The 109,620-nt window shown below is 71.3% G+C and carries 95 protein-coding genes and 4 pseudogenes; 44 read left to right on the top strand and 55 right to left on the bottom strand.

Features of this window, described 5'->3' with window-relative positions; translation table 11 throughout:
* Nucleotides 1–709 precede the first annotated feature (709 nt).
* The 4 genes from ACWEQO_RS22970 to ACWEQO_RS22955 all read left to right on the top strand — a co-directional run bounded on the left by ACWEQO_RS22970 (nucleotide 710) and on the right by ACWEQO_RS22955 (nucleotide 6,741).
* Nucleotides 710–1,678: a M28 family metallopeptidase gene (locus tag ACWEQO_RS22970; protein ID WP_452985019.1), complete on the top strand. Its 969-nt coding sequence runs from the start codon at nucleotides 710–712 to the stop codon at nucleotides 1,676–1,678.
* A gap of 143 nt (nucleotides 1,679–1,821) precedes the next feature.
* Nucleotides 1,822–3,225: a class II fumarate hydratase gene (locus tag ACWEQO_RS22965; protein ID WP_452985018.1), complete on the top strand. Its 1,404-nt coding sequence runs from the start codon at nucleotides 1,822–1,824 to the stop codon at nucleotides 3,223–3,225.
* A 384-nt stretch (nucleotides 3,226–3,609) separates the two neighbouring features.
* Nucleotides 3,610–4,284, top strand: a complete 675-nt coding sequence (gene fomD / locus ACWEQO_RS22960; protein WP_361451688.1) for a cytidylyl-2-hydroxypropylphosphonate hydrolase — start codon at nucleotides 3,610–3,612, stop codon at nucleotides 4,282–4,284.
* A gap of 312 nt (nucleotides 4,285–4,596) precedes the next feature.
* Nucleotides 4,597–6,741, top strand: a complete 2,145-nt coding sequence (locus ACWEQO_RS22955) for an ATP-binding SpoIIE family protein phosphatase (RefSeq protein WP_361451685.1) — start codon at nucleotides 4,597–4,599, stop codon at nucleotides 6,739–6,741.
* 87 nt (nucleotides 6,742–6,828) lie between these two features.
* Here ACWEQO_RS22955 and ACWEQO_RS22950 read toward each other — a convergent pair whose 3' ends face one another.
* A complete protein-coding gene (locus ACWEQO_RS22950; protein ID WP_361451682.1) occupies nucleotides 6,829–9,120 on the bottom strand; it encodes a transglycosylase domain-containing protein in 2,292 nt (763 codons plus the stop codon).
* 271 nt (nucleotides 9,121–9,391) lie between these two features.
* On the opposite strand from ACWEQO_RS22950, the gene ACWEQO_RS22945 reads away from it, so the two are divergent.
* The 5 genes from ACWEQO_RS22945 to ACWEQO_RS22925 all read left to right on the top strand — a co-directional run bounded on the left by ACWEQO_RS22945 (nucleotide 9,392) and on the right by ACWEQO_RS22925 (nucleotide 14,311).
* Nucleotides 9,392–10,327 carry an SPFH domain-containing protein gene (locus ACWEQO_RS22945; RefSeq protein WP_361451679.1) on the top strand — a complete coding sequence of 312 codons (936 nt, stop codon included), beginning with the start codon at nucleotides 9,392–9,394 and terminating at the stop codon, nucleotides 10,325–10,327.
* Nucleotides 10,324–10,608 carry a hypothetical protein gene (locus ACWEQO_RS22940; protein WP_452985017.1) on the top strand — a complete coding sequence of 95 codons (285 nt, stop codon included), beginning with the start codon at nucleotides 10,324–10,326 and terminating at the stop codon, nucleotides 10,606–10,608. The genes ACWEQO_RS22945 and ACWEQO_RS22940 overlap by 4 nt, the downstream gene beginning before the upstream one ends.
* 117 nt (nucleotides 10,609–10,725) lie before the next feature.
* Entirely contained in the window at nucleotides 10,726–11,250 is a 525-nt protein-coding gene (locus ACWEQO_RS22935) for a PadR family transcriptional regulator (protein WP_452985016.1), read from the top strand.
* Nucleotides 11,247–11,936, top strand: coding sequence for an ABC transporter ATP-binding protein (locus tag ACWEQO_RS22930; protein ID WP_361451673.1), 690 nt, complete (start codon nucleotides 11,247–11,249; stop codon nucleotides 11,934–11,936). Before ACWEQO_RS22935 ends, ACWEQO_RS22930 begins: the two co-directional genes overlap by 4 nt.
* Nucleotides 11,933–14,311, top strand: a complete 2,379-nt coding sequence (locus ACWEQO_RS22925; protein WP_452985015.1) for an ABC transporter permease — start codon at nucleotides 11,933–11,935, stop codon at nucleotides 14,309–14,311. Before ACWEQO_RS22930 ends, ACWEQO_RS22925 begins: the two co-directional genes overlap by 4 nt.
* Before the next feature lie 53 nt (nucleotides 14,312–14,364).
* Here the strand turns inward: ACWEQO_RS22925 and ACWEQO_RS22920 are convergent, their stop codons facing one another.
* Nucleotides 14,365–15,438 carry a LysR substrate-binding domain-containing protein gene (locus tag ACWEQO_RS22920; RefSeq protein WP_452985014.1) on the bottom strand — a complete coding sequence of 358 codons (1,074 nt, stop codon included), beginning with the start codon at nucleotides 15,436–15,438 and terminating at the stop codon, nucleotides 14,365–14,367.
* Nucleotides 15,439–15,571: 133 nt separating this feature from the next.
* Between ACWEQO_RS22920 and ACWEQO_RS22915 the strand changes: the two genes are divergently transcribed.
* Together ACWEQO_RS22915 and ACWEQO_RS22910 are read left to right on the top strand one after the other, a co-directional pair.
* On the top strand, nucleotides 15,572–16,126 hold the full coding sequence (locus tag ACWEQO_RS22915) for a peroxiredoxin (protein WP_361451664.1): 555 nt from the start codon (nucleotides 15,572–15,574) through the stop codon (nucleotides 16,124–16,126).
* A 6-nt stretch (nucleotides 16,127–16,132) separates the two neighbouring features.
* The gene (locus ACWEQO_RS22910) at nucleotides 16,133–16,666 is read left to right on the top strand and encodes an alkyl hydroperoxide reductase (RefSeq protein ID WP_452985013.1); all 534 of its coding nucleotides are present in this window, start codon (nucleotides 16,133–16,135) and stop codon (nucleotides 16,664–16,666) included.
* Nucleotides 16,667–16,768: 102 nt separating this feature from the next.
* Here the strand turns inward: ACWEQO_RS22910 and ACWEQO_RS22905 are convergent, their stop codons facing one another.
* From ACWEQO_RS22905 to ACWEQO_RS22890, 4 genes are all read right to left on the bottom strand, one after another.
* On the bottom strand, nucleotides 16,769–18,262 hold the full coding sequence (locus tag ACWEQO_RS22905) for an AI-2E family transporter (protein WP_452985012.1): 1,494 nt from the start codon (nucleotides 18,260–18,262) through the stop codon (nucleotides 16,769–16,771).
* A 156-nt stretch (nucleotides 18,263–18,418) separates the two neighbouring features.
* Nucleotides 18,419–19,150: an aggregation-promoting factor C-terminal-like domain-containing protein gene (locus tag ACWEQO_RS22900; RefSeq protein ID WP_361451655.1), complete on the bottom strand. Its 732-nt coding sequence runs from the start codon at nucleotides 19,148–19,150 to the stop codon at nucleotides 18,419–18,421.
* A gap of 589 nt (nucleotides 19,151–19,739) precedes the next feature.
* Nucleotides 19,740–21,065, bottom strand: coding sequence for a PhoH family protein (locus ACWEQO_RS22895; protein ID WP_361451652.1), 1,326 nt, complete (start codon nucleotides 21,063–21,065; stop codon nucleotides 19,740–19,742).
* A gap of 291 nt (nucleotides 21,066–21,356) precedes the next feature.
* Nucleotides 21,357–22,130 carry an isoprenyl transferase gene (locus tag ACWEQO_RS22890; protein ID WP_361451649.1) on the bottom strand — a complete coding sequence of 258 codons (774 nt, stop codon included), beginning with the start codon at nucleotides 22,128–22,130 and terminating at the stop codon, nucleotides 21,357–21,359.
* Between the two features lie 702 nt (nucleotides 22,131–22,832).
* Between ACWEQO_RS22890 and ACWEQO_RS22885 the strand changes: the two genes are divergently transcribed.
* Nucleotides 22,833–23,228: a DUF192 domain-containing protein gene (locus tag ACWEQO_RS22885; RefSeq protein ID WP_452985024.1), complete on the top strand. Its 396-nt coding sequence runs from the start codon at nucleotides 22,833–22,835 to the stop codon at nucleotides 23,226–23,228.
* A gap of 553 nt (nucleotides 23,229–23,781) precedes the next feature.
* Here ACWEQO_RS22885 and ACWEQO_RS22880 read toward each other — a convergent pair.
* The 14 genes from ACWEQO_RS22880 to ACWEQO_RS22815 form a co-directional block, all read right to left on the bottom strand.
* Complete coding sequence (locus ACWEQO_RS22880) at nucleotides 23,782–24,429, bottom strand: OmpA family protein (protein ID WP_361451643.1); 648 nt, start codon at nucleotides 24,427–24,429, stop codon at nucleotides 23,782–23,784.
* Nucleotides 24,430–24,436: 7 nt separating this feature from the next.
* The gene (locus ACWEQO_RS22875) at nucleotides 24,437–25,018 is read right to left on the bottom strand and encodes a hypothetical protein (protein WP_452985011.1); all 582 of its coding nucleotides are present in this window, start codon (nucleotides 25,016–25,018) and stop codon (nucleotides 24,437–24,439) included.
* 34 nt (nucleotides 25,019–25,052) lie between these two features.
* Nucleotides 25,053–25,655 carry a pilus assembly protein TadG-related protein gene (locus ACWEQO_RS22870; RefSeq protein ID WP_361451637.1) on the bottom strand — a complete coding sequence of 201 codons (603 nt, stop codon included), beginning with the start codon at nucleotides 25,653–25,655 and terminating at the stop codon, nucleotides 25,053–25,055.
* Nucleotides 25,652–25,849, bottom strand: coding sequence for a Flp family type IVb pilin (locus ACWEQO_RS22865; RefSeq protein WP_452985010.1), 198 nt, complete (start codon nucleotides 25,847–25,849; stop codon nucleotides 25,652–25,654). Before ACWEQO_RS22865 ends, ACWEQO_RS22870 begins: the two co-directional genes overlap by 4 nt.
* Nucleotides 25,850–26,009: 160 nt before the next feature.
* Nucleotides 26,010–26,924 carry a response regulator gene (locus tag ACWEQO_RS22860; protein WP_452985009.1) on the bottom strand — a complete coding sequence of 305 codons (915 nt, stop codon included), beginning with the start codon at nucleotides 26,922–26,924 and terminating at the stop codon, nucleotides 26,010–26,012.
* Complete coding sequence (locus tag ACWEQO_RS22855; protein WP_452985008.1) at nucleotides 26,921–28,315, bottom strand: sensor histidine kinase; 1,395 nt, start codon at nucleotides 28,313–28,315, stop codon at nucleotides 26,921–26,923. Before ACWEQO_RS22855 ends, ACWEQO_RS22860 begins: the two co-directional genes overlap by 4 nt.
* A 20-nt stretch (nucleotides 28,316–28,335) precedes the next feature.
* The gene (locus ACWEQO_RS22850; protein WP_361451625.1) at nucleotides 28,336–29,223 is read right to left on the bottom strand and encodes a DUF5936 domain-containing protein; all 888 of its coding nucleotides are present in this window, start codon (nucleotides 29,221–29,223) and stop codon (nucleotides 28,336–28,338) included.
* Between the two features lie 43 nt (nucleotides 29,224–29,266).
* The gene (locus tag ACWEQO_RS22845; RefSeq protein WP_452985007.1) at nucleotides 29,267–30,211 is read right to left on the bottom strand and encodes a type II secretion system F family protein; all 945 of its coding nucleotides are present in this window, start codon (nucleotides 30,209–30,211) and stop codon (nucleotides 29,267–29,269) included.
* Nucleotides 30,212–30,221: 10 nt separating this feature from the next.
* Nucleotides 30,222–31,559, bottom strand: coding sequence for a CpaF family protein (locus ACWEQO_RS22840; RefSeq protein ID WP_452985006.1), 1,338 nt, complete (start codon nucleotides 31,557–31,559; stop codon nucleotides 30,222–30,224).
* Nucleotides 31,560–31,668: 109 nt separating this feature from the next.
* Entirely contained in the window at nucleotides 31,669–31,989 is a 321-nt protein-coding gene (locus tag ACWEQO_RS22835) for a TadE/TadG family type IV pilus assembly protein (RefSeq protein ID WP_361451616.1), read from the bottom strand.
* Nucleotides 31,990–32,212: 223 nt separating this feature from the next.
* The gene (locus tag ACWEQO_RS22830; protein WP_452985023.1) at nucleotides 32,213–32,545 is read right to left on the bottom strand and encodes a pilus assembly protein; all 333 of its coding nucleotides are present in this window, start codon (nucleotides 32,543–32,545) and stop codon (nucleotides 32,213–32,215) included.
* A gap of 82 nt (nucleotides 32,546–32,627) precedes the next feature.
* Nucleotides 32,628–33,896, bottom strand: coding sequence for an AAA family ATPase (locus ACWEQO_RS22825; protein ID WP_452985005.1), 1,269 nt, complete (start codon nucleotides 33,894–33,896; stop codon nucleotides 32,628–32,630).
* Between the two features lie 9 nt (nucleotides 33,897–33,905).
* Nucleotides 33,906–34,613 carry a Flp pilus assembly protein CpaB gene (gene cpaB / locus ACWEQO_RS22820; protein WP_361451610.1) on the bottom strand — a complete coding sequence of 236 codons (708 nt, stop codon included), beginning with the start codon at nucleotides 34,611–34,613 and terminating at the stop codon, nucleotides 33,906–33,908.
* A 74-nt stretch (nucleotides 34,614–34,687) separates the two neighbouring features.
* On the bottom strand, nucleotides 34,688–35,533 hold the full coding sequence (locus ACWEQO_RS22815) for a hypothetical protein (RefSeq protein ID WP_452985022.1): 846 nt from the start codon (nucleotides 35,531–35,533) through the stop codon (nucleotides 34,688–34,690).
* A gap of 456 nt (nucleotides 35,534–35,989) precedes the next feature.
* Here ACWEQO_RS22815 and ACWEQO_RS22810 point away from each other — a divergent pair, with 456 nt between their 5' ends.
* From ACWEQO_RS22810 to ACWEQO_RS22795, 4 genes are all read left to right on the top strand, one after another.
* Nucleotides 35,990–37,708 (top strand): chitinase, encoded by a 1,719-nt coding sequence (locus ACWEQO_RS22810; RefSeq protein ID WP_452985004.1) that lies wholly within the window; start codon nucleotides 35,990–35,992, stop codon nucleotides 37,706–37,708.
* Between the two features lie 285 nt (nucleotides 37,709–37,993).
* On the top strand, nucleotides 37,994–38,254 hold the full coding sequence (locus tag ACWEQO_RS22805; RefSeq protein ID WP_452985003.1) for a hypothetical protein: 261 nt from the start codon (nucleotides 37,994–37,996) through the stop codon (nucleotides 38,252–38,254).
* Between the two features lie 168 nt (nucleotides 38,255–38,422).
* Nucleotides 38,423–38,932 carry a SigE family RNA polymerase sigma factor gene (locus tag ACWEQO_RS22800; protein ID WP_361451586.1) on the top strand — a complete coding sequence of 170 codons (510 nt, stop codon included), beginning with the start codon at nucleotides 38,423–38,425 and terminating at the stop codon, nucleotides 38,930–38,932.
* 72 nt (nucleotides 38,933–39,004) lie between these two features.
* Nucleotides 39,005–40,276 (top strand): hypothetical protein, encoded by a 1,272-nt coding sequence (locus tag ACWEQO_RS22795; RefSeq protein WP_361451583.1) that lies wholly within the window; start codon nucleotides 39,005–39,007, stop codon nucleotides 40,274–40,276.
* A gap of 8 nt (nucleotides 40,277–40,284) precedes the next feature.
* Here ACWEQO_RS22795 and ACWEQO_RS22790 read toward each other — a convergent pair whose 3' ends face one another.
* A complete protein-coding gene (locus ACWEQO_RS22790; RefSeq protein WP_452985002.1) occupies nucleotides 40,285–41,622 on the bottom strand; it encodes an Nramp family divalent metal transporter in 1,338 nt (445 codons plus the stop codon).
* Nucleotides 41,623–41,844: 222 nt separating this feature from the next.
* On the opposite strand from ACWEQO_RS22790, the gene ACWEQO_RS22785 reads away from it, so the two are divergent.
* Nucleotides 41,845–43,182, top strand: coding sequence for a M14 family metallopeptidase (locus ACWEQO_RS22785; RefSeq protein WP_452985001.1), 1,338 nt, complete (start codon nucleotides 41,845–41,847; stop codon nucleotides 43,180–43,182).
* Nucleotides 43,183–43,239: 57 nt separating this feature from the next.
* On the opposite strand, the gene ACWEQO_RS22780 is transcribed toward ACWEQO_RS22785, so the two are convergent.
* The 5 genes from ACWEQO_RS22780 to ACWEQO_RS22760 all read right to left on the bottom strand — a co-directional run bounded on the left by ACWEQO_RS22780 (nucleotide 43,240) and on the right by ACWEQO_RS22760 (nucleotide 48,118).
* On the bottom strand, nucleotides 43,240–44,067 hold the full coding sequence (locus tag ACWEQO_RS22780; RefSeq protein WP_452985000.1) for a hypothetical protein: 828 nt from the start codon (nucleotides 44,065–44,067) through the stop codon (nucleotides 43,240–43,242).
* A 141-nt stretch (nucleotides 44,068–44,208) separates the two neighbouring features.
* Nucleotides 44,209–45,696: a GntP family permease gene (locus ACWEQO_RS22775; protein ID WP_361451571.1), complete on the bottom strand. Its 1,488-nt coding sequence runs from the start codon at nucleotides 45,694–45,696 to the stop codon at nucleotides 44,209–44,211.
* Between the two features lie 135 nt (nucleotides 45,697–45,831).
* Nucleotides 45,832–46,242, bottom strand: coding sequence for a RidA family protein (locus tag ACWEQO_RS22770; protein ID WP_361451568.1), 411 nt, complete (start codon nucleotides 46,240–46,242; stop codon nucleotides 45,832–45,834).
* Nucleotides 46,239–47,012: an IclR family transcriptional regulator gene (locus tag ACWEQO_RS22765; RefSeq protein WP_452984999.1), complete on the bottom strand. Its 774-nt coding sequence runs from the start codon at nucleotides 47,010–47,012 to the stop codon at nucleotides 46,239–46,241. The genes ACWEQO_RS22770 and ACWEQO_RS22765 overlap by 4 nt, the downstream gene beginning before the upstream one ends.
* Nucleotides 47,009–48,118 (bottom strand): sugar kinase, encoded by a 1,110-nt coding sequence (locus ACWEQO_RS22760; RefSeq protein WP_452984998.1) that lies wholly within the window; start codon nucleotides 48,116–48,118, stop codon nucleotides 47,009–47,011. Before ACWEQO_RS22760 ends, ACWEQO_RS22765 begins: the two co-directional genes overlap by 4 nt.
* A 165-nt stretch (nucleotides 48,119–48,283) precedes the next feature.
* On the opposite strand from ACWEQO_RS22760, the gene ACWEQO_RS22755 reads away from it, so the two are divergent.
* The 5 genes from ACWEQO_RS22755 to ACWEQO_RS22735 all read left to right on the top strand — a co-directional run bounded on the left by ACWEQO_RS22755 (nucleotide 48,284) and on the right by ACWEQO_RS22735 (nucleotide 54,008).
* Nucleotides 48,284–49,561, top strand: a complete 1,278-nt coding sequence (locus tag ACWEQO_RS22755; RefSeq protein WP_452984997.1) for an amino acid deaminase — start codon at nucleotides 48,284–48,286, stop codon at nucleotides 49,559–49,561.
* A 12-nt stretch (nucleotides 49,562–49,573) separates the two neighbouring features.
* A complete protein-coding gene (locus ACWEQO_RS22750; protein ID WP_452984996.1) occupies nucleotides 49,574–51,184 on the top strand; it encodes an N-acyl-D-amino-acid deacylase family protein in 1,611 nt (536 codons plus the stop codon).
* Between the two features lie 455 nt (nucleotides 51,185–51,639).
* Nucleotides 51,640–52,851 carry a pyridoxal phosphate-dependent aminotransferase gene (locus tag ACWEQO_RS22745; protein WP_361451553.1) on the top strand — a complete coding sequence of 404 codons (1,212 nt, stop codon included), beginning with the start codon at nucleotides 51,640–51,642 and terminating at the stop codon, nucleotides 52,849–52,851.
* Nucleotides 52,852–52,960: 109 nt separating this feature from the next.
* Complete coding sequence (locus tag ACWEQO_RS22740; RefSeq protein ID WP_361451550.1) at nucleotides 52,961–53,383, top strand: SCO4983 family protein; 423 nt, start codon at nucleotides 52,961–52,963, stop codon at nucleotides 53,381–53,383.
* Nucleotides 53,384–53,522: 139 nt separating this feature from the next.
* Entirely contained in the window at nucleotides 53,523–54,008 is a 486-nt protein-coding gene (locus tag ACWEQO_RS22735) for a RidA family protein (protein WP_452984995.1), read from the top strand.
* Here ACWEQO_RS22735 and ACWEQO_RS22730 read toward each other — a convergent pair whose 3' ends face one another.
* The 6 genes from ACWEQO_RS22730 to ACWEQO_RS22705 form a co-directional block, all read right to left on the bottom strand.
* Nucleotides 54,009–54,875: a PhzF family phenazine biosynthesis protein gene (locus ACWEQO_RS22730; RefSeq protein WP_361451545.1), complete on the bottom strand. Its 867-nt coding sequence runs from the start codon at nucleotides 54,873–54,875 to the stop codon at nucleotides 54,009–54,011.
* Between the two features lie 69 nt (nucleotides 54,876–54,944).
* Nucleotides 54,945–55,748, bottom strand: coding sequence for a 2OG-Fe(II)-dependent halogenase WelO5 family protein (locus tag ACWEQO_RS22725; RefSeq protein ID WP_452984994.1), 804 nt, complete (start codon nucleotides 55,746–55,748; stop codon nucleotides 54,945–54,947).
* A gap of 71 nt (nucleotides 55,749–55,819) precedes the next feature.
* The gene (locus ACWEQO_RS22720; RefSeq protein WP_361451539.1) at nucleotides 55,820–55,999 is read right to left on the bottom strand and encodes a hypothetical protein; all 180 of its coding nucleotides are present in this window, start codon (nucleotides 55,997–55,999) and stop codon (nucleotides 55,820–55,822) included.
* 118 nt (nucleotides 56,000–56,117) lie between these two features.
* The gene (locus ACWEQO_RS22715; RefSeq protein WP_361451536.1) at nucleotides 56,118–59,102 is read right to left on the bottom strand and encodes an alpha/beta hydrolase; all 2,985 of its coding nucleotides are present in this window, start codon (nucleotides 59,100–59,102) and stop codon (nucleotides 56,118–56,120) included.
* Between the two features lie 467 nt (nucleotides 59,103–59,569).
* A complete protein-coding gene (locus ACWEQO_RS22710) occupies nucleotides 59,570–60,016 on the bottom strand; it encodes an ATP-binding protein (RefSeq protein WP_452984993.1) in 447 nt (148 codons plus the stop codon).
* Nucleotides 60,016–60,225, bottom strand: a complete 210-nt coding sequence (locus ACWEQO_RS22705) for a hypothetical protein (protein WP_452984992.1) — start codon at nucleotides 60,223–60,225, stop codon at nucleotides 60,016–60,018. Before ACWEQO_RS22705 ends, ACWEQO_RS22710 begins: the two co-directional genes overlap by 1 nt.
* Nucleotides 60,226–60,406: 181 nt before the next feature.
* Here ACWEQO_RS22705 and ACWEQO_RS22700 point away from each other — a divergent pair, with 181 nt between their 5' ends.
* Entirely contained in the window at nucleotides 60,407–61,261 is an 855-nt protein-coding gene (locus ACWEQO_RS22700) for a helix-turn-helix domain-containing protein (RefSeq protein WP_361451527.1), read from the top strand.
* Nucleotides 61,242–61,517: a DUF397 domain-containing protein gene (locus tag ACWEQO_RS22695; protein ID WP_361451524.1), complete on the top strand. Its 276-nt coding sequence runs from the start codon at nucleotides 61,242–61,244 to the stop codon at nucleotides 61,515–61,517. The genes ACWEQO_RS22700 and ACWEQO_RS22695 overlap by 20 nt, the downstream gene beginning before the upstream one ends.
* An 80-nt stretch (nucleotides 61,518–61,597) precedes the next feature.
* Here ACWEQO_RS22695 and ACWEQO_RS22690 read toward each other — a convergent pair whose 3' ends face one another.
* Complete coding sequence (locus ACWEQO_RS22690) at nucleotides 61,598–61,939, bottom strand: helix-turn-helix domain-containing protein (RefSeq protein WP_452984991.1); 342 nt, start codon at nucleotides 61,937–61,939, stop codon at nucleotides 61,598–61,600.
* A 328-nt stretch (nucleotides 61,940–62,267) separates the two neighbouring features.
* On the opposite strand from ACWEQO_RS22690, the gene ACWEQO_RS22685 reads away from it, so the two are divergent.
* The 4 genes from ACWEQO_RS22685 (at nucleotide 62,268) to ACWEQO_RS22670 (ending at nucleotide 66,217) form a co-directional block, all read left to right on the top strand.
* Entirely contained in the window at nucleotides 62,268–63,050 is a 783-nt protein-coding gene (locus ACWEQO_RS22685) for an NUDIX hydrolase (RefSeq protein ID WP_452984990.1), read from the top strand.
* Nucleotides 63,051–63,420: 370 nt separating this feature from the next.
* Nucleotides 63,421–63,897, top strand: a complete 477-nt coding sequence (locus ACWEQO_RS22680; protein WP_361451515.1) for an SRPBCC family protein — start codon at nucleotides 63,421–63,423, stop codon at nucleotides 63,895–63,897.
* A gap of 100 nt (nucleotides 63,898–63,997) precedes the next feature.
* Nucleotides 63,998–64,576 (top strand): maltokinase N-terminal cap-like domain-containing protein, encoded by a 579-nt coding sequence (locus tag ACWEQO_RS22675; protein ID WP_452984989.1) that lies wholly within the window; start codon nucleotides 63,998–64,000, stop codon nucleotides 64,574–64,576.
* 150 nt (nucleotides 64,577–64,726) lie between these two features.
* The gene (locus tag ACWEQO_RS22670; protein ID WP_452984988.1) at nucleotides 64,727–66,217 is read left to right on the top strand and encodes an AAA family ATPase; all 1,491 of its coding nucleotides are present in this window, start codon (nucleotides 64,727–64,729) and stop codon (nucleotides 66,215–66,217) included.
* Between the two features lie 202 nt (nucleotides 66,218–66,419).
* On the opposite strand, the gene ACWEQO_RS22665 is transcribed toward ACWEQO_RS22670, so the two are convergent.
* Nucleotides 66,420–68,240 (bottom strand): phosphoenolpyruvate carboxykinase (GTP), encoded by a 1,821-nt coding sequence (locus tag ACWEQO_RS22665; protein WP_452984987.1) that lies wholly within the window; start codon nucleotides 68,238–68,240, stop codon nucleotides 66,420–66,422.
* Nucleotides 68,241–68,621: 381 nt separating this feature from the next.
* On the opposite strand from ACWEQO_RS22665, the gene trhA reads away from it, so the two are divergent.
* The 5 genes and pseudogenes from trhA to ACWEQO_RS22640 all read left to right on the top strand — a co-directional run bounded on the left by trhA (nucleotide 68,622) and on the right by ACWEQO_RS22640 (nucleotide 73,916).
* Nucleotides 68,622–69,335 carry a PAQR family membrane homeostasis protein TrhA gene (gene trhA / locus ACWEQO_RS22660; RefSeq protein ID WP_361451503.1) on the top strand — a complete coding sequence of 238 codons (714 nt, stop codon included), beginning with the start codon at nucleotides 68,622–68,624 and terminating at the stop codon, nucleotides 69,333–69,335.
* A gap of 58 nt (nucleotides 69,336–69,393) precedes the next feature.
* The gene (locus tag ACWEQO_RS22655) at nucleotides 69,394–70,125 is read left to right on the top strand and encodes a Mut7-C RNAse domain-containing protein (RefSeq protein WP_452984986.1); all 732 of its coding nucleotides are present in this window, start codon (nucleotides 69,394–69,396) and stop codon (nucleotides 70,123–70,125) included.
* Between the two features lie 139 nt (nucleotides 70,126–70,264).
* Nucleotides 70,265–71,304 (top strand): annotated as a pseudogene (locus ACWEQO_RS22650) (DUF4158 domain-containing protein); the annotation flags it as partial.
* 3 nt (nucleotides 71,305–71,307) lie between these two features.
* Nucleotides 71,308–71,874 (top strand): annotated as a pseudogene (locus ACWEQO_RS22645) (recombinase family protein); the annotation flags it as partial.
* A 230-nt stretch (nucleotides 71,875–72,104) separates the two neighbouring features.
* Nucleotides 72,105–73,916: an acyl-CoA dehydrogenase family protein gene (locus tag ACWEQO_RS22640; RefSeq protein WP_452984985.1), complete on the top strand. Its 1,812-nt coding sequence runs from the start codon at nucleotides 72,105–72,107 to the stop codon at nucleotides 73,914–73,916.
* Between the two features lie 118 nt (nucleotides 73,917–74,034).
* Here ACWEQO_RS22640 and ACWEQO_RS22635 read toward each other — a convergent pair whose 3' ends face one another.
* The 7 genes from ACWEQO_RS22635 to ACWEQO_RS22605 form a co-directional block, all read right to left on the bottom strand.
* Nucleotides 74,035–74,664: a hypothetical protein gene (locus ACWEQO_RS22635; RefSeq protein WP_452984984.1), complete on the bottom strand. Its 630-nt coding sequence runs from the start codon at nucleotides 74,662–74,664 to the stop codon at nucleotides 74,035–74,037.
* A gap of 29 nt (nucleotides 74,665–74,693) precedes the next feature.
* Nucleotides 74,694–75,095, bottom strand: a complete 402-nt coding sequence (locus tag ACWEQO_RS22630; RefSeq protein WP_452985021.1) for an MmyB family transcriptional regulator — start codon at nucleotides 75,093–75,095, stop codon at nucleotides 74,694–74,696.
* Between the two features lie 423 nt (nucleotides 75,096–75,518).
* Nucleotides 75,519–77,561: a thioredoxin domain-containing protein gene (locus ACWEQO_RS22625; RefSeq protein ID WP_452984983.1), complete on the bottom strand. Its 2,043-nt coding sequence runs from the start codon at nucleotides 77,559–77,561 to the stop codon at nucleotides 75,519–75,521.
* Nucleotides 77,562–77,690: 129 nt separating this feature from the next.
* A complete protein-coding gene (locus ACWEQO_RS22620) occupies nucleotides 77,691–78,914 on the bottom strand; it encodes an NAD(P)/FAD-dependent oxidoreductase (protein ID WP_452984982.1) in 1,224 nt (407 codons plus the stop codon).
* Nucleotides 78,911–79,114, bottom strand: a complete 204-nt coding sequence (locus ACWEQO_RS22615) for a ferredoxin (protein ID WP_452984981.1) — start codon at nucleotides 79,112–79,114, stop codon at nucleotides 78,911–78,913. Before ACWEQO_RS22615 ends, ACWEQO_RS22620 begins: the two co-directional genes overlap by 4 nt.
* 68 nt (nucleotides 79,115–79,182) lie before the next feature.
* Nucleotides 79,183–80,100, bottom strand: coding sequence for a pyridoxamine 5'-phosphate oxidase family protein (locus ACWEQO_RS22610; RefSeq protein WP_452984980.1), 918 nt, complete (start codon nucleotides 80,098–80,100; stop codon nucleotides 79,183–79,185).
* A gap of 69 nt (nucleotides 80,101–80,169) precedes the next feature.
* On the bottom strand, nucleotides 80,170–80,625 hold the full coding sequence (locus tag ACWEQO_RS22605) for a VOC family protein (protein WP_452984979.1): 456 nt from the start codon (nucleotides 80,623–80,625) through the stop codon (nucleotides 80,170–80,172).
* Between the two features lie 150 nt (nucleotides 80,626–80,775).
* Between ACWEQO_RS22605 and ACWEQO_RS22600 the strand changes: the two genes are divergently transcribed.
* Both ACWEQO_RS22600 and ACWEQO_RS22595 read left to right on the top strand, forming a co-directional pair.
* Nucleotides 80,776–81,348 carry a CGNR zinc finger domain-containing protein gene (locus ACWEQO_RS22600; protein ID WP_452984978.1) on the top strand — a complete coding sequence of 191 codons (573 nt, stop codon included), beginning with the start codon at nucleotides 80,776–80,778 and terminating at the stop codon, nucleotides 81,346–81,348.
* 208 nt (nucleotides 81,349–81,556) lie between these two features.
* The gene (locus ACWEQO_RS22595) at nucleotides 81,557–84,757 is read left to right on the top strand and encodes a tetratricopeptide repeat protein (protein ID WP_452984977.1); all 3,201 of its coding nucleotides are present in this window, start codon (nucleotides 81,557–81,559) and stop codon (nucleotides 84,755–84,757) included.
* Nucleotides 84,758–85,232: 475 nt separating this feature from the next.
* Here the strand turns inward: ACWEQO_RS22595 and ACWEQO_RS22590 are convergent, their stop codons facing one another.
* Both ACWEQO_RS22590 and mca read right to left on the bottom strand, forming a co-directional pair.
* Nucleotides 85,233–85,520 carry a hypothetical protein gene (locus ACWEQO_RS22590; RefSeq protein ID WP_361451473.1) on the bottom strand — a complete coding sequence of 96 codons (288 nt, stop codon included), beginning with the start codon at nucleotides 85,518–85,520 and terminating at the stop codon, nucleotides 85,233–85,235.
* Complete coding sequence (gene mca, locus ACWEQO_RS22585) at nucleotides 85,513–86,394, bottom strand: mycothiol conjugate amidase Mca (protein ID WP_361451470.1); 882 nt, start codon at nucleotides 86,392–86,394, stop codon at nucleotides 85,513–85,515. The genes ACWEQO_RS22590 and mca overlap by 8 nt, the downstream gene beginning before the upstream one ends.
* Before the next feature lie 206 nt (nucleotides 86,395–86,600).
* Between mca and ACWEQO_RS22580 the strand changes: the two genes are divergently transcribed.
* Complete coding sequence (locus tag ACWEQO_RS22580; RefSeq protein WP_452984976.1) at nucleotides 86,601–86,999, top strand: DUF4307 domain-containing protein; 399 nt, start codon at nucleotides 86,601–86,603, stop codon at nucleotides 86,997–86,999.
* Between the two features lie 207 nt (nucleotides 87,000–87,206).
* Nucleotides 87,207–87,704 carry a transcription elongation factor GreA gene (greA, locus tag ACWEQO_RS22575; protein ID WP_361451464.1) on the top strand — a complete coding sequence of 166 codons (498 nt, stop codon included), beginning with the start codon at nucleotides 87,207–87,209 and terminating at the stop codon, nucleotides 87,702–87,704.
* Nucleotides 87,705–87,821: 117 nt separating this feature from the next.
* On the opposite strand, the gene ilvA is transcribed toward greA, so the two are convergent.
* Nucleotides 87,822–89,060, bottom strand: coding sequence for a threonine ammonia-lyase (gene ilvA, locus ACWEQO_RS22570; RefSeq protein WP_361451461.1), 1,239 nt, complete (start codon nucleotides 89,058–89,060; stop codon nucleotides 87,822–87,824).
* A gap of 164 nt (nucleotides 89,061–89,224) precedes the next feature.
* Between ilvA and ACWEQO_RS22565 the strand changes: the two genes are divergently transcribed.
* The 3 genes from ACWEQO_RS22565 (at nucleotide 89,225) to ACWEQO_RS22555 (ending at nucleotide 90,645) form a co-directional block, all read left to right on the top strand.
* The gene (locus tag ACWEQO_RS22565) at nucleotides 89,225–89,734 is read left to right on the top strand and encodes a MarR family winged helix-turn-helix transcriptional regulator (protein ID WP_452985020.1); all 510 of its coding nucleotides are present in this window, start codon (nucleotides 89,225–89,227) and stop codon (nucleotides 89,732–89,734) included.
* A 162-nt stretch (nucleotides 89,735–89,896) separates the two neighbouring features.
* Entirely contained in the window at nucleotides 89,897–90,403 is a 507-nt protein-coding gene (locus ACWEQO_RS22560; protein ID WP_361451458.1) for a sigma factor-like helix-turn-helix DNA-binding protein, read from the top strand.
* Complete coding sequence (locus ACWEQO_RS22555; RefSeq protein ID WP_452984975.1) at nucleotides 90,400–90,645, top strand: hypothetical protein; 246 nt, start codon at nucleotides 90,400–90,402, stop codon at nucleotides 90,643–90,645. The genes ACWEQO_RS22560 and ACWEQO_RS22555 overlap by 4 nt, the downstream gene beginning before the upstream one ends.
* An 80-nt stretch (nucleotides 90,646–90,725) precedes the next feature.
* Here ACWEQO_RS22555 and ACWEQO_RS22550 read toward each other — a convergent pair whose 3' ends face one another.
* Nucleotides 90,726–91,883: a cystathionine gamma-synthase gene (locus ACWEQO_RS22550; protein ID WP_361451452.1), complete on the bottom strand. Its 1,158-nt coding sequence runs from the start codon at nucleotides 91,881–91,883 to the stop codon at nucleotides 90,726–90,728.
* A 163-nt stretch (nucleotides 91,884–92,046) separates the two neighbouring features.
* On the opposite strand from ACWEQO_RS22550, the gene ACWEQO_RS22545 reads away from it, so the two are divergent.
* Nucleotides 92,047–93,165: a hypothetical protein gene (locus ACWEQO_RS22545; RefSeq protein WP_361451449.1), complete on the top strand. Its 1,119-nt coding sequence runs from the start codon at nucleotides 92,047–92,049 to the stop codon at nucleotides 93,163–93,165.
* 123 nt (nucleotides 93,166–93,288) lie between these two features.
* Here ACWEQO_RS22545 and ACWEQO_RS22540 read toward each other — a convergent pair whose 3' ends face one another.
* The 5 genes from ACWEQO_RS22540 to ACWEQO_RS22520 form a co-directional block, all read right to left on the bottom strand.
* Complete coding sequence (locus tag ACWEQO_RS22540) at nucleotides 93,289–96,663, bottom strand: S8 family peptidase (RefSeq protein ID WP_452984974.1); 3,375 nt, start codon at nucleotides 96,661–96,663, stop codon at nucleotides 93,289–93,291.
* 543 nt (nucleotides 96,664–97,206) lie between these two features.
* A complete protein-coding gene (locus ACWEQO_RS22535; RefSeq protein ID WP_361451443.1) occupies nucleotides 97,207–97,890 on the bottom strand; it encodes an ABC transporter ATP-binding protein in 684 nt (227 codons plus the stop codon).
* Nucleotides 97,891–97,965: 75 nt separating this feature from the next.
* Nucleotides 97,966–99,417, bottom strand: a complete 1,452-nt coding sequence (locus ACWEQO_RS22530; protein WP_452984973.1) for an ABC transporter permease — start codon at nucleotides 99,415–99,417, stop codon at nucleotides 97,966–97,968.
* Between the two features lie 153 nt (nucleotides 99,418–99,570).
* Nucleotides 99,571–100,821, bottom strand: coding sequence for a L,D-transpeptidase (locus tag ACWEQO_RS22525; protein ID WP_361451437.1), 1,251 nt, complete (start codon nucleotides 100,819–100,821; stop codon nucleotides 99,571–99,573).
* Between the two features lie 378 nt (nucleotides 100,822–101,199).
* Nucleotides 101,200–101,568, bottom strand: coding sequence for a hypothetical protein (locus ACWEQO_RS22520; RefSeq protein WP_452984972.1), 369 nt, complete (start codon nucleotides 101,566–101,568; stop codon nucleotides 101,200–101,202).
* 108 nt (nucleotides 101,569–101,676) lie between these two features.
* On the opposite strand from ACWEQO_RS22520, the pseudogene ACWEQO_RS22515 reads away from it, so the two are divergent.
* Nucleotides 101,677–101,859, top strand: a pseudogene (locus ACWEQO_RS22515) (hypothetical protein); the annotation flags it as partial.
* Nucleotides 101,860–102,006: 147 nt separating this feature from the next.
* Nucleotides 102,007–102,138: pseudogene (locus ACWEQO_RS22510) on the top strand (LPXTG cell wall anchor domain-containing protein); the annotation flags it as partial.
* A gap of 58 nt (nucleotides 102,139–102,196) precedes the next feature.
* Here ACWEQO_RS22510 and hutH read toward each other — a convergent pair.
* The 3 genes from hutH to ACWEQO_RS22495 all read right to left on the bottom strand — a co-directional run bounded on the left by hutH (nucleotide 102,197) and on the right by ACWEQO_RS22495 (nucleotide 105,954).
* The gene (hutH, locus tag ACWEQO_RS22505) at nucleotides 102,197–103,822 is read right to left on the bottom strand and encodes a histidine ammonia-lyase (RefSeq protein ID WP_452984971.1); all 1,626 of its coding nucleotides are present in this window, start codon (nucleotides 103,820–103,822) and stop codon (nucleotides 102,197–102,199) included.
* Between the two features lie 67 nt (nucleotides 103,823–103,889).
* Nucleotides 103,890–105,038: a diguanylate cyclase domain-containing protein gene (locus tag ACWEQO_RS22500; protein WP_452984970.1), complete on the bottom strand. Its 1,149-nt coding sequence runs from the start codon at nucleotides 105,036–105,038 to the stop codon at nucleotides 103,890–103,892.
* Between the two features lie 115 nt (nucleotides 105,039–105,153).
* Entirely contained in the window at nucleotides 105,154–105,954 is an 801-nt protein-coding gene (locus ACWEQO_RS22495) for an enoyl-CoA hydratase/isomerase family protein (RefSeq protein ID WP_361451425.1), read from the bottom strand.
* A 215-nt stretch (nucleotides 105,955–106,169) separates the two neighbouring features.
* On the opposite strand from ACWEQO_RS22495, the gene ACWEQO_RS22490 reads away from it, so the two are divergent.
* A complete protein-coding gene (locus ACWEQO_RS22490) occupies nucleotides 106,170–106,925 on the top strand; it encodes a hypothetical protein (RefSeq protein ID WP_452984969.1) in 756 nt (251 codons plus the stop codon).
* Between the two features lie 63 nt (nucleotides 106,926–106,988).
* Here the strand turns inward: ACWEQO_RS22490 and ACWEQO_RS22485 are convergent, their stop codons facing one another.
* Together ACWEQO_RS22485 and ACWEQO_RS22480 are read right to left on the bottom strand one after the other, a co-directional pair.
* Entirely contained in the window at nucleotides 106,989–108,179 is a 1,191-nt protein-coding gene (locus tag ACWEQO_RS22485) for an adenylate/guanylate cyclase domain-containing protein (RefSeq protein ID WP_361451419.1), read from the bottom strand.
* A gap of 200 nt (nucleotides 108,180–108,379) precedes the next feature.
* Nucleotides 108,380–109,279, bottom strand: coding sequence for a biotin--[acetyl-CoA-carboxylase] ligase (locus ACWEQO_RS22480; RefSeq protein ID WP_361451416.1), 900 nt, complete (start codon nucleotides 109,277–109,279; stop codon nucleotides 108,380–108,382).
* Between the last annotated feature and the right edge of the window lie 341 nt (nucleotides 109,280–109,620).

Here is a 109,620-nt window from a genome sequence, read left to right as displayed (position 1 = left end):
ACTGGCGACGCCGCCACCAGGCCCGATCTCAGGCCAGCCACTACCGACGACAAGCCGCGCAGGCATGAAGATCACGAACTACGGCTGGAGTACTAAGCTCTGCCTGCTCGACGTAGCGGACTCTGCGCGCTATCCGGCGCGCAAGCGCGCGGCAGGATGGGCCGCAGTATTGGCGGGGCCTTCCCGGACCATAGATCACGGTGAATTCCTGCTCGCAGACGTGGCAGCGCAAAGTGAGTGTGTCGTTCATGTCTCGTCTCTCCGAATGGTGAACGGGGCGCGCGGTGTGTAGTAGTGGATACGCGAAGCGGCCCGGACCGTGGCCTTTGGAGTCAAACCACGATCCGGGCCGCTATCGCTGCTGCACCGCCCATGCCGCATTTGCCCCCGATCCTCGAAGGGACCGAACGACTTCTTCCAGGACCCGGCGCCCGCCCCGACGTTCACGACGATCCCGGTACGGGGACCGGGTCTGGCGTAGCACCTTCCCCGAGGGGCGGCGGTCGAGGGCTCCGGTCCTCCCGCCGCCCCTTCTCCATGTCCGGACAGCGGACACCATGTTCCTTTTTTGGACAACCTGCCCGCACGGGCCCCGTTTCCGTTGACTCCCTCAACCTTCGCTGTGAGTCTTCTCGCCAATCTGACATGCACACGCTATGTCGGACTCCCTGTGGCCCACACCCCACGGCCACTTCCCGAAGGAGACAGTGTGAGACGACGATTCGCCGTGGCGAGCTTCTCCCTCGCCGTCGTGCTCGGCTGCGGAACACTCCCCGCCGCGGCCGCCGCCCCCGCGGGCGCCGACCCCTCCGCCCCCGCCGTGCACGCGCTCGCCGCACCCGACGTCGACGTGACGAAGGTGCGGGCGCACCTGAGCGAGCTCAGCGCCATCGCCGGCCGCAACGGCGGCAACCGCCGCTCCACCACGCAGGGGTACCGCGACTCCGTCGCCTACGTGAAGGGCAAGCTGCAGGCGGCCGGTTACACCGTCACCGAGCAGCCCTGCACCTCCGGCTGCACCAGCGGAGCGGGCCCCAACCTGATCGCCGAGTGGCCGCGGGGCGACGCGAACAACGTCTACATGTTCGGCGCCCACCTCGACGGCGTCTCGGCGGGTCCCGGCATGAACGACAACGGTTCCGGCTCGGCGGCGCTCCTGGAGAACGCCCTGACCCTGGCCCAGCAGAACCCGGCCATGCGCAACCGGGTGCGCTTCGCCTGGTGGACCGACGAGGAGCAGGGCCTCAACGGCTCGAGGTTCTACGTCCGTTCGCTCTCCTCCACCCAGCGCTCCCAGATCCGGGCGTACTACAACTTCGACATGGTCGCCTCGACCAACGGCGGCTACTTCATCAACCGCATCACCACGTCGGCCGCCGCGCCGATGAAGGCGTACTGGGACTCGCTGGGCCTGCTGCCCGAGGAGAACACCGAGGGCGCGGGGCGCAGCGACGACTACCCCTTCCAGCAGGCCGGCATCCCCACCTCCGGCTACGCGATGGGCGCCAGCGCCCGCAAGACGTCCGCGCAGGCCGCCAAGTGGGGCGGCACGGCCGGTTCCGCCTACGACCCCTGCTACCACCGGGCCTGCGACACCCTCAGCAACATCAACACCACCGGCCTGAACCACGCGGCCGACGGCATCGCCCACACCCTCTGGCAGCAGGCCGTCTCCTGACGCCGGCCCTCCGCCGGGCACTCCGCCCCGCCGCCCCGCGCGGCGGGGCGGAGTCCGTTCCGGGTACCCGCGCGCGATGCTGGCAGGGGGACCGCGGGAACACCCCGGCCCGCGCCACTGCTGTGATCTTCGGAGGTACGACGATGACGACCACGGACGACAACCGGCACTACCGCGTCGAGCACGACTCCATGGGGGAGGTGAGGGTGCCCGCCGAGGCCAAGTGGCGGGCGCAGACGCAGCGGGCCGTGGAGAACTTCCCCGTCTCCGGGCAGCGCCTCGAACGCGCCCACATCGAGGCCCTCGCCCGGATCAAGGGCGCCGCCGCGAAGGTGAACGCGGACCTCGGGGTGCTGGACCAGGACATCGCCGAGGCGATCGGCGCGGCGGCCGGGGAGGTCGCCGAGGGCACCTGGGACGAGCACTTCCCGGTCGACGTGTTCCAGACCGGCTCGGGCACCTCGTCCAACATGAACACCAACGAGGTCATCGCCACCCTGGCGACCGAGCGGCTCGGGCGGGCCGTGCACCCCAACGACCACGTCAACGCCTCCCAGTCGTCCAACGACGTCTTCCCGTCCTCGATCCACATCGCCGCCACCGCCGCCGTCGTCCGGGACCTCGTTCCGGCCCTGGAGCACCTCGCGGCCTCCCTGGAGCGCAAGGCCGAGGAGTTCGCCGACGTGGTGAAGTCCGGGCGGACGCACCTCATGGACGCCACGCCCGTCACGCTGGGACAGGAGTTCGGCGGGTACGCCGCCCAGGTGCGGTACGGGGTGGAGCGGCTGCACGCCTCCCTGCCCCGGCTGGCCGAACTGCCTCTGGGCGGAACCGCCGTCGGCACCGGCATCAACACCCCGCCCGGGTTCTCGGCCGCCGTCATCGAGGAGGTCGCCCGGGTCACCGGGCTGCCGCTGACCGAGGCCCGCGACCACTTCGAGGCGCAGGGCGCCCGGGACGGGATCGTGGAGACCAGCGGTCAGCTGCGCACGATCGCCGTCGGCCTGACGAAGATCACCAACGATCTGCGCTGGATGGCCTCCGGCCCCCGCACCGGCCTCGCCGAGATCGCCCTGCCCGATCTGCAGCCCGGCTCCTCGATCATGCCCGGCAAGGTCAACCCGGTCGTCCCGGAGGCCGTCCTCATGGTCTGCGCACAGGTCATGGGCAACGACGCGGCGGTCGCCACTGCGGGCGCCTCCGGCAACTTCGAACTCAACGTGATGCTGCCGGTCATCGCGAAGAACGTCCTGGAGTCGATCCGGCTGCTCGCCAACGCCTCCCGGCTGCTCGCCGACCGTACCGTCGACGGGATCGTCGCCGACCGCGAGCGGGCCCGCGAGTACGCCGAGTCCTCCCCCTCCGTGGTCACCCCGCTCAACAGGTACATCGGCTACGAGGAGGCCGCGAAGGTCGCCAAGAAGGTGCTGGCGGAACGGCGGACCATCCGCCAGGTGGTCCTGGAGAGCGGCTACGTCGAGCGGGGCGACCTCACCCTGGAGCAGCTCGACGAGGCCCTGGACGTCCTGCGGATGACGCGCCCCTGAACCGTGCGCCTTGGACGCGTGCCCCCGTCACGTCCCTGCTCTGCCGCACGGGTGAACCGTGACGGGGCCGCAGCACCGGGTGCCGTGGGCACCTAATATCTGCCCTTGACATCTCTCTCAGCTGAAGCAGGGAGATCCGGCCCTCACGGGTCGGGCTTTCTGCTTCATCGACCGCAGCCGACCCGAACGAACGGCAGGGGCTCGAACGAACGGCAGGGGCTGGTGCACCGGCCATCGGCCTCACGCCGGCTCCACGGACCCGACACCCCGCCGGCCCGGCGGTGGACCCGACCGACTCGGCTTTCGCCAACCGGGCGAAGGCGACCACACCACCCCATTCACCCCACTCCCGCTGCACGGCGGGGGTATCCACGGAGAGACCTGATGACAGAGGGCGGAGCGGCAGGACGCGGGGGCCACTGGGCGCCCGGGACGCAGGTGCTGTGGCGTTACCGGGAGAACGGCGGCGCGCACATCCACATCGCGCGCCCCGTCACGGTCGTGCGCGACGATCCCGGACTGCTCGCCGTGTGGATGGCGCCCGGCACCGAGTGTGTGAAGCCGGTGCTCGCCGACGGTACGCCCGTGCACCGGGAACCCCTCCCGACCCGGTACACCAAGCCCCGTGCGGTGCGGCGCGACCGCTGGTCCGGGACCGGTGTGCTGAAGCTGGCCCGGCCCGGCGACCCCTGGTCGGTGTGGCTGTTCTGGGACGCGGGCTGGCAGTTCAAGAACTGGTACGTGAACCTGGAGGAGCCGCTGGCCCGCTGGGCGGGCGGGGTGGACTCCGAGGACCACTTCCTGGACATCTCCGTGCACCCCGACCGCAGTTGGCACTGGCGCGACGAGGACGAGTTCGCCCAGGCGCAGCGGGACGGGCTCGTGGACGCCGCCCTGGCCGAAAGGGTGCGCCGGGCCGGCCGGGACGCGGTGGACGTGATCGCCCGGTGGGGCGCGCCGTTCTCGGACGGCTGGCAGAACTGGCGCCCGGATCCGGCCTGGACGGTACCGTCACTGCCACCGGACTGGGACCGCGCTCCCGCGCATCTGTCGTCATGAGACTCTTGATGCACCCCGGGGCAAGAAACGTAGGATCGTCCTCCGCAAGGCACGGAGCGGCAGCAACTTCCGTAACACGCGCTGGGCTTGACCGGACGTCACCGAGGGGCGGCAGGACGTGAGCGAGGGGTACGGCACCACCGGCGCGGGCCGGGGACGGCCGGCGGGCGGCACGGGAACGGCCTCCGCCCACGAGGGAGTTCCGTTCCGGGGACACACGATCCGGGTATCGGAGTTCCGGCGGGAACACGAGTACTGCAAGCACCACGGGTATCCCGAGTACTGCGAGGACAGCGACATGGCCCCGGACGGATGGACTCGACACGCGTGACGGAGCAGCCGACCTCCTACGAGCGCCCGGAACCGGGCGTCACCCCCGCGGATGCCCGCGGGGCGCTCCTGCCTGCCTCGACACCGACTCACGGGCCGGGCATGACATCGTCGTCGACGCCGCCCCCGGCATCGTCCTCGGCGGCGGACGGACCCGCTGCCGAGCACTCCCAGCCGGGCACCGGGCAGGACGCCGGACCGGACGCGCACCGGCCCCGGCCCGCGCCCGAGGGCATCCCGCACCAGCCGGCCGGAGAACCCGGAGCCTCCGGAACACCCGGAGCCCCCGACGCGCCGGCCGGCCCGGCGCCGGACGGGCCGGCCCGGAGCACCCCGCCGCAGGACCTCCCCGCGCGGCTCCCCGACGGCCTGGAACGCCGCACCGGGCAGGTGACGTCCCCCGGGCGGCCCACGCCGATGCGACGGGACGGGGACCGGCTGAGGTTCGTCGGCGCCGCGACCCGGCGGATCGCCCGCGGCATCGATCTCGAAGAGATCGTCATGGGGCTGTGCCGGGCCACCGTGCCCACCTTCGCCGACACGATCCTGGTCTATCTGCGCGAGCCGCTGCCGGTCGGCGACGAGCGGCCCACCGGTCCGCTGGTGCTGCGGCTGCGTCGCAGCGACCGGATCCCGGCCGCCCGCGACACCGAGAACGGGTTCGTGCCGGTCCTCCCGCCCGAGCCGTCCGCGCTGGAGTCGGTCGGCGCCGAGCGGTGCACGGTACGGCCCGGCAGCGCGCTCGCCGAAGTGCTGCGCGGCGTACGGCCGGTGTTCACGGACGCGCCCGCCGCCCGGGCCGCGCTGCCCGAACTCCTCGGCGAGGAGGGCGGTTCGGCCGTGCCCGACGGGCAGCGGGCGATCCTCGCGCCGCTGCGCGGCCGGCGCCGGGTCATCGGCGCGGCCCTGTTCCTGCGCGGCCCCGAGCGCACCGCCTTCGAGGCCGAGGACCTGCTGGTCGCCGCCCAGCTCGCCACGCACAGCGCCCTCGGCATCGACAAGGCGGTGCTGTACGGGCGGGAGGCGTACATCGCCGACGAGCTGCAGCGCACCATGCTCCCGGAGAACCTGCCGCGCTGCACCGGCGTGCGGCTGGCCTCCCGCTACCTGCCGGCCGCGGAGACCGCGCGGGTGGGCGGCGACTGGTACGACGCCATCCCGCTGCCCGGCAGCAGGGTCGCGCTGGTGGTCGGCGACGTCATGGGGCACTCCATGACCTCCGCCGCGATCATGGGTCAACTGCGCACCACCGCCCAGACCCTGGCCGGGCTCGACCTGCCCCCGCAGGAGGTGCTGCACCACCTGGACGAGCAGGCGCAGCGGCTCGGCGCGGACCGCATGGCGACCTGCCTGTACGCGGTGTACGACCCGGTCGCGCACCGCATCACCATCGCCAACGCCGGTCATCCGCCGCCCATCCTGCTGCCCATCGGCGGCCGGGCCGAGGTGCTGCGGGTGCCCGCCGGCGCCCCGATCGGGGTCGGCGGTGTGGACTTCGAGGCCGTGGAGCTGGAGGCGCCCGCCGGGGCGACGCTGCTGCTCTACACCGACGGGCTGGTCGAGTCCCGGCTGCGGGACGTGTGGACCGGCATCGACCAGCTGCGCGACAAGCTCGCCGCGACCGCGCAGCTGACCGGCCCGGATCATCCGCCGCCGCTGGAGGCGCTGTGCGACGAGGTGCTCGACATGCTCGGTCCGGGCGACCGGGACGACGACATCGCGCTGCTCGCCGCCCGCTTCGACGGGATCGCGCCGAACGACGTGGCGTACTGGTTCCTGGAGCCGGAGGACGCCGCTCCCGGCCGGGCCCGCCGCCTGGCCCGCAAGGCGCTGTCCCGGTGGGGTCTGGAGGAGCTGACCGATTCGGTGGAGCTGCTGGTCAGCGAGGTGGTGACCAACGCGGTGCGGTACGCCACGCGGCCGGTCACGCTGCGGCTGCTGCGCACAGACGTGCTGCGCTGCGAGGTCGGTGACGACGTGCCGCAGCTGCCCCGGCTCCGGCAGGCGCGCGCCACGGACGAGGGCGGGCGCGGCCTGTACCTGGTCAACCGGCTGGCCCGGCGCTGGGGCGCGACCCGGCTGAGCACCGGCAAGGTGGTGTGGTTCGAACTGAACCACGGCGGCTGAACGAGGGCCGTGGGGAACGACGAGGCACGAAGAGGGGGCGCCCGGTGACGAACACCGGGCGCCCCCTCTTCTTCGTCGTCGCCCCGTCTACTCCTCCGCGCCGTCCGTGGGCCTGTCCGGGTCCTCCGGCACCTCGGTCGTCGGCGGGGTGAAGGGCGGAGAGGCCGGCGGTGTGGTCGTCGGCTCCTGGGTCGGGGGCTCGGTGGTGGGCGCCTCGGTCGTCGGCTCCTCGGTCGGGGGCTCGGTGGTGGGTGCCTCGGTCGTCGGCTCCTCGGTCGGCGAGTCCGACGGGGAGGGGCTGGAGGACGACGGCGACGGAGGCGGCTTGACGGCCGCGCCCTGGCTGGTCTTCAGGTCGAACCTGCTGGTCTTCTCCATCACGCCGAAGGTGTACGCCGACCAGATCTGCGCCGGGAAGCCACCGCCGTTGACCCGCTCCTCGCCGCCGGCGCCGTACATCTCGACCTGCGGGTGCGGGGGCTTGTCGTCCTCGCCGAACAGGCCGACCGCGGTGACCAGGTCGGGGGTGTAGCCGGCGAACCACGCCGACTTGTTGTTGTCGGAGGTGCCGGTCTTGCCGGCGACCTGCTGGCCGCCGCGCAGCGGATGGTCCCGGACCGCCGCGCGGGCCGTGCCGTCGTCGACCACGCCGGTCAGGACCGAGGTCACGGTGTCGGCGGCCTCGCGGCTGATGACCTGCTCGCCGACCGCGTCCGGGGCGGTGACGGTGCGGTCGAGGTGCTCCGCCGACTTCAGGATCGTCGGGGTGGTCCTCTTGCCGTGGTTGTCGAGGGTGGCGTAGACGCCGGCCATCTCCAGCGGGCTCGCGCCCATCGAGCCCAGCGTCTGGGCGGGCACCGCCTCCAGCTTCTCGACGTCCATGCCGAGCTTGCCGGCGGTCTCCATCACCTTCTCCATCCCGATGTCGACGCCCATCTGCGCGAAGACGGAGTTGACGGACTTGTTCATGGCCGTCTGGACGGTGATGTCGTCGTAGTCGACGTCGCCCTGGTTCTCCGGGGCGAACCCGACCTGCCTGCCGTTCTCCTCGACGGGACGCCGGCTGGTGCCGTCGTAGACGGTGTTGGCCGTGATCGGCTCGCCGCCCTGGGTCTCGGCCCGCTCCTCGATCGCGGCGGCCAGGATCACCGGCTTGAAGGTGGAGGCGGGCTGGTAGTCGGCGCGGGTGGCGTTGTTCGTGAAGTGCTTGAGGTAGTCCACCCCGCCGTACATCGCCACGACCGCGCCCGTCTTCGCGTCCACGGACACGGCACCGGCCTGGACGTCGGCGTCGACCTTGCGTGCCTTCGGGTCCAGCTTGTCGTTCAGCTGGGTCTTGACCGCCTTCTCCAGCGCCGCCTGCTTCTTCTTGTCGATGTTGAGCGTGACGGTCCAGCCGCCGAGGTCCACCAGGGCGTCGGCCTGCTTGGCGTCCTCGACGGCGCCCTCGGCGACCAGCTGCTTCTTCAGGGCGCTGTTGGCCGCGTTCACCAGGTAGCCGGTCTGGCCCGCCATTCCGGGGTTGCCCTTGGGGTCGTCCGGCACCGGGAACTCCATGCCGGAGCGCTCGGAGCCGTCCAGCCAGCCCTGCTCGACCATGTTGTCCAGGACGTAGTTCCAGCGGTTCTTGACCAGCCTCTTGCCGGTCTCCGAGGCGACCGCCCAGTCGTACTGGCTCGGCGCCTGGAGGAGCGCGGCGAGGTAGGCGCCCTGCTCGACGTCGAGTTCCTCGCTGTCGACGCCGTAGTAGGCCTGCGCGGCGGCCTGGACACCGTAGGCGCCGCGGCCGTAGTAGCTGGTGTTCATGTAGCCGGCGAGGATGTAGTCCTTGGACTTCTCCTGGTCCAGCTTCAGCGAGATGACGAGTTCCTTGAGCTTGCGGGAGACCGTCTGGTCCTGGGTCAGGTAGTAGTTCTTCACGTACTGCTGGGTGATCGTCGAACCGCCCTGCGCGCCCTTGCCGGAAACGGTGTTGAGCAGTCCGCGCGCGGTGCCCCTGAGGTCGACGCCGGCGTCCTTGTAGAACGTCTTGTTCTCGGCGGCGACGAAGGCCCGCTGGACCGGCTTGGGGATCTGCGCCAGTTCGACGACCTCACGGTTGACCTTGCCGTTGCGGGCCATGATCGAGCCGTCGCTGTACTTGTAGACGTTGCTCTGCTCCTGGGCGTCGGCGTTCCCCTCGGGGATGTCGATCACCATGTACAGCACGATGAAGGCGCCCATGCCGAGCAGGCAGAGCCCGAAGAACGTGCCGAGGATCTTCTTCCAGGTGAACAGGCGGCGTATCCGGCCCCGGCCCTGCCCGCCCGACGAACGGCCCCCGGATGCCACACGGTGCCCCCCGCGCTGTCGTGCGCGTCGTTCTTCCGCTCGTCCCATGGGTCCGCTCTGCTCCGCTTCACTCGTGTGTGCACTGCTGCCACACCTGTTCGACATCCAGGTCGACTCCGCAAGCTAACACCGGGAGGTGTGACAAACGGCCGCCGATCCGGCTTTTACGGACGTGACAATCAGCACCCGTCCCACTGGAACCGACGTACGAGGGGTGGTCAAGGTTGCCGTGACCCGTTAAAGTGATATCACTTAGATAGTCAGGCGCTAGCGGCACGAGGACCGTGCGGCGGGCGCCCCGAAAGGCGGGGGAACACCCATGTCCACACATGACGCGCAGGTCACAGCCGTGGTGCCGGAGATGCCGGCACCCCGCGTGCGGGAGAAGGCGGCGCACAGCATCGGCGGCGGGCTGGCCCTGTTCCTCGGACTGGCCGGGCTGCTGCTCGGCATCGGACTGGCCGTCAGCGCCTCGGCGGTCACCGGGGACGGCCTGAAGGCCCTGCTGATCGTCGGCGGCATCCTGATCGCCATGGCCGCGTTCCTCGCGATGTGCGGACTGAACATGGTGGCGCCGGGCGAGGCCCGCGTGGTCCAGCTCTTCGGGCGGTACCGGGGCACGATCCGGCAGGACGGCCTGCGCTGGGTGAACCCCTTCACCTCGCGCACCAAGATCTCGACCCGCGTACGCAACCACGAGACCGCCGTCCTCAAGGTGAACGACGCCTACGGCAACCCCATAGAGCTCGCCTCGGTCGTGGTGTGGCGGGTGGAGGACACCGCGCAGGCCACCTTCGAGGTGGACGACTACGTCGAGTTCGTCTCCACCCAGACCGAGGCCGCCGTCCGGCACATCGCCATCGAGTACCCCTACGACGCCCACGAGGAGGACGGCCTCTCGCTGCGCGGCAACGCCGAGGAGATCACCGAGAAGCTCGCGGTCGAGCTGCGCGCCCGGGTGGAGGCGGCCGGCGTCGAGATCATCGAGTCCCGCTTCACCCACCTCGCCTACGCGCCCGAGATCGCCTCGGCGATGCTCCAGCGGCAGCAGGCGGGCGCGGTCGTGGCGGCCCGGCAGCTGATCGTGGAGGGCGCCGTGGGCATGGTGGAGACGGCGCTGGCCCGGCTCACCGAGCACGACATCGTGGAGCTGGACCCCGAGCGCAAGGCTGCGATGGTGTCCAACCTGATGGTGGTGCTCTGCGGCGACCGCGCCGCCCAGCCGGTCCTCAACACCGGGTCCCTCTACCAGTGACCACCCCCTCCGACCCCTCCGGGGGCAAGGCTCCTCGGCGCAGGCCGCAGCAGCAGCGCAAGCAGGTGCTGCTGCGGCTGGACCCGCTGGTGTACGAGGCGCTGGCGCGGTGGGCCAACGACGAGCTGCGCTCGGCCAACGCGCAGATCGAGTTCCTGCTGCGCCGCGCCCTCGCGGAGGCGGGCCGCCTCCCCGGCGAGGCGGGCCCCCTCCCCCGCCGGGGCCGTCCGCCCGCCCAGCCGCCCGGCGAGACCCCGCCCGGACCCACGGCACCCCAGTGACAGAACCGTGACATCAGGCCCCCCACCTGGGCTTACACCTCCTCTCAGCCCCCTCCCCGGCGCTCTGCACACGCGATGTATACATGGAGCGTATACACCGTGTGTAGAGTCCTTCGCATGTCCATCGGTCACACCCTTCTCGGGCTCCTGGAGTCCGGCCCCCGCCACGGTTACGACCTGAAGCGGGCCTTCGACGCGACGTTCGGTCACGACCGGCCGCTGCACTACGGCCAGGTCTACTCGACGATGTCCCGCCTGCTGAAGAACGGGCTCGTCGAAGTCGACGGCATCGAGGCCGGCGACGGCCCCGAGCGCAAGCGGTACGCGATCACCGAGGCCGGCGTCACCGACGTCGCGCGCTGGCTCGCCACACCGGAGAAGCCGGAGCCGTACCTCCAGTCGACGCTCTACACCAAGGTGGTCCTCGCGCTGCTCACCAGCCGCGACGCCGCCGACGTCCTCGACACCCAGCGTTCCGCGCATCTGCGCGGCATGCGCGTCCTCACCGAACGCAAACGCCAGGGCGACCTGGCCGACCAGCTCATCTGCGACCACGCCCTTTTCCACCTCGAGGCCGATCTGCGCTGGCTGGAGCTCACCGCGGCGCGCCTCGACAAGCTCCGTGAGGCGGTCACCCGATGACGATCCCCGCCGGATCCCTGCTCGCCGCCCGGGACCTGCGCAAGGCGTACGGACCGACCACCGCGCTGGACGGCGCCGCGTTCTCCATCCACCCCGGCGAGGTCGTCGCCGTGATGGGCCCCTCCGGGTCGGGCAAGTCGACCCTGCTGCACTGCCTCGCCGGGATCGTCACCCCCGACTCCGGCTCCATCACGTACGACGGGCGCGAACTGACCGCGATGAACGACTCCGAGCGCAGCAGGCTCAGGCGCTCGGAATTCGGCTTCGTCTTCCAGTTCGGCCAGCTCGTGCCGGAGCTGACCTGTGTGGAGAACGTCGCCCTGCCGATGCGGCTGAACGGCACGCCCCGCAAGGAGGCCGAACGGGCTGCCCTGTCCTGGCTCGAGCGCCTCGAGGTGGACGACGTGCGCAGGAAGCGGCCCGGCGAGGTCTCCGGCGGCCAGGGCCAGCGGGTCGCCGTGGCCAGGTCGCTGGTCACCGGCCCGCGGGTGCTGTTCGCCGACGAGCCGACCGGCGCGCTGGACTCGCTCAACGGCGAGCGCGTGATGGAACTGCTCACCGAGGCCGCCCGGTCCACCAACGCCGCCGTCGTCCTCGTCACCCACGAGGCGCGGGTCGCCGCGTACTCCGACCGCGAGGTCGTCGTGCGCGACGGGAAGTCCCGGAGCATGGAGCACGCCGTATGAACGGGACCGGGGAACGGGCCCGCGCCGAGTCGAAGCTCCGGGCCGTGGTCCGGGACCTGGGCATGGGCCTGCGGTTCGCCCTGGCCGGCGGGCGTGAGGGATGGGTCCGGGCCCTGCTCACCGGTGTCGGCGTCGGCCTCGGAGTGGCGCTGCTGCTGCTCACCACCGCCATCCCCGCCGCGCTGGAGGAGCGGGACCGACGGGAGGAGGCACGCCTCGACTGGCCCTTCACCAGCCAGATGGCCGAGTCCGGCGCCGACGACACCCTGCTCGTCACGCGCGTCGACACCCAGTTCCGGGACCGGGGGGTCCGCGGCCGGGTGCTGGAGCCGGAGGGCCCGAAGGCGCCGCTGCCGCCGGGCCTGGAGGAGTTCCCGGCCGCCGGTGACATGGTCGTCTCCCCCGCCCTGAAGGAGTTCCTCGCCTCGGACGACGCCCGGCTGCTGCGCGAGCGGCTGCCGTACGAGATCGTGGGGACCATCGGCGAGCAGGGACTCATCGGTTCCCAGGAACTCGCCTACTACGCCGGCGGCACGGGCCTCGCGGACCGGCTCGGTTCGGGCACGGTACGCCTCACCGCATTCGGCTCGCCCGAGCAGCTCACCCCCGAGGAACTCGACCCGGTGCTGATGCTGCTGATGCTGGTCGTCTTCGTGGTGCTGCTGACGCCGGTCGCCGTGTTCATCGCGACCGCCGTACGGTTCGGCGGCGAGCGGCGCGACCGCAGGCTGGCGGCGCTGCGGCTGATCGGCTCCGACGCCGCGGCCACCCGGCGGATCGCGGCGGGCGAGGCGTTCGCCGGGGCACTGCTCGGGCTGGTCCTCGGCACGGTCTTCTTCCTGATCGGACGTGAGGTCGCCGCCTCCTTCGAGGTGTTCGGCGTCAGCGTGTTCCCGAGCTATCTGAACCCCTCGCCGCTGCTGGCACTGCTGGTCGCGGTGGCGGTTCCGGCCGCCGCGGTGCTGGTGACGCTGCTCGCGCTGCGCGGGGTCGTCATCGAACCGCTGGGCGTGGTGCGCACGGCACGGCCGACCCGGCGCCGGCTGTGGTGGCGGTTGCTGCTGCCACTGGCCGGAACCGTGATGCTCTACCCCATGGTCGGACAGGGCCGGGACCAGGGGGAGTTCAACCAGTACCTGGTCGTCGGCGGTGTCCTGCTGCTGCTCGTCGGGGTCACCGCACTGCTGCCGTGGCTCGTGGAGACGGTCGTCGCCCGGCTCGGCAAGGGCAGCGTCTCCTGGCAACTGGCGGTCCGCCGACTCCAGTTGAGCAGCGGCACGGCGGCCCGCATGGTCAACGGCATCGCGGTGGCGGTGGCCGGGGCGATCGCGCTGCAGATGCTGTTCGCCGGCGTCGAGGACGACTACACCAGGGCCACCCGGTACGACATGGCACGGGCCCAGATGCAGGTGGACGTGTCGAGGGGCATGGAACTCGCCCCGGCAGCCCGGAAGCTGACGGAGACCGAGGGGGTCCAGCACGTCCACGCGCTGTCCGAGGGCTACTTCGGTGACGCGCCCTGGCGACAGGAACCGGAGCGCTTCACCTCACTGACCGTCGGCGACTGCGCGACCCTGCGCGTGGTGGCGGAGCTCCCCTCCTGCCGTGACGGCGACGTGTTCTCGCTGTCCGGCAAGTACGACACCGACACCCCGTCGCTGAACAGGCCGGGCCAGAAGCTGTACCTGGAGGTGCCCGACCCCGCCGACCCCTCGAGCTACGGTGAGGACGTGGTCTGGACCGTCCCGGAGGGTGTGAAGCAGGGCCGGTCGATCCGGGACCCGGTGGGCGCCAAACGCGGCGGCTTCCTGATGACCCAGGGCGCGGTGCCGGCCGAGGTGGCGGGCGCGGTCTCCGGCAAGCTCTACATCGCGCTCGACGAGTCGGTGCCGTACGCCCGCGAGCACGTGCGCAACACGGCCGCCGCGATCGACCCGCTGTCCGAGCCGATGACGTGGCGGACGAACGAGCGCTCCGACCGCTACGAGTCCATCCGCACCGGCCTGTTCGTCGGCGCCGCCTGTGTCCTGCTGCTGATCGGGGCGAGCCTGCTGGTCTCCCAGCTGGAGCAGCTGCGCGAACGCCGCAAGCTGCTGTCGGCGCTGGTCGCCTTCGGCACCCGGCGGCGCACCCTGAGCCTGTCGGTGCTGTGGCAGACGGCCGTCCCGATCGGCCTGGGACTGCTGCTGGCCGCGGCGGTGGGCGTCGCGCTGGGCACGATCCTGCTGCGGATGGCCGGGGCGTCGGTACGGGTGGACTGGACGAGCCTGTTCCAGATGACCGGCGTCGGGACGGGCGTCGTCCTGGCGGTGACCCTGCTGAGCCTGCCGCCCCTGCTGCGCATGATGCGCCCGGACGGCCTCCGCACGGAGTAGTGGCCCCTCCGCCCCGCCCCACACCACGGGGCGGGGCGGGGCGGAGGCGGCGGTCAGGCGGCGTCCGGGACGATCCGTACCGGCAGGTCGGCCATCGCCTCCCGGAGGGCCACCGCCAGTTCCTCGTACTCCGCGGCGCGGGCCGCACCCGTGCGCATGACGAGGGCGATGCGGCGGGAGGGGGCGGGGTCGGTGAAGCAGGCGGTGCGCAGGCGGCCGGCGCGGCCGGTCTCGACCTCGACGGCGGTGCGGGGCAGCAAGGTCACGCCGAGGCCGCCCGCCACCAGTTGCACCAGCGTGGACAGTCCCGCCGCCGTCGTGGTGGCCGCGACCCCGTCGCGGCCCGCCTCGCGGCAGATGTCGAGGGCCTGGTCGCGCAGGCAGTGCCCCTCGTCGAGCAGCAGCAGGTTCAGCTCGCGCAGGACCGCACGGGGAAGCCGCGTCCGGCCGCCGAGCGGGTGGTCCGGCGGTGTGACGAGCACGAAGTCCTCGTCGAACAGCGGCACTTCGGTCATGCCCGGCACCCCGTACGAACGCCCCCGCCCGGACCCGCCCGCGGCCGGGGAAGCCGCGGCTGCCGAAGACGCGGCTGCCGAAGACGCGGCTGCCGAAGCCGTACTCGTTGCCGGAGAATCCTTCGCCGCCGGGGGCGACACCGCGAGGAGCAGCAGGTCCAGCCGGCCGGCGGACAGCCCCTCCAACAGGCTCGCGGTCTGCTCCTCGTGCACCTGGAGGTCGAGGTGCGGATAACGGGTGCGGACCTGCCGCAGGACGGTGGGCAGCAGGTACGGCGCCACCGTCGGGATCACCCCGAGCCGGAACACCCCGGTGAACGGCGCCCGCAGCGCCTCCGCCTCCTCGATCAGAGCCCCGATGTCCTCCAGCACCGCCTTGGCCCGCACCGAGAGGCGCTCACCGGCGGGCGAGAGCAGCACCTTGCGCGTCGTACGTTCCACGAGGGTGACGCCCAGTGTCTCCTCCAGCGCCGACACGGCCCCCGACAGCGCGGGTTGGCTCATCCCGATGGCTGCGGCGGCGTCCCGGAAATGCAGGTGCTCGGCCACCGCGGAGAACGCGCGCAGCTGCGCCAGGCTGGGCTGCCGCCTGCTTCGATTACCCACGGTCACTTATAGGCACCTCCGATCAACCTGACCGATTGTAGCTATTTCACTGATCAATGCACCTTGTGCCAACATCCATCATGTCCAACCCATGGGAAACCTCCGCAACCCGGATGTTTCCTCGCTGCAAGGAGAGCCTGTGCTCACTGTCGGTGACAAGTTCCCCGAGTTCGAACTGACGGCCTGCGTCTCGCTGGAGAAGGGCAAGGAGTTCGACACGATCAACCACAAGACCTACGAGGGCAAGTGGAAGATCATCTTTGCGTGGCCCAAGGACTTCACCTTCGTGTGCCCCACCGAGATCGCCGCCTTCGGCAAGCTGAACGACGAGTTCGCCGACCGTGACGCCCAGGTCCTCGGCTTCTCCGGCGACTCGGAGTTCGTCCACCACGCCTGGCGCAAGGACCACGACGACCTGCGCGACCTGCCGTTCCCGATGATGGCGGACTCCAAGCACGAGCTGATGCGCGACCTCGGCATCGAGGGCGAGGACGGTTTCGCCAAGCGCGCGGTGTTCATCGTGGACCAGAACAACGAGATCCAGTTCTCCATGGTGACCGCCGGCTCCGTCGGCCGTAACCCCAAGGAGGTCCTGCGGGTCCTGGACGCCCTGCAGACCGACGAGCTCTGCCCGTGCAACTGGTCCAAGGGCGACGAGACCCTGGACCCGGTCGCGCTGCTGGCCGGGGAGTGACCTGACATGTCGCTCGACTCCCTCAAGTCCCGTCTCCCGGACTACGCCAAGGACCTGAAGCTCAACCTGGGCTCGGTCATCGGCAACTCCGACCTCCCCGCCCAGCGGCTGTGGGGCACGGTGCTGTCGACCGCGATCGCCTCGCGCTCGGCCATCGTGCTGCGTGAGCTGGAGCCCGAGGCGAAGGCGAACCTGTCGCCCGAGGCGTACACGGCGGCGAAGGCCGCCGCCGCGGTGATGGCGATGAACAACGTCTTCTACCGCACCCGCCACCTGCTGTCGGACGACGAGTACGGCACGCTCCGCGCCGGCCTGCGGATGAACGTCATCGGCAACCCGGGCGTCGACAAGGTCGACTTCGAGTTCTGGTCGTTCGCGGTGTCCGCGATCAACGGCTGTGGACAGTGCCTCGACTCCCACGAGCAGGTCCTGCGCAAGGCCGGCGTCGAACGCGAGGTCGTCCAGGAGGCGTTCAAGATCGCCGCGGTGGTCCAGGCCGTCGCCGCCACCCTGGACGCGGAGGCGGCTCTCTCGGAGTGACTCCGTAACTCCGCGGACCCTCCGCCCTCCTCCGCAGCGGGCCCGATCACCACGACGGTGACCGGGCCCGCTGTCGCGTACCGGCCCCGTGCCGCTCCCGCACTACCCCCGTGTGTCCTCCGGCGGAACCGGGCCCGGCGGGACAGGCGGCTCCGCAGGAGCCGGGGGTACCCGCGGCTCCTGCGGACCGTGGGGGTTCACGGCCGCCGAGACCGCCGTGGCGCCCCGCGGCCTGGGGGCGAGACGCACGGACGTCTCCCGCGAGTACGCGCTCAGATAGCCCACGACGGTGTTCGTCACCGCGACCAGCGGTACGGCGACCACCGCGCCGCCGATCCCGGCCACCATCCCGCCGGTCGCGACCGCCAGCACCACCGCGAGCGGATGGACGCGCACCGCGCGGCCCAGGATGAACGGCTGGAGGATGTGGCCCTCTATCTGCTGCACCGCCAGGACCACCACCAGCGTCATGACCGCCGTGAACACGCCCTGGGTGACCAGCGCGACGACCACGGCCAGCGCCCCCGAGACCACCGCACCGACGAGCGGGATGAAGGAGAACAGGAAGATGAAGACGGCGAGCGGCACCGCCATCGGCACGTTCAGGAAGTAGATGCCGAGACCGATGAAGATCGCGTCGATCAGCGCCACCACCACCGTGCCGCGCACATACGCCGTCAGCGTCCGCCAGGCGGCCGGTCCCGCCCCGGCGACACCCGGGCGGGCGGCGGCGGGCACCAGCCTCAGCGTCCACTCCCAGATGCGCTTGCCGTCGTAGAGCAGGAACAGCGTGGAGAAGACCGCGAGCAGGATGCCGGTGAGCGCCTCGACGACGACCGTCACGCCCTCCAGGCCCGCCGAGGTGATCTGCTCGGTGTTGGCGCCGACCGCCTCACGCAGGTTCTTGGCGATCTCGTTGATCTGCTTGTCGGTGACGTGGAAGGGGCTGTTGAGCAGCCAGTTGCGCAGTTCGTCGATGCCGTCCTGGATCTGGTCGGAGAGGGTGTCGATGTTCTCCATGACCTGCCAGGTCACGAACCAGCCTATGAGGCCGATGACGACGAACCCGAACAGCGCGGTCAGCGCCGTGGCCGGGCCGCGCGGCAGCCCGAGCTGCCGCAGCCGGGCCACCGTCGGCTGCAGCAGCGCCGTGATCAGCAGCGCGGCGACGAAGGCCAGCACCACCAGCCGGACGGTGCCGATGACCCGCATGAGCACCCAGACCGTGCCCGCGAGCACCAGCAGGCGCCAGCCGGCCTCGGCCGCGACCCGTACGCCCCACGGCACGGCCTGGGCGGGATCGGGACGGGAGGGAACGACCTGAGCCGGCGCGACGGCGTGTCCGGGATCGGTTGCGGGGGTGTGGCCGCTCGGCGGCGCGGGAACCCGGTCGGCGGGCGCGGCGGCCGGTCCGGCCGCCCCGGTCGTCCCGGTCGGCTCGATCGTCCCGGCCGTTTCGGTCGTTCCGGTCGTCCCGGCGTGCTCCGGAGTGTCCCGGCTCTCCCGTTCCATCTCGGCGCGGCGCTCTTCCAGCCGCCTGCTCACTTCGGTCAGTCGGGCTCCGACCCGGCCGAGCCATCCTGGCACTCGTGACATGAACCGCCCCTTGCCCCCGTTTCGCACCACCACTCCCCCTGGAGTCGTCGCTCCGACCGTACAGGGCGAAAGCCCCACACCTTGAGGACGGTGTGGGGCTCTGCCGAGGTTGAGCGGGACCGCGGGCCGGTGGGTCCGGCACGATCCGGAGGGGTCTCAGTACCAGTGGTTGGCCTGCCAGAACGACCAGGCGCCGCAGGGGCTGCCGTAGCGCTCGTTCATGTAGCCGAGGCCCCACTTGATCTGGGTCGCCGGGTTGGTCTGCCAGTCGGCGCCGGCCGAGGCCATCTTGGTGCCCGGCAGCGCCTGGACGAGACCGTAGGCGCCGGAGGAGGGGTTCATGGCCTTGTAGTTCCAGGTGGACTCGCGCTGCACGATGTTGCTGAAGCACTGGAACTGGTCGCCCGGGATCATCTGCCGGGCCATCGCCTGGACCTGGGCGACGGTGTACGAGCTCTGGACCGCGAAGTCGGAGGCCGAAGCGGAGGCGGAAGCCGCCTTGGAACGGCTGGCGGCCTTCTCGGCCTCCGCGCGCTCCTTGGCCTCCTTCGCGGCCTGGGCTTCCTTGGCCGCCTGCTCGGCGGCTTCCTTCTTCTTGGCGATCGCGGTCTCCGCGGCAGCCTTGCGGGCCGCCGCCTCCGCGTCCTTCTTGGCACTCGTGTCCGCGGCGATGGCCATGGTTTCGGCCTGCTGCGTCAGGGATGCGGTCTGCACCTGGGCCTGCTGGCCCGCGGGGATGTCCGCGAGCAGCGTGGTGCCGGCTGCCGTCGTCTCGAAATCGTCGTTGGTCTGCGCGGTACTGCCCGACGCAACACCGACAACGCTTCCGACAGCGGTGACCGCCGTGGCCGAAGCCACTGCGAATCCCCGGACCGAAATCCGGCTCACACGGTTTCCTTCCAGCATCGACCGCTTCGGTGACCCTCGCGGACGCAATCGTGCCCCTGGCACTGGCCTCCCCAACTCGGGTCACGGAAGGCACGGGCCCGGTGGGCAACTCCCGAACGGGAGCGCCGCATGATGCTCGGGCGGCATACGACGACGCTATGCAGTTGGCGCTGGTGCCTGTGTGTCCCACCTCCCCCACTGCCTCAAGGGCGTGGGAGGTACCCCCAGGGGGGTGAGACTGTGTCGCATGCGGGGCCTGACAGGAGTGAGACTCTGCCGCAATCCGGAGGCGCGAGGCAATTCCATCACGCGTGTGAAAGCTCACATCTCGTTTGCCCCCGGAGATTTCCGGAAAGCCGCGCGCACGCCGACGCCGCCCGGCTAGGCTCTCGGCCTTTCCGGACGGCGCCAACTGTCGTGCTGTCGAACCCTGTTCGGAGACAGGACCAAAGGGTCCGGTCCACCCGCAGAGCCTTTCGAAGGACCCTTCCGACCTATCGGCTCAATAAACCCGACAGGCCGCGACATACCCGATACAACCCGGACGGCCCATCAGGGGCGGATCGGGCCCATATCGGGCGCGGGTGCATCAGAGCTGTCCGTCCTCCAGCATTTCGGTCACCAGGGCGGCGATCTGGGACCGCTCGGACCGGTTCAGGGTCACGTGCGCGAAGAGCGGATGCCCCTTCAGCTTCTCGACGACGGCGACCACACCGTCGTACCGGCCCACTCGGAGGTTGTCCCGCTGGGCCACGTCGTGGGTGAGGACCACCCGCGAATTGGCGCCGATCCGGGACAGCACGGTCAGCAGTACGTTCCGTTCCAGTGACTGCGCCTCGTCGACGATCACGAACGCGTCGTGCAGCGAGCGGCCCCGGATGTGCGTGAGCGGCAGGACCTCCAGCATGCCGCGCGCGGTGACCTCCTCGATGACCTCACGGCTGGTGACCGCCGACAGCGTGTCGAAGACGGCCTGCGCCCAGGGGCTCATCTTCTCGGCCTCGCTGCCGGGCAGATAGCCGAGCTCCTGCCCGCCCACCGCGTACAGCGGGCGGAAGACCATCACCTTCTGGTGCTGCCGGCGCTCCAGCACCGCCTCCAGTCCCGCGCACAGCGCCAGCGCCGACTTGCCGGTGCCGGCCCGGCCGCCCAGGGAGAGGATTCCCACGTCCGGGTCGAGCAGCAGGTCGAGCGCGATCCGCTGCTCGGCGCTCCTGCCCTTGATGCCGAACGCCTCCCGGTCGCCGCGCACCAGACGGACGTTCCCCTCGGGCGTGACCCGGCCGAGGGCCTTGCCGCGCTCGGAGTGGATGGTCAGCCCCGTGTGCACGGGCAGGTCGGCCGCTTCGGGCACGTAGATGTGCCCCTCCTCGAAGAGGACGTCCACCTGTTCGGCGGGCAGGTTCAGTTCGGACATCCCGGTCCAGCCGGAGGCATCCGTGACGGCGAGCTCCGCTCGGTACTCCTCGGCGAGGAGGCCCACGGAGGACGCCTTGATCCTGAGCGGGAGATCCTTCGACACCACGGTGACGTCGAACCCCTCGGCCTGCAGATTGCGGGCGACCGCGAGGATGCGGGAGTCGTTGTCCCCCAGGCGGTAGCCACTGGGCAGCACGCTGGGGTCCGAGTGGTTGAGCTCGACACGCAGGGTTCCGCCGAGGTCCCCGATCGGGAGGGGAGCGTCGAGACGGCCGTACCTCACCCGGTAGTCGTCGAGCAGGCGCAGCGCCTGCCGGGCGAAGTAGCCGAGTTCGGGATGGTTCCGCTTGGCCTCCAACTCCGTCACCACGACGACGGGAAGCACGACCTCGTGCTCGTCGAAGCGGCTCAGGGCGTTGGGGTCGGCCAGCAGAACGCTGGTGTCGATGACATAGGTGCGCCGGTCGGGCTTGTGGCGCTGTGTGCTGGTCACCACGGAAGGACGTACCCCCTCGGAAGAGGTCGGGGAGCGACGGAGCGGAGCTGGACCGGTCGACGGCGCCGATGCACGGGCCGAGGACCGGCCCCCCGCTGCTTCGTCCGTGCCGTGACCGCACGGTCGGGCTGGTGCAAAGGGCCTCCCGGGCGGGCGGCCCCGGGCCGCCCGCTGAGATCCGACACCCGTGGTTCGGGTGTCGACCTGTCTGAGTTATGCCCTCCCACCATCGCCGTCATGCCGAACCGCACGGCGGCGCCCCGATGAACTCCCCGTTACGCGGGGACGGCCTCAGCCGCCGAAACGCCGGTGACGAGCGGCGTAGTCACGCAGGGCCCGCAGAAAGTCCACTTTGCGGAAGGCCGGCCAGAAGACCTCGCAGAAGTAGTACTCCGCGTGAGCGGTCTGCCAGAGCATGAATCCGGACAACCGCTGTTCGCCACTCGTACGGATGACGAGGTCCGGGTCGGGCTGGGCCTTGGTGTAGAGGTGACGCCCGATCATGTCGACGTCGACGGCCTCGGCGAGCTCCTCCATCGAGGTGCCCTTCGCGTGGGCCTCGAGCATCATGGAGCGCACCGCGTCGGCGATCTCCTGGCGACCGCCGTACCCGATGGCGACGTTGACCACTATGCCGTCGACCTGCGCGGTGGCCTCCTCGGCCTCCTTGAGCGTGGCCTGCATCCCGGGCGGCAGCAGGTCCCGCGTGCCAACGTGGTGCACCTGCCAGCGGCCGTCGGTGCCGAGGGTGCGCACGACGTCCTCGATGATGCCGAGGAGCGGGACGAGCTCCTCCTCCGGCCGGTCGAAGTTGTCCGTCGACAGCAGCCAGAGCGTGACGACCTCGACGTCGGTCTCGGTGCACCAGCCGAGGAACTCCCCGATCTTGTCCGCGCCGGCCCGGTGGCCGTGGACGGTGCTGGAGCCGGAGGCCTTCGCCCAACGGCGGTTGCCATCCATGATGACGCCGATGTGCTTGGGCACCTGAGCGGGGTCCAGGTGGCCTTCCACCCGGCGTGCGTACAACCTGACCAGCAGGCCGCGCAGCTTGTCGCGCAGGTTCACGTGATCGTCAGCCCCTCCGTACGGATCGGACAGGAGCGGCACCCGCCGTGATCCACGGCATGCTGCACGCTCTCAGCCGCGGGCGAATCCTGTCCCTCTGGCAGCCCCCGGACGCGAAGCCTACCCCCGTGGGGGGAGGGCCCAGAAAAACGGGCCGGTCCGTGGGGGGGGATACGGACCGGCCCGAGGGGGGGTTTCCACCATAACCCTTCGTAAGTGATGCTGCGTGCATCGGCGGGCCACAACTACTCTCCGGAATCACCCGACAACGCCCCGACGACTACGGAATCCTGCACTCCGGGCACGCGAACGGCCGAAATGAAGCTTTTCTTCCCGGAAGAACCATGCAATACCAGGACATCACGCCCGGCGCGGCGCGGTCCACCCGCACCTCGTCTCCACCGCCCCCACCCTTCCAGCCGTCCCCCTGACGGGTGACCCCGGCGGGAACGTCCGCTTGACCCCGCCCCGCCCCGCGACGGAGCGGCGGCGGAGGTCGCGCAATCCCCTCCACCGCGCGACCCCTCCCGCGCAGCTTCGCGCACGCGATGTACGGCGACGTGAACGCAGCCCGACCGACGGCCCACGACCGGACCACGCGGGGGCCGACGCCCTCCTGCATCCCGGCCACCCTTGCGGCCCGGCTCCGCGGCGGCCGACCATGGAGCCGGCCGGAACGGAAGAGGGGCGGGCGGGGTGGCGGTGGCACTTCGGCGTGACGGGCACGGGGAGTTGGTCGTCCCGGGTGACGGCGACGGGCCGGCCGTGCGCGTGCCGCTGGAGATCGCCGCCTCCTACCGGGCCCGCACCAAGGGCCTGCTGGGCCGGGACGCCCTCGACGGCGCGCTGCTCCTCTCCCCCGCCAACAGCATCCACACCTTCCGCATGCGCATGCCCATCGACGTCGCCTACCTCGACCGGCGCTTCCGCGTCGTCGCCGTACGCACCATGCCACCGGGGCGGCTCGGGCTGCCGCGCGTCCGGGCACGGCACGTCGTCGAGGCCGAGGCGGGGGCGATGGCGGGGTGGGGGTTGCGCGCCGGAGTGCAGGTGACGGTGGTGCCGGACGCCGGCGGGGATGGCGGCGGGCGTCTCTAGGCCCCCCCGGCCGCGTACGCCCGTGCCCCCTCCCTGGGGAGCACCCCTCCGCCATGGAGTCGGGCATCCGGCCCTTACCTCATCCTCGAAATCAAGGCGGGCAAGGCGGACCACCTGCTGTGAGCCGCAGGACACCGAAACATCGCAGCGGAACGTCCGGCGCCCGTCAGATCTCCCCATGAGCAGGGGTGCGGTACCGCCGGGAAGGCCGACCCTTCGGGTCCGAGCCACGATGGCGTTCTTGCGGGTGGCGCAAGGAAGCTGAAGGTGGCGTCGCAGGGCGGGGCCGGGTGTGCTGCTCGGCGGGTTCGACGTGGGTGATGCCGGGACACTCACCCGCACCCCAGGGAAGACACACCACCCGAAAAGCGTGAGCACTTCGGCCACTACTGTCCTGATGCCGCTCATGTGAGCGCTTAAGTGACACATGCCCACCGATTGCTCACGGTTTTCCGCACAGCACCCCTCCGCGGCCCCGCAGCACAGGGACCGCGGAGACCCTCTACACCCTGGTAGAACACCGTCCGAGCTGTCCCGGCCGGGACTCGGGGCGTCAGCTCTCCGTGCGGGGGAAGGAGATCTCGACCCTGCGGTTCTTCTTGCGGCCGGCCTCGGTGGAGTTGTCGGCGATCGGGTACTGCTCGCCGTAGCCGCGTACCTCGTAGGTGACGCCGGGATCGTTCAACTCCCGGCCCAGGACGGTGTGCACGGCGTTCGCGCGTTTGCGGGACAGGACGTCGCCGTGGGCCGAGGAGCCCAGGTTGTCCGTGAAGCCGAAGACGCGGATCTTCGTGGCGTTCTGCTTCTTGATCTCTTCGGCGATCGTGCCGATGCGGGACTTCGCCTGCGCGCTGAGCTTCGCGCTGTTCTTGCCGAACAACACCTCGGCCTGCAGCGCGAACGTCACCTCCGTGTTGGTGTCCTCGCGACGCTCGTCACCGCTCTGCTCCTCGACGACCTGCTTGATGTCGAGCACCTTCGGTTCGGCGAGGGTGGCACCGTCGGGGAGCTTCAGGTCGGGGTCGTTGGGGTCGAGTTCGACCGGGGCGGAAGCGGTGGCTTCGGTGCCCGGAGGAACGCTGGGACCGTCATCGGCGACAGCGCCGGTGGCGCCGAGAGTGCTCGCGGCGATGAGGACAGTGGCGGTAGCGGCAACCACTGCGAGACGTGGGGCCCCAGATCGGGTGCGCAAGTGGGTCATCGCCGCCTCATCCAGTGATCGCGATGTTGCCGGAGGCGAACATCGGCAACTGGAAGGTCACTTCGGTCGTCCCGTTCGGAGGTGACGGGAACTGCATGAAGACAGGCACAGTCTCGCCTGACTTGACACGGCTGATCCCCGTTGTGGTGAGGGGGCGGCCGTCCGTGTCACGGAGAACGTAATAGCGCTTCTTGCCCTTGGAATCGATCAGTGCTGCCCCACCCAAAGACTGTCCGTTCCTGATGACCTCGGTTTCATTACCGCTCAGTTGCGCAGGCAGTGTGAGCGTACCGTCGCTTTCATTCTTCAGAGCGCCATTGACCGTGACGAAGCCCCCAGCGTCCCGCTCGGCAGAGGTGATCTGGAGCAGCAGACCACCGGGCCCCTTCAGTTCGACCTGGATCTCTTCTGCTGGGCCCTCCTGAGCACTCGGGTTGGACCCTTCGCTCTTAGAAGCGGACGCTGACGTCTCTGGACTCTTACCATCGTCGCCTCCCCCACCACAGCCAGCCACTCCGAGGGCCAGTCCGGCCGCAACGGTCAGCGCGACCATCCCCCTCTGAGCCTTCGTTGTGAACCAAATGCTCATGCCTCTGCTTCCTTAGTCACTTGTCGTTCGTCGGTCAGTCGGCCAGATGGACATCGAAAAGGTCCTCGGGCTGCGGGAGGAGTTCCACCGGACCTTCGGGATCCAGTTCCCACTCGATGCCCTTACAGGTGAGCAGAGGCAGGGTGCCGTCGGGGGCATCCTCGACCAGAGGGTCGAAAGTACAGCGAGGATCGATCACCGCAGTGGCTGTTTCCCTCGACTTCACGCTCTCGGTGCCGGGCACAATGGATTCCCCCACGGTGTCGGTCGTCTCGACCTCGACGGTGTAGCCCAGCAACCCTTTCTGATTGCACCCCTGGACGGCTGCATCATTCTGCGCAGCGAGTTGTTGTGCGCGCCAGCACGAATCGTCGAGTCCTTCCACAGCGCCGTCGAAGATCGCCTTCCACTTGGTCGGATCCAGGAGGTCCTCGATCCAGGCGCCTGTGAGCTGGTCACGCCTGTCCTGAGCCGCCGCGAGTGCGGCCGCGTCCGCGGCTGTCCGAGCTCCGTTCCTGTTGGCCGCTGCCTGTCCGACCGCCAAGTACGCGAACGCGAGAAAGAGCAGGCCTCCCACCACCGTGATGTAAATGGGGAAGGCCTGCCCGGCGTCGCCGTACTTGCGGAACTTCCTCAACCGCCGGTTACCTCGGTGATTTTGTCGGTGATCGCATTGAAAATCGTCTGCCCGATGCTCGTCCCCGTGATCGCCAGCACGATTGCCACCACCACCGCGATGATGCCCAGGTACTCCACCGCCGTCTGGCCCCGGTCGTCGCGGGTGGTGCGGGAGTGGAGGTAAGTGATCGTGGTGTTGATCCAGTTGTTCATGGTGTTCCCCTCCGGCTGACGCGGTAGCGGCTTGCTTCGAGGTGCCGCAGTCGATGTCAGCAACGTACGGCGAAATTTTCGGTTCGCCAGAGGGCCCCAGGGCCCATTTCCGGGCCCAGTTACCGGTCCGTCGCCTCGTCTTCCCTGTCGTCACCGCAGGTCACCCCAGCTCTCGGGTCGAGTCCGGGGCCGTGCCGAGCCACTTCGCGGCGGCTTCGGAACGGCTGGTGCTGTGGAGCTTCGCGAAGATGCGGTTGATGTGGTTCTTGACCGTCTTCTCGCTGATGAAACAGGTGGCGGCGATCTGCTGGTTGTTCATCCCGGATGCAATGTGGTCCATGATCTCCGCCTCTCTGGCGCTCAGTTGGAACCTCGACCTGTCGGGGGCGGCCGGACGACCGCTTGTCCACCCGGACGACGACTGTCCCACACGCGGTTGCAGTTGCGAAAGGTTTTGTGAAGAAATGACGGCGGGAGATGGCTGGATCTGTCTCAGTTCGCCTGGTGGTGTGGCGGGTTGGGGTTTTGTGTACGGCAACGCGACTACGGAATCTGCGTATGCAGTCGCATCCTTCCGGACGCCTCCCAGGCCGTCGGGCAACGGTGGGCCCGGGGGTGCCTTGCGGAGCTGGGCCAGCAGCGCTCCGGCCGGTGTGGGGGTGAAGTGGGCTCGGCCCTGTCCGATGTCCCGTACGGCTGTGACCAGTTCGTCCGCCGTGAACTCGCCGTGGACCAGGTATCCGCCCGCTCCCCTGCGCAGCGCCTCCTGGACGATCTCCGATTCGCCGCTGTACGTCAGCATCACGACCGGGGCGATGCGCGCCAGGTACGGGAGTGCCGCGATGCCGTCCATGCCCGGCATGCGGACGTCGAGGAGGACCACGTCGGGGTGGTGGTCCCGGGCTGCCCGGCATGCCGCGTCGCCGTCTGCTGCCTGTGCCACGACCGTCAGCTCCTCGTGGGCGGAGAGCAGGGCGGTCAGGCCCGCGCGGACCACCGGGTTGTCGTCGGCGACGAGGATCCGGAGGGCGGTGGGCGAGGGTGCCTTCGGGGCTGGGCTCGGCAGCGTGCTCATGGGGATGTCGTCCTCGCTGTCGCGGAAGTGGCCGGTAAGGGGAGGTCCAGGCGGACTTCGGTGCCTCGGGGGTAGGCGCCGCGGCCGATGCGGATGCGGGCGCCGATCGAGGCCGCGCGCTCGACCATGCCGACCAGGCCGAAATGGCCGCCTCGGCGGAGTTGTTCGAGGTCCGTGTTCGGGGGCAGGCCGCGGCCGTCGTCGTGGACGCTGATGCGGAGCAGGTCGCCGTGGACGCCCGCGCTCACGTCGACGCGGGTCGGCGCCGCGTGGCGGTGGGCGTTCTCCATCGCCTCCTCGACGATGGTGAGGAGGTGGTGTGCCGTGGTGAGGGGGACGGTGGGCGGGGGGTTGCCTGTTCGGCGGAAGGTCGTGGGGAGGCCGGTGCGGGTGGTGAAGGTGCGGGTGTGCGCTGCCAGTTCGGCCAGTAGGTCCGCCGTGCCCTTCTCCGGCTCCGGGCCGGTGGGCGGGGTCGGCTCACGGCGCAGGTCGGTGAGGAGTTCGCGGGACTCGGCCGCGGCGCGGCGGGCCGAGCGGGCGACGAGTTCCGCCTGCCGCCGCACCAGCGCCGCGTCCAGGTGCCCGGCGCTCGCGGAGGCGGCGAGGCCGTCGGCGGCCAGGGCGACGCCGTACAGGGTCTTGGCCACGGAGTCGTGCATCTCGCGGGCCAGGCGGGCGCGCTCCTCGGCGACCGCCTCCGTGGCGGCCAGGCGGGCCCGGACCTCCGCGAGGGCCCGGGTGGCCGTGCCGAAGCGGAGCATGAGGTTGCGGAGGCTGGAGCCGACCGCGCCCGCGATCACACACGTACCGGGCAGGAACAGGGTCTCCGTGAGGCCTGCCCGCGGGTCCGCCAGGGTCGCGTAGACCAGGAGCAGGATCAGGCCCTGGAGGGAGGCGAAGACGGCCGCTCCGCGCCAGCCGTAGACCAGGCCGGCGAGGAGCGGGGTGCAGACGCTGACGTGGGCGAGCAGGCTGTCGGGGCCCGCGGAGACGAGGAGCAGGGCGCCGAAGAGGGTGTCCGCGGCCAGGAGGGTGGGGTGGCGCAGGAGGAGGGGGCCGAAGCGCTCCCAGTCCCGGAAGAGGACGTAGGACGCCATGAAGGTGACCACCACGGCGATGCCGACCAGGCGGGTGCCCCAGCCCGGCCCCGCGTTGAGGAGGGCGGCGGGGGCGGCCAGCGCGATCATCGCCAGCCGGAAACCGAACACCTGCCGGCACAGGGCCTGGAGGGCGTTGATCTGGATGTCGATGTCCGGCGCGGGTCCGGGCGTGGGTGTGGGTCCGGGTGCGGTGGCTGCCTCGTCCCGGGGCGTGGTGCTCCCGGGACGGGGCGTGCGGCACCGCGGCGCCTTGCGCGTCGGGCGCCCCGTACGTTCCCCGGTCGTCGTCATGGCAGCACCGCGTCCCCGTCCTACTCGCCCGTGATCGAGCCGAAGTCGGTGCCGGAGCCCAGGATCAGGCCCGCGCCGAGGAGGATCATCGTGGCCGGGACCATGAACGTGGTGATCATCATGGTGGCCTTGGGGACGGCGCGGGCCGCCTTGCGGCGGGCGTTCTGCGCGTCCGTACGGCGCATGTCCTTGGCGAGGGCGACCAGGGTCTCCACGATGGGCGCGCCCAACTCCTCGCCCTGCTGCAACGCGGTGACGAACATGGCGACCTGCTCGGAGTCGTTGCGGCGGCGGAGTTCCGCGAAGGCCTGGCGGCGGCTCATGCCGAGGTCCATCTGGCGGAGGGTGATGCGCAGTTCGTCCGCCCACGGGCCCTCGTACCGGGTGGCGACCCGGTCCAGGGCCTGGCGGAAGCCGAGGCCCGCGCTGACGACGACGGCGAGGACGTCCAGGAAGTCCGGCAGCGTCCGCTCGATGACGTCGCGGCGGATCCGGATCGCCGACCAGATGCCGACCTCCGTCCAGAACGCGCCGAAGGCGAGCAGCAGCAGGGCGACGAAGAACTGCCCGCGCAGGAGGAAGACCAGGCAGCCGAGTCCGCCGAGGAAGCCGTAGACCGCGCGGCGGGCGGCGTAGCGGTCGATGGTGAGGCCGCCGGGGTTGCCCGCCAGGTCGATCTTCCGGCGGTACCGGGTGACCCGCTGGGGGCCCATGAGGCGCAGGACGGCCGGGGCGTAGCGCATGCCCATGCGGTCGACGAGCGAGTCCACCGCGCCGGTGCGGGTGCCGCCGACCTCCAGGGCGAGGGCCAGGTCGGCGGGGAGTTTCGCCTCGGCCCGGTACATGCGGAGGCCGGCGAAGACGCCCCAGACGGCGATGGCCATGACCAGTGCGAGCAGAAGTCCCATGTCGGTCGTTCCCTCCTCGTCCCTCAGAGTCCCTCAGAGTCCCTCAGACGTCGATGCGGGACAGGCGGCGGATGAGGACGAAGCCGACGGCGTAGAGGCCGAAGGCGACGATCACGGCGCCCTGGCCGACCGGGGAGCCGGTCATGCGCTCCAGTGCGCCGTCCTTCACCCCGTTCATCAGGAACAACGAGCCGACCCCCAGGACGGGAACGGCGTAGGACGTCATGCTGACCTGGGAGAGCTGGGTACGGACCTCGCGCCGGGTCTCCTTGCGTTCCTCCAGGGTGTCGGTGAGGTTCCGCAGCGCGCCGACCACCTGGCCGCCGGCCCGGTTGGACAGCACCAGGGTGGTGACCAGGACGACCAGTTCGCGGGAGGGGAGCCGCTCGGCGAGTTCGCCCAGGGCGTCGTCCATCGAGGCGCCGAGCGCCAGCTGGTTGTCGACCTTGGCCAGTTCCTCGCCGGCCGGCGCCTCCAGTTCCTCCGCCGCCATGCCGATCGCCGTCCGCAGGGCCAGTCCGGCCTGGGTGGCGTTGGCCAGGATGCGGGCCAGTTCGGGGAGTTGGTTGATGAACTTCTCGATCCGTTTCCGGCGTTGCCAGTCGAGGAACTGGAACGCCAGCCAGACGCCCAGGATCCCGGCGAGCGGGCCGAAGAACGGGGCGAGGACGGCCTGGCCGGTGAGGTGCAGACCCAGGACCAGGGCAAGCATGCAGACGAGGAACTCCCCCGGGGTGATGTTCAGGCCGGTCGCCACCAGACGCAGTTCCAGTTTCCGGCCGAACGCGGTGCGGCGCAGCCTGCGGTCCAGGGTGGGGAAGCGGTGCCCGCGTCCACCGCCCGGGGCCCGGCCGGCGGCCGACAGCCGGTCCACCAGCGCCTGCCGCTGCGCCCTGCCCGCGGCGTACAGGTGGACGCCGGCGACCGCGAGGACGCAGGTCAGCAGCGCGATGCCGGTGGTCAGCGTGATCAGGTTCTGCAGCTCCATGGCGGCGGTCCTACCTGGCTTCTCGGGTGGTCAGCTGGTCGAGGGAGCGGGCGATGCCGAAGGCCTGCGGGACGGGCTGACTCGCCATGTAGAGGCGTTCGGCGGTGCGGCGCGGGAGCGGATGGTGCTCGTACGCGCCGTGGATGTGGCCGTCGGGGGTCATCGGCCGGGCGTTGAAGCGGGCGACGGTGGCCAGCCGGTACGGTTCCCCGCCGTGGCTCTCCAGCAGGGCGATCTCGGTGACGCGGCGGGCGCCGTCGGCGAAGCGGGTCAGCTGGACGAGGACGTCGACGGCGCTGTTGATCTGGTCGTGCAGCGCGGCGAAGGGGATCTCCACGTCCGCCATGGAGGCCAGGGTCTGGAGCCGCATCAGCGCGTCCTCCGCGCTGTTGGCGTGGACGGTGGCGAGGGAGCCGTCGTGGCCGGTGGACATCGCCTGGAGCATGTCGAGGGACTCGCCGCCGCGGACCTCGCCGACGACGATGCGGTCGGGGCGCATGCGCAGCGAGTTGCGCACCAGGTCGCGGATGGTGATGCGGCCCTTCCCCTCGACGTTGGGCGGGCGGGCCTCCAGGCGGACGACGTGCGGCTGCTGGAGCTGGAGTTCGGCGGAGTCCTCGATGGTGATGATGCGTTCGCCCGTGGGGATCAGTCCGGAGAGGGCGTTGAGGAGGGTCGTCTTGCCGGTGCCGGTCGCGCCCGACACGATCACGTTGAAGCGCGCCTGCACCAGGCCCGCCAGCAGGTACAGCATGGGCTCGTCGAGGGAGCCCAGGCCGATCAGCTCGTGCAGGGTGAAGGAGCGCGGGAAGCGGCGGATGGTGAGGATGGCGCCGTTCAGGGAGAGCGGCGGGATGATGACGTTGACGCGTTCGCCGGAGGGCAGGCGCGCGTCGACCATCGGGTTCGACTCGTCCACGCGGCGGTTGACCGTCGAGACGATGCGCTCGATGGTCTGCATCAGCTGGTCGTGGGAGGCGAAGCGCATCGGGAGCTGTTCGACCCGTCCGCCGCGCTCGACGAAGATCGCGTCGGGGCCGTTGACCATGATCTCCGTGATGGAGGAGTCCTCCAGGAGTGGTTCCAGGATGCCGAGGCCGAGCGCCTCGTCGACGACCCTGCGGATCAGCTGGGAGCGCTCCACGGTCGACAGGACCGGGCCCTCCCGGCTGATGATGTGCCCGAGCACCCGCTCCAGCCTCGCCCGGCGCTCGGCGGCGGCCAGCGAACTCATCTCCGCGAGGTCGATCTCCTCGAGGAGCTTGGCCCGGTAGGAGGCGACCAGATGGCCGTCCTCACCCCGGTTCCCCTTCTCCTCGGGGGAGTTGATACGTGCCCGCAGGCTCATGGGTCCGGTGCTCCTCGGTCGTGGTTCGTGGTTCGCGGTGCCTGGCGCCTGGTGCCTCGGTCGGTAAGCGGTGATCAGTGATCAGTGGTCAGTGGTCAGTGGTCAGTGGTCAGTGGTCCATGGGCATCGTGGCCGTCTTGCGGGCCGCGCCGAAGTCCCAGCCCGGCACGATCGACGGGATGGGGATCGTGGCCGTGACGGTGACCTCGTCGCCGCCTCCCGACGGACCGCAGAGGGTGCGGTCGGCCAGCCAGCCGCTCACCGCGACGGCGCAGGCGCCCTGGGCGGACTCGCCGAGCGAGGCGCTGCGGGCCCCCGCGCGGGCCGCGGTGCCGGCCTGCTGCGCGGTGTACGCGATGAGGCCGAGCTGTACGCCGGCCATGGCGACGATGACGAGGATCGGCAGGAAGCCCAGGTACTCGATCGCCACCTGACCCCGATCCCGGCCCCGGCCCCGATCCCGGGCCCGGCCCAGGTCCCGATCCCGGCCCTGGTCCCGATCCCGGCCCAGGTCGCGATCCCAACCCCGATCCCGGCCCAGGTCGCGAGGCCGGTCCCGGCCCTGGTCGCGGTCCCGGCCCAGGTCGCGATCCCGGTGTCGCCGGGGGTCCCGGTCGCGTCGGAGTCCGCCCCGCCTGTCGTCGTAGGGCATCTCAGTCCCCCACCTCCTCCTCCACCGCGCCCGCGTGGCCCTTCACCTCGAAGGGGAAGTCGGCGGTGCCCGGGAAGAGGACGGGGACTCTCAGCGTCACGTCGGCGGTGACGAAGCCGCCCCCGGTCCCGCAGTCCACCGTCGCCGCTCCCTCCCAGGCTCCGGGCAGCTTCTCCAGCCCCGCCGCCCGGCAGGCGCCCTGGCGTGCGCCCGGGTCCGCCGCCGTGGCCGCCCGTACCGCCTCGTCCGCAGCATTCCCCGCGAGGGTGAACGTGTATCCCACGAGGACGAGTTGCCACAGCACCACCAGCGTCACGAGGATCGTCGGGATCATGCCGAGGAACTCGATGGTGACCTGGCCCAGGTCCCCGCCGCGGCCCCCGCCCCGGTCGGCGTGCTTCTCCGCCCGTTTCACCTCATCCCCCTCCGTCCCTGCGCCGTCGGATGCTCACGGCTCCCCGGTCGCCGCGCAGCCGGTCGCCGCGCAGCCGTCCGGCCTTGTGGGCGCCCTCGGCGGGTTTGACCAGGCCGAGTTCTCCGGCCAGGCTCCACAGGGCCTGTTTCACCGTGCTCCGGCTCTCCAGTTCGTGGAGCTGGCCCGCGTCGACGACCCCCTGCAGCTCCTTGAAGTGGGCCGGGATCACGGTGGCCGCGACCGCGGTGCCGGTGATCTTCTGGATGAGCGGGGGCTGGATCTCCGTGCTCCGGGTGTGGCGGTTGACGACGACCGTGGTCTCCTCCGCCTTGCGGATCTGCAGCCGGTCCCACATCCGTACCGTCCGTTTGGCGCCCCGGACGGCCACCACGTCGGGGGTGGTGACCAGGAGCGCCGTGTCGGCGGTCTCGACGGCCGCCGCGCCGGCTCCGCCGAGCTGGGCTCCGGTGTCGATGACGACGACCTCGTAGCGGGAGCGCAGGGCGCCGACGATGTGGCGGGCGGCGCGGTCGGTGACGTCCTCGCCGCGTTCGCCCTCGCCGGGGGCGAGGAGCAGGGTGAGGCCGGTGTCGTGGCGGAAGACGGCGTCGGCCAGGACCCGCGGGGAGATGTCGCTGATCGTCGCGAGGTCCACGACGGACCGGCGGAACTGGACGTCCAGGAAGGAGGCGACGTCGCCGGTCTGGAGGTCCATGTCGACCAGGGCGGTACTGCGGCCGGACGCCTGCGCGGCGAGGGCGAGTTGGATCGCCGTCAGGGTGGTGCCCACACCGCCCTTGGCGCCGCTGACGGTGACGACCGTGCCGCCGACGCCGGTGAACACGTCACCGCCGGAGCTCAGATGACGGCGCACACCGGACGACCACTGGGCGACCGCGTGGACGCGGCTGGCGAGTTCCTCGTAGCTGAGCGGCAGGGCGACCAGGCCGCGGGCGCCGTGGTCCATGGCGGCCTGGAAGAGGCCGGGGCTCGCGTCGGAGGTGACGAGGATGACGCCGACGGCGGGGAAGCGCAGGGCCACCTCGCGGATCAGTTCCAGCGCGGGGACCGGGCCGATCCGCTCGTGCACGACCACGACCTCGGGCAGCTCGTCGACCGACTCTGCGGCCAGGCGCGCGAGGGTGTCGACGAGCTGGGTGGAGTCGGCCACCGGGGGCACCGGCTCGGCGTCCGGGAGCTGGCTGAGCAGGGTGGTGACGGACCGGGCGGCGTCCGCGTCACCGACTGCCGGGAGGATCCTCGTGGGCATGCGGGCCTCTCACTTGTCCTTCGCGAGTTCGTACGTACGGTCCTGCTCGGGGACCGTGGTGTCGCCGCCGGGCGCGACGAGCGCGAGCCTGACCCGCTGGGCGAACGACTCGGCGTAGGTGATGCGCTGGGCGTCGATGGTGGACAGCGCGAAAGTGATCGGGACGGCGTCCGTGGGCTGCCGGCCGCGGTCGCCCTCGTCGGGTTCGAGGGCGGTGATCCGGCCGACGTCGAGGACCCTGGCGTTGGTCACGATGATCTTGGACTGGGCGGGTGCGCCCTCGCGCTCCCCCTCGAAGGTGGCGTAGACGTTGACCGACGAGCCCGGTGTGATCTTGCCGGCGACGCCGGTGGCCGCGTCGATCATGATGGCGACCTCCTGCTGCCCCGGTTGCAGGGCGGGCTGGTCGACGATCATGTCGCTCTGCAGCAGGGAGCCCGAGCGCAGCGTGGTGACGGCGATCTTGCCCCGGATGTCGCCGAGATCGGTGACCGCGTTCTCCGACAGCCAGCGCTCGGGCATCTCGATCTTCTCGAACTGGCCCGTACTGAGCGGCGTGTAGGGCGCCACGTCGGCTTTCAGCCGGTACGCGGTGACTTCGGGGCCGACCTTGGACTCCACGTCGTCGATGACGGAGAGCACGCCGGCGAACGCGGCGAGGGCGCACAGGATCGACAGGAGCAGGAGTATCACGCCGCGGCGCTGACGGGAGTTCATAGACCGTGCAACCTCATTGGGGGGTGTGGGCCGAGCGGATTCGATGAAGGGCGGGCGGTGGGCCGGCCACCGGGTCAGGCGGTGCGGCGGGTGAGGGCTCTGCGGCCCTCGTGGACGGGCAGGGACGGCGGGGTGGCCGAACAGAACACGCACCGGTCGCCGATGACGTCGATGCCGCACCAGTGACAGATGCCGCGCCGCACCGAGGTGACCAGCTGGTAGAGGACGGACAGGTCGGGCAGGTAACTGCAGAACTCGATCACCTTGCCGGTCCCCCACCAGCCCGGGGACTCGGCCGGAAGCGGCGCCTCGCGCAGTCCCTGCACCTTCCAGGACGGCGCCAGGGCGCCGGTGACCCAGTCGGACTGGAGCTGCCCCTTGGCGACGAGCATCCAGGTGCCGAACTCCGGTCCCTCCAGGGCGGCTTCGGGGCCGAGGCGGACGAGTTGCGGCTGCGGGTGGGCGAGTACCGCGAACTGGCTGCCGGGCAACCAGGACTTGGCGTGCTGCTTCAGGTTCACGGGGATCCGGTCGAGCCGGGCGACGGAACCCAGCAGGGCGCCGGAGTGGAGGTAGTGGACCAGCAGCCGGCCCGCCGAGGCGAGTACGCCGGGGCTGAGGTCACAGGAGCCCAGTTGCCGTAACTGGCGGGCCAGTACGGCCACCGCGAGCGGCGGCAGGTCGGGGGTGAAGAGCGCGATGCGGTCGCTCTCCAGCAGGGAGCGCAGGGTGTGCAGCCGCCGCAGGACGGCGCCGGGTGTCGCCTTGGAGCAGACGACGATGACGTACCCGTGCTGCTCGACGAGCGACTGGAGCTCGGTCAGCGCCTGTTCGAGCGGCAGGGCGTCGATGCCCCGTAACACCACGGCGGGCAGGGTTCGTTCGTCCTGCGGTGGCAGCGCCAGGTCGGCACTGGTCACGGCAATGGCTGTTGGCACGCGCGGCTCCCCGTTCTCCCCATGCCCGTCGGCCCGCCGGGTACCGCCCCGGCGCACCGTGATGACTTCGCTGCGTGACTATGCGAGCACTGTAACCACGGCTCTGTGGCCGGAGAACAGCGTTTGTCCACCTCGTGAGCAACGAACGCCGCACAAGTTGCTCCAAAACGGGACAGGTTGAGCATCTCGCCGGTCCCGGTACGACCCGCGGGGCGGAGATCCCGTGCGCCACCTTGACGCCGAGGGGCCGGAGGCGGTTCCGCTCCCCTCAATTGGTCTGGACCCATTGACAAGGCGATTGGTCTGGACCACGTTGTTGCTTCAACGACGGCCATCTCCACTCCCCACGCTCTCCCCCTCCCTCTTCTTCCCCCCTTCCCCCCCCCACTCCCCCCTTCCCCCCTTTCTCCCTCCCCCTTCTCCCCACCGGAGGCCCCAGTGGACCGCGCACCGGCTACGAAAGAACGCAGAAGCAGAGGCAACGGCCGCCTCTGGGCGGGCGCCCTCGTCTCCGCCCTGGCTCTCGCCCTCCCCCTCGCGGGCGCGGGCCAGGCGGCTGCGGCGGACGTCAACAACGTCAAGAACGCCGGCTTCGAGGCGGGCCTGAGCAACTGGACCTGCTCGGCGAACAGCGGGACGACCGTCTCGTCCCCCGTGCACGGCGGCACGGCCGCGCTCAGGGCCACACCGTCCGGGCAGGACAACGCCCGCTGCACGCAGACCGTCGCGGTGCGGCCCGGCTCCACGTACTCCCTGAGCACCTGGGTGCGGGGCGGCTACGCCTACCTGGGCGTGACCGGCACCGGCACGACGGACGTGTCCACCTGGACCCCGGACTCCGACAGCTGGAAGCAGCTGACGACGAGCTTCCGGACCGGCTCCGCGACCACCTCGGTGACCGTCTACACCCACGGCTGGTACGGGCAGCAGGCCTACTACGCGGACGACCTGTCGGTCTTCGGCCCCGACGGGGGCGGGGGCGGTGACCCGGAGCCCACGGTCCCGGCCACGCCGGGCGGCCTCGGCGTCTCCGGTACGACGTCGTCGTCGGTGTCGCTGGCGTGGAACGCGGTCTCGGGCGCGACCGGCTACACCGTCTACCGCGACGGCACGAAGGTGACGGCGGTGTCGGGCACCTCGGCGACGGTGACCGGCCTCGCGGCCTCGACGTCGTACTCCTTCCAGGTGGCCGCCACCAACGCGGCGGGCGAGTCGGCGAAGTCGACGGCCGTGACGGCCCGGACGAGGGAGACCGGCGGCGGGAACAACGGTCTGCCCAGGCACGCGGTGACCGGCTACTGGCAGAACTTCAACAACGGCGCGGCGGTGCAGCGCATCTCGGACGTCCCGGCCCAGTACGACATCATCGCGGTCGCCTTCGCGGACGCGACGGGCACACCGGGGGCGGTCACCTTCAACCTGGACACGGCCGGCCTGAACGGCTACACCGTCGACCGGTTCAAGGCGGACGTGCGGGCCAAGCAGGCGGCCGGCAAGAAGGTCATCATCTCGGTGGGCGGCGAACTGGGCACCGTGTCGGTGAACAGCCCCGCCTCCGCGACGAACTTCGCGAACTCCGTGTACGCCGTGATGCAGGAGTACGGCTTCGACGGCGTCGACATCGACCTGGAGAACGGCCTCGACGCGACCTACATGACGCAGGCGCTGCGGGCGCTGTCCGCGAAGGCGGGCCCGGACATGATCCTGACGATGGCCCCGCAGACCATCGACATGCAGTCCACGTCCAACTCCTACTTCCGGACCGCGCTGAACGTGAAGGACATCCTCACGGTCGTCAACATGCAGTACTACAACAGCGGTTCGATGCTGGGCTGCGACGGCAAGGTCTACAGCCAGGGCTCGGTGGACTTCCTGACCGCGCTGGCCTGCATCCAGCTGGAAGGCGGCCTCGACCCGTCCCAGGTGGGCCTCGGCCTCCCTGCCTCCACCCGCGGCGCGGGCAGCGGCTACGTCTCCCCGACCGTGGTGAACAACGCCCTGGACTGCCTGACGCGCGGCACCCACTGCGGCTCCTTCAAGCCCTCCAGGACCTACCCGGCCCTGCGCGGCGCCATGACCTGGTCCACCAACTGGGACGCCACCGCCGGCAACGCCTGGTCCAACGCGGTGGGACCGCACGTCCACGCCCTGCCCTAGGAGGCCTCGTCCCGGCAGATCAGCGGTCTTCCCGTCGGACGGGCATACCGCCAGTGCCCCTCGGTGGCCGGGAACGGGACACCGAAGGACCGGCAGGCCTCTGACGCGCAAATAGATCGGTTCCAAGGTCACCAAGGCCTCGGCGCCTTCGATTTGCCCGCCCTACGGCGGGCGGCGAAGCCGCCCTGGATCGCTGACCTGCACGACATAGGGTGGGTGCCCGGCAGCGCACAGCTCGCAGGGCACCCACTCGCACGTCGGCCCTGGTCACAGAGACGGAAAGCCATGCTCTTCGTCATCGCCCTCATGGGCATCGCCGTGTTCGGCATCACCCTCTGGTGTGTGACAGTCGTCGCACGGATCCGCGACATCCCGGCATGGCGCCGCTTCCTGCCGCTCGCGCTCCTCATCGTCTCCAGCATCGCGAGCCTGCTGCGTGCCTTCGACATGCCCCAGCCGGCGCACACGATCGCCTTCCCGTTGAACATCGCTGTGATCGTCCTCGGCCTGTGCGAAATCCGCGCCCACCGTCGGCGGCACGCGTAACCACCACCGACGCGACGGACGAGCCTCTCAGCGTTCTCGGTACCGACCGGGGAGGCAACGGCTGCCTCGCCGTAGCCGACGTCGGCATGACGTGTGGGTGAAACATTTTCCCGGGTCCGGCGCATCAATGAGGTGAGAGCCGTGGGGTGAGCCGAGGGAGAGGCGCGGATGGTGCAGGACGGTCGTGGGGGCGAGTACGGGGAGTTCGCGGCGGCGCGGGCCGGACATCTGTACCGGTCCGCGTGTCTGCTCACGGCCGGGGACACGCACCTCGCCGAGGACCTCGTCCAGGAGACCCTCGGGCGGGTGTACGCGCGCTGGGGGCGGGTCTCCCGGGTGGGCAACCCCGCCGGCTACGCGCAGACGGTCCTCACCCGTGCGTTCCTCGCCCACCGGCGGCGGCGCAGCAGCACCGAGCGCTCGATCGCCGCGTTCCCGGATCTGCCGGGCGCCGACGCCGACCCGTCCCTGCGGCTCACCCTGCTGGACGCCCTCGCCCGGCTGCCAGCGAAGGACCGCGTGGTGATCGTCCTGCGGTACTGGGAGGACCGCTCGGTCCAGGAGACCGCCAAGGCGATGAACGTCAGCTCGGCGGCGGTGCGGACGCGCAGTGTGCGCGCCCTGGCCCGGCTGCGGGAACTCCTCGGCGAGGAGCTGGGTGAGTACGCCCGCTCCTGACCGGGCGCGGGCCGGCCCCTCCTCATTTCTCCCTGTTCAACTCAGTTCGCCTCACGGAAGCGGTGATTCGTCATGTCCGTAGACCAGCACAGCGATCCCTTCGAGGAGCGGCTCTCCTCCGCTCTGCACGACGCCGGCAACTCCTTCGAGACCGACCGGGGCGCCCTCACCGACGGGGGGCGGGCCCGGGGAAGGCGGATGCGGGTGCGGCGGCGGGCCGCCGTCCTCGGGGGTGCGGCCGGGATCGCGCTCGTGGGAGTGGGCGGGGCACTCCTCCTGCCGGGCGGGAGCGGGGGCGGAGGCGGGAGCGGGGAGGCCAGGCGGACGTCGGCAGCCTCGGGAGCCGAGGTCACCGCCGACGCCCAGGACGCTCCGGCGCCCGTCTCCGGTGAGGAACTCATCCGCACGCTGAAGGGACTCCTCCCCGACGGGGAGTTCAGCGAAGAGCAGGGGCGCGGGACCGACTCGTCCCGCGGGCCTTTCGCCCAGGTCGTGTACGACGACGGCAAGGGGCCCGCCGTCGTCGGCGTCTCTCTCTCCCGCGTCGGGCCGGGAAGCCCTCAGGCCCATGAGGCCACCCAGTGCCCGGACAAGATCCTCACCCCGCACGACAGTTGTGACACCAGCACTCTGGCGGACGGGTCGAAGTTCATGGTGTTCAAGGGGTACGAGTATCCGGACCGGCGGGTGGACACCAAGAGGTGGCTCGCCGTGCTCGTCACGCCCCAGGGGCAGCAGATCAGCGTGAGCGAGTGGAACGCGGCCGCCCAGAAGGACGCACCCGTCAGCCGGCCCGCGCCCCCGCTGTCCGCCTCGCAGCTCGAAGAGGTCGCCACGGCTCCGCAGTGGCGGGCCGCCGTCGGCGCCACTCCGGAGAGGGTCGGGAATCCGTCCGCGGAATCGAGCGCGCCGCCGCCGCACGCCGAGGACCCGGCGGTCCGGGAGACGTTCGCCGACCTCGTCCCCGACCGTGTCGAGGTGGTGTCGAAGGGCGGCCAGGGGTCGGAGTACGCCTATCTCGTCCTCGACGACGGCAAGGGGAAGAGCTTCGTCCAGGTCAACGTCCAGCACGACATGCTCGATGTCGCCCACCAGCTCTACGCCTCCGCCGAGACGCTGGACGACGGCACCCTGGTCGCCACCCGGCAGGGGCCGGGTAGTGATCGCAACGCCGGGGTCGTCATGTGGACCGTCGACACCATGCGGGCCGACGGCAGGCGGGTGGTGATCAGCGCCTTCAACACCGGTGCCCAGCACGAGGACGCCACACGCGACACCCCCGCGCTGAGCATGGAGGAACTCCGGGCGATCGCCCTCAGCCCGCGGTGGGACGGCGTCAACTGACCTGACCGCTAGAAGAACTCCGACCAGGGCTGGTCCCAGATCTGTTTGACGCACAGGACCAGGAAGAGGAGGCCCGCGATGGCGAGCATGGTGTTGCTGAGGGGGCCGTTGCGCCATTCGCGGGGCGTGCGGGCGGAGTTGAGGAGCCAGACCAGGGTGAGGGCGAGGAAGGGCATGAAGGCGGCGCCGAGGACGCCGTAGATGATGATCAGGCGGAACGGCTGGCCTTCGAAGAGCAGGATCATGGGCGGGAAGGTCAGCCACAGCAGGTAGGCGCGGAACGGCCAGGACTTCTCCGGGCCGCCGGAGGCGATGGCCTCCCCCGTGGACGCCTTCGCCTTGTTCCGGCTACGGGTCACGAAGTCGGCGAACATCAGGCTCACCCCGTGCCACACACCGATCAGTGAGGTGAACGAGGTGGCGAAGAAGCCGATCAGGAAGAACCTGGCCGTCGTGGCACCGTACTTGTCCTCCAGGATGTCGCCCAGCTGGATCAGGCCCTTGTCGCCGCCGGCGATCGCGACACCGGCGGAGTTCAGGAGTTCGGCGCCGACGACGAGCATCGCGACCACGAAGATGCCGGTGGTGAGGTACGCGACGCGGTTGTCCAGCCGCATCACCCTCATCCAGCCGGAGTCGGTCCAGCCCTTGGCGTTGATCCAGTAGCCGTACGCGGCCAGCGTGATCGTGCCGCCGACGCCGCCGATCAGGCCGAGGGTGTAGAGGACCGAGTCGTCCGCTTCGGGCAGGACCGGGAGCAGTCCGGCGAAGGCGTCGCCCAGGTTCGGGACCACCCTGGCCGCCAGGTAGACCGTCACCACGAACATGACGCCCACCAGGACCGTCATGACCTTCTCGAAGACCGCGTACCGGTTGAACCAGACGAAGGCCAGGCCCACCAGGGCGCAGGCGATGCCCCACCACTCGAGCTCCATCACACCCGGGAAGAGGGCCTGCAGGGGCAGGGCGCTCGACGACATCGCCGCCGCGCCGTAGACGAAGCCCCAGATGACGACGTAGACGCCGAAGAAGTACGTCGTCCAGCGGCCGAGGCTCGCCCAGCCGTCGAACAGGGTGCGGCCGGTGGCCAGATGCCAGCGGCCCGCGGCCTCGGCGAGGGAGATCTTCACCAGGCAGCCGATCACCGCCGCCCACAGGAGGGTGTAGCCGAAGTCGCTGCCGGCGACGAGGGTGGCGACCAGGTCGCCGGCGCCCACCCCGGTCGCGGCGACGACGATGCCGGGGCCGATGTGACGCCAACCGGACTTGCGGGGCTGGGTGCCGGGGCCGTGGAGTGGCGCCCCGGTCTCCTGGATGTTTCCCGTGCTTCCCGTGGTGTCCGCCATAAGGGCAAGAAAGCCGATGGAGGCCGGTCGGACAAGGGAGCGTGCGGGATCTCCACCGGATGCACCTGGTCGAGTGGCCGAATCCCCTCGGACGACCGAACGACCGACCGACATGACGCTATTGACCTGATCATGTCACGCGCGCAGGATTGCGGCACCCTACACCGCACAGCGCGTTAGGCACGTCGTCATGGACAACCCCACCTCCCACAAGGAGACTTCATGCGACTTCGCACACGCGGCAGACGCTTTGCCGTGCTCGCCGCACTCCTCGCCCTCGCTCTCACCGCGCCCGTGTCGATGACGGCCACCCAGGCCGGCGCCGACAGCGCGGCGCCGGCGGCGGCCTCGGCCGACGACATCCGCCAGTACGAGATCCACCTGCGCACGACTCCCGCGACCCGTACGGAGATCCAGCGGGCCGGGGTCACCGTGGACGAGGCCGACGAGGAGACGGTGGTCGTCTCCGGCCGTGCGGACCAGATCCGCACCCTGCGCCGACAGGGCTACGAGGTCACGCCGTTGGGCTCCGCTCCCGACCGCTCGACCGCCGCCGACGGTCTGCGGCTGTTCGACTTCCCCTCGGCCGACTCCCGGTACCACAACTACGCCGAGATGAACGCGGAGATCGACCAGCGGCTGGCGGCGTACCCGAACATCATGAGCAAGCGGGTGATCGGCCGCTCCTACCAGGGCCGGGACATCGTCGCCATCAAGATCAGCGACAACGTGACGGCGGACGAGAACGAGCCCGAGGTCCTGTTCACCCACCACCAGCACGCGCGTGAGCACCTGACCGTGGAGATGGCGCTGTACCTGCTGCGCGAACTCGGCGCGGGGTACGGCAGCGACTCGCGGATCACCGACATGGTCGACAGCCGGGAGATCTGGATCATCCCGGACCTCAACCCGGACGGCGGCGAGTACGACATCGCCACCGGCTCCTACCGCTCCTGGCGCAAGAACCGGCAGCCCAACTCCGGTTCGTCGTACGTCGGCACCGACCTGAACCGCAACTGGAACTACCGCTGGGGCTGCTGCGGCGGCTCCTCCGGCTCCGCGTCCTCCGACACCTACCGGGGTTCGGCACCCGAGTCCGCGCCCGAGGTGAAGGTCGTCGCCGACTTCGTGCGCAGCCGGGTCGTGGGCGGGGTGCAGCAGATCAAGGCCGGCATCGACTTCCACACGTACAGCGAGCTGGTGCTGTGGCCGTTCGGCTACACCTACTCCGACACCACGACCGGGATGACGGCCGACGACCACGCCGCCTTCCGGACGGTCGGTCAGAAGATGGCCGCGAGCAACGGCTACACACCGCAGCAGTCCAGCGATCTGTACATCACGGACGGGTCGATCGACGACTACCTGTGGGGCACGCACAAGATCTTCGGCTACACCTTCGAGATGTATCCGAGGTCCTCGTCGGGCGGCGGTTTCTACCCGCCCGACGAGGTCATCGAGCGGGAGACGTCCCGGAACCGGGACGCCGTCCTGCAACTCCTGGAGAACGCGGACTGCATGTACCGGTCGATCGGCAAGGCGGCACAGTACTGCAGCTAGCGCGGCCCGACCCCGGTGCCGCGAAGCGGCGCCGCCCGCCGTGGGGAGGCGCGGCGCCTACTCCACGGGGGCGGCGTCGGACTTGGGCTTGGACTGGGACTGGGACTTGCTCTTGTCGGCTTCCGGCTCGGGCTCGTCCACGTCGGCGCTCGGCTCGGACTCGTCCGGGTCGGCCTCCGACGTGGGCTCCCCGGCCTCGGCGTCCGGCGCGGGCTTGTCCGCGTCGGCGCCCGCGTCGGACGCGTCCGCTTCGGTGGCGTCCGTGTCGGTGGCGTCCGCGTCGGACGTCTCCGGCTCGGTGGCCTCGTCGTCGAAGTAGGCGTCCAGGACCGCGTCCAGCTCCGTGTCCCACGCGGCGAAGCGGCTGCGGGACGCGGCCTCGATCTCCAGCGGGTACCAGCGCCTCTCCGTGGTGTGGACGGTGACCGTGTAGCGCTTGCCGAAGCGTGCGGTCTCCGTCTCCACCGCGCCGATCTCGTCCCAGCGGAACTCGCACTCCTGGTCGTCCAGGCGGAGCCGTACACCGCTGTGGTCGGCGACGATCCTGGCGCGGCGGTCGGACGCCTCGAAGACCGGGCCGTCGGGGGCGGACTCCTCCTCGGAGGCGTCCGAGGCGTCGACGGCATCGGATCCGTCGGAGGCGTCCGCGGCACCGGAGGCGTCCGCGGCGTCGGCGGCCTCGGGCTTCTCCGGTGAGGCATTCTCGGACTCCGCCGCCGTGTCCGCGTCCGCCTGCTCCGACGCCGCCTTCGGGTCCTCCGGCTCCACCTCGTCCTTCACGTCCGCCTTGCGGTCGGACGCGGGGGCGGTGAGCCCGGGGATGAAGGCCGGGTCGAATCCGGCGCCTTCCAGGGGCTGGCTGCTCGAACCTATGCGCTGCTCCACACCGGAGGAGTATGGTCGACGATCCTGTGCGGTACACAGCCAGCCCCTGTTTTCGTTATCAGACGCCTACATGGGAACCCCCGTTCATACCAATCGGGTGATGATCCGACAGGGCTCACGGGCCGGATTCAGCGGGCCGGTTCAGACGACCAGGCTGAGCGCCGCCGCGACCACGAAGCCGGCCACCGACAGGACGCTCTCCAGCACCGTCCACGTCTTCAGGGTGTCCCGCTCGCTGATGCCGAAGTACTTGGCGACCATCCAGAACCCGCCGTCGTTGACGTGCGAGGCGAAGATGGAGCCCGCCGAGATGGCCATGATGACGAGGGCCACGAACGCCTGGGAGTGGTCACCCTCGGACAGCAGCGGGGCCACGATGCCCGCCGTGGTGACGATCGCCACCGTCGCCGAGCCCTGCGCGACCCGGAGCACCACGGAGATCAGGTACGACAGGACGATCACCGGCAGCCCGACGTCGTTGAACGTGTCGGACAGTGCCTGGGCGACCCCGCTCCCCTTGAGGACCGCGCCGAAGACCCCGCCGGCGCCGACGACCAGCAGGATGTTGCCGACCGGCTTCAGCGAGGACGTGGAGACGGTCTCCAGGGACTTGCGGGACCAGCCGCGCCGGATGCCGAGCAGGTAGTACGCCATGAACAGGGCGATGGTGAGCGCGACGAAGGGGTGGCCGAAGAACTCGACGACCGAGCGCAGCGTCGACTCCTCCAGGGCGATCGAGGAGAAGGTCGAGGCGAGGATCAGCAGGAGCGGCGTGCCGATGATGCCGAGGACCGTGCCGAGCGGCACCGGCGCCTCGCGCGGCTCGACGCCGGAGGCGCGCTGCTCGTCGAGGACGGCCTGCCGGGACTCCTCGGCGGCCTCGACCATGTCCTGCGGCACGGCGACGAAGATCCGCTTGCCGATCCAGGCGGAGTAGACCCAGGCGGCGATGACGGCCGGGATGCCGGTGACGACGCCCATGAGGATGACCCAGCCGAGGTCCACGTCGAGCAGTCCGGCGGCGGCCACCGGGCCGGGGTGCGGGGGCAGGAAGGCGTGGGTGACGGACAGGCCCGCGAGCAGCGGCAGGCAGTAGAGCAGGATCGACTTGCCGGACCGCTTGGCGGCGGCGTACACGATCGGCGCGAGGACGAAGATGCCGACGTCGAAGAAGACCGGGATGCCGAAGATCAGACCGGTGAGGCCCATGGCGAGCGGGGCCCGCTTCTCGCCGAACACGCCGAGCAGCCGCGAGGCCAGCACCTCGGCGCCGCCGCTGACCTCGAGGATCGCGCCGAGCATGGTGCCGAGGCCGATGATGATCGCGACGTGGCCGAGGATGCCGCCCATGCCGGACTCGATGGTGGACACCGCGTCCGAACGCTGGACCGTGCCGAAGAGTTCGGTGACCGACAGGCCGGCCATCAGGCCGACGGCTATGGAGACGGCGAGCAGGGCGACGAAGGGCTGCAGCCGCACCTTGATGATCAGGAAGAGGAGCAGCACGATGCCGATGGCGGCGACGGTCAGCAGACCGGCGGTGCCGTCGATCAGCAGGAGCAGCCCTCCGGTGTGCGGGGGCGCCTCGACCGCGGCGCCGGCGGCGAGCGAAAGGGACGGGTGGGACATGCGGGGGTCCTCTGCTTGAGCACACGGAGTTTTCGGGCATGGGGGATCGCGGCACGGCGTCCCGGGGGTGGCGGACGCCGTGCCGTGGCGAAGAACTGAAGAGATGTGGGGGGTGAGCGAAAAGGTGAGCGCGCGTCAGCCCAGGACGGCCAGTGCGTCGATCTCGATGAGGAGCCCCGCGGGCAGGCCGACGTAGACGGTCGTGCGCGCGGCGGGCGGCTGGGTGAGGCCCTGCTCCTCGAAGTAGGTGTTGTAGATCTGGTTCATCTCGGCGAAGTGGTCCACGTCGGTGAGGTAGACGCGGATCATCATCGCGTCGTCCCAGGTGGCGCCGCCCTCTTCGAGGATCGCCTGGACGTTGGCGAGGGTCTGGAGGGTCTGCTCGCGCAGGGTGGGGCCGGCGGGGGTGGGCGCCTTGCCCTCCTCGGCGGGGAGGAACCCGACCTGGCCGGCGACCTGGAGGATGTTGCCCTTGCGGACGCCGTGGGAGAACTTCGCGGGCGGAGTGGTGTGGGTCTTCGGGGTGAGCGCGATCTTGTCGGTCATGCGGTTTCCCTGTCGGGTCGTTGTACGGGCGTCCTGCCGGAGTACTCGCCGCTGATCGCGTCCGCGGTGCGGCGGACCAGCGGGAGCAGGGTGAGGAGTTCGTCGGCGGTGACGACGACGTTCGGCGCGGAGACCGACATCGCGGCGATCACCCGGCCGTCGGCGCCGCGGATCGGCGCGGCGACGCAGTTGATGGACTCCTCGTGGCCGCCGAGGTCGGTGGCCCAGCCCTGTTCGCGCACCTTCTCCAACTCCCGCAGGAAAGCGACCGGGTTGGGTGTCGAACGGGACGTGTACATGGGGTAGTCGAGCTGCTCCGCGAGGGCGCGGCGCTCGGGCTCGGGCAGGTCGGCGAGGAGCAGTTTGGCCACGGCGGCGACGGTGATCGCGACGGGCTTACCGATCCGCGAGTACATGCGCACCGGGTAGCGGCTCTCCACCTTGTCGATGTAGAGGACCTCGTTCTCCTCGTACACGGCGAGGTGCACGGTGTGGCCGCACCGCTCGTTGAGCCGGGCGAGGTGGGGGTGGGCGATCTCCCGGACGTCGAGGTTCTCCATCGCCTCCTGGGCCAGGGCGAAGAGGCGGGCGCCGAGCCGGTAGCGCTGGTCGGACTGGCGGTAGACGAGTCCGTGCTCGTGCAGGGTGCGCAGCAGCCGCAGCGCCGTGGACTTGTGCACGCCCAGGCGGTCGGCGACCTGCCCGAGGTCGGCGGGGCCCTCGGCGAGCAGCGGCAGGATGCTCAGCGCACGGTCTACGGTCTGGCTCATGGGGTGCGTGCCTCCTTCTCGGGCCCCAGGTGTTCTTCGGGTTCTTCGGGTTCTTCGGCTTGTGTCCAGCCGGGGCCGAGTCGCAGTCTCCCCCACGCGGTGTCGTCGAGGGCGGCGAGGCGGTCGGCGTGGGCGCGGGCGGGAGGCGGGGCGAGGTCGCCGGGGGCGGTGAGGGTGGCTGCGGCGGTGAGGTGGCCGTGGCGGAGGCGGTCCCGTACGGGGAGGCCCCGGAGGGTCGCGGAGAGGAAGCCCGCGGCGAAGGCGTCGCCGGCGCCGACGGCGGCGACGACGTCGACGTTCAGGGCGCGCACGAAGGTCGCGGTGCCGCCCGCGTCGTCGCCCGGGAGGCCGCCGGTGTCCTTGTCGAAGGCGACCGCTCCGCCCTTGCCCTGCTTGACGACCACGATCTCCGGTTCGGGCAGCGCGTCCCGTACCGCGCGGGCACCGTGCAGCCCCCACGCCTGGCGGGCCTCGTCGTCGCCGACGAAGACGATGTCCGCCCCTCGCGCCAGTTCCAGCAGGACCTCCGGGCCGTGGCCGTCGCGCCACAGGGCCGGGCGGTGGTTGACGTCGAAGGAGATCAGGGGGCGGTCGGGGTGGGGAGCGGTCAGCACCCGCATCAGGTCCAGGCAGTCGGCGGAGAGCGCCGGTGTGATGCCGGACAGGTGCAGGACGCGGGCGGCGCGCACCGCGTCCAGGTCCACGCCGGACGGCGACATCGCGGACGCCGCCGAGCCCGCCCGGTAGTACGCGACCTCATGGGCGTCCGTCGACCGGTCGCCCGCCGTGCGGAAGTAGATGCCGGTCGGACGGGCCGGGTCGCGGCGGACGTGCGACACGTCGACCCCGTATCCACCGATCGTCTCGACGAGGTGGTCGCCGAACCCGTCGTCGCCGACCCTGCTGACCCACCGCGCGGAGTGCCCCGCCGCCGCGAGCACGCACGCCACGTTGGACTCCGCGCCGCCGATCCCCCGGTCGAAGGAGGGCACGTCGGCGAGGGGGCCCGGCCGGGAGGGCAGGAACGTCACCATGGACTCGCCCAGCGCGGCGACGTCGACGACCTCCACGACGTCGGGGGCGGGGCGGGGTCCGGTGGCGGTCACGATGGCGGGGCTCCTCGGCGTGGCGGGTCGGGCGGCGGGGGCGGTTGCGGTGGCCGTGGAGAGGCGTTTCCGTTGACCCCGCGTGGCCGAGATGTTAGACAGCCGTAAGCGACATACGCAATGGGTGTTGCATCCAGTGCAACACACCAGATCAGGGAGGTTCTGATGGTCTTCGACCCCGGCTCCGACAGCTACCGGCACCTCACCGAGGAACACGTCGACCACCGTTTCAAGGGCCTCCCTCCGGACGCCGCCGGGCTGACCGTCGGCGAGCTGGCCGCCCAGCGCCGCAACCTGTTCACCGGCGGTTTCACCACCCCGGTGCTCGCGCTGTCCGCCGAGCGCCTGGAGCACAACCTGAGGCTGATGGAGACGTACGCGGCCCGGCACGGCCTCGCCTTCGCCCCGCACGGCAAGACCTCCATGGCCCCGCAGCTCTTCCGGCGCCAGATCGAGCACGGCGCCTGGGGCATCACGCTCGCGGTGCCGCACCAGGTGCGGGTGGCGCGGGCGTTCGGCGTCCGGCGGGTCTTCCTGGCCAACGAGATGGTGGACGCGGCGGCCCTGCGCTGGGTCTCCGGTCAGCTGGACGCCGACCCGGACTTCCGCTTCGTCTGCTACGTCGACTCCGTGCGCGGCGTGGAGCTGATGGACGCCGCCCTGGCCGGGGCCGAGCGCCCGGTGGACGTGGTGATCGAGCTCGCCGCCGGCGAGGGCGCCCGGACCGGGGTGCGCACGGAGGCCGAGTGCGCCGCCGTCGCCGACGCGGTGGCGGGCACGCGCGGTCTGCGGCTGGTCGGGGTCGCCGGGTACGAGGGCGAGGTGCCGGACGCCGCCCCGGAGCGGGTACGGGCGTGGCTGCGGCGGCTGGTGGCCCTGGCGGTGGACTTCGACAAGGCGGGCCGGTTCGCGGGCCTGGACGAGGTCGTGGTGAGCGCGGGCGGCAGCGCCTGGTTCGACGCGGTGGCCGACGTCTTCGCAGAGATCCCCGAACTCTCCTCCCCCGTACTGAAGTTGCTGCGCTCGGGCGCGTACGTCTCGCACGACGACGGGCACTACAGCGCGGTGACGCCGTTCAACCGGGTGCCGGAGGAGGGCGCGCTGGAACCGGCGTTCCGGCTGTGGACGCAGATCGTCTCCCGCCCGTCCGCCGACCAGGCCTTCGCCAACGCCGGCAAGCGGGACGCCGCCTACGACCTCGACCTGCCGTTCGCCCAGGTGATCCGCCGGGACGGCGCCGAGCGCCCGGCCACCGGCGTCTCGGTGGTCTCCCTCTCCGACCAGCACGCCTGGCTGCGCACCACCCCGGAGACCGACCTGGAGGTCGGCGACTGGCTGGGGCTCGGACTGTCGCACCCGTGCACGTCGTTCGACAAGTGGGTACTCATCCCCGTGACGGAGGCGGACGGCACGGTGGTCGACTACATCCGCACGTTCTTCTAGGAGGGCCGGGGCATGGAAGAACTCGTCATCCGGGACGCCGACGTCGTGGACGGCTCCGGCGACCTCTCCTACCGCGCGGACGTGGTCGTCGACGGCGGCCGGATCGTCTCGATCGTGAAGGAGGCGGCGGCAGCGGGCTGTCAGCGCCCGAAGGCCCGCCGTGAACTGGACGCCGAGGGCCTGGTCCTGGCCCCCGGCTTCATCGACATGCACGCGCACAGCGATCTGGCGCTGCTGCGCGACCCCGACCACAGCGCCAAGGCGGCGCAGGGCGTCACCCTCGAAGTACTGGGCCAGGACGGCCTGTCGTACGCGCCGGTCGACGACCGCACGCTCGGCGAGGTGCGCTCGGCCATCGCCGGCTGGAACGGCGGCGGGGACGACATCGACTTCGACTGGCGTTCGGTGGGCGAGTACCTGGACCGGCTCGACGCGGGCATCGCGGTCAACGCCGCGTACCTGATCCCGCAGGGCACGGTCCGCGCGCTCGCCGTCGGCTGGGAGGACCGGAGGGCGACGCCCCGGGAGCTGGACCGGATGCGGCAGTTGGTCGCGGAGGGCATGGAGCAGGGCGCGGTCGGCATGTCCTCGGGGCTGACGTACACGCCCGGCATGTACGCCGAGGAGGCCGAACTCACCGAGCTGTGCCGAGTGGTGGCCCGGTACGGCGGCTATTACTGCCCGCACCACCGCTCCTACGGCGCGGGCGCCCTCGAGGCGTACGCGGAGATGGTGGCGCTCACCCGGGAGGCGGGCTGCGCGCTGCACCTGGCGCACGCGACGATGAACTTCGGCGTGAACAAGGGCAGGGCGCCCGAGCTGCTGGCCCTGCTGGACGAGGCGCTGGCCGCCGGCGCCGACATCAGCCTCGACACGTACCCGTACACGCCGGGCTGCACCACCCTCGTCGCGATGCTGCCGAGCTGGGCGAGCGAGGGCGGCCCGGAGGAGACGCTCAGACGGCTCGCGGACGACGGGACGGCCGAGCGGATCCGGCACCACCTGGAGGTGACCGGCTCGGACGGCTGCCACGGGGTGCCCATCGAGTGGGACACCATCGAGATCTCCGGGGTGGGCGACCCCGCACTCGGCGAGTACGTGGGCCGCACGGTGCGGGAGTCGGCCGAACTGCGCGGGGAGAGCCCGTGGGCCCTCGCCCGCGAGCTGCTGCTCAAGGACAGGCTGGCCCCGTCGATCCTGCAGCACGTCGGCCACGAGGAGAACGTGCGGGCGATCATGCGGCACCGGGTGCACACCGGCGGCTCGGACGGCATCCTCCAGGGCGCCAAGCCGCACCCGCGCGCGTACGGCACGTTCCCGCAGTATCTCGGGCGGTACGTGCGGGAGCTGGGCGTGCTGTCGCTGGAGGAGTGCGTCGCGCACCTGACCTCGCGGCCGGCCGCCCGGCTGCGGCTCGCGGACCGCGGACTGGTCCGCGAGGGGTACAGGGCCGACCTGGTGCTGTTCGACCCGCGGACGGTGGCCGCGGGCTCCACCTTCGAGCAGCCCCGGGCCCTCCCCGTGGGCATCCCGTACGTGCTGGTCGACGGGCGGTTCGTGATGGAGGACGGACGGCGCACCGACGTCCTGGCGGGGCGGTCGGTCCGCAGATCTCCCCGCTGACCGTCCGCTCCCCCGCTGACCGCCCGCCCGCGCCGGGCGTGTCGCGGGGGGCGTGTCACGGGGTGCTCGACATGCAGCGCCCACCGTCCGGGCCGCCGGTGGCGTCGCCGGCGACCACCTTGCCGGTGTCGCCGCCGATGCCCGGCGAGCCTGAACGGCCGTGCCGGTCGCCACCCGGGCCCGGCTCTCCCGGACCCGCGGAGGGGGAGGCGCGGCCGGCGCGGGAAGGGTCGGTGTGGAGGTGGCGGAGGCGTCGGACCGGTACACGTTCGGGGGAACCCGGGGCCGCCGAGCGCCGCGCTCTCCTGGGCCGTCCGAGGGGCCCCGGACGGGGCGCCGCACGGCCGGGAAGCGGGTGACCACGGGCCCCGCGCGGACGCGGCGACCCGAACCGTTGCGTCTCACGTGGCGGATGACACGACGCGCGGGGCATTACCGAGCCGTAAGCTCCCAGCATGCAGGTGATCCAGTCGACCAAGCTCGCCAACGTCTGTTACGAGATCCGGGGCCCGGTGCTCGAGGAGGCGATGCGGCTGGAAGCTGCCGGTCACCGCATCCTCAAGCTGAACACCGGCAACCCGGCCGCCTTCGGCTTCGAGTGCCCGCCCGAGATCCTCGAGGACGTCCTGCGCAACGTGTCGTCGGCGCACGGCTACGGCGACGCCAAGGGACTGCTGGCCGCGCGCCGGGCGGTCGTCATGCACAACCAGACCCTCGGCATCGAGACCGACGTCGAGCACGTCTTCATCGGCAACGGCGTCTCCGAGCTGATCGTGATGGCGATGCAGGCGCTGCTGGACGACGGCGACGAGGTGCTGGTCCCGGCACCGGACTACCCCCTGTGGACGGCCGCCGTCTCCCTCTCCGGCGGCACGGCGGTGCACTACCGCTGCGACGAGCAGTCCGACTGGATGCCGGACCTCGCCGACATCGAGAGCAAGGTCACCGACCGCACCAAGGCGATCGTGATCATCAACCCGAACAACCCGACCGGCGCGGTGTACGACGAGGCGATGGTCAAGGGCCTGACCGACATCGCCCGCCGCCACAACCTGCTGGTCTGCTCGGACGAGATCTACGACAAGATCCTCTACGACGACGCCGTCCACATCCCCACCGCCTCCGTCGCCCCCGACCTGCTCACCCTCACCTTCAACGGCATGTCGAAGGCGTACCGGGTGGCCGGCTACCGGGTGGGCTGGATGTCGATCTCCGGGCCCCGCGCGCACGCCGACTCCTACATCGAGGGCCTGACGATCCTGGCGAACATGCGCCTGTGCGCGAACATGCCGGGCCAGCACGGAGTGGTCGCCGCGCTCAGCGGACGCCAGACGATCAACGACCTGGTGCTGCCGGGCGGCCGACTGCGCGAGCAGCGGGACACGGCGTACGAACTGCTGACCCAGATCCCGGGCGTGACCTGCGTGAAGCCGAAGGGGGCCCTGTACCTCTTCCCGCGCCTCGACCCGAACGTCTTCAAGATCAGGGACGACCGGCAGATGGTCCTGGACCTGCTGCGCAGCGAGAAGATCATGGTCGTGCACGGCACCGGCTTCAACTGGGCGGAGCCCGATCACTTCCGGGTGGTGACCCTGCCGTCGGTCGACGACCTGCGGGACGCCATGGGCCGGATCGCCCGCTTCCTGGACGGTTACGGCCAGCTCTGACGGGCCCGCCTTCACCCTGCGTGTCTAACCTGTCCGATCTTGTGAGCGACTCAACTTTAGACGAATTCCAAGCTAGGATGGTTTCCTGTCAGCACCCAGGAGGCCATCCATGTACGAGCCGATCCGCAGCAAGTCGGTCCACCGCACGATGGCCGGCACCTCCGACGACTTCCCCCGCCGCTCCCGCGAGGAAGAGCTGGACATCCAGCTCGCGGGCCATCTCGCCGCGCTGCTCGCCGTCACCGACGAGCTGCGCGTCGCGGCGCCCTCGGCCGATCTGGACACCGCGGCCGAGCGGCTCGCCGAGCAGGTGACCCGCCTGCGGGGAGGACGCAGGCCGGCCCGCGCGTCGGCGACCACGAGGGGCCGCCAGGCGAACGTCACGGCCCTGCACCGACAGGCGCACGCCCGCGCGGGCCGCGCCCTGGTCGTCGCCGCGTCCCGCGCCGACACGGGGGCCGCGATCCTGGCCGCCGAACGGATGGACGCGCACACCGCGGCCCTCGAGCCGCGCGGCCTCGCGCCCCGCTGAGCCCCACCGGGCTCCCCCATACGGCCCCGGTCCGCGTGCACCCGCAGCGACGCGCGGACCGGGCGCCACGCACCACGGCCCTCGCCCCGGCCTGCCGAACAACAACACGTCCCACGCTCCGGGTCGGTAGGGTTTCCCCGTGCTGCACTCCGACTCCGAAGAGACGCTCTCTCCCAGGGCGAGGCTCGCCTCGCTAGGCCTGGTTCTTCCAGCGGTGAGTCCCCCCAAGGGGGAGTACGTTCCGGCGGTCCTGAGCGGGCATCTGGTGTTCGTGGCGGGTCAAGTGCCCATGACCGACGGCGAACTGACGACGACCGGCCGGCTGGGCGACGAAGTATCGATCGAGCGAGGCCGGGAGTTGAGCCGTCAGTGCGCCCTGGCCGCACTGACGGCGGTCGATTCGGTGGTGGGCCTGGACCGGGTGACCCGCGTCCTGAAAGTGACCGGATATGTGGCCTCGGCGCGGGGATTCCTCGATCAGGAGAAAGTGGTGGAGGGAGCCGACGAACTCTTCTTCGAGGTGTTCGGTGCCGCGGGCGGGCACGCACGGAGCGTCGTCGGCGTCGCAGACCTTCCCCTGGGATCGCCGGTGGAGATCGAGACCCTGTTCGAGGTCGACCGGTGATCAGCGCGTGGGCGTCGACGCGACCGGATGCTCGATCGCGACCGCCGTTCCCGTGATGGCGATGCCCGCGTCCGGATCTTCCGGGACGGTGACGGTGATGGTGCTGGGGCGCCCCATGTCCTCTCCCTGCCGGACGGTGATCCGGGCGGGCAGCGGAACGAGGTGCGCCTCTCTCAGGTATCCGCCGAACGCGGCGGCGGCGGCACCCGTCGCCGGGTCTTCGAACACGCCCCCGGTCGGGAAGGGATTGCGCGCGTGGAAGACCGTCGGGGATTCCCTCCAGACCAGGTTCACGGTCACCCATCCGTGCTGGTTCATGAGTGCGGCCAGCTCGCGCATGTCGTAGTCGAGGGCGGCCAGGCGGGCACGGTCCGCGGCGGCCAGCACCGGGTGCCAGGCGCCCGCGTAGGCGGCCCTGGGCGGCAGCGTCCGGTCGAGGTCCTCCGCCTTCCAGCCCAGCACCCGCAGCAGCGCGGCGACCTGGCTGTCCGACAGGGGCTCCGTGCGGGGCGGCACGCTCGTCAGGGTCGCGGTGACACGGCCCGCGTCATCCCTGTCGGTGCGCACGGGGACGACGCCGGCCCGCGTGTGCAGGATCAGCTCTCCCACCCCGTGCACATCGGCGTGGGCGACCGCGGTGGTGATGGTGGCGTGGCCGCAGAAAGGGACCTCGACGGCCGGACTGAAGTAGCGGACGGTCATATGGCCGTCGTCACCGGGGACGACGAAGGCTGTTTCCGAGTAGCCCACATCCTGTGCGATTTTCGCCATATCGGCGTCGCTCGCGCCAGTGGCATCGAGCACCACTCCTGCCGGATTACCGCCGAGTGGGTCCGTCGTGAACGCCGCATAGCGCAGAACTTCCATGTCACTTTCTTTCACATCGGGCTTCCCGGCCTACACCGGGAAGCAGAACCTGCACACCTGAGAACGCTTTCATCCCCACGCGAGCAGATTTCCATCGGCGGTGAGCCCGATCGAGAAACCCAACGCTATGCGTCGGTCACCGACACTCGGCCGCACCGCGTGATAATTTCGCGAGTCGAACAGAAGCCCTTCACCGACCGTCGGTTTGAGTTCGATGAATTCCGCGTCCTGTACGACGTCGTCCGTGTATCCGTAGGATCCGGGAGGACGAAACGACTCGTCCCGCGGGTGCCAGCGCCGACGCCAGATGACGGTCTCCCCGCCGGTCTCGGGGACGCTCAGGTAGAGGTTGAAGGCGAGTTGCGCCACCAGCGGCGAACCGAGCAGGTCTTCCGCGAACTCCCGTTCGGCGTCGTCATAGTGCACACGGAAGCCCTGGGGAGCCTCCCGCACCACTCCGGCCCCCATCTCCCGGCCCTTGTGCCGGCCGACGCCCACCGCGCCCGGCCAGTCCGCCCCGACGGCCTGCCGCGCATTCGCCAGCGGATCGAAGGGAAGGCCCAGGCCACGCCAGCCCTCGCGGGCGGCGTTCAGGGCGGGCCAGTAGCTGTCCGCGACGCGGCCGTCGCTGCGGTGGTCGCTCACTCCGACGCCGAACCGCATCACGGCCGGCTGGACCCGCTGCCTTCCGTAGCTTTCGAAAGCGGCGGACTGCAGTGCCCCGACGACCTGCCTGCAGTCCGCCTCGGACCGGAGGCCGGGAACGCGCACGGCAGTCCAGCGCCCGGCCGCCAGGCCGGCGATGTGCTCGCGGCTGAACTCCGTCGCGGTGACTGTGCGGAAGAACGGGTCGTGCACGCGTACAGAGCTCACGAGCGGCCCCCCTGCTCACACGGCGGATGACGTCGCCTGCCGGCCGGGTCCACCGGCCCATCGGACCACCGTCACATGAGTGCGGCCGAGCTGAAAGTCAGCTTTGCGTCACGTTCCAGCGCACGGTGATCCTCTTCGATGGATTCCAGCACGATGCGGTGCGCTGTCTCCATCTGCTCCGGGTCGGATTCCCGCTCGGCATCCCACGGGATTAAGTTACGGTCCTGGCGATCGAAGCGGGGCGATTTCATGCGGCTTGCTCCTTTGCGAGATGTGGTTACGCGGCGTACCTGCGGGCTCACTCAGAGAGTGATGGAACGAGATGGTATGCGCAAGTCCCCGATCAGGTACGTCCTTCGAGGATGTCGATCATTCACCGGGCTTCCCCGAAGGGAAATGGAGCAGATCCTCGATCGCGTCGAGAAGCCTCTGGGTACGGAGGGTTTCAGGGTGTTCCCGACCTAGAACTCGCTTTCGATCCACGAGCAGCTGCTCGGTCTGCGTGTGAGCGGCGGTGAAGCGCCCCTGCCCGATCAGGACCTGGCACTGGGTGAAGCGCAGCGTCATGGCCAGGGCCGAGTCCGTCGCATGCGTGGTGTCCGACAGGGCCTGCCGGATCAACTCCCCGGCCTCGTCGGTGCGTTTGGTCACCATCAGACAGCGTGCGAGGGTCTGGCGGATGCGCAGGGTCTCCATGGTCGAGGGGAACCATTTGCCGAGGCTGATCTGCAGGATGTCCCGCAGCTCCTTCTCCGCCTCCACCGTTCGTCCGAGCGCGAACACGGCCCTGGCCAGGCTGTGGCGGACCGTGACGGTGTCGGAGTGGTCCGGCCCGTGCACGACCAGCTCGGCCTGCACGATGGACCTCAAGAGGGGTTCGGCCTCACGGAAGCGCCCCTGTTCGAAGATGCTGCGTGCGTGCTTGTGGCGGCTGGCCAGCGTCTGGGGGTCCTTGGCGCCCAGAAGCCCTTCGCGGACGGCCGCGACCTGATGCAGCTCGCTCTCCGCCCGCGCGTAGTCCCCGCTTTCCAGCGCGATGCGTCCCTGCTCGTGGCGCACCCCGAGGATCTCGCGGCTGTCCCGCGGGAAGCCTGCGGCCACGCAGTTGTCCAGGACGGTGGTGGCGAGCTCCTGCGCCGGTCTCAGCAGCCCCACGGAGATCAGGTACCGGATGGTCAGCCGGGCGAGCTCGAGCGCTCCGCGCAGGACCGGGCTGCTGTCCATACGGCTGCCGCCGGTCAGACAGGCGCGGACCACTTCCATCGTGTGCGGGGCCATCCCGCTCCAGATGTCCCAGCTCACCGGATCGTCCGGCGGTGACTGCCGGATGACCTCCAGGAGGAGATCGACGATGAGGCCGTAGTACTCCGCACGGTGCTGCTGCACCTCGGTGTCCCCGCGCAGCAGCGCATGGACGACGGGGTGCAGGGTGAGCGCCGGCCGGCCGCCCTCCGCCTCGGGCCGGCTGATTCGCTCGACCAGTCCCAGATCGTCCAGTCCCTTGAGCACGGCGTTGCGCCGAACCCGCGTGAAGTCGGGCAGCAGGAGCGACTCGGTGATGGCACGGCTCTCCAGCAGCGGCCGGTAGGGGATGGGAGCGATGCCGAGACAGGCGAACATGCGCAGCAGGGGGCCGGCCTGGGGCATGCCCTGTGACGAGAGCAGGTCCAACGCGATGCCGCACACCTCGGTCATCGCCGAGAGGCCGAGCATCTCGTCCAGACCGCTCGCCGTGGTCCCGGGGGGCGAGGCGCTTCTGGCCTCGAACGCGGTCCGGTAACCGGTGAAGTCGTGGATCGCGGGATCGTCGAGGGAGAGCGCGGGGTCGTGGACGGAGCTGAGATAGGAGGCGGCGCCGTGCAGGGCCAGGGGCAGCCCTCCCAGCGCCGCCGACAGGTTCCGGGCCTCTTCCCTCGTTCCCCCGTCCGGGACGGCCTCGAGCAGCAGGTCCGCGCCGTCGTCCTGGTCGAGAAGGGGCACGTGATGGACCCGGCAGGGCGGCAGCCAGGAAGCCGCCGCACGGTCGCGGGTGGTGACGACGACGATCCCGTCGGCCTGCATCGGCTGGCGCACCCAGCCGGTTCCGTCGGCGACCTGGCCGGTCTCCGGTGCCAGCCGGTGGGGGGTGTCGGCGTTGTCGATGACCAGCATCCAGGGTTCGGGGCTGGCCTCGAGGTAACGCCACACGAGGTCCATGGGGCTGCCGTCGCCCCGGAATGCCTGCTCGATCTCACCGCTGGGCGTCCCGAGCTGGTTGGCCACCTCACGCATGCAGACGTTGATCCGCGGCACGGTGACCCACCACACCCGCCGCCCGTGCTCGGCCCGGTACGCCGCTTCCAGGGCGATACGGCTCTTGCCCGATCCGCCGAGGCCGGCGAGCACGTGGATCCGGTGGTCGCCCGGTGCGGGCGTTTCCAGGATGCGGGCGATGATGCTGCGCGGTTCCCGTCCGTAGAGGCGCTTCCTCCGTCGCCCGTACGGGGGGTCCAGCGACACATCGCTCTGCTGTTTCTCAGGCCTCGGTCTGCTCACCCCGCCCTCCGGTCCACCGGGCAGCTCGGGCGAGGCGGGCCGTCCGGCCGGAGCCTCCCCGTCACCGGCGTCGCCGGACGATTCCCCGCCCTCGGCGAGGAGGCGGCTCAGGACGTCGGCGACCACTCGGTAGGGGGCCGCGTCGTGGTGTTCGGGCTGAATGATCTGGAAGTGGTCTCCGGGCACCGTTGCGCCGTCCGGGAAGACGCCCCTGGCCTCACGTGCCGGCACCACGTTGTCCTCGGTGCCGCCGTAGGCCTGGATGGGGATGCGCCGCTGGCTCCCGTCGTCCCGCTCGGCCTGCACCACCGAGCGGAGGACCGCCCGCTGTGTCTCCAGGACCTCCCGCCGGTAGGGCCGCAACTGTCTTTCCTGGGGATTGCGCAGGAAGAACAGCATGCGGCGCAGGGGAAGCAGGAAACCGGAGCCGTTGTTAGGGCAGCCGAACATGACGATCTCGGCGATGCGCGCCAGGGTGTGGCCGCGGGCTTCGTGCAGCGTCCGCACCAGGTAACGCTGCACGATGAGGCCGCCTTGGCTGTGGGTGACCAGCACCACGCGCCCGGTGCGAGGGATCTGCACGCTCAGGAAGACACCGAGGGAGTCGGCGATGTCGTCGTATTGCGCCAGGGCGCGGTCCGGACGGAAGCGCGCCTTCTTGCTGCTGTAGGAAAAGCTGTGCGCCACCACCCCACGCAGCTCGTCGTCCGCCGCAAGGAGTTTCCGGAACTGGTCCCAGGTGGACTCCGAAGAGAACAATCCATGCACGAAGACCACATGGAGGGTCTCCGTGGCCCGCTCATCGGCAGGTGCCGCCATCAGAAGTTCTCCCGCCCGCTCGGTTCCCCGTGCCGGACGGATGTCCCGTGCGTGAGGCGGGCCACGGTTGTTCGAGTGGCGCGAGGTCCGTTCCCACCCCGGGCGACGGATGTCATCACTTCCCTGTCGGCACGGGGCAGCAGTCCGGCGCTGTCCCCCGTCACCTCACCGCGTCCGGCATGCGATACGCACACGAAGGTGACACCGCGCAAGGTTACCCAGAGCAGCTACGGCACATTCCGGCCTGCGCACCCCTTGGACTATTTTCGGCCTAGATCATTCTTTGCTGTCGGAGCGGGACGGATTCCGAAACCGTTCGACTCCCCCTTGTCCGTACATCCGTTCCTCGAGCGGGGAAATCAGTATGCGGGGAGGGAAGACGAGGCCTTTGTGTCGAACCCGGCCCTGCTCGACACCGCACACCGCACACCGCACCCACGCAGCCTGAGCCATCGGGCAGGCGGCCTTCAACAAGGTGGGGTGTGCGAGCGTACGGACCCGTCGAACTGCCACCCGCCCGGCCCGCCCGGGTGTCCACCACGCTCGCCCCCTGACTGCCGCGCCGCCAGCTCGCACCACACGGTCTTGCTGCCGGGCCCCCGCGTCACGCCCCGCCGCAGCGCCAGCGCGTCGAGCAGGGCGAGCCCCCGGCCGGACTCGTCGTCGACGGTGACCGCCTCGCGCAGCACTGGCAGGGCACCCGGGTCGGGGTCGGTGACCTCCAGTCGCGTACGGCCGTCGTCACAGGACACCCGGACGGTGACGGGGAGGCCCTCGCCGAGGTGCCGGATCACATTGGTGACGAGTTCGCTCGCGCAGAGCTGGACGTCGACACCGTAGTCGCGCAGGGCGCGGCGCACGCCGGACACGGCCGCCGGGGTGGCGAGCAGTTCCAGTGTCAGGGGTGGTCGCATCACGAGACCCCCTTGCGGAGGGCGGCGGTCAGGGCGCGGGCGGTGGGGAGATTGCAGTTGCCGAGCGCGATCAGCGGCCGGGTGGGGTAGCGGGCGGCGAAGGTCGGGATGTCGATGCCGAGGGACGGGAGCGTGATGCCGTGCGCGGCGAGGGCGTCCCGCAACTCCTCGACGCAGGCGTCGGCCGAGACGGGGTGGTGGTCGTGCATGAGGGAGTTCACACCTTCCAGTGCTGTGTGTGACGAACCACTCACACTCTGCCGCCGACCTCCGTAGCGTGACAGGGGTTCGGGCTCCCGGCCCTGAACTGCACGTATGCCCGGCAGGAGTCGGCGCGGGCCGGGGAACGCCGGGCAGCGGGCGGTAACGGCACACCGAGGACGGTGAACGATGGGGCAGCGCAAGGACATCGACGGCTCGACGGGCGTCCCGACCTTCTACGGCAGCGAGTTGCGGTGGAAGCGGGAGGAGGCGGGGCTGACGCTCCAGCAGCTGGTCGAGGGCAGCTTCTACGGCCCCAGCCACCTCAGCGAGATCGAACGGGGCACGCGCCGCATGCCGGCGGAACTCGCCGACCACGTCGACAAGGTCCTCGGCACGGACGGCTTCTTCCGACGCCGCTGCGAGGACGTGCGCAGGGCGAAACGGCGTGGGCACGCGAGTTACTTCGAGCGGGTGCTGGAAGCGGAGAAACATGCGGAGACCATTGAGGAGTGGTGTCCGACCCTGATTCCGGGCCTGTTGCAGACGGACGCGTACGCGCGAGCCGTGGTGCGAGCGACGCATCCACTGGCACCGGACGAGGAGGTGGAGGAGAAGGCCACCGCCCGGCTGGCGCGCGCTCGTCTCTTCGAGGAGAACCACAAGACCCCGGTGTACTGGGCAATCCTGTCCGAGTCCGTGCTGCGCCAGCCGATCCTCCCGCCGGAGCAGGCGGCCGAACAGTTGGAGCACATCGCGGCACTGGCCCGACGGCACCGGATCGTTCCCCAGATTCTTCCGTGGAACTGCGAGGCACATCCTTTCATGCTGGGCACAGCAAAGATCATGTCTTTCCCTGACGCCCCGCCCCTGATCTACACGGAGGCGTTGCACAGCGGGGACACCATTGACGATCCGGCCCTCGTGAAGGAGTACCGCAGGTCGTACGATCTGCTCAGGGCCGCCGCACTGCCTCCGAAGGCGTCCCTCGCCCTGATTGACCAAGCGGCTGAGGATGACCGAAATGGCAAACCACGGAACTGACTTGAGCACGGCTGTCTGGCGCAAGAGCAGCTACAGCAACGGCAGCGGCGGCGACTGCGTAGAGGTCGCCGAGGCCTTCCCCGGCGCCGCCCGCTGGCGCAAGAGCACGTACAGCAACGGTGACGGCGGAGACTGCCTCGAAGTGTGCGACGCCCACACCGGCGTCGTTCCCGTCCGCGACTCCAAGGTCCCCCACGGCCCGGTCCTCACCGTCACGGCCCCGGCCTGGACGTCGTTCGTCACGTCCCTCAAATAGCCCGGCGTCAGTGCTGGTTCATCGGAAAGACGGCCGCAGGATCGCGCCGGTCAGGCCGGTGAGCTGCCCCCGGCGGCCCCTCAGGCTGCGTCGGTGTCGTGAGCGGTGAAGGTCACGCGGGTGTCGTCGTTGTCCAGGGTGATGTTCAACGTCGCATCCAGGGCCTTTGCCAGCTTGGCGAGAAGCGGCAACGTGGGGACGGTGTCGGAACCCTCGATCCGGGAGATCTCGGCCTGGGTGAGACCGGTGCGGTCGGCCAGTTCGGTCCGGGTGAGCCCGAGTTCGGCGCGCCGGTCGTACACGGCCTTCGCCAGGGCCATGGACAGGCGGATCTCGCACCGCGCCTCGGTCACGTCCTCCGGCTCGGTGAGGCCCTCCGCGAGCTTCCGTTCGCGCAGGCTCTTCCAGCGGCTGTGACTCATCGCTCCACCTCTCCCTCGTCGACGGTACGAATGAACTCCTCGTGGGCCGGTTCGTGTTCCGCCTCGCAGACCTTCTGCGTAGTTTCGCGCGCCTGGCCTCGGCGTCCTCCCGCATTCTCGTCCTGTGGAAGACGGTCAGCAGGACCGCGGTGCGGTTCGGGGTGAGCCAGTACGTAAGGCGTATGGCAGCGCCGTCAAGCGTCGGGCGCAGCTCCCGGCCTCTGTCGCCTTCCGGAAGGCCGATGAGTTCCTCTGGGGCGTTCAGGACGGCTCGAGCCCGGCGGTTTCCCTTCCACGGTGTACCGGACGGGCCCGGTACGGTCCCGACATGGACCTCTTTGTCGCTGACCGGTTGCGGCTGGTCGAAGCCCTGACACCTCAGCTGTCGCCGGAGGACCGTCGGGCCATGGACGATGCCTGGGACGCGGCGGTCCAGGTCAACCCTGCCCTGTTCGACGGACCGGTGGCCGGGTGTACGGGCCTGGAACACGACGCACGTGACGGCCTCGTCCTGACCTGGGTGCGGGCGACGTACCGGTTCTACGTCCTGCGCAGGGTGCCCGGCGTGTCCGTACGTCTGCCGGCCCTGTTCGTGGCCGTCGCGCAGCCTGCGGACGACGGGCGCCTGCTGGTGGGGCGGATGGCGTCCTGGACGACCGCGCCCGGCCGCTGGCAGCTGCCGGGCGGCTCGGTCGAGCCCCCACCGGACGGTGAGCCCCTCGACCTGGCCGCCCTCCGCCGTCACGCGGCCCGGGAGCTGGCCGAGGAGACCGGTGTCGACACCCCTGCCGACGACCTCACCCCCTGGCAGGTCACCCGGGGCGCCAACGGCAGCGTCGGCGTCCTGTTCCAGGCCCCGCCCCGGCCGTCGGCATGGCTGTACTACCGCTACGCAGCCCTCACCGAAACCGAGCGTGCCCTCGGTCACACCCCGGAACTCGACCGGCTCGCCCTCGTCCGCTCCCAGGCCGACCTGACCGGCCTCGGCGGCCCGCGGGTGGCCTACCTGGAGCCGGTCCTCCGCCGCCACGGTCCACTCCGGCTCACCGGCCCGACGACCGGGCCCGCCACAGGTCGCGGAGCACCGCGATCTCGGCCATGTGATGGATGAACTCGAGGTTGGCCCCCATCAGCACGGCGATGAAGGGGTCGGCCTCTGCCGTGGCAGGCGAAGTGGACTTCGGTGGTCACGTCTTCCCGGGCTCGGCCGAGAGTGGAGTCGATCCGCACCAGCCGTCCGATGGCCACTGCCGTCACCTGGTCGGACGAGCGCACCACTCGGTGCCGACCGGAGGGGCAGCGCCGGTCAGGGCTGTGATCGTGCCTGGTGGACCGGTCGTGCTCGATGCCGTGCGGGTGCCGGGCCCGGCCGCTGTCGCGGGTGCCGGAGATGTGCGGCGCGGTTAGCGTCGAGGAGGCGTTCCACGCCTGGCAGCGTGGTCATGGGTGCCGGTTCGACGGAAAGAAGGAGCGTGGTCGGTGTGGCCCGGAATCGCCGGTTGATCCTGAGCTCGCCGTCCAGGGTCTGGGACCTGCTGTCCGACGGCCGGCGCTACGGGGAGTGGGTCTCGGGGACGCAGCAGGTCACCGCCGCGGACCCGCACTGGCCGGACGTGGGCGCCCGCCTGCAGGTCCGGGTCGGGCTCGGCCCGCTGGCCCTCGACGACGTCTGTGTCGTACGCATCTGCGAGCCGCGACGCCGTCTGGAGCTGGAGGCGAAGGCGGATCCCTTCGGCGCGGCCCGCATCGCCATGAACCTGATCCCCTGGGGCGAGAGCACCCTTTTCCTTCTCGACTGGCATCCCCTGCGGGGCCCCGGCACCCGGATGCACGGGCTCCCCGTGGACTACCTCGTCTCGATCCGCAACGGCATGATGCTGACGAAGCTGGCCCGGATCGCGGTGCGCGAGCATCACGGCAGCGCCGGTGGCGCTCTGCAGAGCACCCGGAGCGGATGAGGTTCCGGATCGCTGCCGCTCGGGGAGCGTGCCCTTTCCTATAGGTTCGATCACAACCCGTCGGAGGACGGGCCCCGGACCTACGCCTGAGGAAGCTCGCATGGCCTTGATCCACCGCACCACCATGACGCCCACCAAACTGGAACTGCTCACCGAGTGGCTGCCGAAGCAGAGTTGGTACGTGGGCGACGCGGGAACGCCGGAACTGGTCAAGGCCGGTGGGTTCCGCCTGGACGATCCGGAGGGCGCGGTCGGGATCGAGTTCATGGTCGTGGTGGACGCCGCCGGGCGGGAGCCGGTGGCGTATCTGGTACCGATGAGCTACCGCGGTACGGCACTGGAGGGCGCCCCGGGCAAGGCGCTGATCGGCACCGCGGAGCACGGGGTGCTCGGCACCCGTTGGGTCTACGACGGCCTCCACGACCCGGTGGTGACGGCGCAGCTGCGTGCACTCCTGCGCGGCGAGGCGGTGCCGCAGCACCAGAGCGAGAACCACACCCCCGACCCGACCGTCACCGTGCACGGCACCGCCCCTGACGACGGGTTCGACGTTCACGTCAACCGCGTCCTGCGGCCGACGGAGGCCGGGCAGAGGCCGTCCGGACACCTCGTCGCCGGGTGGACCTGGCCGAACGGAACGGCTGCGCGGGGTGTGCTCGCCGCTGTGGAGCCGCGGTAAGGGGGACACACGGGCCAGCGTGAGCGTGCGGGCGGTGGCCTTCGTGTGCCTGCGGGAGTGACCGGGGCCGGTTCGTCTCGTTGTGAGAGGTGTACTTCTAAGAGGTATGCCTCTAAGAGGGGTGCGCCTCCGAGATCAGGGAGGTGCCCGATGGCCCGGTCCCCCGCACGCAGTCTGCCGAGACCGCCGGACATGTTCGACCGGGAGTGGGAGTGGAGCGAGCTGACCGCCTTCGCGACCGGTGAGGGCGCGGGGCCGCGGCTCGGCGTGGTGTCGGGCCGTCGCCGTCAAGGGAAGAGCTTCCTGTTGCAGGCGCTGGCCGACGCCACCGGGGGCTTCTACTACGCCGCGGTCGAGGCGTCGGCCGCCGAGTCCCTGCACCTGCTGGGCGAAGCGGTCGCGCGCTTCACCGGGACCGCCGTCCCCCCTCGGCCGGCGAACTGGGGCGAGGCGCTGGAGATGCTCTTCGGGCTGGCGAAGGAGCGGCCGCTGCCGGTGGTGATCGACGAGTTCCCGTACCTGGTGCGGAACGCCCCCGCCCTCCCGTCCCAGTTGCAGGCCGCCCTCGGCGTACGTTCCGAGCGCCACCGCACGGAGCGTCCCCGGATCCTGCTGTGCGGCAGCGCGATGTCGTTCATGGGCGGGCTGCTCTCCGGCGCCTCCCCGCTCTACGGCCGTGCGGGTCTCGACCTCGTGGTGCATTCGCTCGGTTTCCGGGAGGCCGCCGAGTTCTGGGGCATCGACGATCCCCGGCTGGCGGTCCTCGTCCACGCGATCGTCGGCGGGACCCCCGCGTACCGGCGGGAGTTCGTCGACGACGACGTACCGGACGGTCCCGACGACTTCGACGCCTGGGTCTGCCGGACCGTGCTCAACCCGGCCCGCCCGATCCACGGCGAGGCGCCGTACCTGCTCGCCGCCGAGCCGGACCTGCGCGACCGGTCGCTGTACCACTCGGTCCTGGCCGCGGTGGCGGGCGGCAACCGCACCAGTGGCGGCATCGCGAGCGCGGTGGGCCGCAAGGCCACGGACATCTCGCTGCCCCTGACCGTGCTGCGGAACTGCGGTCTGCTGACCGCCGAGCCCGACGCCTTCCGCGGCAACCGCACCACGTACCACGTCGCGGAGCCGCTGATCAGCTTTCACCATGCGGTCGTACGCCCCGAGACGGCTCTTCTCAGCCGCCGGCGAGGGGCCGCCAAGGTCTGGGAGCACAGCCGGTCCACGTTCCTCAGCAAGGTCGTGGGCCCGCACTTCGAGCGGCTGTGCCGCGAGTGGGTCGAGTGGCACGCGGACCCCGGGACGTTCGGGGGCATGCCGATCCAGGTCGCCTCGGGAACCGTCGCCGACCCGGTGAACCGCACCGGCCTCGAGGCCGACGTCGTGGTGCACGGCGCGATCGGCCAGGACCAGGGCATCCTGCTGTCCGTGGGCGAGGCGAAATGGCAGCAGGTCATGCACCTCGGGCACCTCCAGCGCCTGCGCCGCATCCTGGAGTTGCTCGCCGCGCGGGGCGTGGACACCCGCCACGCCAGACCCGCCTGCTACAGCGGTGCGGGCTTCGCCCCCGAACTGAGGGAGGCTGCCGACCGGGGCGAGGTGGTGCTCGTGGACCTGGAGCGGCTGTACCGGGGGGTGTAGCAGGGCGGTGGTGGACGGGGCCTGACATGGGCGAAGGCCTGTCGTCGCCCTGGTCCGCCGGGGCGGGCGGGAGGGTGACGACAGGCCCGGGACTCCGCACGCCGTTGTGCGGGGCCTCGCCGGTCTGTCCCGCGGCCGGTCGTGACGATCGCTGGTCAGGGCATCCCATCCCAACCGGCCGCGGAGTCTGTGTGCCGGGCGCTCAGCCCAGGCGCTGTACCAGGGCGCGGTACTGGTCCCACAGCTCGGTGGGCGTGTGGTCGCCGAAGGTGTTGAAGTGCTCGGGGACGAGCGCGGCCTCCTCGCGCCACACCTCCTTGTCGACGCTGAGCAGGAACTCCAGGTCGGCGTCGGCCAGTTCGAGGCCGTCCGTGTCGAGGGCCGCCTTGGTCGGCAGGATGCCGATCGGGGTCTCGACGCCGTCCGCCCTGCCCTCCAGGCGCTCCACGATCCACTTCAGGACGCGGGAGTTCTCGCCGAAGCCGGGCCAGACGAACCTGCCCTCGTCGTTCTTGCGGAACCAGTTGACGTAGTAGATCTTCGGCAGTTTGGACTGGTCCTTGTCCTTGGCGACGTCGACCCAGTGGCCCATGTAGTCGCCCATGTTGTAGCCGCAGAACGGCAGCATGGCGAACGGGTCGCGGCGCAGCTCGCCGACCTTGCCCTCGGCGGCGGCGGTCTTCTCGGAGGCCACGTTGGCGCCGAGGAAGACGCCGTGGTTCCAGTCGAAGGACTCGGTGACCAGCGGTACGGCGGTGGCGCGGCGGCCGCCGAAGAGGATCGCGGAGATCGGCACGCCCTTGGGGTCCTCCCACTCGGGCGCGATGATCGGGCACTGCGCGGCGGGGGTGGTGAAGCGGGCGTTGGGGTGGGCGGCGGGCGTGCCGGACTCGGGGGTCCAGTCGTTGCCCTTCCAGTCGGTGAGGTGGGCCGGGGTCTCCTCGGTCATGCCCTCCCACCACACGTCGCCGTCGTCGGTGAGGGCGACGTTGGTGAAGACGGAGTTGCCCCACAGGGTCTTCATCGCGTTGGCGTTGGTGTGCTCGCCGGTGCCGGGCGCGACGCCGAAGAAGCCGGCCTCGGGGTTGATGGCGTAGAGACGGCCGTCCTCGCCGAACCGCATCCAGGCGATGTCGTCGCCGATCGTCTCGACGGTCCAGCCGGAGATCGTGGGCTCCAGCATGGCGAGGTTGGTCTTGCCGCAGGCGGAGGGGAAGGCGGCGGCGACGTACTTCGACTCGCCCTGCGGCGGGGTGAGCTTGAGGATCAGCATGTGCTCGGCGAGCCAGCCCTCGTCGCGGGCCATGACGGAGGCGATGCGCAGGGCGTAGCACTTCTTGCCGAGCAGGGCGTTGCCGCCGTAGCCGGAGCCGTAGGACCAGATCTCGCGGTCCTCGGGGAAGTGCGAGATGTACTTGGTCTGGTTGCAGGGCCAGGGGACGTCCTGCTGGCCGGGCTCCAGGGGGGCGCCGACCGAGTGCACGGCCTTGACGAAGAAGCCGTCGGAGCCCAGCTCCTCCAGGACCGGCTGCCCCATCCGGGTCATGGTGCGCATGGAGACGGCGACGTACGCGGAGTCGGTGATCTCGACGCCGATCGCGGACAGCGGCGAGCCGAGGGGGCCCATGCAGAAGGGCACGACGTACATCGTGCGGCCCTTCATGGAGCCGCGGAAGACGCCCTTCTCACCGGTGAAGATCTCCCGCATCTCGGCGGGGGCCTTCCAGTGGTTGGTGGGGCCGGCGTCCTCCTCCTTCTCGGAGCAGATGAAGGTGCGGTCCTCGACGCGGGCGACGTCGCTGGGGTCGGAGGCGGCGTAGTAGGAGTTGGGGCGCTTGATCGGGTCGAGCTTGCGGAACGTGCCCTTGGCGACGAGCTCCTCGCTCAGCCGCTCGTACTCGGCCTCGGAACCGTCGCACCAGACCACGCGGTCCGGCTGGGTCAGCTCGGCGATCTCGTTGACCCAGGAAATCAGTCCCTGGTGGTCGGTGGGGACGGGGGGAGCCGCGATGTCGCGCGCCACGATTGCTCCTAAGTGAGGGTTTTCGGTTGAGAGGCCCCGTGGGGGCTGCGGCCCGGATGCTTCACGGTGGGTGTTCGGCGCTCATCCGGTGCCGACCGCACTCATTTGATCCTCTGATGCGAGTGCCCATCTGTCCAGAGGGATGCACAGGTGAGCGGAGTGACGCTGACCACGCTTTCCGGGGGGCCGGCGCGCGCACGCTGGGCCCCTTTACGTTCACGTTGCGTACGCATGACGTACGGCGGGCCGCCCCTTTGCGGGTTCTTTGCGGTCTCTTTGCGCGGCCGGTCACTCCCGTGCGGCGTGAGAGGATGACCACCACGTCACGGCCAAGCGGGCGCACCACTCCGCTACTTACGGTTCCGTAGGTACGATGCGGTCATGACAGCGTTCGCCTCCGACGCCCCCGCGGACCCGCAGGCCGAAGGCCGCGGTCCGGTAGAGACCTTCCTCCCGCACCCGGTCAAACCCAAACTGCGCGGCTGGCTGCACCTGGGCATGTTCCCCGCCGTCCTGGTCGCCGGCCTGGTGCTCGTCGCCCTCGCCGACTCGACCCGGGGCCGGATCGCCTGCGCGGTCTTCGCGCTGACGGCCTGCCTGCTGTTCGGCGTGAGCGCCCTGTACCACCGCGGCGACTGGAGCCCCCGCATGGACGGGGTGCTGCGCCGCCTCGACCACGCCAACATCTTCCTGATCATCGCCGGCACCTACACCCCGCTCACCCTGCTGCTCCTGCCGGAGGCCAAGGGCCAGTGGCTGTTGTGGGGCATCTGGGCGGCCGCCCTCGCCGGGATCGCCTTCCGGGTGTTCTGGGTGGGCGCCCCGCGCTGGCTCTACACCCCGTGCTACATCGCGATGGGCTGGGTCGCCGTCTTCTACCTCCCCGACTTCATGCGCACCGGCGGCATCGCCGTCCTGGTCCTGGTGATCGTGGGCGGGGTGCTCTACAGCGCGGGCGGAGTGGTCTACGGCATCCAGAAGCCCAACCCGTCACCGCGCTGGTTCGGCTTCCACGAGGTCTTCCACTCCTTCACCCTGGCCGCCTTCATCGCCCACTACGTGGGCATCTCCCTCGTGGCCTACCAGCACGGATGAGCCGGGAACACCCGGAAAAAGCCGGGGCCGCGCACCGCGCTCATGACATCCTGAACGGGTGAACGGTCCCGAGATCCGCGTCGAGTTCGCCCCCGAACTGCTCGTCTTCGTGCCCCGGGCACGGTCCACCGGCGCCACGGCGGCCGCCATCGACGGCGTCTCCACCCTCGGTCACCTCGTCGAGTCGCTCGGCGTCCCGCTGACCGAGGTCGGCACGCTGCTCGTGGACGGCCGCGAGGTGCCCGTCTCGCACACCCCGGCCGCCGGCGAGTCGGTGACCGTCCGCCCCGTCGCACTCCCCCAGCGGGTGCCCGGCGCCCCGCTGCGCTTCCTGCTCGACGTGCACCTCGGCACGCTGGCCCGCCGGCTGCGGCTGCTGGGCGTGGACACGGCGTACGAGTCGACGGACATCGGCGACCCGGCGCTGGCCGCCCGCTCCGCGGCCGAACAGCGGGTGATGCTCAGCCGCGACCGCGGCCTGCTGCGCCGCCGGGAACTGTGGGCCGGCGCGTTCGTCTACAGCACCGGGCCCGAGGAGCAACTCCCCTACGTACTGGACCGCTTCCAGCCCGAACTGCGCCCCTGGACCCGCTGCACCGCCTGCAACGGCCTGCTGGGCCCCGCCACCAAGGACGAGGTCGCCGACCAGCTGAAGAGCGGCACGCACCGCTCGTACGACGTGTTCGCCCGGTGCGCCGACTGCGGCCGCGCCTACTGGCGGGGCGCCCACCACGACCAGCTGGAGGCGATCGTGGAACGCGCGCTGAGCCGGAGCGCTCAGGGGCGCTGAGTACGGTTTCGGGGAACACCGGTACAGCCGTTAGCGCCAAGCCGTTGATCTTGAGCGGCTACCACAGATGATCCGCTGTGCGCGGCTGTTTCAGGGAAAGGTTTCCGGCGGTGTGTGGGACGTCTGTACCGTCCGCCGGGTGCCGGTGGAATTCTTAACTGATGAGCAGGCTGAGGCGTACGGGAAGTTCGCCGAGGAGCCGACGGGACCGGAGCCGGAGCGCTTCTTCTTCCTCGACGACGAGGACCGCAAGCTGATCGCGAAGCGCCGTGGTGACCACAGCCGTCTCGGCTTCGCCGTGCAGATGTGCACGGTCCGGTACATCGGGCTGTTCCTGGAGGACCCTCTCGCGGTGCCGTGCCGGTGATCGAGCACGTGGGTGAGCAGCTGGGCACCGAGGACGTCTCGTGCATCAAGCGGTACACCGAGCGGCAGACGACCGCGCACGAGCACGCGTGGGAGATCCGGGACGCCTACGGCTACCACCCGTACGAAGACCCTGAGTGGGGGCGGAAGTTCCGCTCGTTCCTGCACGGCCGGGCGTGGACGCACGCCGAGGGGCCGGTGGCGCTGTTCAACCAGGCGGCGGGCCGGCTGCGCCGGAACCGGATGCTGCTGCCGGGCGTCTCGGTGCCGGCCCGGCAGGTCTTCGAGGTCCGCCAGATCGCCGAGAAGCAACTGCACGCCACCGTCGCCGGAGCCGCGGCCCGCGCGGACCGGGAGCTGCCCGAGCAGCTGGTGGCGACGCTGGTCACGCCGGAGGGCAAGCGGTTCTCGGAGCTGGAGCGGCTGCGCCGGCCGCCGACGCGGACGACGGGCACGGCGTTCGCCCGCGCGCTGGAGCGGGCGGAAGAGATCGGCGCGTTCGGCCTGGGCCGGGTGAAGCTGAACGAGATCCCGCCGAACCGGCCGGCGGCGCTGGCCCGCTACGGGCTGGGCAGCAAGGCGGCCGGACCGGAGCGGGCCAGTGAGCCGAAGCGCACGGCGATGCTGACCGCGGTGATGCGGCACCTGGAGGCCAAGGCGATCGACGAGGCCCTGGACCTGTTCCAGGTCCTGATGGCGACGCGGTTGATCAGCACGGCGAAGCGGGCCACGGACAAGGAACGGCTTTCCACGCTGCCGCAGCTGGAGAAGGCGCTCGCCCTGGCCCACCGGTGCAAGGAAGCCGCCCCCGAGACACCGGTGATCTTCACGGTGCACGAGCTGAAGCGCCTGGCCAGGAACGCGGCCGAACCGATGACGCTGTCCGCCGAGCTCCAGGCCGGCGGCATCCAGCTCGAACCCCTCACCGGACTGCTCACCGGGATCTACGGCCCCAACGGCATGGGCGCCACATTCTTCGCCGTCCTCACCGTCACCGGGCAGATCGAGCGCAACCACATCCGGGAAAAGACCCTGGAAGACCAGGTCACCGCCGCGTTCAAGGGCAACCACGGCGGACGGCCGAAGGCCATCGACGACGACATGCTCACCCTCGCCGTCGCCCTCGAGGACAAGGGCGCCCCCGTCCCCGAGATCGCCAAGAAGCTCACCGTCAAGACCGGCAAGAACGCCGGCAAGTCCCCCTCGGTCGCCTCTCTGTACCGAGCCTTCGCGGAAGCCGAAGCCGCCGCGGCGGACGACGGCCTGCCGCTACGGCCCAAGCCCGTCCGCATCCGCCGGCCCGAGGACCCGCTCACCGCCGAGGAGATCGACCTGCGCGACCGACTCCAGTCCCAGCCCCACCCGAACACCGAGATGCGGTAGGGCCTTCCCTGCCTAGCTCGGGGCTCACCTCGGTCACCCGCGAGGAGCGAGAGCCGACCATGATCAACGGCTTGGCGCCAACGGCTGTACCGATGTCCCCCAAGGCCGGGTTCACAGCCTCTCGTCCGCTTTGGCAGTTATGTTCAACGGGCAACTACCGCTTTTCGGCCTGTCTCAATCGTGTTGATCACCATGCTGTGGCGCCTGCGCATCTGGGCTACGTTTCCGGAGTGATCGATTCCCCCCTCTCCAGCAAGTCAAGTCCCCTGCCTGCGCTTCAGGTTGCCCTCTTCGGCGCGCAGGCTGAGCAGCTCCACGAGCCGTGGCGCGAGCTGTTCAGCTCCGCCCCCTTCTCCTTCCGGGAAGGACTCACGCACCGAGAGCGCACCGAGCTGGCCTACCGGCGACTCCGTCTGGTCAACAAGGCCGTTCCCGACGCTCAAGCCCTGGTCGCCGACGCCGCTTCCCTGACCGCCCTGCACGAATGGGCGGGGATCGCCGATGCCGGCATGGCGACGATCGCCAGCATCCACTACAACCTGTTCCTCGGCAGTCTCCTCGATCACGACCACGCGGAAAGGGACTTGACGCCCTACTTCCGGATGGAGCGCCTGGGGACCTTCCTGTGCACCGAGCAGGCGCACGGCAACGATGCCGCGCAGATGGAGACCACCGCCACGTTCGACCGGGCGACGGGCGGCTTCGTGCTCGACACCCCGTCCGACGGGGCCCGCAAGTTCATGCCCAACACCAGCTCCGTGGGCGGCGCGAAGGACGCACTCGTCGCGGCCCGGCTGATCATTGACGGGGAGGACAAGGGTGTGTTCCTGTTCCTGACCCCGCTCAGCGACCCCGATGGGCGGCACCTGCCGGGTGTGGAAGTACGGGACCTGCCGGAGACCGGAAGCGCCCCCGTGGACCACTGCGTCACGGCGTTCCGCACCGTCCCCCTGCCGTTCTCCGCCCTGCTCCAGGGGGAGCACGGGCGGCTCCGTCCGGACGGAGAGTTCGTCAGTTCCCTGGGCAACAGTCGCAAGCGGTTCCTGCGCTCCATCGGCCGCGTGACCATGGGCAAGCTTTGCATGAGCGCCTACAGCCTGGGGGTCACGAGGCACGCCGTCGGCATCGCCGTGCGGCATGCCCACAACCGGCACACGTCGGGGATGACCAAGGGGCAGCGGGTGCCCCTGATGTCGTACCGGAGCCACCACACTCCGCTCCTGGACGCCCTTGCCACGACGTACGCGGCCACGCTGCTGCACCGGTCCGTCGTCCGGCAGTGGAGCCGGTCCACGGAGGCCGACCGGGAGGACTGCGAACGGCTGATAGCCGTCGCCAAGGGATGGATCACCTGGCGGGCCCGGGACGTCATGACGGAGTGTCGCGAGAGGTGCGGTGCCCAAGGGCTCGCCCTGGCCAACGGCATAGCGGGCCAGTTGGCCGCCAACGAGGGCACGATCACCGCCGAGGGGGACAACCTCGTCATCTGGACCAAGGCGGCGGGGGAGATGCTCCTGGGGGGCCTCACCCCGAAACCGGCCAGTGAGACACCGCCCGAGGACCGCTCACTGCGCGAACCGCAGCACCTCCAGGACCTCCTGGCGGACGTGGAGCGAATATGGCACGAGCGGGCGCGCACGCGGCTGCGCACCAGGCGGGCACGCTCCTCCCCCCTGGAGCGCTGGAACGCGACGGTCACACCCGCCCTGAAGCTCGTCGACGCGCACGCTCATCGCCTGGCTTCCGAAGCCCTGCTGAGTGCGTCCGCCCAGGCCACCTCGGCGCACGCCCGGCAGCTGCTCACGGACCTGCACGGCCTCTTCGCCCTTCGAGGGGTGGCCGCCCACAGCGGCGACCTGCTGGCGCAGGGGCGTCTCACCGCGGACCAGGTCCTGGATCTGCCCGGCGTGATCGAGAGCGTCATCGCGGACCTCGAACCCCACGCGGGGGAGATGGCCGAGGCGTTTTCCGCGCCCCAGGGGCTCTTGGACGGCCATCCCATCCTGCGCGCCGACGGCTCGGACAGTGCCACGCCGGCCTAGTCACGACTCCTCCGTGCTCCGGGACCACCACGTCCCGCGGCGGAAAGGACCCGGCGGCGGGCCCGCGCAGGAACGCTGCGCGGGCCCGCCGCCGGTGCGGGTCCTTCGGGCACCGGGCTCAGAAGTACAGCGCGCGGTGGGAGGTATGGGCGAACCTGTCACCGGCGCTCAGAGTGGACACGACGCGCCCGCAGAAGTCCTGATACTCGGCTTCCTGCGCCGCATCCAGCGTGATGGCCAGTACCGGCCCGGACGGCACTCCGCGCCCAATGGCCCTGAGCAGGCCGGGCGGTGTCTTGAGCTCCATCACATCCAGGACGCGACCGAAGTTGCCGACGAGACACCGCATCCTCGTCTCCTCCGCCAGCTCGTCGAGCGCCTCGGTGAGCGGGCCGGTTTCCCGCTCCGCGCGAACGAGCATGGTGTGACAGGCCCGCAGGGTGTGCAGATACTCCGCCGGGACGTCCACGGAGTACAGGCACGTCAGCTGCCGGCCTCGCGAGTCGTGCAGGGCGTAGCCTTTCCGGCCCACCTGCCCTCGGGCCGCCGGAACCAAGTCCTGCCACTGGAGCAGCGGCGGAAACCGCTGCTGGATCTCGCCCCACTTGTCATATGCCGTGCGGATCAACAGGTCCTGGCCACCACTCAGATCATTTCGGTAGAAGTGATACAGGCTGTGCAACAAAGGCTGCTCGATCCCGATGAACATGCCGAGGAACACCGGATCGTCCGGGACCAGGAACCGCATCGAGATCCTCCCTCCTGGCGTTGGTGGTACTACTGGGCAGCGGGCTCGAAGAGGATGGTCAGGACGCTCACCCCGGCAGCACGGGCAGCCATGAACCGCGCCGCTCCCTCACCGCGCATCGGATGACACAGGGGGCGCGCCTGGCCGTTCAGACCCCGGCTCGGCTCGGCGGCAATCCGCTGCAGAGCCGGCTCACGGACGACGTCCGCGTACAGAGCCCGCACCGTGTCGTCGGCCGGATACCGGCAGCGAGCCAGCCTCAACTCAGCGATCAGGTCCGGCGCCCAGCGCTCCTCCCAGTGCACAAGGACCGTTCGCGCCTCCTCCGAGAACAACGCCCAGCGCCACAGGTTCGCCGGCTCTCCCGTGGAGAACATCCGTGAGAACGACTCGTTGGACGCCACCAGGAGCCCCCGGGTGTCACGGCACAGGCCATCTCGTGCTGCCCGTTCAGGACCTCCTGCCAGAGCGGCGACGGATCTTCTATCGGAAGCGCCGGATCCGTCCCGTACAGATTCAGGTGGGCGATCCGCAGATCGTGCGTCGTGAACCCGAGCAACTGGGCAATGCGCATGAAAAGGTCCGGAGTGGGATGCAAGGTTCCGGCCTCTACCTTCTGGTAGACGCCGGCCCCGCCCCCGCGCAGTGGGGGCGGGGTCGCCCCGCGGGCCCCCGCGCGCTGCGGGAGGGTCTGCGGGGAGCCTGCACCGCGCCTGAGCGCCTCGTCGACGTCCACCTGCCGCAGCCCTGTGATCCGCGGTCCGCCGCGGCGACTGCTCGGACAGGGTTCCAGCCCCACTTCTGGTCTTGACCGCATGGCGCGGTAGAGCCGCCTCAGCCTCCCAGGGCCGTGCTCAGCCGCCCAGGGCCGTGCCCAGCCGGTCGGGGTCGGTGGTCGGTGCGTCGCAGGTGAAGTCGCGGCAGACGTACGCGGCCGGTTCGCCCCCCACCAGGGGCCGGTCGGCCAGCAGCGGGAACTCGTCGCTCTCCGGCGCGCCGACGGCGACCACCGCGCCCGGGGCGGTGCCCAGAAGCGCCCTGCGGTGCAGGGCCGCCGTGGCCGGATCGTCGAGCGCCGGACCGACCACCGCGACCTCCCGCGGCCCGTCCAGCGCCGCCTCGGCGACCGCGAGACCCCAGCCGACGAACCGCGGCACCCGCGGACCGAGCGTCTTCACCACGCCCAACGCCCGCTCCGCGGCGGTGCGGTGCGGGGCGGATCCGGTCTGCGCCGCATACCCCAGCAGTGCCCCGGCGGCGGCCGTCCAGCCGGACGGCACGGCGTTGTCCGTCGGGTCCTGCGGGCGCCGGATGAGCCGCTCGGCGTCGGATGCCGTGTCGTACAGGGCGCCCGTCTCCGGGTCGGTGAAGCGGGCCAGCACATGGTCGAGGAGCAGACCGGCGAACTCCAGCCACACCCCTTCCCCGGTCACCGAGGCCAGCGCGAGGAAGCCCTCGGCGACGTCGGCGTAGTCCTCCAGCACGCCCGCGTTGGCACCGACCCGGCCGTCCCTGCTGGTCCGGGCGATCCGGGCGTGGTCGTCGAGGTGCACCCGGACCAGCAGGTCGGCGGCGGCGACCGCGGCCTCGGTCAGGTCCGGCCGGTCGAAGTAGGCGCCGGTCTCGGCGAGCGCGGCGATCGCCAGCCCGTTCCAGGCGGCGACGACCTTGTCGTCCCGGCCGGGGGCCGGACGGGCGGCCCGCGCCGCGAGCAGCCGCTCCCTGACCCCGCCGGCCCCGCCGATCCGTTCGGCGTCGAACACCTCGTCCTGCTGCGGCAGTTGCAGCACCGAGGCACCCTCCTCGAAGGTGCCCTCCTCGGTCACCCCGAAGTACCGCGCGGCGAGTTCGGCGTCCCGCTCACCGAGCACCTCGCGCAACTGCTCCGGCGTCCAGACGTAGTAGGCGCCCTCGACGTGCCGACCACTGCCGTCGTCGCTGTCCGCGTCCAGTGCGGAGGCGAACCCGCCCTCGGGCGTGCCCAGTTCGCGGACCATGAAGTCGGCGGTCTCCAGCGCGACCCGGCGCGCGAGCTCGGAGCCGGTGGACCGCCACAGGTGGGCGTAGACGCGGCAGAGCAGGGCGTTGTCGTAGAGCATCTTCTCGAAGTGCGGAACCGTCCAGTCCCGGTCCACGGAGTAGCGGGCGAAACCGCCGCCGAGCTGGTCGTAGATCCCGCCGCGGGCCATGCGCTCGGCGGTGTCCCGCGCCATCTGGAGGGCGCCCTCGGAGCCGGTGCGGGCGTGGTGCCTGAGCAGGAACTCGAGCACCATCGACGGCGGGAACTTCGGCGCCCCGCCGAACCCGCCGCGCTGCGCGTCGTACTCCCGGGTGAGCCCGAGCAGCGCCTGCGCCTGCTGCTCCTCGCCCGGGAGCCGTGCGTCGCCGTAGGAGATCTCCCGGCCGGCCAGGTCCCGCACGATCTTCCCGGCGACCTCGGCGACCTCCTCCCGGCGCTCCTCCCACGCCTGGTGCACGCCCTGCAGCAGCTGCCGGAAGGACGGCATGCCGTGCCGGGGCTCGGGCGGGAAATAGGTGCCGAAGTAGAACGGTTCGGCGTCCGGGGTGAGGAACACGGTCATCGGCCAGCCGCCCTGCCCGGTCGCCGCCTGCACCGCCTCCATGTAGACGGCGTCCACGTCGGGGCGCTCCTCGCGGTCCACCTTGACGCTCACGAAGTGCTCGTTCAGGTAGTCGGCGGTGGCCCGGTCCTCGAAGGACTCGTGCGCCATCACATGGCACCAGTGGCAGCTCGCGTAACCGACGCTCAGCAGGACGGGCGCGTTCCGCTCGCGCGCCTCGGCGAAGGCTTCGTCCGACCAGGGCCACCAGTCGACGGGGTTGTCGGCGTGCTGGAGGAGGTAGGGGGACGTCTCGTGGGCCAGTCGGTTCGGCATGGTCCCATCCTGCCCCAGTACCGGCACGGCACCACCGTGTCCACGCGCCCGTCCGCCGCCCGTTCCCCGGGCGCCTGCCCGAACGTCCGACGGGACGTCTGCTCGAGGCCCGCACGGGCGTCTCCTCGGTCAGCCCCTCGCCCCCACCTCCGGCCGCTGCCCGGAGACGGTGTGGTGGAGTGCCTCCCGGTAGCGCGCCAGGCGACCGGTGCGGCCGGCGGTGAGGGCGCCGACCAGTGCGCCGTTCCGGTGGTAGGCGATCTCCAGCCGGCGGCCGGCGAGGTCGTTCTCCCGCACCTCTTCCGTGTCCGCGAGGGCGGGCAGCCCCACCGAGCGGAACCTGGCGCCGTGCAGGTCCGACCAGAAGGACGGCACGCCGCGGAAGACGTCCGGGCCGTGGGGGGCCAGCAGGGTTCGGGCGGCCGCCCGCGCCTGCTCCACGGCGTTGGTCCAGTGCCCCAGCACCAGTGGGCGCCCGTCGGCCAGGGCGTTCGGCACGCTCGCCACGTCGCCGGCGGCCACCACGCCGGGCACGACCGTGCCGTCCGGTCGCAGCGCCCGCAGCCGGGTGTCGCAGCGTACGCCCAGCTCGGTGTCGAGACCCGAGGAGGCGAGCCAGCCGGTGGCGGGGACCGCGCCGAGCGCCAGGACGACGGTGTCGGCCGCGCACCGGGTGCCGTCGGAGAGCCGGACCCCCGCGAGGCGTCCGTGCCGGCTCTCGAACGCGGTGACGGTGGTGTTCGTACGCAGGTCGATGCCCGCTTCCCGGTGCAGGGCGGCGACGTACGCCCCGGCCGTCGGACCGACCGCACTCGCCAGGGGCTGGGGGGAGGCCTCGACCAGGGTGACCCGGGCCCCGCGGCGGTGTGCGGCGGCGGCGATCTCCCCGCCGAGGAAGCCGGCGCCCACGACGACGAGCCGGTGTCCGGAGCCGAGCCTGCGCCGCAGGGCCGTCGCGTCGTCGCGTCCGCGCAGGGTCAGGACCCCGGGGGGCGGCGGCGCGCCGGGCCACCGGCGGGCCTCGGCCCCGGTGGCGATCAGCAGGCCGTCGTAGGGCACCCGGGCACCGTCCGCCAGGGTGACCACGCGCTCGTCCGGTGACAGTGCCGTGGCGGGGCTGCCGAGCAGCAGGCGCGCACCGAGATCGGCGGGAACGGGCAGGCCGGTGTCGGGCGGCGGGTCCTCGGAGGTCAGAAATTCCTTGGAGAGCGGCGGCCGGTCGTAGGGGGCGTGGGGTTCGTCGCCGATGAGCGTCAGGCTGCCGGTGAAGCCCTCCTGCCGGAGGGCCTGGGCGGCCCGCAGGCCGGCGAGGGAGGCGCCGGCGATCACCAGACGGCGGTCGTCGGCGCTCACCGCGCGGCCGGAGCGAGGGTGATGGCCCGTACCGGGCAGGCGCTCGCCGCCTTCTCGATCTTGTCGCTCAGGGACTCGTCGGGGTCGGGGACGGGGGCGACGACGAGGTGGTCCTCGTCGTCGAAGGAGAACACCTCGGGGGCGGCGAAGACGCACTGCCCGTGGCTCTCACAGAGGTCCATGTCTACGGTGAACTGCACGGTCGGCTCCCGGAAAAGGGCGGGGTGACGGGTTCGGGGCACAGGCCGCACGGGGCCTGTGCGGGTGCTCAGCGCACCGGAGGGTTGAAGCGGGAGTAGGCGGGTTCGCCCCAGCGCAGGGCAGTGGCCCCTTCGACTTCGCGTACGGCGTCCACGGAGAACTCGACCAGCCGCTGTGCGCCGGGGACCCGTTCGACCTCCTCGGTTTCCCAGACGGTGTGGGCGGTGCCGGAGAGGTGGAGCAGCGTGCCGTCCTGCCCGTGGGGGAAGAGCAGCCCCGCGGCGGGGTTGAGCAGGAGGTTGCCGAGGGTGAGGAACATGGCGTTGCCGGTGTAGTCCGGCCAGCGCAGGAGGGCGGGCGAGAGGACCTGGACGAAGCCGGGGTTGCCGCCGCGGTGCGAGGCGTCCATGGCTCCGCGGTCGTCGCCGGTGGCCACGTAGAAGGTGTCCGCCCGCGAGAGGGCCTCCTGCTGACGGCGGGTCAGGGAAGTGCCGTCGCGGACGGTGGGTGCCGTCGCGGCGCCCTCCTCCCCGGCGAGGCGGCCGACCCGCTTCTGGAGGTACTTGGGACAGTTGGCGATGACCTGGTCGAGGTCGACCCGCAGACCGTCCCCCGCGGCGCGGGCCCGTCCGTTGAGGCGCATGCGGCGCCGGGTGGCGGGTTCGATGGCGATCATTCCGACCTGGACGGGGGCGGCGGTCCTCCGCAGGAGCGGGGCGAGCGGGTCGTCCTGGTGGGGCAGCGCGGCGATGGTGAGGACGTCGGGGGCGGGCACCCGCAGAAAGCCCGGCGCCCCGGTGAGTTGGGTGGCCCAGACACGGCCCCCGGCGTCCGTCCCCCCGACGATGATCATCGGCTGCTCGGCGAGGAAGGCCGCGGCCACCTCGGGCACGGTCCTCCCGATCCCGCCCCGGGAGAATTCCGCCTGGGCCGCGAGGCCGGCACGCTGCTGCACCGCCGCCTCTCCTCGGTGGTACACGGGCACGGTTCCTTTCAGAGGAGCGTGAGGGCCGTGGCGCGCCACGGAGGGCGGAAGGGGCTGCGCCCGGGCCCTCTAGAAGAATCCGCAGGTGGGGGCGGCGGCCGTCGGGGCGGCGGCCGGGTCGGCGCCGGTCGGCGCGTAGATCTCCAGCCGGATGCCGTCCGGGTCGGTGAAGAAGATGCCTCCGGAGGTGGCGCCCTCGCCGTGCGGCACCACGCCCTCGTAGGCGAACTCGGCACCGAGTCCGCGCAGGACCTCGGCGGTCGCGTTGACCTCGTCGATGGACTCCACCTGGAACGACAGGTGGTGCAGGCCGGGCCGACCGGTGTCGAAGGCTCCCTGGCTCTGCTGCCAGAGCGTCACGAGCAGTCGGCCCTCGCGGCCGAGGAAGGCCCAGCGCCGGTCGTCCTCCTTGCCCTCGCCCATCACCTCGAAGTCGAAGACCTCGCGGTAGAAGGCCAGGGAGCGCTCCAGGTCGGTGACGTTCAGGCCCACGTGGCCGGTCTGCAGCTGCTGCGCCTTGCTCATGTCATCCCACGCTTCCGGTAGAGGCCACGGACAACCCGTAACCATTGAACGTGACTTTAGTGGTTAGAATTCGGAGACGTCAACCACCGAAAGGAACATGACCGGTTAGCGTTGAGGGGTGCACGGCCACCAGCGACCGAAGGAGCACCTGTGCCGCACCCCGACAAAGCCGATCCGCGGCCGCTCACCGGTGAGCCGCTCGCCGTCGATCTGCTGAACACCCGGTGGATCGACGACGCCGGGAAGCACGACCTGCTCGACTCCCCCGACGGCTTCGCCACCTGGCTCGCCTCACCCACCGTCGCCGCGGCACTCGAGGGCTGTCGTGTCGCCGCCGACGGCCCGACCCTGGAGAACCTCCTGAGGGCCCGCGCCGCCCTGGACGCGCTCGTCGACACCGCCCCGCCGTCCGACCGGGCGCGGAACGCGCTCAACGAGGTACTCGCCCACGGCAGGCTGCGCCGCACCCTGGGCCCGGACGGGCCGCGGACCGTCACCGAGGTCGACGACCCGTCCTGGACGCCGGCGTGGGCGGCGGCCGCCGACTACCTGCGCCTCCTGGAGGACCGGCCCGAGCGCCTGCGCCCCTGCGCCAACCCCGCCTGCGTCCTGCACTTCTACGACGTGTCCAAGAACGGCACCCGGCGCTGGTGCTCCATGGCCGGCTGCGGGAACCGCGCCAAAGCCTCCCGCCACTACGCGCGCCGGGGCGGCACCGGGTGAACACCGCCCGGGCGACGCGGTGGACGGTGCCGCGCCCCCGCCGCGCCCCCGCCCCGGTCGGCGCCTCGCCCCCTCTCCCCCGAAATACGGCGTGTGCGGAACACTCGACCCGCGCATAACCGGAAAGGGTCTCGGGGATGGGTCGGGAGGGACCCGAGGACTTCCGGGCACACCGGGGGCGACCGGGGCCGCCGGAGGGGGACGCGACATGCGGGACGGTCATCGTGCGGACGTGGAGCGGTTGTTGGCGCGGGCTGTGGAGGAAGAGGTACGCCGGTCGGGCGGGCGTGCCGACGGGAAGGCGCTGCTCTCCCGGGCGCGCGGGGCGCTGGACGCGATCGCGCGGCCGGCGGCCGAGGAGTACGAGGCGTACACCCGCGCGCTGGACGAGGCGGCGGCCGGGCAGCTCACCTTCCGCCAGCGGTACGCCCGCGAGGGCGCCGGGACGCCGCTGCTGGTGGCCGGGGTGGCCGGGCTCGCGGCCGTGGTCGCCGACCTCGCCCTCGGCACGGGAACCGGGACGGCGCTGGGCGCGGGCGTGGCCGTCGGGGCGGCCGGCGCGGCGGCGACCGTGGTGAAGGTGGCGGGCGCGCATGTGCCCGCCGCGCACCACCGGGCCGGCGCGGTGAGCCAGCCGGGCGGGCCGGAGCAGTTGCGGCTGCAGTGGCTGACGGCGCTGGAGGTGCGGGGCATCCGGCCGTTCCTGGACCAGCAGCGGATGCTCACCGCGTCCACGGGCTCCCGGCGGACGGGGCCGCGGCTGCGCGGCGCGGACAAGAGCGCGGCGGCCCGCGGGCGGAGCGTGCTGGAGCAGTCGTTCGGGCAACTGTCGGAGCCGGTGGGGCCGTTCGCCGGGCGGCGGCAGGAGATGGCGCGGATCCGGCAGTGGGTGCAGGCGGCGCGCGCGAGCACGGAGACGCAGCCGACGGTGGTGGTGCTGCACGGGGAGCCCGGCAGCGGCCGGACCACCCTCGCGGTGCGCGCGACGCACGACCTGAAGGACTACTTCCGCGGCGCCTGCGTGGTCGATCTGCGCGCCGACAGTCCCGGTGAGCCGCCGCTGTCCACCCGGGACGCGCTGCTGCACCTGCTGAACCGGCTGGGGGCGCCCCGCGAGCAGCTGCTGTTCCGTGAGCGGTCCTCCCCCGACCAGCAGGTGAGACGGCTGAGCGAGCTGTACCACCAGCACGTGACGGGCATGCCGGTGACGGTCGTCCTCGACGACGCGGCCGATCCGCAGCAGGTCCGCACGCTGCTGCCGGAGCGGTCCGACAGCCTGGTCCTGGTGACCTCCCGCGCGCCGCTCGGCCTGCCCGACGACCTGCCGGCCCGGGTGCACCAGCTGCCGGTACGGGCCCTGGACGCGGCGGGCGCCGAGGAACTGCTGGCCGCCGTCGCGCAGGACGCGTCGGGTCCTTACGACGCCGACTCCGCCGACCGGGTCCGGGAGCTGTGCGGCGGGCTGCCGCTGGCGCTGCGGATCGCCGGTTCCGCCCTGGGCCCGCGCTCCCCGCACGCGCTCACCGCCGACCTGGGCGCCTACGGTCCGGTGAGCCCGGTCGAGCGTGCCCTGTGGCTGCGCTACACCGACCAGTCGGAGACGTTACGGCGGCTGCTGCGCCGACTGGCGCTGGCCGGCCGGGCGTCGCTGGGCGCCGCGGCGGCGGCCTCGCTGCTGGCCACCGACGAGGCCGAGGGGACCCGGCATCTGCGGGCGCTGGCCCGGGCCGGTCTGATCACCCCGGTGCGGCCCGGCCGGTACCGGCTGCACGACCTGGTGCGCGCCTTCGCGCTGGCCCGCCTCCTGGACGAGGAGGACCCGGCGGAGCGGACGGCGGCGCAGGAACGGCTGATCGTGAACTACGCCGAACTCGCCGACTCGGTGCTGCGGCTGGTCGACGGCAACATGTCGACCCGCTCGGACCGCTTCGGCCCGTACGGCTTCACCTCGCTGGACGAGGCGCTGCGCTGGCTGGACGACGAGTCGAGCTTCATCACGGCGGCGCTGCGGCACTCGGAGGGCGTGAACCGGGCGGCGGTGCTCAATCTCCTCGGCGCGCTGTGCGACTACTGCCTGCTCCGCGGCGACCTGTACCGCCTCGGTGAGATCAGCGAGCTGGCGCAGGCCGTGGACGAGGGGCTGCTGAGGCGTTCGGTGCAGTGGCGCACGGGTATCGCGGCACGTCAGCTGGGTGAGCTGGACAAGGCGCGGACGACGCTGTCCTCGGTGGTCGACCTGTACCGGGAGACCCATCACGACGCGGGGGCCGCACGGGCGCTGACCTCCCTCGGCATCACGCTGCACCACCAGGGCAATCTGACGGAGGCGTCGGCGAGGCTGCGGGAGGCGATGGACCTGCAGTCCGCGCCCCAGCTGGCCACCGACCGGGCGTGGACGATGCACGCGCTGGGCGCGGTGGAACGCGACCGTGCCCGACTGTCCGAGGCGCTGGACCTGCTCACCGAGTCGCTGGTGCTGCACCGCGCGGGCGAGTCCGTGCACGGTCAGGCCTGGGCGCACTTCCAGCTCGGGCAGCTGAGGCTGCGCACGGGGGACGTCCCGCGCGCCGGGTCCGAGCTGCGCGAGGCGCTCGAGCTGTACGGCCGTACCCGGGACGCCCGGGGCGAGGCGTGGGCGCTGACCCAGCTGGCCCGGGCCCGGCTGGCCGGCGGGGACGCCCCGACGGCGGTGGAGGAGCTGCGGCGGGCCGCCGCCCGGCACCGGGACAACGAGGACGCGCGCGGGGAGGCGTGGACGCTGTACTACCTGGGCCAGGCGCTGGAGGAGACCGGGGACCTGGACCGGGCGGTGCGCGAGCTGGAGCGGTCGCGCACCATGTTCTCCCGGATGCGGGACGTCTACGGACTGGCCTGTGCCCGGCACCATTCGGCCCGGGTGACCCGCGACCAGCGGGCCGCGCGGACCGGTTCGCTGCGCAACTCGGGCTTCGCCCGTCAGCTGCTGGTCGACGCCCGGGCGGACTTCCAGCGGATCGGGGTGGCCCACGGCGAGGCGTGGACGTGTCTGGAGCTGGCGGTCGTCGACGCGGGCAACGCCCGTACCCAGCAGGCGCTGGCCCTGTGCGACGAGGCGGCGGCGCTGTTCGCGTCCTACGGGGACCGGCGCGGCGAGGACTGGGCGCGGTTCCTGCGCTGCACGCTCCTGCCGTACGCGGCCCCGGGCGGTGCCGAGGTCGGTACGGCGGTGGCCCAGGAGGACCTGGCGCAGCTGGCCCGGACCGCGCACGCCGCCCGCGACGAGAAGCTGGGCGACTACGTGGACGCCTACCAGCTGCTGCTGGAGCGCGGGGTGAGTCTGGAGGCGGGCTGGCAGGCTTGGCGCCTGGGCATGGTCCCCAGCCGCCACGCCCGTGAGGTGATGGGGGTGGCCACGGGGCCGACCGCATAGGGCCTCGGCCCCGGCGGGCGCCACGGACCCGGAGGGCACCACGGACCCGGAGGATGCCGCAGGCCCGGCGGAGTGCCACGAGCCCGGCGAAATGCCACGAGCCCGGCGGACGTCACGAGCCCAGTGAAGTGCCACGGGCCGGCGGAGTGCCGCAAGCCCGGCGGACGTCACGAGCCCAGTGGGGTGCCACGGGCCGGCGGAGTGCCGCAAGCCCGGCGGGCGTCACGAGCCCAGTGGGGTGCCACGGGCCGGCGGAGTGCCGCAAGCCCGGCGGGCGCCACGGGCCGGCGGGCGTCACGGGCCGGCGGAGGGCAGCAAACCTGGCAGGTGCCATGAGCCCGGTGGAGTGCCACGGGCCCGGCAGGCACCGCAGCCAGGCGGAAGGCCGCAAGCCCGGCGGGCGCCACGGGCCGGCGGACGCAAGCCCGGCGGGGTGTCGCCGCGTAGCCCTCCGGGGGCCGGAAGGCTACGTGGCTCAGCCCTGCTTCTTCTTCCCGGCCGCGCCGGACGTCCCGGCCCCGGCCGCGTCGGACGGCGCCGGCTCCGCGGCGTCCTCGGATCCGGTCCGGCGGGCCGCGGACTCGTCGAAGTCGACCCGGTTCATGTGGCGGTTCATCGACTTCATCAGGGCCCAGACCGCCAGGGCCATCACCGCGAAGACGATGAAGCCGAGGACGCCGGGGGTGACCTTGTCCTTGTCGACCGCGGCGAGGGTGACCAGGTGGCTCATTGCCAGGCTTGCGCTAGCGCTCATGTCAGGCATTGTCCCGGATGCCCGCGAAGAGGTCGTCCTCGGGGAGGGATGTGTCGACGAGCGACTTCGCGAGCTCGTACTCCTCGGTGGGCCAGACCTCCTTCTGGATCTCCATCGGCACCCGGAACCAGCCGCCGTCGGGGTCGATCTGCGTGGCGTGCGCGATCAGGGCCTTGTCACGGATCTCGAAGAAGTCCCCGCACGGGACGTGCGTGGTGAGCGTGCGCTCCTTGCGCTCGAACTCCGCCCAGCGCTTGAGCCAGTCCCCGTACGGCGACTCCAGGCCGCGGTCCAACAGCGCCCGGTGCAGCGCCTCGGTGCGGGGGCGGTTGAAACCCTGGTTGTAGTAGACCTTCAGCGGCTGGTGGGCCGGGCCGTACTCGCTCTCCGGGTACTTCGCGGTGTCCGTCGCGCCCTCGAAGGCCACCATCGTGATCTTGTGGGTCATGATGTGGTCGGGGTGCGGGTAGCCGCCGTTCTCGTCGTAGGTGGTGATCACCTGGGGACGGAACGCGCGGATCTTCCGCACCAGCTCGCCGGCCGCCTTGTCGACGTCCTCCAGGGCGAAGCAGCCCTCGGGCAGCGGGGGCAGCGGGTCGCCCTCGGGCAGGCCGGAGTCGACGAAGCCGAGCCACTCCTGCTGCACGCCGAGGATCTCCCTGGCCTCGTCCATCTCCTTCCTGCGCACCTCGTGGATGTTCTCCTCGATGTACGGGTCGCCCTGCAGCTTGGGGTTGAGGATGGAGCCGCGCTCCCCGCCCGTGCAGGTCACGACCAGCACGTCCACCCCCTCGGACACGTACTTCGCCATGGTGGCCGCGCCCTTGCTCGACTCGTCGTCGGGGTGGGCGTGCACGGCCATCAGTCGCAACTGCTCGGTCAAGACTCATTCCTCAAGTCGGTAGGCGTCCGGGACGCCCGGTGCGGTCCCCCTGGGCTGTCGTCCCCGGGGGACGTCGCGGTGGGGCGGCGGCCGGGCGACGGACGGAAGGCTTCTATAGTGACCCAAGCCGGGGACGAATAATTCCGGTGCCCGGCGCCGGGCACCGCCCGGGACGGGCGTCCCCCTTCCCCGCCGAGGAGACGATCATGAGTACGGCGAGTACGCGACCGCCCGAGGGCCGGTACGGCCGCACCTCGGACGAACGTGCCGACCGCACCCTCAGGATCGTCGGCGCGGGCCTGGGCGCGGTGATGCTGGCCCTGCTCGGCTGGTTCGGCTACCACTACGTGGCGGGCAGCCAGATCAGCGGCGAGATGATCGGTTTCGACACCGCGAAGGACAGCGTCCGGGTGCGCCTGGAGGTCCACAAGGACGCGGGCGTGGACGGCTACTGCACGGTGCGCTCCCAGACCGTGGACGGCGCCGAGGTGGGCCGCGCCGACTTCCGCTTCGACGGGGACCGCACGCGCTTCGACGAGGTCGTCACGCTCCGCACGACCTCCCCGGCCGCGACGGCCGAGCTGCTCGGCTGCCACGTCGGCTGACTCCGGCCCGCTCCGGCCGGTTCCCCGCCGCCAGGGGCCGGTGTCACGAACGGCACAGGGCCTCTGACCTGCGGAAAAAAAGCTCCGATGGCATATGTCCTCCCCCTTTGGCCGCTGAATTGTTAGGCTCGTGGTTTCGCCCATCCGTGGAGGAACATCCTCCAAGGAGGGCGTTGCTTTGTATTCCAGCACCTACGAGGAGCACCAGTGACCCAGACCAGCGAGAACGCCACCTGGCTGACGCAGGAGGCGTACAACAAGCTCAAGGACGAGCTTGAATACCTTACTGGTCCCGCGCGTACGGAGATCTCCGCCAAGATCGCCGCCGCGCGAGAGGAGGGCGACCTGCGGGAGAACGGCGGGTACCACGCGGCCAAGGAGGAGCAGGGCAAGCAGGAGCTCCGCGTGCGGCAGCTCACCCAGCTCCTCGAGAACGCCAAGGTCGGTGAGGCGCCGGCGGCCGACGGTTCGGTGGCGCCGGGCATGGTCGTGACGATCGCCTTCGACGGCGACGAGGACGACACGCTGACCTTCCTCCTCGCCTCGCGCGAGTACGCGAGTGCGGACATCGAGACGTACTCCCCGCAGTCCCCGCTGGGTGCCGGGGTGTCCGGCCACATGATCGGCGAGACCGTGGAGTACGAGCTGCCGAACGGCAAGACGGCCTCCGTGAAGATCCTGAAGGCCGATCCGTACAAGGGCTGACCCGCAGCCCACGGCCCAGAACCGTGAGAGTGCCCCCGGCGCCATGACCGCCGCGGGACGCGTGAGCGTCCCCGGCGCGGTGCCGGGGGCACCCGCACGCCGGCGCCGGGCCGCGGCTCAGTCCATGCCGTGCAGGACCGTGTGCCCCGCGTCCCGCAGGGCCTGTTCGACCTCGGCGCAGTGCTCCGGTCCCTTCGTCTCCAGGTGCACCTCGACCTCCACCTCCGTGAGTCCGAGCCGCGGATCGGTCCGTACATGGCTCACGTCGAGGACGTTGGCGTCCACCACCGACAACGCCCCGAGCAGCGACGCGAGGGCGCCCGGCCGGTCCGTCAGCCGTAGCCGGACGGCCAGGTAGCGGCCCTGTGCCGCCATGCCGTGCCGCAGCACCCGCTCCATCAGCACCGGGTCGACGTTGCCGCCGGAGAGCACGGCGACCACCGGGCCCGCGAACGCGTCGGGGCGGCTCAGCAGCGCCGCGACCGGGCTCGCCCCGGCCGGCTCGACGACCAGTTTGGCCCGCTCCAGGCAGAGCAGCAGGGCGGCGGACAGCTCGCCCTCGGTGACCGTGCGGACCTCGTCCACCAGGTGCTCGACGATCCCGAACGGCACGTCGCCGGGCCGCCCCACCTTGATCCCGTCGGCCATCGTCGCCGGGTCGCGCAGCGACACCGGGTGCCCGGCCGTCAGCGAGGGCGGATACGCCGCCGCGCCCGCCGCCTGCACCCCGATGATCCGTACGTCCGGCCGCAGCGCCTTCACCGCGACGGCGATCCCGGCGATCAGCCCGCCGCCGCCCATGCCGACGACGATCGTGCGCACCTCGGGGCACTGCTCCAGGATCTCCAGTCCCACGGTGCCCTGGCCCGCGATGACGTCGGGGTGGTCGAAGGGGTGGATCAGCACGGCGCCCGTCTCGTCCGCGTACTCCTCGGCGGCGGCCAGTGCCTCGTCGACCACCTGGCCGTGCAGGCGCACCTCGGCGCCGTACTCCCGGGTGGCGCTGATCTTCGGCAGCGGGGCGCCCTTCGGCATGAACACCGTCGAGCCCACCCCGAGCAGCGAGGACGCGAGCGCGACGCCCTGCGCGTGGTTGCCGGCGCTCGCCGCGACCACACCGGCGGCGCGCTGCTCGGGCAGCAGTCCGGCGATCCGGACGTACGCGCCGCGCAGCTTGAACGACCCCGTCCGCTGGAGGTTCTCGCACTTGAGGTGCACCGGGGTGCCCACCGTCCGGGACAGGTGCCTGCTGCTCTCCATCGCGGTCACCCTCGCCACACCCGAGAGCATCTTCCGGGCGCCGCGCACGTCGTCGGCCGTGACGGTACGAAGGAAGTCAGCCGTGCCGTAGCTCATGACTCCAGCATCGCAGCTCACTCCCGCCGGCGATCGCGGCGGCCGTGTCCGCGGATACGGCTTTGCGCAGCGCCGGTACGACGGGGCCCTCGGCCGCGTACTCTGTCCCCCAATAAAGCAGCCCTCCACGAAGTGAGCCTCCGGCCATGCCCACTACACCTGACATGTCGACGGACATGACGACCGGCGGTGACACCGGTCTTCTCGACACGCTGCAGCACGAGGTGGCGCTGTTCGCCCGCCGCGCCGAACAGACCCGGCTGGGCGGCGTCGGCCAGGTACGCAACTCCATGGACCGCGCCGCCTACCTCCTGCTCAACCGCCTCGACAGGGAAGGCCCGATGGGGGTCAAGGCGCTCGCCGCCGGCATGGGCATCGACTCGTCGACCGTGACCCGGCAGGTGGCCCCGCTGGTGGACACCGGGCTGGTGAAGCGCACCTCGCATCCCGAGGACGGCCGGGCGGTCGTCCTCCAGCTCTCTCCGCGCGGGCAGGCGCGTCTGGAGGAAGTGCGCTCCTCACGGCGCCAGTTGATGGCCGACCTGACCCACGACTGGGATCCGGAGGAGCGCGAGGCGTTCTGCGCGCTCCTCACCCGCTTCAACGGCGCGCTCTCCGCGCGGATGTCGGTTCCGGGGGGACCGGGTCCGGAGGACGACCGGTCGCAGTCCTGACCCGGCCGCCCCCTGCGAGAGGCACCGCGCGCCGGGCCGTGCACGGCTCTTGACCGCGGGGCCGGCCCTGCCCTGAGATGAGACGCGGGTCCCGTCGCACGCGCCCGCCGAAGGCCGTTCGCGGCCGGGACCGGTCCGGGCAGGGGCGTGCGGGAGGCGCGATTGATCCGAGGGCATGCGTCCCGGGACGCCCGCCGGGCCCGCGAGTTCGAGGCGTTCGTCGCGGGTGCGGGCGGGCGGCTGCTGCACGCCGCCACCCTGCTGACGGCGGAGGCGCGGGACGACAACCCCCGCGCGCGGCGCCTGCTGACCCTGGCGCTGGCCCACACGTACGCGTGCTGGGACCGGCTGCGCGGTGACGATCCCTACGACCTGGCCCGCCGGTACCTGGCCATCCGCTTCGCCCGCACCGCCCGGCACGAGCGCGGCGGCCTGCTCCGCTCCCGTCCGGACCGCGCGGGTCCGTTGGCCGGGCTCGGCCCGCAGGAGCGTCTGATCCTGGTGCTGCGGCTCCACGAGGAGGTCACCGAGGAGCAGACGGCGGCCCTGCTCGGCCTGTCCGCGGACCGGGTCCGCGCGATCTGCAACCGCGCGACGGCCGCGGTCCTGGACCGGCGGCGGCGTGCGCCGGCCCCCGCGGTGCGGGGCGGCGGGACGGTCCCGTCATGAGCCGGGGCCGTGCGGCGGCCGTACGGCGACTGCTGGAGCAGGCGCCGCCGCCGGTGCCGCCCGGCCTGTACGCGGAGGCCGTGCGCCGCGGTGCCCGCACGCTGCGGCGCAGGGCGCTCGCCCGCCGCCTGGGGTGGCTGGTGCTGATCGCGGCGAGCCTGGCCTTCGTGATCTGGACGCTGACCACGCAGCCGTGGGTGGAGCCGCCGTCGCAGACGACTCCACCCCTGACGGGCTGGTGAACCGGCCGGGCGCGCACCGCACCTGTCGGGCGCGCACCGCGCCGGCCCCTTCGCACGGCCTTACCGGTTCCTTCGCGGCCTTACCGGCCGAGGGCCTGCTGGAGGTCTTCGAGCAGGTCGTCGATGTTCTCGATGCCCACCGAGAGACGCACCAGGTCGCCGGGGACCTCGAGCGCGGAGCCGACCACGGAGGCGTGCGTCATGCGTCCGGGGTGCTCGATCAGCGACTCGACGCCGCCCAGGGACTCGCCCAGCGTGAACACCTCGGCCCGGTTGCAGACCTCCACGGCCGCCTCCTCGCCGCCCTCCACGCGGAAGGAGACCATGCCGCCGAAGGACCGCATCTGCTTGGCGGCGACCTCGTGGCCGGGGTGCTCCGGCAGGCCCGGGTAGAGGACGCTGGTCACGCGCGCGTGCCGGCTGAGCATGTCGGCGACCTTGGTGGCGTTCTCGCTGTGCCGGTCCATGCGCACCGAGAGCGTCTTGGTGCCGCGCAGCACCAGCCACGAGTCGAACGGCCCGGCGACCGCGCCCATCGCGTTCTGGTGGTAGGCCAGTTCCTCGCCGAGCTCCGCGTCGCCGGTGATCAGGGCGCCGCCGACGACGTCCGAGTGGCCGCCCATGTACTTGGTCAGGGAGTGCACGACGACGTCCGCGCCGAGCGCGATCGGCTGCTGGAGGTAGGGCGTGGCGAAGGTGTTGTCGACGACGAGGCGGGCGCCGGCGTCCCGGGCGACCTGGGCGACGGCGGCGATGTCGGTGATGCCGAGCAGCGGGTTGGAGGGGGTCTCCACCCACACGACCTTGGTCTTCGGGGTGATGGCGGCCCGGACCGCGGCCGGGTCGCTGGTGTCGGCCACCGACCACTCCACGCCCCAGCGGGCGACGACCTTGGCGAACAGCCGGAAGGTGCCGCCGTAGGCGTCGTTCGGGATCACCACGTGGTCGCCGGGGCTGAGCAGCGTACGCAGCAGGCAGTCCTCGGCCGCCAGTCCGGACGCGAACGCGAGGCCGCGGCGGCCGCCTTCCAGGGCGGCGAGGTTCTCCTCCAGGGCGGTCCTGGTCGGGTTGGCGCTGCGGCTGTACTCGTAGCCGCCGCGCAGTCCGCCGACGCCGTCCTGCTTGTAGGTGGACACCTGGTAGATCGGCGGGACCACCGCGCCGGTCAGGGGGTCCGCGGTGTTGCCCGCGTGGATCGCGAGTGTCTCGAAGTGTTGACTGATGTGCCTGTCGCTCATGGGCCCCGAGGGTAGTCCGCGCACGGGAGGACGACGCGTCAGGGAGTTCCCCGCGCGCCCGGAGGTCCCCCTCACGCGCGCGGGGTCCGCGCGCGCCCGGGAGTTTTCCACAGATCGGACGGCAGGTTCGCCAATCGTCGGCGCGATCTGGTTCGCTGGTGGCATGGAAATTCTCTTGGTCCTGCTCGGGCTGGTCATGATCGGCTTCGTGCTGGTGCCGTTCCTCAGGCGCACGCGCGGCGGGATCGCGCAGGTGTCCCCCGGCCATCCGGACGCGGCGGACCCGGCGGACTACGGCTTCGCCCGCGAGGAGGAGCTGGACATCCGGATGCCCGGCCCCGACCAGGACCTCCTGGATGTACTGGAGCTGGTCCAGCGCACCCAGGACTATCGCGGGGCGCAGCAGCTGCTGGCCGGTACGGACGCGAAGAGCGAGCTGCGCTGGCAGCGCGTGCAGGCCTTCGCGGGCGCCGCCGCGCTGGAGCTCGCCGCGCGGCCCGGCGGGGCCGGTGAGGCGCCGGGCGGGCAGTGGCTGCGGGCGTGGCGCGCCGAGGCGCCCAAGGACGCGGGCGGCGCGGCGGTGCACGCCGAGTTCCTGGTGCAGCAGGCGTGGCGTACGGCGACGCGGGGGACGGACGAGTTCCGGATCATCATGGAGGAGGCGAGGGCGGCGTGCGGCGATGCGGCGCTGCTGGCCCCCGGTGATCCGGTCCCGTACATCGTGGAACTCTCGGTGGCCCGTGGACTGGCCTACGAGCAGAAGGACTTCGAGCAGGTCTGGCTGAAGATCCTGGACCGCGCGCCGGCCCACATGGGGGCGCACCTGGCGGCGCTGCACTACTGGTGCGAGAAGTGGCACGGCTCGCGGGAGCTGGCCAACTCGTTCGCGGAGGCCGCGGCGGCGCGCGCACCGCAGGGTTCGCTGCTGGCCGCGATGCCGCTGTTCGCCGTGTTCGAGCATCTGCCGGAGGTGAACCTGGTCAGCGGTTTCTACCAGAGCCAGGTGGTGACCAGGGCGGTCCACGGCGCGCTGCACGCGGTGCACTCGGCCCGCCCCGACGACCCCATGGCGGCGCACGTCCGGCACCTCCTGGTGTTCTTCCTGGTCCGGGGTGAGCGCTGGGCGGAGGCCATGAACCAGCTGATACACATCGACGGCCACGTCGGCGCGCTGCCCTGGACCCTGTCCCCGGATCCCGCCGCGGAGTTCGCGGTCTACCGGGCCCTGGCCGTCGCGGGGTACGAGGCCAACGGCGGCAGCCCGGCCACGCTGCCGCACTGAGGACCGTTCGTCGCGGCAGCCGTACGGTCCGCGAGCCGGGCCCTCCGCATGCGGAGGGCCCGCCGGAAGCACGTGCTTCCGGCGGGCCCTCGCCCGGTGCTCAGCAGTGGGCCGGCGGGCGGCTCACTTGCCGTGGTAGGCGTTGTAGATCGAGACCGTCGACTTGTTGCCCTTCTTGTCGACGATGGTGGCGCGGAAGGAGATCGCCTTCTTCTTGGCGGGGTTCTTGACGGTGATCTTGCCCTTCTTGACGGTGGTCTTCTTCCAGGTCTTCCCGGAGTCGTAGGAGACGTACACCGTCAGGGACTTGAGGTTCTTGCCCTTGGCGGCGCCCTCGACGGTGACCGGGAAGGTGGCCTTCTTGCCCGCCTTGACCTTGCTGTCCAGCCCGGTGACCGCCTGGAAGCGGGCCGTGGAGGCGGGCAGCTTCGTCACGTCGGAGGTCTTCTTGGAGCGGAAGGTCCAGCTCGCGTCGATGCGGGTGGAGGCGGCGGAGACCTTGGCGCTGCGCTTGACCGAGGTCGTCAGCTTGTAGGAGGCGTCCCCGGAGGGAACCGTGAACCCCTCTCCCCCGAGCAGCGGGTCGCCGTGGGAGCCGACCTTGGTGCCGTTGCGGTAGAGGCTGGTGGTGGCCGAGGTGAACACGGAGTCGCCGAAGTTGCCCTTGCCGTCGGCGAACAGCGGGAGGAACCCGTAGATGCTGTTGCCGTCGCGGAAGAGACCGGAGCCCGAGGTGACACGCGGCCCGAAGACGGCCGTGTTCACGGTCCGGGAGTACTTCTTGCCGGCCTTGAAGACCAGGGAGTCACCGACGCTGTAACCGGCCTCGATGATCGGCCAGCCCTCCGCGTCGACACCGCCGTGCTGGTCGAAGCCGAGGTCCCACTTCACCCCGCCCTCGGTGGACAGGTAGAGGGTGCGGGTGCCGGGCAGGGTCTGCGGGATGGCGACCGAGGAGGCGGAGAAGCCTCCCGGCAGCCAGCCGGTGGCGCCGACCGCGCCCTTCTTCTTGCCGCTCGCCGCCGAGCCCATGCCGACCTTCACCGTGGCCAGTTCGGACGCCTTGTAGGCCCGGGTGAAGCCGGTGGCGAGCTTCTTGACCTTGCCGCCGGTGGTGGTGCTGTACTGCTCCTTGCTGCCCTTGCTCCAGTGGGCGTCCCACTGCTGGGTCAGCGAGCCTCCGGTGAACTGCGGGCCGAGGTGGGCGGAGCGGAAGTTGTCGTACGACTCCAGCCACCAGCCGGAGCCGGTGATGTGATCCTTCGTCTCCACGGTGTAGTCGGCCGCGGCGAACTCCGGCTTGGCCGCCTTGTCCGGCGCGGTGATCTTCACCGGCTTGGTCTTGCGGGAGTCCAGGGTGACCGTGGTGTTCTTGGTGACGCTCAGCTTCGGCTGGGAGAGCCAGTCGGCGCCCTTCCACTTCTCCGATTCGGAGTCGACGAAGACCGCGGCGTCCATGACGTAGTCGCCCTTGGGCACCCGGACGGTGACGGTGCCGTCGGCGTCGTAGGGCATGAACCACTCGCCGGCCGCCACGCCGGAGAGGGCGTCCAGGCTGGCCATGTAGTCGCCGGTGGCCTTGCCGTTGCGGCCGAGGACCTTGAGCGTCACGTCGTAGGACTCGACCTCCCGCTCCACACCCGCGGCCGTGCGGACGCTCTGTCCGCCGCCGGTCGCGACCACGTACGCCGAGTACGCGCCGTCGACCGTGCCGCCGAGCCGGGTGTCGACGGTGAAGTCGATGGAGGCCTTGCCGCCCGCCGGGACCGTCACCGTGGTGGCGCCCAGGGTGAAGAAGCCGGCCGGGGCCGCCTTGCCCTTGGGGTTGGTGGCGGTGGACGTCAGCTTCAGGGTGACGTCCTCGGTGCCGAGGTTGCGGTAGGTCAGCTGCTTGGTGACCGGCTTGTCGTCGGTGTGCGGCCACTGCTGGACGCCGAAGCTCACCGAGACCGGGTCGGCGATCACCGTCTGCTGGATGGCCTTGTCGACCTGGACCCGCCCGGAGCCCTGCTGGAACGCCGTGTACGCGCCGCCCTTCGTGGAGCCGGTGAGCGCGCCCTTCAGCTCCGTGTAGGTCCAGCCGGGGTGCTGCTGCTTCAGCAGCGCGGCCGCGCCCGCGACATGGGGGGTCGCCATCGACGTGCCCGAGATGGACATGTAGCCGGCCGGCTTCTCGCCGACCTCCTCGGCGATGAAGTTGCCCTTGGCCGAGGCGGCCGTGATGTCGACGCCGGGCGCGGTGACGTCCGGCTTGACCGCGCCGTCCCCGGTGCGGGGGCCGGTGGAGGAGAAGTCGGCGAGCTTGTCCTTGTCGTCGACGGCGCCCACGGTGAGGGCGGCGTCGGCGCTGCCGGGCGAACCGATCGACTTCGGGCCCTCGTTGCCCGCCGCGATGGCGAACAGGATGCCCTGGTCCGCGGAGAGCTTGTTGACCGCCGCTTCCAGCGGGTCGATCTCGGCGGTGTCTCCGCCGCCCAGGCTCATGTTGACGACGTCGGCGCCCTGTGCGGCCGCCCACTCCATGCCGGCGAGGATGCCGGAGTCGTCACCGAAGCCGGCGTCGTCGAGGACCTTGCCGTTGAGGACCTTGGCGCCGGGAGCGACGCCCTTGTACTTGCCCTTGCTCTTCGCACCGGTACCGGCCGCGATCGCCGCGACGTGGGTGCCGTGGCCGACCTTGTCGCCCGTGCCCGACGAACCGGTGAAGTCCTTGGACACGGTCACCTGGCCCTTCAGGTCCGGGTGGGTCGCGTCGACACCGGTGTCCAGGACGGCGATCTTCACGCCCTTGCCGTCGTAGCCGGCGGCCCACGCCTTGGGGGTGCCGATCTGCGCGACGGACTTGTCGAGGGCCGCCTCGCGGACGCCGTCGAGCCAGACGTGGGCGATGCCGGACGCGGTCCGGTCGCCGTCGGTGACCGCCTTCCACAGGTCGGGGGTGTCCTCGTGCGGGGTCTGCACCGCGTCCGCGTTCAGGGTGCCGAGGGTCCGGCGCAGGTCGGCCGCCTCGCGGACGTCGGACTTCGCGGCGGTGGCGCGCCCCTGGTACCCGACGATGACCTTCAGGCCGCGCTGCTGGGAGCGGCGGGTGGCGTCCTTGCCGAGTTCGGTGATGTCGAAGAGCCGCCGGTCGAGCTTGCCGGTCGCGATCAGCCGGGCGGCGTCCGCCGGAAGTACGTGGGTGTGGCCGCCGGACCTGCTGATCTGGACGGGTATGTGCTCCCTCCCCTTGGCCCGCTCCAGGCCGACCACGCGGCCCTTGGCGTCCACGGCGACCCGGTCACCGGTGATGAGGGTGATGCGGTGCTTGGTCTTCGACGAGGACGGCGCCTTCGACTGCGCCGCGTTCGTGTACGTCGTACCGGCCGCGGTGCCCGCCGCCGTCCGTTCCCCGTTCGCCGCGGCCGGGCCGGTCATGCCCGCCACGAGCGCCACGGCGGCTGCCGTGGCGACTGTGGCCGCGCCCGCCGCGCGCACGCTCTTGAATTGTCTGCGCAAGGTCCCCCCTAGCGGAGTTGCCGGGTGAACTTCCCTTCACCCGACCGGGGGTGGTCTCGTACGCGTGTGCGCACCCCCCCGGATCACGCAGTATGCCGAGTCGTGCTCAAACGCCTCAAGGGGCTCAGAAGAAGAACACCGAGTCGTCGGGTATCCGTGACACCACTGCCGGAACTCCGTTACCTGACCGATGGGTTGAAGCCGCCCGCATGCCCGCGTGGACGTCCGCGCGGGCCGTGTGCCGAACGGCGGTCACACCCGGCCGCCGCCTCGGCCGCCCCGGCGGGCGCGGCGCCGCTGTCCGCGCACCCGGCGACCCGCGACGCGGTCGCGGAGCTGCTGGGCTGCGAGGGCTCCCGGGCGCCGGCCGGGCCGCTCCCGGCGGGTGGCGCCGCCCTCCTGTCCCGCCACCCGGAGGCGGCAACGGCCCTGGAGTCCCTCCTCACGGCCGGCTGACGGGGCGTCCGCGCGGAGGGACGCGCTCCCGGCCGCCGGACCGGTTCCGGCCGGGAGCGCGCCGCCGTCCGCTTTCCGCGTGCCCGGTCAGGCGGCCGGGTTCTCCTTCACCGTGATGCGGCCCTTGCGGATGGTCGCCACCCGCGGCGCCTGTTTCGCCAGGGACGAGTCGTGGGTGACCATGACGAAGGTGAGCCCCAGCTCCTTCCACATGCGGATCAGCACGTCCATGATCTCGTCGCGCATCGACTCGTCGAGGTTTCCGGTGGGTTCGTCGGCGAGCAGCACCTTCGGCTCCTTCACCAGCGCCCGCGCGATGGCCACCCGCTGCTGCTGTCCGCCGGACAGCTCGGCGGGCAGATGCCCGAGCCGTTCGCCGAGTCCGACCGACGCCAGCGCCTCGGCGGCCTTCTCCCGCCGCTCCTTGGCCCGCACCCCGAGCGGTACGAGGGCGGTCTCGACGTTCTCCTGCGCGGTGAGGGTCGGGATCAGGTTGAAGGACTGGAAGACGAAGCCGATGTTCTCGCTGCGCACCCGGGTGAGCCGGGCCTCGGGCAGGGTGGCGAGGTCGGTGCCGTCGAGGACGACCTCGCCGGAGCTGGGCCGGTCGAGGCCGCCGAGCATCTGCAGCAGTGTGGACTTGCCGCCGCCGGTGGGGCCCTGGATGACGAGCCGGTCTCCGTCGGGGATCGTCAGATCGACGCCGTCGAGGGCGTGGACGGTTTCCCTGCCGCGGGTGTAGCGCCGGGTGACGCCTCTGAGTTCGTACATGGGTGTGGGTCAACTCCTGGAGTGCTTACGGGCGTGAGGGCCCCGGACCTGCGCCGGGCGGGCGCCGGACGGGCGCTATGCGACGCGGCGCAGCGCGTCCGCGGGCCGGAGGCGGGAGGCTCGCCAGCCGCCGAAGGCACCGGCGACGAGACCGCCGGCCACGGCGAGGCCGACCGCGAGGGCGATGGTGGTGAGGCCGACCGGCGCGGTGAGGGCGACGTCGAGGGTCTTGGCGGCCGCCTGCCGTACGGGACCGGCCATGCCACCGCCGCCGGGCCCCCCACCGGGGCCTCCTGCGCCGCCGCCTCCGCCGAGCTGGGCCTGAAGGGTGGGGCTGACCGCGGTGACGGCGTACGCGCCCGCCAGCCCGAGCGCGATGCCGAGGGCCCCGCCGACCAGGCCGTGCACGACGGCCTCGCCGACCACCTGCCGGGTCACCCGGCCCGACGTCCAGCCCAGCGCCTTCAGCGTGCCGAACTCGCGCACCCGGCGGGAGACCGCCGAGGAGGTGAGCAGTCCGGCGACGAGGAACGCGGCCGCGAGCACCGCGATCGACAGCCACTTGCCGACGCCGGCGGCGAGGGAGGAGGCGGTGGACAGCGAGCCGGAGACGGTGTCCGCGAGGTCGGCGGAGGTGGTGACCGTCGTCCCCGCGACGTTCTTCTGGATGCCCGACTTGACGGCGTCGAGCTGCTGGGAGTCGGTCGCCCTGACGTAGATCGTGGTGACCTTGTCCTCGGCGTCGGCGAGCTTCTGAGCCTGCTTCAGCGGGATGTAGAGGTTGGCGGCGGCGTCCCCGCTGTCCGCGGTGGCGATACCGATGATCTTGTACTTGGTGCCCTTGACCGTGACCGTGTCACCGGTCTCGAGCTTCTTCTCCTTGGCGTGGGCAGAGTCGACGACGGCCACCTTCGCGTCGGTCTCGCTCGCCGCGAAGGTACGGCCGTCGGTGATCCGGGAGGAGGTCAGCGGGCCGAGTTCCGGTTCGGTGACGTCGGTGCCGTAGACGGAGTAGCTGTTGACGTCGAAGTCGGCGCCGCCGCCCTGCACGCGCCCCTCGGGGGCCGGCCGGGCCCCGCCCGGCCGGCCCTCCTGGCCGCCGTCCTGCTGGAACCGGCCGCGGGTGAACTCGCCGCTGACCTTGACGACCTGGAGGCTCAGACCGCCCACCGCGTCGGCGACACCGCTCTGTTCGCCGACCTCGCTCACGGTGGAGCTCGCCAGGGTCTGGAAGCCCTGCACCATGACGTGGTCGGTGCTCTGCTCCTCGCCGGAGCCGTCCTCCTGTGCGTCGAAGCGGAAGCGTGGCCGTTCCAAGGCCGTCGAGGCCTCGGCGGCCTTGGTGACCGTCATGTCCGTGCCCAGTCCGTACAGCGATTGCAGGACCTTCTCCTGCGCCTTGCCCATGCCCGCGGACACGGAGTCGACCACGATGACCAGCGCGATGCCGAGTGCGAGACCGGAGGCGACGACGAGGGCCGCCTTTCTGCGGCGGCGCAGTTCGCGCCTCAGGTAGGTGAAGAACATGACGGCACGCTAGGGACGGCCTCTGATGAACTGTTGAGTCCGCGCTGAGAGCCGGATGAGAAGACCTGATGAGAACGACGCCGCCGCCCGCCCCTTCGAAGGGGCGGGCGGCGGCGTCGTTCAGGTGGAGCGGACTGCGGCGGGCGGTCGGTGTCAGACCGCCGAACCCGCCTTCCACTGGGCCCAGTCCATGTTCCAGCCGTTGAGGCCGTTGTCCGGGGCGATGGTCTTGTCACCGGTGTTCTTCACGACGACCACGTCACCGACGATGGAGTTGTCGTAGAACCAGGCGCCCGGCGTGTTCGGGTCGTTGGCGCCCTGGGTGTCGGACAGGCCGATGCAGCCGTGGCTGGTGTTGGCGCTGCCGAAGATGGACTTGGCGCCCCAGTAGTTGCCGTGGAGGAAGGTGCCGGAGGTGCTCAGGCGCATGGCGTGCGGCACGTCCTTGATGTCGTACTCGCCCTTGCCGTCGTCGTCGGTGAAGCCGACGGTCGCGCCGTTCATCCGGGTCTCCTTGAACTTCTCGGAGATGACCATCTGGCCCTCCCACGTCTTGTTCTCGGGGGACCCGGCGGAGATCGGGATCGTCCGGACGGTCTTGCCGTCCTGCGTGACCTTCATCTGCTTGGTGGCGGCGTCGACGATCGAGACCTGGTTGCGGCCGATCTTGAAGTTGACCGTCTTCTGCTGGACGCCGTAGACGCCCTCGGCGCCCTCGACGCCGTCGAGCTCCAGCTTCAGGGTGACGGTGGAGTTCTCCTGCCAGTAGTCCTCGGGACGGCAGTCCATCCGGTTGGCGTTGAACCAGTGACAGGCGACCTCCTGGCCACTGGTGCTGGAGACGGTGATGCCCTTCTGGACCTCGGCCTTGTTGGTGATCGCCTTGTCGAAGTTGATCGACACCGGCATGCCGACGCCCACGGTCGAGCCGTCGTCCGGGGTGAAGTTGCCGATGAAGCTGTTGTCCGGGGAGACCGTGGTGAACGACGCGTTTTCGTGGGCGGCTCGGCCCTCGGAGTCCTTCGCGCTGACCGAGAGCTTGTAGCCGGTGGCGCGCTCCAGCTGGCCGCTGGGCTTCCAGCTCTTCTTGTCGGCGGATATCTCGCCCTCGACGGCGGTGCCGTCGGTGGTCGTCATCTTCACCTCGGTGAGGGTGCCCTTGGTCACGGCCACCGCGGCGGAGTTGTTGATGGAGGCGTTGTTCGAGCCGTCCTTCGGCGTGATCTTGATCTGGGCCTCGGAGGTCTTCTTGGCCGCCGCCTCGTCGACCTGGGCCTGCGACCCGCCCTTGCCTCCGTCACCGTCGGAGGCGGAGCCGCCGCCGGAGCATGCCGAGAGCACCATCACTCCACCGAGCAGAGCGGACGCAGCCATCAGACCCCTGCGCCGCTTACCGTCCGTCATCACACGCTTCTCCATCATCGCCGCTTCCCCGAACCCCGCGGTTCCCCGCGCCCGAAGCCGAGAGTCCCCGTCGATCACTTCAACGCTACGACCGGTGGGCCCCGTTCCCTACGGGCCACGAATGTGGGGCGCACCACGTCCACAGCGGACGGGCGGGGTTTCAACCCGTGCCCAGAGTGAGACGACATGACCCCGGGCCGCGGTTGCCGCCCGAGGTCACGATTTCCCTACACCGCCTCATCCAGTCACAACGGCCTGGCGCGACACACCTTTTCCGGACCGTCCACCTCCGAACGACTCCCCCCGCCTCCCCGCTTCATCACCATCGCGCGCTTTACCCCATTCGCCCGACTTGCCCGTATTGCGCGGATCGCCCCATTACCTCCCGTCATCATCCTTGCCGTCGCCATTGTCTGACACCTCGTAAAGCTCGTAGCCGTCCCCCTCGTCGAGGTCCCACTCCGGCGAGTCCGGGTCGTAGTCGATCTGCTCGCTGCTCCACGAGGCCTGCTGGAGCTCCACCCCCGGCACGTCGCCGACCATGCTGAAGGGGTCGACGAGATACGCGAGGGCCTCGGCCGCGTCCTCGTTCACCGTGTCCCGGGCGGGCAGTCGTTCGGCGTCCGTCATGTCGCCGTCGTCCGCGATCCTCGCCAGCGCGGCGCTGGTCACCGCGGCCTCGTCGTCGATCTGGAGGACGAGGTCGACGCGAAGCCTCACAAACCGTGACGTCTCTGGAGTGCTCATGCACGGAGCGTACGGCTCCGGGACCCGTGACTTTCCCGTGACCCGCGACTTTCACTAACATCAGCCCACACGGCCAATTAGCCAGCGCCACAAGGGGATCGATATTCCGTGTCATCCGCTCTCCGTCCGTTGCTGACCGCCACCGCTGCGGGCACCCTGCTGTGCGCCCTGTGGTTCGTCCCGTCCGCCAACGCGACCTCGGACCTCCCGGCGGGAGGGACGCCCTCGGCAAGCCCGTCTCCGCAGGTCACGGAGCAGGCGAGGGTCGTGTCCAGCACCTCGTCCATATCGCCGACGACGGCTCCCTCCACGGCGTCCACGACGTCCACGGCGACGGCGGTGTCGTCCGCGCCGGCAACGTCCTCGATGCCCTCGGCGCCTTCGGTGTCGTCGGTGTCGTCGGTGTCGCCGATGTCGTCGGATGTCGTCGACACCGCCGGCGGGCAGGTCAGACTCGCCGCCACCGGCAGCTTCGACAGCACGCCGTACGTCCTCGGCGGCACCGCCTGCCTCACCCTCGGCGCGGGCTTCGTCGTCTACTCGGTCCGCCGGGAGCGCCTGGAGTTCTGACCCCCGCGGCCGTTCCCCGGGATGAGCCGGCCTCCGGCGCCCCGCCCACCGGTGCGCCTCACCGCAGCGGGCCGGTGACCTCTTCCACCGCCGCCAGCAGTCGGCCCTCGCGCACGAACGCCTCCGCCGCGGCGAGGTCGGGCGCGAGATGACGGTCCGGGCCGGGACCGCCCACGCCCGCCTTCCGTGCGGCCTCGACGACGGCCCGGGTCGCGGGCGCCGGGCTCAGCCCCTCACGCAGTTCGACGGCACGTGCGGCGGCGTACAGTTCCACGGCGATGACCCGGGTGAGGTTGTCGATGGACGTCCGCAGCTTGCGCGCGGCCGACCAGCCCATGGAGACGTGATCCTCCTGCATCGCGGAGGACGGGATCGAGTCCGCCGACGCCGGTACGGCGAGCCGCTTCAACTCGCTCACCAGTGCGGCCTGCGTGTACTGAGCGATCATCAGACCCGAGTCGACACCGGCGTCGTCGGCGAGGAACGGCGGCAGTCCGTGGCTGCGGTTCTTGTCCAGCAACCGGTCGGTGCGGCGCTCGGCGATGGAGCCGAGGTCGGCGACGGCGATGGCGAGGAAGTCCAGCACGTACGCCACCGGGGCGCCGTGGAAGTTGCCGTTGGACTCCACGCGCCCTCCCCCGGAGCCGAACTCCCCCGATCCGGTGTCCGCGGGCAGCACCACCGGGTTGTCGACGGCGGAGGCGAGTTCGCGCTCGGCGACCAGCCGGGCGTGGGCGATGGTGTCCCGTCCGGCGCCCGCGACCTGCGGGGCGCAGCGCACGGAGTAGGCGTCCTGGACCCGCGGGGCGTCGTCCTGGTGATGCCCCGTCATCCCCGAGCCCGCGAGCACGGCCAGCATGTTGGCGGCACTGGCGGCCTGGCCCGGGTGCGGGCGAAGGGCGTGCAGTTCGGGGGCGAGCACCTTGTCGGTGCCGAGCAGCGCCTCCAGGCTCAGCGCGGCCGTGACGTCGGCGGAGCGGTACAGGACGTCGAGGTCGGCGAGGGCCATAACGAGCATGCCGAGCATGCCGTCGGTGCCGTTGAGGAGGGCGAGCCCCTCCTTCTCCCGCAGTTCGAGAGGCCGGATCCCGTGCGCGGCGAGCAGCTCGCCGACGGGGCGCACGGTCCCGTCGGGCCCCTCGGCCTCCCCCTCGCCCATCAGCGCGAGGGCGCAGTGGGACAGCGGGGCCAGGTCGCCGGAGCAGCCGAGGGAGCCGTACTCGTGCACGACCGGGGTGATCCCTGCGTTCAGCACGTCGGCCATGGTCTGCGCGACCTCGGGGCGTACGCCGGTGTGACCGGAGCAGAGGGTCTTCAACCGCAGGAACATCAGGGCGCGCACGACCTCCCGCTCGACGCGGGGGCCCATGCCGGCGGCGTGCGAGCGGACGATGTTGCGCTGCAGCCGACCGCGCAGTTCCGGGCCGATGTGCCGGGTCGCCAGGGCGCCGAAGCCGGTGCTCACCCCGTACACGGGGTCCGGTTCGGCGGCCAGGGCGTCCACGATCTCGCGGGAGGCGGCAAGGGTGGCCAGCGCCTCACCGGAGAGCTCGACGCGGGCACCGCCGCGCGCCACGGCGAGCACGTCGGACGCGGTCACCGCGGACGTCCGCCCGTCTCCCAGCACCACCTTGTCGAGGCCGCGCCGCGCGCCTTCCCCGTTCACCACAGTGTGCATATCCATATTCAGGAGAGTACGCAGTGAATGCGATGATGTCACCAGTGGAACCCGCGCTCACCCCTTACCGGACCTAGGGCGAGTGCCGGCCCCGGAAACGGCGCCGCTCTCCGTCCGCGTTCCGCGCGGGTTCGTCCGCCAGCTGCACGACCGGATCACCCGGCCCCGCACGCCCGGCGACGACGGGACGGGTGGCCCGCTCCGCCTTGGCGCGGTACTGCGCCGCGTCGGCCAGCCGGAAGAGCCGCCGGGCGGAGGACACCGGCCCGATGGGGTCGCCGGTGGAGGCCACCCCACAGGCCACTCCGTCCCCGATGCCTGACTCCACCGCACGGCGGCACACTTCGCCGGCCGCCTTGACCACCTCGTCGGCGGGCGGCCCCACCGCCAGCAGACAGAACTCGTCCCCGCCGAGCCGCGCCGCCAGCGCTCCCGGCAGCATCGCCCCGCACAGGGACAGCACACCCCCGAACCGCTCCAGCAGCCGGTCGCCGACGGCGTGCCCCTGCGTGTCGTTGACCCGCTTGAGCCCGTTGACATCGCACACCACGAGACTGACGACCGTCCCGTTCTCGCGATGCCGCTCGATCGCCTCGTCGAGGCGCGCATCCACCGCCCGGCGGTTGGCGAGCCCGGTGAGCGCGTCCGTGTACGCCAGCCGCTGCGCCTCCTCCAACCGCTCGCTCTGCGCGAGCCCGGCGGCGACGACGGCGGCCAGCACCGTCGCGAAGTCGGCGTCACCGCGCCCGAAGACGGGCACCCCCACCGGCCGGGCCACATACAGCTCCCCCCATGCCCGCCCGTGCAGCACGATCGGGGCGACCACGCAGCAGCCGCGTCCGCGCCGCCGCAGGGCCGCGACCCGCTGATGGCGGCAACCGGGGCTTCCCTCCGCCGGCCCCTCGGCGGTCTCCACCCAGGCGTCGGGCTCGCCGCCACCGGCCCACCGCTCGTGCAGGAACTCGGTGATCTCGGCGAACCGGTGCACGGGGTAGGCCTCACCCTCCGGGAACTGCTCCTCTCCCTGCGCCAGCTCGCCGACGTTCACCAGGACCCGCAGCCGCCCCAGTTCCCGCTCCCACACGGACAGGGCGGCGAAACTCCCGCCGAGCGCCCGGCAGGCCCCGAGGGCCGCGGCCCGCCAGACCTCTTGCGAGCCCTGCACGGCGGCCATGCCCTGCGCCAGTGCCACCACGGCCGCCAGCCGGCTGTCCTCACCCATCCCTCCAGGCTAGGGACGTTCCGTACGAATCGGGAGATTTACGGAGCGAATGGGGAGCCGTCGAGAGGAGTCGCCGCAGGTGGACGGGGCTCCGCCCCCACTGACCGGCCGCCCGTCAACGCCCCGGCCAGTTCGGCTTGCGCTTCTCGTTGAAGGCGGCGACGCCCTCCGCCCGGTCGCCCGAGAACGCCACCGACCGCCAGGCGGCGTCCTCCACCTCGAGCCCGGCGGGCAGATCCAGCCCCTGCCCCAGACGCAGTGCCCGCTTGGCGGCCCGCAGGCCCACCGGCGAGTTCGCGGCGATCCGGGCGGCCATGGCCAGCGCCTCCTCCCGGTCCCGCCCCGCCTCCACCAGCTCGTCCACCAGGCCCAGTTCACGAGCTTCGGCGGCCTCCACCCGACGCGCCGTGAAGATCAGCTCGGCGGCCCGGGCCGCCCCCACCCGTCTGGGCAGCAACTGCGTGCCACCGCCGCCCGGAATCACCCCGACGGACACCTCGGGCAGCCCCAGCACAGCCGTGCGGTCGGCCACGATCACATCGCAGGACAGGGCCAGCTCGAAACCGCCCCCCAGCGCGAACCCGTGCACCGCCGCCACGGTCGGCACCGGCAGCTCCAGCACACCGGTGTAGGCGCCGCGCGCCACCGGCCGCTGACGGACCAGGTCGGCGTCACTGAAGGAATTGCGCTCCTTCAGGTCGGCCCCGACGCAGAAGGCCCGCTCGTGCGACGAGGTCAGCACCACCACCCGCACCTCCGGGTCCCTCCCCAGCTCCGCGCAGGCTCCGGCGACGGACCGGGCCATCTCGGTCGAGACCGCGTTCATGGCCTTGGGCCGGTCGAGGACGAGCTCCGCGACATGCCCCTGCTCATGCCGCCGCACCAGCACGAACTCCCCGAACCGTTCCTCACTCATGACACCCTCCGGTTAACGCGGGTTAACATCCGTCGCTCCCGATCATCGCAGCCCGGACCCACCCGGCAAAAGGGCGTACGCCCAGTTCCCTCATCACCCCCCGTCCACCCGTTCGAGTGACATCCCGGCCACTTCGGTCCGAACCCGGACCGGAACGCATAACGTGCGCTGCACCGCGGTGCGTTGGGGGCGCGTCCGCAGGGGGAGGAATCACCATGACGACGAACACGCCGATCAGACCACAGCCCACCGCACCGGACGCGGCCGACCGGACACCGGCGCACACCGGATTCGCCCTCTTCAGCGCGCGCGTCCGGGGCCGTCACCGCAAACCGCGCCCCCGGAAGCTGCTGCTGGCCGTCGGCGGTCTGGCCCTGGCGGTCGGCGCCCTGAGCCTCGTACGCATGGCCTCCGACCCCGGCGCCGGGGACATCGGAGCCGAGGCCGGCCCCCGCCCGGTCCCGGACACCACGAGTGCCGCGAGCCCCGGACCGGACGACCCGGCCGCCGCCGACGCCGCCGACGGCTCCGACAGCGCCTCCGGCTCCACCACCGCGAGTCCGGCGTCCCCCGCCCCGGAGGCGAGCCCCTCCTCACCCACCGCCCTGGGCGGGGCGAGCGGCGCGCCTCTCGCCCCGTCCGCTCCGGGCAGCACCACCGCCCCGACCGCCACGACACCGGCCCTCACCGCTCCGACCCCGAACGCACCGAGCACTCCGAACGTCCCGAACGCCCCCGGAGCACCGCCCCCCACCGGCGCCGCACCGGGCGGGCCCCCACCGGGCCCTCCGGGCCGCGCACCGTCCCAGCCGAAGCCACCCCAGCCGAAGCCGAAACCGAAGCCGCCACCTGACCGGCAGACGCCACCGCCCCCGCCGACGGACCGGCCGGGCGGAACGGACGACGGCCCCCTCCTCTGCGTACCGATCATCGGCCTGTGCGTCGACGCCGCCCTGGCTCTCAGCGGCTGAACGGACCGAACCGACAGAACAGGCGGCACGGGCAGCACCGTCCGGGGCGTCCGGCAGCAACCGTCAGGGGACGTCCCGGCGGGTGAGCAGCCAGGGCTCCACCACGCCCAGTCCACGCACCGGCCGCTGGTACATCGGCTGCAGCGCGAAGCGGTACACCGGCGGTTCCTCGCCCTCCTTCTCCGCCGACGCCGCCGCCTCGGCAGCGGCCGCCTCGGAGGCGGGGGCGTCTCCGGTGCGGATCAGCTCCTCGGCGAACGCGGTGTCGATGAGCACGCCGTCACGAGGAGCTATCGAGGTGAGCCGGGAGGCCAGGTTCACCGTCGTACCGAAGACATCGCCCATCCGGGTGGTGACGGTGCCGAAGGCCATGCCGACCCGCAGCTCCGGCATCGTCTCGTCGTTCGCCATGGTCTCGATCAGCAGCAGGGCGATCTCCGCGGCCGTCCCCGCGTCGTCGGCGACGTAGAGCACCTCGTCGCCGAGGGTCTTGATGAGCCGTCCGCCGCGCGCGGCCACCAGGTCGGCGGCGGTCGTCTCGAAGGCCTCGACCAGCTCGCCGAGCTCCTCCTCCTCCATCCGCCGGGTGAGCCGGGTGAACCCGACGAGGTCCGCGAACGCGACGGTGAGCCGCCGGTCCACCATCTCCTCGTCGTCGGCCGCTTGGAGCACCCGACCGGCCGAGGCGGCGAGCTGCCGCCGCCAGACGTAGACGAGGAACTCCTCCAGCTCGGGCAGGAGCAGCTCGATGATGGGATACGTCACCTCGGTGCGGGTCATGCCCAGCTCGGGCGGCTCGGTCAGCCCTTCCAGGAAGGAGTCGATCTGCCACTCGGCCAGTCGCGCGGTGGTCTGTCCCGTGGACCGCGCCACCTGCACGGCCATGGCCTCGCTGAGCAGCCCCGCCTCCACCAGACCGGCCAGTCGGCGCAGGGCCAGGACGTCGGCCTCGGTCAACGCCTTGGCCTGTCCGACGTCGGCGAATCCCATGGCCCGCCAGAAACGCGTGGCCGTTTCCACGGTGACGCTGGCACTGCGCGCCGCCTGAAAAGGGGTGTAACGGCGCTCGGCGCCCAGGATGAGCTGCTCGAGACGCAGAGCGAGCGGGTCCTCGCCGTTGTCGGCGGGACGGGAGTCGTCCCCCCGTCGGCTCCTCCGCTCAGGGAGGTTCCCCCGATCGGGAGGATTCGAGGGCGGGGGAGGCTCCGCGCGGTCCTGCGCTTCCGTACCGGAACCCGAGTCGTCGACGGTCACGCGTTGCTGCCCTTCCGATCTGCCACGGCCATGTATCGACCGGCCTCAACTCTACGGCAGGTGTGCGCCAGCTCACTCCGCCCGGTCGGCCCCACGGGTGGCACGACCGGCGCATCCGGCATCGGAGTACCCACCCCGGGCACCCGCATCCGCACCCGCGTGCGCCCACCGTGCCCCCGCCGGGCCCGCCCCGGTCCCCGTCACCCGCCCTCGACGGGGCGCACGTGCACGATGTCCCCCGCTCCCACCGGTTCCTGCACCCCGGCCTCCGTGGCCAGCACCAGCCGCCCGTCCCCGTCGACCGCAACCGCCTCGCCCACCAGGGCCCTGTCCCCCGGCAGCTCGGCCCGCACCGTCCGCCCGAGCGTCGAGCACCCCGCGGCGTACGTCTCCTGCAGGCCGCTCACCGACGGATCGCCGCCCGCGGCCCGCCAGCGCCCGTACCAGTCCTCCAGCGACCGCAGCACCCCGCGCAGCAGCGGGTCCCGGTCGGTGTTCACCGCACCCGCCAGAGCCAGCGATCCGGCGGTGGGCACCGGCAGCTCGTCGGCGCGCAGGCTGACGTTGATGCCGACGCCGATCACCACCCCGCCGTCACCGGCCAGCTCGGCGAGGATGCCGGCGGCCTTGCGCTCCTCGCCGCCGACGGTGACGAGCAGGTCGTTGGGCCACTTCAGGGCGGTGTCGACGCCCGCCGTCCGGGACAGTCCGGTCGCCACCGCGACGCCGGTGAGCAGCGGCAGCCAGCCCCAGCGGGACACGGGCACCTCGGTGGGCCGGAGCAGTACGGAGAAGGAGATCCCGGAGCGGGGCGGGGCCGTCCAGTGCCGGTCCAGGCGGCCCCGCGCGGCGGTCTGCTCCTCGGCGACGAGTACGGTCCCCTCCTCCGCCTTGCCCTCGGCGGCACGGGCCACCAGGTCGGAGTTGGTGGAACCGGTGCGCTGCACCACGTCGATCTGCCGCCACAGCCCGCCGGCGCGCACCAGCCCCCTGCGCAGCGCGGCGGCGTTCAACGGGGGGCGGTCGAGGTCGGACCAGCGCTGCGACCGCTCCGGACGCTGCCCGCCGGGCGTACCTTCGTCATCGGGTGACTGAGTCATGCGGGCAACCCTAGGTTCGGCGGCCCGCCTCCCGCAGCGCGGGCGGCCCCGTCGTCCGTCGGCGGGCGACCGCCGTCACGGAATCGCGTTCTCCGGTCTGTGAAGGGGCCCGGAGTGTGGGATAGACCGCACTGCCGACCCCGGGAGCCCGCACTACGCTACGGATGAGTAACCGCCCCCCCTTATCGGCCTTATGAGCAGGCAGGGAGCCGCATCCCGATGTCCGAGCCGGAAGAGCAGCAGCCTGACATGCGTACGACCGCGGGCAAGCTCGCGGACCTGCAGCACCGCATCGACCAGGCCACCCACGCCGGCTCGCAGCGCGCGGTGGCCAAACAGCA

The sequence above is a fragment of the Streptomyces sp. NPDC004051 genome (genome assembly GCF_053604275.1).
The sequence above is the reverse complement of the archived record's forward strand: the minus strand, read 5'-3'. Positions and strand labels throughout refer to the sequence as shown.

Coding starts and splice junctions, on each gene's coding strand:
- ACWEQO_RS22830 (WP_452985023.1), bottom strand. CDS start 32,545: ATGATCCCGACGATCCTCGTGACGCTGGTGGTGCTGTGGCAACTCGTC.
- ACWEQO_RS22530 (WP_452984973.1), bottom strand. CDS start 99,417: ATGTTCTTCACCTACCTGAGGCGCGAACTGCGCCGCCGCAGAAAGGCG.
- ACWEQO_RS22785 (WP_452985001.1), top strand. CDS start 41,845: ATGCGACTTCGCACACGCGGCAGACGCTTTGCCGTGCTCGCCGCACTC.
- ACWEQO_RS22740 (WP_361451550.1), top strand. CDS start 52,961: ATGTACGAGCCGATCCGCAGCAAGTCGGTCCACCGCACGATGGCCGGC.
- ACWEQO_RS22480 (WP_361451416.1), bottom strand. CDS start 109,279: ATGACTCAGTCACCCGATGACGAAGGTACGCCCGGCGGGCAGCGTCCG.
- ACWEQO_RS22790 (WP_452985002.1), bottom strand. CDS start 41,622: ATGGCGGACACCACGGGAAGCACGGGAAACATCCAGGAGACCGGGGCG.
- ACWEQO_RS22855 (WP_452985008.1), bottom strand. CDS start 28,315: ATGACGACGACCGGGGAACGTACGGGGCGCCCGACGCGCAAGGCGCCG.
- ACWEQO_RS22605 (WP_452984979.1), bottom strand. CDS start 80,625: ATGAGCAAGGCGCAGCAGCTGCAGACCGGCCACGTGGGCCTGAACGTC.
- ACWEQO_RS22675 (WP_452984989.1), top strand. CDS start 63,998: ATGGCCTTGATCCACCGCACCACCATGACGCCCACCAAACTGGAACTG.
- ACWEQO_RS22800 (WP_361451586.1), top strand. CDS start 38,423: ATGGTGCAGGACGGTCGTGGGGGCGAGTACGGGGAGTTCGCGGCGGCG.
- ACWEQO_RS22625 (WP_452984983.1), bottom strand. CDS start 77,561: ATGCCGAACCGACTGGCCCACGAGACGTCCCCCTACCTCCTCCAGCAC.
- ACWEQO_RS22705 (WP_452984992.1), bottom strand. CDS start 60,225: ATGCACGACCACCACCCCGTCTCGGCCGACGCCTGCGTCGAGGAGTTG.
- ACWEQO_RS22765 (WP_452984999.1), bottom strand. CDS start 47,012: ATGAGCCAGACCGTAGACCGTGCGCTGAGCATCCTGCCGCTGCTCGCC.
- cpaB (WP_361451610.1), bottom strand. CDS start 34,613: ATGAACTCCCGTCAGCGCCGCGGCGTGATACTCCTGCTCCTGTCGATC.
- ACWEQO_RS22825 (WP_452985005.1), bottom strand. CDS start 33,896: ATGCCCACGAGGATCCTCCCGGCAGTCGGTGACGCGGACGCCGCCCGG.
- ACWEQO_RS22770 (WP_361451568.1), bottom strand. CDS start 46,242: ATGACCGACAAGATCGCGCTCACCCCGAAGACCCACACCACTCCGCCC.
- ACWEQO_RS22565 (WP_452985020.1), top strand. CDS start 89,225: ATGTCGACGGACATGACGACCGGCGGTGACACCGGTCTTCTCGACACG.
- ACWEQO_RS22715 (WP_361451536.1), bottom strand. CDS start 59,102: ATGGCGGCACCTGCCGATGAGCGGGCCACGGAGACCCTCCATGTGGTC.
- ACWEQO_RS22945 (WP_361451679.1), top strand. CDS start 9,392: ATGTCCACACATGACGCGCAGGTCACAGCCGTGGTGCCGGAGATGCCG.
- ACWEQO_RS22550 (WP_361451452.1), bottom strand. CDS start 91,883: ATGAGCGACAGGCACATCAGTCAACACTTCGAGACACTCGCGATCCAC.
- ACWEQO_RS22750 (WP_452984996.1), top strand. CDS start 49,574: ATGGAAGAACTCGTCATCCGGGACGCCGACGTCGTGGACGGCTCCGGC.
- ACWEQO_RS22795 (WP_361451583.1), top strand. CDS start 39,005: ATGTCCGTAGACCAGCACAGCGATCCCTTCGAGGAGCGGCTCTCCTCC.
- ACWEQO_RS22520 (WP_452984972.1), bottom strand. CDS start 101,568: ATGAGCACTCCAGAGACGTCACGGTTTGTGAGGCTTCGCGTCGACCTC.
- hutH (WP_452984971.1), bottom strand. CDS start 103,822: ATGGATATGCACACTGTGGTGAACGGGGAAGGCGCGCGGCGCGGCCTC.
- ACWEQO_RS22700 (WP_361451527.1), top strand. CDS start 60,407: ATGGGGCAGCGCAAGGACATCGACGGCTCGACGGGCGTCCCGACCTTC.
- ACWEQO_RS22905 (WP_452985012.1), bottom strand. CDS start 18,262: ATGTCACGAGTGCCAGGATGGCTCGGCCGGGTCGGAGCCCGACTGACC.
- ACWEQO_RS22935 (WP_452985016.1), top strand. CDS start 10,726: ATGTCCATCGGTCACACCCTTCTCGGGCTCCTGGAGTCCGGCCCCCGC.
- ACWEQO_RS22850 (WP_361451625.1), bottom strand. CDS start 29,223: ATGGGACTTCTGCTCGCACTGGTCATGGCCATCGCCGTCTGGGGCGTC.
- ACWEQO_RS22950 (WP_361451682.1), bottom strand. CDS start 9,120: ATGGGACGAGCGGAAGAACGACGCGCACGACAGCGCGGGGGGCACCGT.
- ACWEQO_RS22525 (WP_361451437.1), bottom strand. CDS start 100,821: ATGACGGACGGTAAGCGGCGCAGGGGTCTGATGGCTGCGTCCGCTCTG.
- ACWEQO_RS22955 (WP_361451685.1), top strand. CDS start 4,597: ATGGACTCGACACGCGTGACGGAGCAGCCGACCTCCTACGAGCGCCCG.
- ACWEQO_RS22805 (WP_452985003.1), top strand. CDS start 37,994: ATGCTCTTCGTCATCGCCCTCATGGGCATCGCCGTGTTCGGCATCACC.
- ACWEQO_RS22865 (WP_452985010.1), bottom strand. CDS start 25,849: ATGAACAACTGGATCAACACCACGATCACTTACCTCCACTCCCGCACC.
- ACWEQO_RS22555 (WP_452984975.1), top strand. CDS start 90,400: ATGAGCCGGGGCCGTGCGGCGGCCGTACGGCGACTGCTGGAGCAGGCG.
- ACWEQO_RS22730 (WP_361451545.1), bottom strand. CDS start 54,875: ATGGAAGTTCTGCGCTATGCGGCGTTCACGACGGACCCACTCGGCGGT.
- ACWEQO_RS22965 (WP_452985018.1), top strand. CDS start 1,822: ATGACGACCACGGACGACAACCGGCACTACCGCGTCGAGCACGACTCC.
- ACWEQO_RS22685 (WP_452984990.1), top strand. CDS start 62,268: ATGGACCTCTTTGTCGCTGACCGGTTGCGGCTGGTCGAAGCCCTGACA.
- ACWEQO_RS22845 (WP_452985007.1), bottom strand. CDS start 30,211: ATGGAGCTGCAGAACCTGATCACGCTGACCACCGGCATCGCGCTGCTG.
- ACWEQO_RS22695 (WP_361451524.1), top strand. CDS start 61,242: ATGGCAAACCACGGAACTGACTTGAGCACGGCTGTCTGGCGCAAGAGC.
- ACWEQO_RS22910 (WP_452985013.1), top strand. CDS start 16,133: ATGTCGCTCGACTCCCTCAAGTCCCGTCTCCCGGACTACGCCAAGGAC.
- ACWEQO_RS22590 (WP_361451473.1), bottom strand. CDS start 85,520: ATGCCTGACATGAGCGCTAGCGCAAGCCTGGCAATGAGCCACCTGGTC.
- ACWEQO_RS22840 (WP_452985006.1), bottom strand. CDS start 31,559: ATGAGCCTGCGGGCACGTATCAACTCCCCCGAGGAGAAGGGGAACCGG.
- ACWEQO_RS22670 (WP_452984988.1), top strand. CDS start 64,727: ATGGCCCGGTCCCCCGCACGCAGTCTGCCGAGACCGCCGGACATGTTC.
- ACWEQO_RS22490 (WP_452984969.1), top strand. CDS start 106,170: ATGACGACGAACACGCCGATCAGACCACAGCCCACCGCACCGGACGCG.
- ACWEQO_RS22690 (WP_452984991.1), bottom strand. CDS start 61,939: ATGAGTCACAGCCGCTGGAAGAGCCTGCGCGAACGGAAGCTCGCGGAG.
- ACWEQO_RS22860 (WP_452985009.1), bottom strand. CDS start 26,924: ATGAGCACGCTGCCGAGCCCAGCCCCGAAGGCACCCTCGCCCACCGCC.
- ACWEQO_RS22775 (WP_361451571.1), bottom strand. CDS start 45,696: ATGTCCCACCCGTCCCTTTCGCTCGCCGCCGGCGCCGCGGTCGAGGCG.
- ACWEQO_RS22635 (WP_452984984.1), bottom strand. CDS start 74,664: ATGCGGTTCCTGGTCCCGGACGATCCGGTGTTCCTCGGCATGTTCATC.
- ACWEQO_RS22535 (WP_361451443.1), bottom strand. CDS start 97,890: ATGTACGAACTCAGAGGCGTCACCCGGCGCTACACCCGCGGCAGGGAA.
- ACWEQO_RS22745 (WP_361451553.1), top strand. CDS start 51,640: ATGCAGGTGATCCAGTCGACCAAGCTCGCCAACGTCTGTTACGAGATC.
- ACWEQO_RS22880 (WP_361451643.1), bottom strand. CDS start 24,429: ATGACCCACTTGCGCACCCGATCTGGGGCCCCACGTCTCGCAGTGGTT.
- ACWEQO_RS22595 (WP_452984977.1), top strand. CDS start 81,557: ATGCGGGACGGTCATCGTGCGGACGTGGAGCGGTTGTTGGCGCGGGCT.
- fomD (WP_361451688.1), top strand. CDS start 3,610: ATGACAGAGGGCGGAGCGGCAGGACGCGGGGGCCACTGGGCGCCCGGG.
- ACWEQO_RS22495 (WP_361451425.1), bottom strand. CDS start 105,954: ATGAGTGAGGAACGGTTCGGGGAGTTCGTGCTGGTGCGGCGGCATGAG.
- ilvA (WP_361451461.1), bottom strand. CDS start 89,060: ATGAGCTACGGCACGGCTGACTTCCTTCGTACCGTCACGGCCGACGAC.
- ACWEQO_RS22710 (WP_452984993.1), bottom strand. CDS start 60,016: ATGCGACCACCCCTGACACTGGAACTGCTCGCCACCCCGGCGGCCGTG.
- ACWEQO_RS22875 (WP_452985011.1), bottom strand. CDS start 25,018: ATGAGCATTTGGTTCACAACGAAGGCTCAGAGGGGGATGGTCGCGCTG.
- ACWEQO_RS22930 (WP_361451673.1), top strand. CDS start 11,247: ATGACGATCCCCGCCGGATCCCTGCTCGCCGCCCGGGACCTGCGCAAG.
- trhA (WP_361451503.1), top strand. CDS start 68,622: ATGACAGCGTTCGCCTCCGACGCCCCCGCGGACCCGCAGGCCGAAGGC.
- ACWEQO_RS22925 (WP_452985015.1), top strand. CDS start 11,933: ATGAACGGGACCGGGGAACGGGCCCGCGCCGAGTCGAAGCTCCGGGCC.
- ACWEQO_RS22500 (WP_452984970.1), bottom strand. CDS start 105,038: ATGGGTGAGGACAGCCGGCTGGCGGCCGTGGTGGCACTGGCGCAGGGC.
- ACWEQO_RS22755 (WP_452984997.1), top strand. CDS start 48,284: ATGGTCTTCGACCCCGGCTCCGACAGCTACCGGCACCTCACCGAGGAA.
- ACWEQO_RS22720 (WP_361451539.1), bottom strand. CDS start 55,999: ATGAAATCGCCCCGCTTCGATCGCCAGGACCGTAACTTAATCCCGTGG.
- ACWEQO_RS22545 (WP_361451449.1), top strand. CDS start 92,047: ATGGAAATTCTCTTGGTCCTGCTCGGGCTGGTCATGATCGGCTTCGTG.
- ACWEQO_RS22580 (WP_452984976.1), top strand. CDS start 86,601: ATGAGTACGGCGAGTACGCGACCGCCCGAGGGCCGGTACGGCCGCACC.